93 protein-coding genes, 1 pseudogene and 1 riboswitch (2 of these 95 only partly in view) are annotated in these 115,343 nt (G+C 71.0%); of the genes and pseudogenes, 53 read left to right on the forward strand and 41 right to left on the reverse strand.

Annotation, left to right across the window (positions count from 1 at the left end; genetic code table 11):
- The 6 genes from ACTWQI_RS12865 to ACTWQI_RS12890 all read left to right on the forward strand — a co-directional run.
- On the forward strand, positions 1–188 hold the 3' portion of the coding sequence (locus ACTWQI_RS12865; protein ID WP_443270024.1) for an ATP-binding cassette domain-containing protein. It extends 814 nt beyond the left edge of the window; the window shows 188 of its 1,002 coding nt (coding positions 815–1,002); the start codon falls outside the window, past its left edge; it ends in the stop codon at positions 186–188.
- Entirely contained in the window at positions 185–994 is an 810-nt protein-coding gene (locus tag ACTWQI_RS12870; RefSeq protein ID WP_443270026.1) for an ABC transporter permease, read from the forward strand. The genes ACTWQI_RS12865 and ACTWQI_RS12870 overlap by 4 nt, the downstream gene beginning before the upstream one ends.
- Positions 995–1,046: 52 nt before the next feature.
- A complete protein-coding gene (locus tag ACTWQI_RS12875) occupies positions 1,047–1,241 on the forward strand; it encodes a hypothetical protein (RefSeq protein ID WP_443270028.1) in 195 nt (64 codons plus the stop codon).
- A gap of 70 nt (positions 1,242–1,311) precedes the next feature.
- Positions 1,312–3,159 carry a glutamine--fructose-6-phosphate transaminase (isomerizing) gene (glmS, locus tag ACTWQI_RS12880; RefSeq protein ID WP_443270029.1) on the forward strand — a complete coding sequence of 616 codons (1,848 nt, stop codon included), beginning with the start codon at positions 1,312–1,314 and terminating at the stop codon, positions 3,157–3,159.
- 61 nt (positions 3,160–3,220) lie between these two features.
- Complete coding sequence (locus ACTWQI_RS12885; RefSeq protein ID WP_443270031.1) at positions 3,221–3,589, forward strand: holo-ACP synthase; 369 nt, start codon at positions 3,221–3,223, stop codon at positions 3,587–3,589.
- Positions 3,590–3,767: 178 nt separating this feature from the next.
- The gene (locus tag ACTWQI_RS12890; RefSeq protein ID WP_443270033.1) at positions 3,768–5,222 is read left to right on the forward strand and encodes an NAD(P)H-hydrate dehydratase; all 1,455 of its coding nucleotides are present in this window, start codon (positions 3,768–3,770) and stop codon (positions 5,220–5,222) included.
- A 293-nt stretch (positions 5,223–5,515) separates the two neighbouring features.
- Here the strand turns inward: ACTWQI_RS12890 and ACTWQI_RS12895 are convergent, their stop codons facing one another.
- Complete coding sequence (locus ACTWQI_RS12895) at positions 5,516–5,707, reverse strand: hypothetical protein (RefSeq protein ID WP_443270034.1); 192 nt, start codon at positions 5,705–5,707, stop codon at positions 5,516–5,518.
- A gap of 80 nt (positions 5,708–5,787) precedes the next feature.
- Positions 5,788–6,060 (reverse strand): hypothetical protein, encoded by a 273-nt coding sequence (locus ACTWQI_RS12900; protein WP_443270036.1) that lies wholly within the window; start codon positions 6,058–6,060, stop codon positions 5,788–5,790.
- Between the two features lie 82 nt (positions 6,061–6,142).
- Here ACTWQI_RS12900 and ACTWQI_RS12905 point away from each other — a divergent pair, with 82 nt between their 5' ends.
- From ACTWQI_RS12905 to tsaE, 4 genes are all read left to right on the forward strand, one after another.
- Positions 6,143–6,955 carry a L,D-transpeptidase family protein gene (locus ACTWQI_RS12905; protein WP_443270038.1) on the forward strand — a complete coding sequence of 271 codons (813 nt, stop codon included), beginning with the start codon at positions 6,143–6,145 and terminating at the stop codon, positions 6,953–6,955.
- A gap of 84 nt (positions 6,956–7,039) precedes the next feature.
- Positions 7,040–8,215: an alanine racemase gene (gene alr / locus ACTWQI_RS12910; protein WP_443270040.1), complete on the forward strand. Its 1,176-nt coding sequence runs from the start codon at positions 7,040–7,042 to the stop codon at positions 8,213–8,215.
- Positions 8,216–8,379: 164 nt separating this feature from the next.
- The gene (locus ACTWQI_RS12915) at positions 8,380–9,606 is read left to right on the forward strand and encodes an alpha/beta fold hydrolase (RefSeq protein WP_443270042.1); all 1,227 of its coding nucleotides are present in this window, start codon (positions 8,380–8,382) and stop codon (positions 9,604–9,606) included.
- A 101-nt stretch (positions 9,607–9,707) separates the two neighbouring features.
- Positions 9,708–10,256, forward strand: coding sequence for a tRNA (adenosine(37)-N6)-threonylcarbamoyltransferase complex ATPase subunit type 1 TsaE (gene tsaE / locus ACTWQI_RS12920; RefSeq protein ID WP_443270044.1), 549 nt, complete (start codon positions 9,708–9,710; stop codon positions 10,254–10,256).
- Between the two features lie 621 nt (positions 10,257–10,877).
- Here the strand turns inward: tsaE and ACTWQI_RS12925 are convergent.
- The gene (locus ACTWQI_RS12925) at positions 10,878–11,444 is read right to left on the reverse strand and encodes a hypothetical protein (RefSeq protein WP_443270045.1); all 567 of its coding nucleotides are present in this window, start codon (positions 11,442–11,444) and stop codon (positions 10,878–10,880) included.
- A gap of 332 nt (positions 11,445–11,776) precedes the next feature.
- On the opposite strand from ACTWQI_RS12925, the gene tsaB reads away from it, so the two are divergent.
- From tsaB to ACTWQI_RS12945, 4 genes are read left to right on the forward strand one after another with little or no spacing between them, the layout of a single operon-like run.
- The gene (tsaB, locus tag ACTWQI_RS12930; RefSeq protein WP_443270046.1) at positions 11,777–12,445 is read left to right on the forward strand and encodes a tRNA (adenosine(37)-N6)-threonylcarbamoyltransferase complex dimerization subunit type 1 TsaB; all 669 of its coding nucleotides are present in this window, start codon (positions 11,777–11,779) and stop codon (positions 12,443–12,445) included.
- A gap of 5 nt (positions 12,446–12,450) precedes the next feature.
- Positions 12,451–13,005, forward strand: coding sequence for a ribosomal protein S18-alanine N-acetyltransferase (gene rimI / locus ACTWQI_RS12935; protein ID WP_443270328.1), 555 nt, complete (start codon positions 12,451–12,453; stop codon positions 13,003–13,005).
- Positions 12,998–14,089, forward strand: a complete 1,092-nt coding sequence (tsaD, locus tag ACTWQI_RS12940) for a tRNA (adenosine(37)-N6)-threonylcarbamoyltransferase complex transferase subunit TsaD (RefSeq protein WP_443270048.1) — start codon at positions 12,998–13,000, stop codon at positions 14,087–14,089. The genes rimI and tsaD overlap by 8 nt, the downstream gene beginning before the upstream one ends.
- Complete coding sequence (locus ACTWQI_RS12945; RefSeq protein WP_443270049.1) at positions 14,086–14,340, forward strand: hypothetical protein; 255 nt, start codon at positions 14,086–14,088, stop codon at positions 14,338–14,340. Before tsaD ends, ACTWQI_RS12945 begins: the two co-directional genes overlap by 4 nt.
- Positions 14,341–14,367: 27 nt before the next feature.
- Here ACTWQI_RS12945 and ACTWQI_RS12950 read toward each other — a convergent pair whose 3' ends face one another.
- Positions 14,368–15,615: a class I SAM-dependent methyltransferase gene (locus tag ACTWQI_RS12950; protein ID WP_443270050.1), complete on the reverse strand. Its 1,248-nt coding sequence runs from the start codon at positions 15,613–15,615 to the stop codon at positions 14,368–14,370.
- 291 nt (positions 15,616–15,906) lie between these two features.
- On the opposite strand from ACTWQI_RS12950, the gene ACTWQI_RS12955 reads away from it, so the two are divergent.
- The 4 genes from ACTWQI_RS12955 to groL all read left to right on the forward strand — a co-directional run bounded on the left by ACTWQI_RS12955 (position 15,907) and on the right by groL (position 19,588).
- Positions 15,907–16,500: a dihydrofolate reductase family protein gene (locus tag ACTWQI_RS12955; RefSeq protein WP_443270051.1), complete on the forward strand. Its 594-nt coding sequence runs from the start codon at positions 15,907–15,909 to the stop codon at positions 16,498–16,500.
- Positions 16,501–16,876: 376 nt separating this feature from the next.
- Positions 16,877–17,104, forward strand: a complete 228-nt coding sequence (locus ACTWQI_RS12960; RefSeq protein WP_443270052.1) for a hypothetical protein — start codon at positions 16,877–16,879, stop codon at positions 17,102–17,104.
- Positions 17,105–17,530: 426 nt separating this feature from the next.
- Positions 17,531–17,839, forward strand: coding sequence for a co-chaperone GroES (groES, locus tag ACTWQI_RS12965; RefSeq protein ID WP_360853671.1), 309 nt, complete (start codon positions 17,531–17,533; stop codon positions 17,837–17,839).
- A 126-nt stretch (positions 17,840–17,965) separates the two neighbouring features.
- On the forward strand, positions 17,966–19,588 hold the full coding sequence (gene groL / locus ACTWQI_RS12970) for a chaperonin GroEL (RefSeq protein ID WP_443270054.1): 1,623 nt from the start codon (positions 17,966–17,968) through the stop codon (positions 19,586–19,588).
- A 195-nt stretch (positions 19,589–19,783) separates the two neighbouring features.
- On the opposite strand, the gene ACTWQI_RS12975 is transcribed toward groL, so the two are convergent.
- Positions 19,784–20,488: an ester cyclase gene (locus tag ACTWQI_RS12975; protein WP_443270055.1), complete on the reverse strand. Its 705-nt coding sequence runs from the start codon at positions 20,486–20,488 to the stop codon at positions 19,784–19,786.
- Positions 20,489–20,583: 95 nt separating this feature from the next.
- On the reverse strand, positions 20,584–21,357 hold the full coding sequence (locus ACTWQI_RS12980; protein ID WP_443270057.1) for an SDR family NAD(P)-dependent oxidoreductase: 774 nt from the start codon (positions 21,355–21,357) through the stop codon (positions 20,584–20,586).
- Positions 21,358–21,417: 60 nt separating this feature from the next.
- Between ACTWQI_RS12980 and ACTWQI_RS12985 the strand changes: the two genes are divergently transcribed.
- On the forward strand, positions 21,418–22,398 hold the full coding sequence (locus tag ACTWQI_RS12985) for a LysR family transcriptional regulator (protein ID WP_443270059.1): 981 nt from the start codon (positions 21,418–21,420) through the stop codon (positions 22,396–22,398).
- A gap of 88 nt (positions 22,399–22,486) precedes the next feature.
- Here the strand turns inward: ACTWQI_RS12985 and ACTWQI_RS12990 are convergent, their stop codons facing one another.
- Complete coding sequence (locus tag ACTWQI_RS12990) at positions 22,487–22,789, reverse strand: WhiB family transcriptional regulator (RefSeq protein WP_443270061.1); 303 nt, start codon at positions 22,787–22,789, stop codon at positions 22,487–22,489.
- 375 nt (positions 22,790–23,164) lie between these two features.
- On the opposite strand from ACTWQI_RS12990, the gene ACTWQI_RS12995 reads away from it, so the two are divergent.
- From ACTWQI_RS12995 to ACTWQI_RS13010, 4 genes are all read left to right on the forward strand, one after another.
- A complete protein-coding gene (locus tag ACTWQI_RS12995; RefSeq protein ID WP_003948568.1) occupies positions 23,165–23,776 on the forward strand; it encodes a response regulator transcription factor in 612 nt (203 codons plus the stop codon).
- Between the two features lie 367 nt (positions 23,777–24,143).
- A complete protein-coding gene (locus ACTWQI_RS13000; protein ID WP_443270062.1) occupies positions 24,144–24,746 on the forward strand; it encodes a sigma-70 family RNA polymerase sigma factor in 603 nt (200 codons plus the stop codon).
- A gap of 215 nt (positions 24,747–24,961) precedes the next feature.
- A complete protein-coding gene (guaB, locus tag ACTWQI_RS13005; protein ID WP_443270064.1) occupies positions 24,962–26,464 on the forward strand; it encodes an IMP dehydrogenase in 1,503 nt (500 codons plus the stop codon).
- A gap of 151 nt (positions 26,465–26,615) precedes the next feature.
- Complete coding sequence (locus ACTWQI_RS13010; RefSeq protein ID WP_443270065.1) at positions 26,616–27,746, forward strand: GuaB3 family IMP dehydrogenase-related protein; 1,131 nt, start codon at positions 26,616–26,618, stop codon at positions 27,744–27,746.
- Here the strand turns inward: ACTWQI_RS13010 and ACTWQI_RS13015 are convergent, their stop codons facing one another.
- On the reverse strand, positions 27,747–28,178 hold the full coding sequence (locus tag ACTWQI_RS13015) for a hypothetical protein (protein WP_443270067.1): 432 nt from the start codon (positions 28,176–28,178) through the stop codon (positions 27,747–27,749).
- A gap of 73 nt (positions 28,179–28,251) precedes the next feature.
- Complete coding sequence (locus ACTWQI_RS13020) at positions 28,252–29,514, reverse strand: nucleotide sugar dehydrogenase (RefSeq protein WP_443270069.1); 1,263 nt, start codon at positions 29,512–29,514, stop codon at positions 28,252–28,254.
- Between the two features lie 218 nt (positions 29,515–29,732).
- Here ACTWQI_RS13020 and ACTWQI_RS13025 point away from each other — a divergent pair, with 218 nt between their 5' ends.
- On the forward strand, positions 29,733–31,439 hold the full coding sequence (locus ACTWQI_RS13025; protein WP_443270070.1) for a glycerol-3-phosphate dehydrogenase/oxidase: 1,707 nt from the start codon (positions 29,733–29,735) through the stop codon (positions 31,437–31,439).
- Between the two features lie 21 nt (positions 31,440–31,460).
- On the opposite strand, the gene ACTWQI_RS13030 is transcribed toward ACTWQI_RS13025, so the two are convergent.
- Positions 31,461–32,858, reverse strand: coding sequence for a serine hydrolase (locus ACTWQI_RS13030; RefSeq protein WP_443270072.1), 1,398 nt, complete (start codon positions 32,856–32,858; stop codon positions 31,461–31,463).
- A gap of 267 nt (positions 32,859–33,125) precedes the next feature.
- Here ACTWQI_RS13030 and ACTWQI_RS13035 point away from each other — a divergent pair, with 267 nt between their 5' ends.
- From ACTWQI_RS13035 to ACTWQI_RS13055, 5 genes are all read left to right on the forward strand, one after another.
- Positions 33,126–35,075, forward strand: a complete 1,950-nt coding sequence (locus tag ACTWQI_RS13035; protein ID WP_443270073.1) for a serine/threonine-protein kinase — start codon at positions 33,126–33,128, stop codon at positions 35,073–35,075.
- Between the two features lie 147 nt (positions 35,076–35,222).
- Positions 35,223–37,841 (forward strand): protein kinase, encoded by a 2,619-nt coding sequence (locus tag ACTWQI_RS13040; protein ID WP_443270075.1) that lies wholly within the window; start codon positions 35,223–35,225, stop codon positions 37,839–37,841.
- Positions 37,842–37,975: 134 nt separating this feature from the next.
- Positions 37,976–39,634, forward strand: a complete 1,659-nt coding sequence (locus ACTWQI_RS13045) for a serine/threonine-protein kinase (RefSeq protein WP_443270076.1) — start codon at positions 37,976–37,978, stop codon at positions 39,632–39,634.
- Positions 39,635–39,782: 148 nt separating this feature from the next.
- Positions 39,783–41,402 carry a succinic semialdehyde dehydrogenase gene (locus ACTWQI_RS13050; protein WP_443270078.1) on the forward strand — a complete coding sequence of 540 codons (1,620 nt, stop codon included), beginning with the start codon at positions 39,783–39,785 and terminating at the stop codon, positions 41,400–41,402.
- A 72-nt stretch (positions 41,403–41,474) separates the two neighbouring features.
- On the forward strand, positions 41,475–43,322 hold the full coding sequence (locus tag ACTWQI_RS13055; protein ID WP_443270080.1) for a GMC oxidoreductase: 1,848 nt from the start codon (positions 41,475–41,477) through the stop codon (positions 43,320–43,322).
- A 156-nt stretch (positions 43,323–43,478) separates the two neighbouring features.
- On the opposite strand, the gene ACTWQI_RS13060 is transcribed toward ACTWQI_RS13055, so the two are convergent.
- A complete protein-coding gene (locus ACTWQI_RS13060; protein ID WP_443270082.1) occupies positions 43,479–44,507 on the reverse strand; it encodes an LAETG motif-containing sortase-dependent surface protein in 1,029 nt (342 codons plus the stop codon).
- Positions 44,508–45,052: 545 nt separating this feature from the next.
- Complete coding sequence (locus ACTWQI_RS13065; protein ID WP_443270083.1) at positions 45,053–45,391, reverse strand: chorismate mutase; 339 nt, start codon at positions 45,389–45,391, stop codon at positions 45,053–45,055.
- Between the two features lie 328 nt (positions 45,392–45,719).
- On the opposite strand from ACTWQI_RS13065, the gene guaA reads away from it, so the two are divergent.
- The 4 genes from guaA (at position 45,720) to ACTWQI_RS13085 (ending at position 49,992) form a co-directional block, all read left to right on the forward strand.
- Complete coding sequence (gene guaA, locus ACTWQI_RS13070; RefSeq protein ID WP_443270085.1) at positions 45,720–47,324, forward strand: glutamine-hydrolyzing GMP synthase; 1,605 nt, start codon at positions 45,720–45,722, stop codon at positions 47,322–47,324.
- A 114-nt stretch (positions 47,325–47,438) separates the two neighbouring features.
- A complete protein-coding gene (locus tag ACTWQI_RS13075) occupies positions 47,439–48,026 on the forward strand; it encodes a Uma2 family endonuclease (protein WP_443270087.1) in 588 nt (195 codons plus the stop codon).
- A gap of 196 nt (positions 48,027–48,222) precedes the next feature.
- Positions 48,223–49,338 (forward strand): hypothetical protein, encoded by a 1,116-nt coding sequence (locus tag ACTWQI_RS13080; protein ID WP_443270089.1) that lies wholly within the window; start codon positions 48,223–48,225, stop codon positions 49,336–49,338.
- Between the two features lie 135 nt (positions 49,339–49,473).
- On the forward strand, positions 49,474–49,992 hold the full coding sequence (locus ACTWQI_RS13085) for a DoxX family protein (RefSeq protein WP_443270330.1): 519 nt from the start codon (positions 49,474–49,476) through the stop codon (positions 49,990–49,992).
- 229 nt (positions 49,993–50,221) lie between these two features.
- On the opposite strand, the gene ACTWQI_RS13090 is transcribed toward ACTWQI_RS13085, so the two are convergent.
- Together ACTWQI_RS13090 and ACTWQI_RS13095 are read right to left on the reverse strand one after the other, a co-directional pair.
- Positions 50,222–50,470: a hypothetical protein gene (locus ACTWQI_RS13090; RefSeq protein ID WP_443270090.1), complete on the reverse strand. Its 249-nt coding sequence runs from the start codon at positions 50,468–50,470 to the stop codon at positions 50,222–50,224.
- On the reverse strand, positions 50,457–51,722 hold the full coding sequence (locus ACTWQI_RS13095; protein WP_443270092.1) for a PspC domain-containing protein: 1,266 nt from the start codon (positions 51,720–51,722) through the stop codon (positions 50,457–50,459). The genes ACTWQI_RS13090 and ACTWQI_RS13095 overlap by 14 nt, the downstream gene beginning before the upstream one ends.
- Positions 51,723–51,854: 132 nt before the next feature.
- Here ACTWQI_RS13095 and ACTWQI_RS13100 point away from each other — a divergent pair, with 132 nt between their 5' ends.
- Positions 51,855–53,540, forward strand: a complete 1,686-nt coding sequence (locus tag ACTWQI_RS13100) for a serine/threonine-protein kinase (RefSeq protein ID WP_443270093.1) — start codon at positions 51,855–51,857, stop codon at positions 53,538–53,540.
- Between the two features lie 256 nt (positions 53,541–53,796).
- Here ACTWQI_RS13100 and ACTWQI_RS13105 read toward each other — a convergent pair whose 3' ends face one another.
- Positions 53,797–55,434 (reverse strand): ABC-F family ATP-binding cassette domain-containing protein, encoded by a 1,638-nt coding sequence (locus ACTWQI_RS13105; protein WP_443270095.1) that lies wholly within the window; start codon positions 55,432–55,434, stop codon positions 53,797–53,799.
- Between the two features lie 218 nt (positions 55,435–55,652).
- On the opposite strand from ACTWQI_RS13105, the gene ACTWQI_RS13110 reads away from it, so the two are divergent.
- The 5 genes from ACTWQI_RS13110 to ACTWQI_RS13130 all read left to right on the forward strand — a co-directional run bounded on the left by ACTWQI_RS13110 (position 55,653) and on the right by ACTWQI_RS13130 (position 62,659).
- On the forward strand, positions 55,653–58,679 hold the full coding sequence (locus ACTWQI_RS13110) for a BTAD domain-containing putative transcriptional regulator (RefSeq protein WP_443270097.1): 3,027 nt from the start codon (positions 55,653–55,655) through the stop codon (positions 58,677–58,679).
- Positions 58,680–58,808: 129 nt separating this feature from the next.
- A complete protein-coding gene (locus ACTWQI_RS13115; RefSeq protein WP_443270099.1) occupies positions 58,809–59,453 on the forward strand; it encodes a CHAP domain-containing protein in 645 nt (214 codons plus the stop codon).
- Positions 59,454–59,634: 181 nt separating this feature from the next.
- A complete protein-coding gene (locus ACTWQI_RS13120; RefSeq protein WP_443270100.1) occupies positions 59,635–60,324 on the forward strand; it encodes a M15 family metallopeptidase in 690 nt (229 codons plus the stop codon).
- 162 nt (positions 60,325–60,486) lie between these two features.
- Entirely contained in the window at positions 60,487–61,869 is a 1,383-nt protein-coding gene (locus tag ACTWQI_RS13125; protein ID WP_443270102.1) for a PspC domain-containing protein, read from the forward strand.
- 91 nt (positions 61,870–61,960) lie between these two features.
- Positions 61,961–62,659, forward strand: coding sequence for a LuxR C-terminal-related transcriptional regulator (locus tag ACTWQI_RS13130; RefSeq protein ID WP_443270104.1), 699 nt, complete (start codon positions 61,961–61,963; stop codon positions 62,657–62,659).
- 92 nt (positions 62,660–62,751) lie between these two features.
- Here ACTWQI_RS13130 and ACTWQI_RS13135 read toward each other — a convergent pair whose 3' ends face one another.
- The 3 genes from ACTWQI_RS13135 to ACTWQI_RS13145 form a co-directional block, all read right to left on the reverse strand.
- Entirely contained in the window at positions 62,752–64,182 is a 1,431-nt protein-coding gene (locus tag ACTWQI_RS13135; protein WP_443270106.1) for an RICIN domain-containing protein, read from the reverse strand.
- Positions 64,183–64,732: 550 nt separating this feature from the next.
- Positions 64,733–65,890 carry a sialidase family protein gene (locus ACTWQI_RS13140; RefSeq protein WP_443270108.1) on the reverse strand — a complete coding sequence of 386 codons (1,158 nt, stop codon included), beginning with the start codon at positions 65,888–65,890 and terminating at the stop codon, positions 64,733–64,735.
- 378 nt (positions 65,891–66,268) lie between these two features.
- Positions 66,269–66,394: a hypothetical protein gene (locus tag ACTWQI_RS13145; RefSeq protein WP_443270110.1), complete on the reverse strand. Its 126-nt coding sequence runs from the start codon at positions 66,392–66,394 to the stop codon at positions 66,269–66,271.
- 399 nt (positions 66,395–66,793) lie between these two features.
- Here ACTWQI_RS13145 and ACTWQI_RS13150 point away from each other — a divergent pair, with 399 nt between their 5' ends.
- A complete protein-coding gene (locus ACTWQI_RS13150; protein ID WP_443270112.1) occupies positions 66,794–68,053 on the forward strand; it encodes a hypothetical protein in 1,260 nt (419 codons plus the stop codon).
- Between the two features lie 95 nt (positions 68,054–68,148).
- On the opposite strand, the gene ACTWQI_RS13155 is transcribed toward ACTWQI_RS13150, so the two are convergent.
- Positions 68,149–68,520 carry an ATP-binding protein gene (locus tag ACTWQI_RS13155; protein ID WP_443270114.1) on the reverse strand — a complete coding sequence of 124 codons (372 nt, stop codon included), beginning with the start codon at positions 68,518–68,520 and terminating at the stop codon, positions 68,149–68,151.
- A 53-nt stretch (positions 68,521–68,573) separates the two neighbouring features.
- Here ACTWQI_RS13155 and ACTWQI_RS13160 point away from each other — a divergent pair.
- A pseudogene (locus tag ACTWQI_RS13160) lies at positions 68,574–68,666 on the forward strand (DUF397 domain-containing protein); the annotation flags it as partial.
- A 30-nt stretch (positions 68,667–68,696) separates the two neighbouring features.
- On the opposite strand, the gene ACTWQI_RS13165 reads toward ACTWQI_RS13160, so the two are convergent.
- Positions 68,697–69,758, reverse strand: a complete 1,062-nt coding sequence (locus ACTWQI_RS13165) for an NlpC/P60 family protein (protein WP_443270115.1) — start codon at positions 69,756–69,758, stop codon at positions 68,697–68,699.
- A gap of 255 nt (positions 69,759–70,013) precedes the next feature.
- Between ACTWQI_RS13165 and ACTWQI_RS13170 the strand changes: the two genes are divergently transcribed.
- On the forward strand, positions 70,014–70,367 hold the full coding sequence (locus ACTWQI_RS13170; protein WP_443270117.1) for a hypothetical protein: 354 nt from the start codon (positions 70,014–70,016) through the stop codon (positions 70,365–70,367).
- 56 nt (positions 70,368–70,423) lie between these two features.
- Here the strand turns inward: ACTWQI_RS13170 and ACTWQI_RS13175 are convergent, their stop codons facing one another.
- Positions 70,424–71,593: an NlpC/P60 family protein gene (locus ACTWQI_RS13175; protein ID WP_443270119.1), complete on the reverse strand. Its 1,170-nt coding sequence runs from the start codon at positions 71,591–71,593 to the stop codon at positions 70,424–70,426.
- A gap of 8 nt (positions 71,594–71,601) precedes the next feature.
- Positions 71,602–71,817: riboswitch (cyclic di-AMP (ydaO/yuaA leader) on the reverse strand.
- A gap of 274 nt (positions 71,818–72,091) precedes the next feature.
- Between ACTWQI_RS13175 and pcrA the strand changes: the two genes are divergently transcribed.
- Positions 72,092–74,572 carry a DNA helicase PcrA gene (pcrA, locus tag ACTWQI_RS13180; RefSeq protein ID WP_443270121.1) on the forward strand — a complete coding sequence of 827 codons (2,481 nt, stop codon included), beginning with the start codon at positions 72,092–72,094 and terminating at the stop codon, positions 74,570–74,572.
- Between the two features lie 48 nt (positions 74,573–74,620).
- On the opposite strand, the gene ACTWQI_RS13185 is transcribed toward pcrA, so the two are convergent.
- Positions 74,621–76,213, reverse strand: a complete 1,593-nt coding sequence (locus ACTWQI_RS13185; RefSeq protein ID WP_443270124.1) for a M23 family metallopeptidase — start codon at positions 76,211–76,213, stop codon at positions 74,621–74,623.
- 225 nt (positions 76,214–76,438) lie between these two features.
- The gene (locus ACTWQI_RS13190) at positions 76,439–77,428 is read right to left on the reverse strand and encodes an esterase/lipase family protein (RefSeq protein ID WP_443270126.1); all 990 of its coding nucleotides are present in this window, start codon (positions 77,426–77,428) and stop codon (positions 76,439–76,441) included.
- A gap of 289 nt (positions 77,429–77,717) precedes the next feature.
- Here ACTWQI_RS13190 and ACTWQI_RS13195 point away from each other — a divergent pair, with 289 nt between their 5' ends.
- On the forward strand, positions 77,718–78,128 hold the full coding sequence (locus tag ACTWQI_RS13195; protein WP_443270128.1) for a cobalamin B12-binding domain-containing protein: 411 nt from the start codon (positions 77,718–77,720) through the stop codon (positions 78,126–78,128).
- Positions 78,129–78,277: 149 nt separating this feature from the next.
- Here ACTWQI_RS13195 and ACTWQI_RS13200 read toward each other — a convergent pair whose 3' ends face one another.
- On the reverse strand, positions 78,278–79,996 hold the full coding sequence (locus ACTWQI_RS13200) for a DUF5691 domain-containing protein (RefSeq protein WP_443270129.1): 1,719 nt from the start codon (positions 79,994–79,996) through the stop codon (positions 78,278–78,280).
- Positions 79,997–80,061: 65 nt separating this feature from the next.
- Positions 80,062–81,468, reverse strand: a complete 1,407-nt coding sequence (locus tag ACTWQI_RS13205) for an SWIM zinc finger family protein (protein ID WP_443270130.1) — start codon at positions 81,466–81,468, stop codon at positions 80,062–80,064.
- 194 nt (positions 81,469–81,662) lie between these two features.
- On the opposite strand from ACTWQI_RS13205, the gene ACTWQI_RS13210 reads away from it, so the two are divergent.
- Genes ACTWQI_RS13210 through ACTWQI_RS13220 form a run of 3 tightly spaced genes read left to right on the forward strand, consistent with a single transcriptional unit; the run spans position 81,663 to position 86,487 of the window.
- A complete protein-coding gene (locus ACTWQI_RS13210) occupies positions 81,663–82,832 on the forward strand; it encodes an ATP-binding protein (protein ID WP_443270132.1) in 1,170 nt (389 codons plus the stop codon).
- Positions 82,790–85,306 (forward strand): DUF5682 family protein, encoded by a 2,517-nt coding sequence (locus tag ACTWQI_RS13215; protein ID WP_443270331.1) that lies wholly within the window; start codon positions 82,790–82,792, stop codon positions 85,304–85,306. Before ACTWQI_RS13210 ends, ACTWQI_RS13215 begins: the two co-directional genes overlap by 43 nt.
- The gene (locus ACTWQI_RS13220; RefSeq protein WP_443270133.1) at positions 85,303–86,487 is read left to right on the forward strand and encodes a VWA domain-containing protein; all 1,185 of its coding nucleotides are present in this window, start codon (positions 85,303–85,305) and stop codon (positions 86,485–86,487) included. Before ACTWQI_RS13215 ends, ACTWQI_RS13220 begins: the two co-directional genes overlap by 4 nt.
- 125 nt (positions 86,488–86,612) lie before the next feature.
- Here the strand turns inward: ACTWQI_RS13220 and ACTWQI_RS13225 are convergent, their stop codons facing one another.
- Positions 86,613–87,458, reverse strand: coding sequence for a class I SAM-dependent methyltransferase (locus tag ACTWQI_RS13225; protein WP_443270134.1), 846 nt, complete (start codon positions 87,456–87,458; stop codon positions 86,613–86,615).
- 62 nt (positions 87,459–87,520) lie between these two features.
- Between ACTWQI_RS13225 and ACTWQI_RS13230 the strand changes: the two genes are divergently transcribed.
- From ACTWQI_RS13230 to ACTWQI_RS13255, 6 genes are all read left to right on the forward strand, one after another.
- Positions 87,521–88,249 (forward strand): GntR family transcriptional regulator, encoded by a 729-nt coding sequence (locus tag ACTWQI_RS13230; RefSeq protein WP_443270135.1) that lies wholly within the window; start codon positions 87,521–87,523, stop codon positions 88,247–88,249.
- A gap of 93 nt (positions 88,250–88,342) precedes the next feature.
- Positions 88,343–88,816 carry an ATP-binding protein gene (locus ACTWQI_RS13235; protein ID WP_443270136.1) on the forward strand — a complete coding sequence of 158 codons (474 nt, stop codon included), beginning with the start codon at positions 88,343–88,345 and terminating at the stop codon, positions 88,814–88,816.
- A gap of 195 nt (positions 88,817–89,011) precedes the next feature.
- Positions 89,012–89,149: a hypothetical protein gene (locus ACTWQI_RS13240; RefSeq protein ID WP_443270138.1), complete on the forward strand. Its 138-nt coding sequence runs from the start codon at positions 89,012–89,014 to the stop codon at positions 89,147–89,149.
- Positions 89,146–89,286 (forward strand): hypothetical protein, encoded by a 141-nt coding sequence (locus tag ACTWQI_RS13245; RefSeq protein ID WP_443270140.1) that lies wholly within the window; start codon positions 89,146–89,148, stop codon positions 89,284–89,286. Before ACTWQI_RS13240 ends, ACTWQI_RS13245 begins: the two co-directional genes overlap by 4 nt.
- The gene (locus tag ACTWQI_RS13250; RefSeq protein WP_443270141.1) at positions 89,283–90,461 is read left to right on the forward strand and encodes a methyltransferase domain-containing protein; all 1,179 of its coding nucleotides are present in this window, start codon (positions 89,283–89,285) and stop codon (positions 90,459–90,461) included. Before ACTWQI_RS13245 ends, ACTWQI_RS13250 begins: the two co-directional genes overlap by 4 nt.
- Positions 90,462–90,653: 192 nt before the next feature.
- Entirely contained in the window at positions 90,654–91,505 is an 852-nt protein-coding gene (locus tag ACTWQI_RS13255) for an alpha/beta fold hydrolase (RefSeq protein ID WP_443270143.1), read from the forward strand.
- A gap of 234 nt (positions 91,506–91,739) precedes the next feature.
- Here the strand turns inward: ACTWQI_RS13255 and ACTWQI_RS13260 are convergent, their stop codons facing one another.
- The 15 genes in view from ACTWQI_RS13260 to ACTWQI_RS13330 are tightly spaced (at most 53 nt apart) and all read right to left on the reverse strand, a layout consistent with a single transcriptional unit that may run on beyond the window.
- Positions 91,740–92,621 carry a peptidoglycan-binding protein gene (locus ACTWQI_RS13260; protein WP_443270144.1) on the reverse strand — a complete coding sequence of 294 codons (882 nt, stop codon included), beginning with the start codon at positions 92,619–92,621 and terminating at the stop codon, positions 91,740–91,742.
- Positions 92,622–92,658: 37 nt separating this feature from the next.
- Positions 92,659–94,218, reverse strand: coding sequence for a DUF6519 domain-containing protein (locus tag ACTWQI_RS13265; protein WP_443270145.1), 1,560 nt, complete (start codon positions 94,216–94,218; stop codon positions 92,659–92,661).
- A gap of 44 nt (positions 94,219–94,262) precedes the next feature.
- Complete coding sequence (locus tag ACTWQI_RS13270; RefSeq protein ID WP_443270147.1) at positions 94,263–96,428, reverse strand: hypothetical protein; 2,166 nt, start codon at positions 96,426–96,428, stop codon at positions 94,263–94,265.
- Positions 96,429–100,274, reverse strand: a complete 3,846-nt coding sequence (locus ACTWQI_RS13275; protein ID WP_443270148.1) for a putative baseplate assembly protein — start codon at positions 100,272–100,274, stop codon at positions 96,429–96,431. It abuts the gene before it with no gap.
- The gene (locus tag ACTWQI_RS13280) at positions 100,271–103,561 is read right to left on the reverse strand and encodes a putative baseplate assembly protein (RefSeq protein WP_443270149.1); all 3,291 of its coding nucleotides are present in this window, start codon (positions 103,559–103,561) and stop codon (positions 100,271–100,273) included. Before ACTWQI_RS13280 ends, ACTWQI_RS13275 begins: the two co-directional genes overlap by 4 nt.
- Positions 103,558–103,941, reverse strand: coding sequence for a GPW/gp25 family protein (locus ACTWQI_RS13285; RefSeq protein WP_443270151.1), 384 nt, complete (start codon positions 103,939–103,941; stop codon positions 103,558–103,560). Before ACTWQI_RS13285 ends, ACTWQI_RS13280 begins: the two co-directional genes overlap by 4 nt.
- The gene (locus ACTWQI_RS13290) at positions 103,938–104,291 is read right to left on the reverse strand and encodes a hypothetical protein (protein ID WP_443270152.1); all 354 of its coding nucleotides are present in this window, start codon (positions 104,289–104,291) and stop codon (positions 103,938–103,940) included. Before ACTWQI_RS13290 ends, ACTWQI_RS13285 begins: the two co-directional genes overlap by 4 nt.
- Positions 104,292–104,310: 19 nt before the next feature.
- Entirely contained in the window at positions 104,311–104,847 is a 537-nt protein-coding gene (locus ACTWQI_RS13295) for a phage baseplate assembly protein V (RefSeq protein ID WP_443270153.1), read from the reverse strand.
- Between the two features lie 53 nt (positions 104,848–104,900).
- Complete coding sequence (locus ACTWQI_RS13300; protein WP_443270155.1) at positions 104,901–106,040, reverse strand: hypothetical protein; 1,140 nt, start codon at positions 106,038–106,040, stop codon at positions 104,901–104,903.
- Complete coding sequence (locus tag ACTWQI_RS13305; RefSeq protein ID WP_443270156.1) at positions 106,033–106,446, reverse strand: LysM peptidoglycan-binding domain-containing protein; 414 nt, start codon at positions 106,444–106,446, stop codon at positions 106,033–106,035. Before ACTWQI_RS13305 ends, ACTWQI_RS13300 begins: the two co-directional genes overlap by 8 nt.
- Positions 106,447–106,455: 9 nt before the next feature.
- The gene (locus ACTWQI_RS13310; RefSeq protein ID WP_443270158.1) at positions 106,456–107,142 is read right to left on the reverse strand and encodes a hypothetical protein; all 687 of its coding nucleotides are present in this window, start codon (positions 107,140–107,142) and stop codon (positions 106,456–106,458) included.
- Complete coding sequence (locus tag ACTWQI_RS13315; RefSeq protein WP_443270160.1) at positions 107,139–107,735, reverse strand: HEAT repeat domain-containing protein; 597 nt, start codon at positions 107,733–107,735, stop codon at positions 107,139–107,141. The genes ACTWQI_RS13310 and ACTWQI_RS13315 overlap by 4 nt, the downstream gene beginning before the upstream one ends.
- A gap of 25 nt (positions 107,736–107,760) precedes the next feature.
- On the reverse strand, positions 107,761–114,498 hold the full coding sequence (locus tag ACTWQI_RS13320) for an eCIS core domain-containing protein (protein WP_443270162.1): 6,738 nt from the start codon (positions 114,496–114,498) through the stop codon (positions 107,761–107,763).
- Positions 114,495–114,827: a hypothetical protein gene (locus ACTWQI_RS13325; RefSeq protein ID WP_443270164.1), complete on the reverse strand. Its 333-nt coding sequence runs from the start codon at positions 114,825–114,827 to the stop codon at positions 114,495–114,497. Before ACTWQI_RS13325 ends, ACTWQI_RS13320 begins: the two co-directional genes overlap by 4 nt.
- Positions 114,818–115,343, reverse strand: partial view of an ATP-binding protein gene (locus ACTWQI_RS13330; protein ID WP_443270333.1) — the 3' end only. Its footprint extends 1,682 nt past the window's final position; the window shows 526 of its 2,208 coding nt (coding positions 1,683–2,208); the start codon falls outside the window, past its right edge; the stop codon is at positions 114,818–114,820. Before ACTWQI_RS13330 ends, ACTWQI_RS13325 begins: the two co-directional genes overlap by 10 nt.

Genomic DNA, 115,343 nt, shown 5'->3' on the forward strand with positions numbered 1-115,343 from the left:
TGATGCCGGCCGTCGTACGGCGGCTGGATCACGAGGGGATCGCGGTGCGCGAGCTGACACTGCGCCGTTCCTCCCTCGACGAGGTGTTCCTGGCCCTGACCGGGCACCGGGCCGAGCCGGAGAGCCCTGCCGGTGGGGAGACGCCGCCGGACGAGGACGAGTTCGAGAGGGTGGGGAGTTCGGCATGACCGCGACGACGATCACTGCGCCACTGACCAAGAGCGGCCGGGTGCGTCCCGGTGCCGCGCTCCGTCAAACGGGGACCATGGCGTGGCGCAGCCTGGTGTCGGTCAAGCACAACCCGTTGGAGCTGGTCGACTACAGCATCACGCCGATCATGTTCGTGTTCCTGTTCACGTACGTCTTCGGCGGTCAGATGGCCGGGTCGCCCGAGGAGTATCTCCAGTACGCGTTGCCGGGGATCATCGTGCAGAACACGCTCTTCATGAGCATGTACACCGCCATGGCGCTGAACAGCGATCTGACCAAGGGCGTCTTCGACCGGCTGCGCAGCCTGCCGATCGCCCGGTCGGCGCCGCTGTTCGGCCGGATCACCGCCGACCTGGCGAAGCAGCTCTGGGCGATGCTGCTGATGATCGGTATCGGCGCGGTGCTGGGCTTCCGGATCACGGGCGGGGCGGGAGGCTTCATCGTGGCCGGGCTGCTGCTCATGGTCTTCGCCGCGGCGGTCTCCTGGAGCGCGGTGCTGATCGGCATGCTGGCGGGCGACCCCGAGAAGGTGCAGGTCTTCGCCTTCGTGCTGATCTTCCCGATCACGTTCACCAGCAGTGCGTTCGTGCGGGTCGAGACCATGCCCGGCTGGCTGCAGGCATGGGTGGACATCAACCCGGTCACCCATCTGTCGGACGCCTTCCGCGGCTTGCTCGTCGGGGGAGCGGTGGCCGAGCCCGTGCTGTGGTCGCTGGCATGGGCGGCGGCGATCGCCGCGGTCTTCTTCCCGCTCGCGATGCGGGCGTACCGGGCGCGGGCGTGAGCCGGTGATCTCCCGACTGATCGACCGGGTGCGCCGAAGACGTCACCGATCCGTGCCCGGAGGACCGGACGACGTCACCGGGCGGGTGTGCGGCGAACTCGCCGCTGAGCTGCCGGACGAGGACCTGGCAGAGGACCTCGCCGACTGCCTGGACCTGTATGAGATGGGGACCAAACCGCGGTGTGAGGAGGTGGAGTATCTCGGCCTGGTGCGGGAGGCCCTGGACCGTATCGCGCGTGGCCGCTGAGCGATCCACGGGAGCGGATGGGGCGTGGCTGCTGAGCCATGCGCGCGGGCGCGGGACGTAGGCTGCGCGCATGTGCGGAATCGTTGGTTACACCGGAGGGCAGTCCGCCCTCGACGTCGTGATCGCCGGCCTCAAGCGGCTGGAGTACCGGGGCTATGACTCGGCCGGGGTGGCCGTGCTCGCCGACGGCGGGCTCGCGGCGGCCAAGAAGGCGGGCAAGCTCTCCAACCTGGAAAAGGAGCTGGCCGACCGACCGCTGCCGAGCGGTGGCACGGGCATCGGCCATACCCGGTGGGCCACGCACGGGGCGCCCACGGACGCCAACGCTCACCCGCACCTGGACAACGCCGGTCGCGTGGCGGTGGTCCACAACGGCATCATCGAGAACTTCGCCGCCCTGCGCACCGAGCTGACCGAGCGCGGGCACCAGCTGACCTCCGAGACCGACACCGAGGTCGTCGCCCACCTGCTCGCCGAGTTCTTCTCCTCCTGCGGCGACCTGGCCGAGGCGATGCGGCAGGTCTGCCGGCGCCTGGACGGTGCCTTCACGCTCGTCGCCGTCAGCACCGACGAGCCGGATGTGGTGGTCGGCGCGCGCCGCAACTCGCCGCTGGTCGTCGGTGTCGGGGACGGCGAGGCCTTCCTCGCCTCCGATGTGGCCGCGTTCATCGCGCACACCCGCGAGGCCATCGAGCTCGGCCAGGACCAGGTCGTCGAGCTGCGCCGGGACGCGGTGACCGTCACCGACTTCGACGGCGCCCCCGCCGATGTCCGCGCGTACCACGTGGACTGGGATGCGTCCGCCGCCGAGAAGGGCGGCTACGACTACTTCATGCTCAAGGAGATCGCCGAGCAGCCGAGGGCCGTCGCCGACACCCTGCTGGGGCGGATCGACGCGGCGGGTTCCCTCTCGCTCGACGAGGTCCGGATCCCGGCGTCCGTGCTACGCGAGGTCGACAAGATCGTCATCGTGGCGTGCGGGACGGCCTTCCACGCGGGGATGATCGCCAAGTACGCGATCGAGCATTGGACGCGGATCCCCTGCGAAACGGAGCTGGCGAGCGAGTTCCGCTACCGCGATCCGATTCTCGACCCACGCACGCTGGTCATCGCCATCTCGCAGTCCGGCGAGACCATGGACACGCTGATGGCCCTCCGGCACGCCCGTGAGCAAGGCGCGAAGGTCCTCGCCATCTGCAACACCAACGGCTCGACGATCCCGAGAGAGTCGGACGCGGTCCTGTACACGCATGCGGGTCCCGAGGTCGCCGTCGCGTCGACCAAGGCGTTTCTGACGCAGCTCGTCGCCTGCTACCTGGTGGCCCTCTATCTGGGCCAGGTACGGGGCACCAAGTGGGGCGACGAGATCCAGTCCGTCGTCCGGGAGCTGTCGGAGATCAGCACGCAGGTGGACCAGGTGCTCGGCACGATGGAGCCCGTACGGGAGCTGGCGCGGACGCTGGCGGAGAAGAACACGGTGCTCTTCCTCGGGCGGCACGTCGGCTATCCGGTCGCCCTGGAGGGCGCACTCAAGCTCAAGGAGCTGGCGTACATGCACGCCGAGGGCTTCGCCGCGGGGGAGCTGAAGCACGGTCCGATCGCGCTGATCGAGGACGACCTGCCGGTCGTCGTGGTGGTGCCCTCGCCCCGCGGACGGTCCGTCCTGCACGACAAGATCGTCTCCAACATCCAGGAGATCCGGGCCCGCGGCGCCCGGACCATCGTCATCGCCGAGGAGGGCGACGAGGCGGTCGTCCCGTACGCCGACCACCTGATCCGCATCCCGGCCACGCCGACGCTGCTCCAGCCGCTGGTCGCCACGGTCCCGCTGCAGGTCTTCGCCTGCGAGCTGGCGACGGCGCGCGGCAATGAAGTGGACCAGCCGCGGAATCTCGCCAAGTCGGTCACGGTCGAGTGAGTGGCGGTCGAGTGAGTGGCGGTCGAGTGAGGGGTGGGCGAGTGAGCGGATTGAGGCGCGCGTGATCATCGGGGTGGGCATCGACGTCGCCGAGATCGATCGCTTCGGCGCCGCGCTGCAACGTACGCCCGGGCTCGCCGACCGGGTCTTCGTCGATAACGAGCTGTGGCTGCCGAGTGGCGAGCGCCGCGGCGTGGCCTCCCTGGCGGTGCGCTTCGCCGCCAAGGAGGCCTTGGCCAAGGCGCTCGGCGCACCGCGGGGGCTGCGCTGGACGGACGCGGAGGTCGTGACCGAGGACAGCGGCCGACCGCGCCTCCGCGTGCAGGGCACGGTCGCGGCGCGCGCGGCCGAACTGGGTGTCCGGTCGTGGCACGTCTCCCTCAGCCACGATGCGGGGGTCGCTTCCGCTGTGGTGATCGCAGAGGGGTAGCGTCGCCCCTCGCCGGGGCGGCCGCTTCGCGGTGCGGTCGTGGCTGCTGGCGCGGTGCGCTGTGCGTGCGGGGCCGGGGCCTCCCGCCGGTGGCGCCCCACACTGGGCGGAGATCCGCTCACCGCCGAGGTGGCCCGATGCCGCGCGTGGGTGGGGCGCGTTGGGAAGACTGGGGGCCATGAGGACTGCGTACAGCGTGGAGACGGTACGGGCCGCCGAGCGGGAACTGATGGCGCGGCTCCCCGACGGAGCGCTCATGCAGCGGGCGGCGGCCGGGCTGGCGGCGGCCTGTGCCGATCTCCTCGGCCGGGTGTACGGCGCCCGCGTCGCGCTGCTTGTCGGCAGCGGCGACAACGGCGGCGACGCCCTCTACGCCGGCACGCGGCTGGCGCGCCGCGGTGCCGGCGTCACGGCCGTGCTGCTCGCCCCGGATCGTACGCACCCCGGCGGGCTCGCCGCCCTGCGCGCGGCCGGCGGACGTGCCGTGGCTGCAGCTGACGGTGAGCGGGTGATCGCCCGCGCAGCCCTGGTCGTCGACGGAATCGTCGGCATCGGCGGCCGCGGCGGCCTGCGCCCGGAGGCTGAGCGGCTTGTGAGGGCGGCGCGGGACTCCCGCGCGGCCATCGTCGCCGTCGACCTCCCCAGCGGGGTGAACGCGGACAGCGGTGAGGTCGGGGGCGCCGCGGTGACCGCCGACGCCACCGTCACCTTCGGCACGTACAAGCCGGGCCTGCTCATCGACCCCGCCGCCGAGCGGACCGGCGCGCTGCGATTGGTCGACATCGGACTCGGCCCGCTGCTGCCCGCCACCCCGGACGTGGAGGCGCTGCAGCACGCGGAGGTCGCTGAGCTGCTGCCCGTTCCCACGGCGGAGAGCGACAAGTACCGCCGGGGCGTCGTGGGGCTCGTGGCCGGCTCGGCCCGGTATCCCGGAGCGGCGGTGCTCGCCGTCTCGGGTGCGCTGCGGGGCGGGGCGGGAGCCGTACGGTACGTCGGCCCGGCCGCCGACGCGGTGATCGCCCGCTTCCCCGAAACACTCGTCCACGCGGGCCCTCCGGCGAAGGCGGGGCGCGTGCAGGCGTGGGTGGTCGGACCCGGGCTCGGCGACGGGTCGGACGCCCGGCAGTCGCTGGACGACGTCCTCGCCTCGGACGTCCCGGTGCTCGTGGACGCGGACGGGCTGCGGTTGCTGGACCGCGAGCGGCTCGTCTCCCGCCGCGCGGCCACGGTTCTGACGCCGCACGCGGGGGAGGCCGCCGCGCTGCTCGGTGTCGCGCGCGAGGACGTGGAGGGCAGGCGGCTGGCGTCGGTGCGGCGGCTGGCGTCGGAGTTCGGAGCGACGGCACTGCTCAAGGGGTCGACGACGCTGGTCGCGACGGCGGAAGCCGATCCCGTACGGGTCAACCCGACGGGCACGGGGTGGCTGGCCACGGCAGGCAGCGGCGATGTCCTGTCCGGGCTCGCGGGCGCGCTCCTCGCGACAGGACTCGCGGCACGGGACGCGGCCTCGGCGGCGGCATACGTGCACGGGCTGGCAGGCCGCCTTGCGGCGGGCCGTGAAGGTGGCCCGGTGGGGGCGTCCGACGTGGCCGAGCAGCTCGGCCGGGCATGGCGCGATATTCGTACCCGCTGAGCCCGAGAGGCCGACGTCGCCGTCCGGCCGTGGCGGTGCGCGCGACTGAACCGTGGCCGCTTCCGCCCCGCGGCACCTCCCAGCGGTAGCTGGGGGAGGCGGTGGCCCGGCGCCGTTGGGGTTACGCGCTGTGGGCGCAAGGGGCGTGGCAACGGGGTGGAGTTCGACGCCGATCAGTGCGGTGGAAGGTGCGGAGCGGGATCGGTAATTCCGTTCGGTTCGGAACGGGCTGCTGCGTCGCGCGCCCGCGATGCGCGTCGCGCGGCCCGCCGAGGAGAGGAACGGAATTGCGTTCAGCGGTGAAGAAGACAGGTCGGCCCGTCGCCGCAGCCGTCGCTCTCACAGCGCTGCTGCCGCTGGTGATCGGCGGGGGCGGTGCCGCGGCGGCCGACCCCGTGCCGGAGGGCGGCGAAGGGCCGGTCGGCGCAGCCGTGCCGGTCGAGGGACTTGTGCCGGGCGTCCCGCCCGAGCCCAACGAATGGCACGTCGACACCCCGGACCAGGCGCTGCCACCGCGGATCCAGCGCGATGACACCGCCGCCACGGGCAGTCGTGGCTGGCGGGCCTACGGCGCGTCGACACGTGGCCGCAGCCGTCTCACTCCGCCTCCGCCGGAGCCGCAGACCGGCACCTCCGTCCCGGCTACGAGGCCCACGAAGCCGGCCAAGCCCGCCACCCCCACGAAGTCGGCCAAGCCCGCCACCCCCACGAAGCCGGCCAAGCCTGCCACCCCCACGAAGTCGGCCAGGCCCGCCACCCCCACGAAGCCGGCCAGGCCCGCCACCCCGACGAAGCCGAGCCCGTCTGCCGGAGTCTCCGAGACGCCGCGGCCGAGCACTGAGCCGAGGCCGTCTGTGTCGGTGAGCCCTCGGCCTTCTGGTTCTCCTCGGCCGAGCAGTGAGCCGAGGCCGTCGGAGTCGGTGAGCCCTCGGCCCTCTGACTCTCCCGGGCCGAGCAGTGAGCCGAGGCCGTCGGAGTCGGCGAGACCTCGGCCCTCCGACTCTCCTCGGCCCTCCGACTCTCCTCGGCCCTCCGACTCTCCCCGGCCGAGTGCGAGTCCCAAGCCCCCCGGCAACGGCGATGACACCGTCGAGTTCGTACCACCCGATGAGGCTCTCCCCAGCCGTAATCCCAACGCCCCCGTCCCCTGCACCGCCGCCACAGGCCCGTACCAGCGCGAGGTCGAGCGCTTCCTGGGCCTCAAGGTCGACGGCAAGCAGTCCGAGGCGGACTGCGAGGCCATCCGGAACTGGCAGATCAAGGAGAAGATCAAGCCCGCGATCGGCTTCGCCGGACCGAGCACCTGGGGCAAGATCCGCCTGATCCAGGCCGCGAGTAACCCCAATGCCGCCGGTCGCTGCCCGGTCCTCGCCGAGCGCGTCGCCTGCGTGGACCTGCCCCGCCAGCTGATGTGGGTGCAGAAGGGATCCAAGGTCGTCTTCGGCCCGGTGGCGATCCGCAGTGGCAAGCCCGGTTACCCGACCCGCGTGGGCTGGAACCGGATCTACCTCAAGCGGAAGGACCACCACTCGACGATCTACGACTCGCCCATGCCGTTCGCCCAGTTCTTCAACGGCGGCCAGGCCTTCCACGGCGTCTACGGCAACATCTACGACCCGGACGGGGGCTCGTACGGCTGCGTCAACCTCAAGTACGCGGACGCGCAGAAGATGTGGGATGTGTTGCACAAGGGGGATCGCGTGTACTCCTGGGGGCGGCGCCCGGGTACCTGACCCGGCTGCCCGCCCGGTCCCCGCCCGAATACCGGCGGCCGGGCGCAGAGTCTCCCACTCCACCCCGGTGAGAGACTGTCCCCGATGACTGCACTTCCAGGCGGCGCGCCGGGCAGCGCCGCCGCCACACCGATGCGCGCCCGCGCGGTGGTCGACCTGGCCGCCGTCCGGGCCAACGTCCACGCGCTGCGTGAGCGCGCGCCCCGCGCCGAGCTGATGGCCGTGGTCAAGTCGGACGGGTACGGCCACGGCGCCCTGCCGTGCGCACGTGCCGCCCGCCAGGCGGGTGCGACCTGGCTGGGCACCGCCACCCCGCAGGAGGCGCTGGCACTGCGGGCCGCAGGCGACACCGGGCGGCTGCTGTGCTGGCTGTGGACGCCCGGCGGCCCCTGGCGCGAGGCCGTCGAGGCGGACGTCGATGTGTCGGTGAGCGGGATGTGGGCGCTGCGCGAGGCCGCCGCCGCGGCCCGGGCGACCGGCCGTACGGCCAGGGTGCAGCTCAAGATCGACACCGGTCTCGGGCGCAACGGCTGCCAGCCAGCCGACTGGCCCGAGCTGATCTCCGCGGCCCGCGCCGCCGAGGCCGAGGGCACGCTCGCCGTCACCGGCATCTGGTCCCACTTCGCCTGCGCCGACGAGCCGGGCCATCCGTCGATCCCGGCGCAGCTGGCCGCGTACCGCGAGGCGCTGGCCGCCGCCGAGCGCGTCGGCCTCGCACCCGAGGTCCGGCACATCGCCAACTCGCCCGCCACACTGACCATTCCCGAGTCCCACTTCGACCTCGTACGGCCCGGAATCTCGGTGTACGGACTCTCGCCGAGCCCCGAGATCGGACTCCCGGCCGAGTTCGGGTTGCGCCCCGCGATGACGCTCTCCGCGGACATCGCCCTGGTCAAGCGGGTCCCGAGCGGCCACGGCGTGAGCTACGGCCACCAGTACGTCACACCGGGCGAGACCACCCTCGCTCTCATCCCCGTCGGCTACGCGGACGGCATCCCCCGCCATGCCTCGGGCACCGGACCCGTGCTCGTCGGAGGCAAGTGGCGTACGGTCGCGGGCCGGGTCGCGATGGACCAGTTCGCGGTCGATCTGGGCGGCGACACCGTGGAAGTGGGCGACGAGGCGGTGCTGTTCGGACCGGGTGACCGCGGGGAGCCGACGGCCGAGGACTGGGCGCGGGCCGCGGGCACCATCTCGTACGAGATCGTGACGCGGATCGGCACGCGAGTGCCGCGGGTGCACCTCGACGACCTCCCCTAGGGAGGGGCGACGTCGCCCCGCCCACCCGCGGTGACGCACCGATAAGTGAGCAACGGCACGGCAACAACCGGCCGCAACGGGGCATGCGTACGGCACCGTAGGGCACGACGCGATAGGGCACGGTGCCGTACAGCACGGAAGCATCCACGAGGAGCAGCACGATCATGGGCGAGAGCACCGCTGGGAACGCGGCGGCCGCGGCTGCGGACGCCGTCGCGGCGGCAGACGGCTGGCGCCGCGCCGGCGTGGTCGCCGGGATGGCCGGGGCGGCGATCGGCGTGGTCGCGGCCGGCGCGGCAGCGGGCGTCGCCGTCGAGCGGCTGACCGTCGGACGCGGCATGCGCCGCAAGGCCCGGCTCGCGCTGGACGCCTCGGGCCCGTACGGCACCCTGCGCGGCACCCCGGGCCGTGCGGTCTCCGACGACGGCACCGAGCTCTACTACGAGGTCGACGAGGTCGAGGAGCAGGGGACTCCGCGCAGGCGCCGGCTCTTCGGCCGTCGGCGGCCCGCCCCGCTGACCGTGGTCTTCTGCCACGGCTACTGCCTCAACCAGGACGCGTGGCACTTCCAGCGAGCCGCGCTGCGCGGCGTCATCCGCACGGTCCACTGGGACCAGCGCAGCCACGGCCGTTCGGGGCGGGGAGTGTCCCAGGCCGACGGCACCCCGGTCAGCATCGACCAGCTCGGGCGCGACCTGAAGGCGGTGCTCGACGCGGCGGTGCCGGAAGGTCCGGTGGTGCTGGTGGGCCACTCGATGGGCGGCATGACGGTGATGGCGCTGGCCGGTCACGACCCGGGCTACGTACGGGACCGGGTGGTGGGTGTGGCTCTGGTCTGTACGTCGTCCGGCAAGCTCGGCGAGGTGAACTACGGCCTTCCGGTGGCCGGGATGAACGCGGTCCGGCGCTTGCTCCCCAATGTCCTGAAGGCGCTGGGCAGGCAGGTGGAGCTGGTCGAACGGGGGCGGCGGGCGACCGCGGACCTCTTCGCCGAGCTGATCAAGCGCTACTCCTTCAGCTCGCGGGACGTCGACCCGGCGGTGGCGCGGTTCGCGGAGCGGATGATCGAGTCGACGCCGATCGACGTGGTCGCGGAGTTCTACCCGGCCTTCCACGAGCACGACAAGGCCGAAGCGCTCGCGGTCTTCGGGGAGTTGCCCGTCCTGGTGCTCGCGGGGAACGAGGACCTGGTCACCCCGAGCTCGCACAGCCAGGCCATCGCGGACCGGCTGCCGGACGCGGAGCTGGTGCTCGTACCGGACGCGGGTCACCTGGTGATGCTGGAGCACCCCGAGACGGTGACGGACCGGCTGGCGGATCTGCTGGCGCGGGTAGGGGCCCAGACGGCCCCGGACGCGGTAGGGCGGGCGTCCCGCTCGGCGCGGAGCTGATCGCGGCGGCACGCGCGCGTGGGCTCGGAGCGCGCGGGGCGTACCGAGTTCCGGACGCGGGCGGTCTCACCGTGCCGCGTCACCCCGTACCATCGGCCGGTATGAACGCCCCGTACGACCCGGTCGCCGCGGCCGCCCCCGCCCCCTCGTCCGTGACGCTCGTGGTGCACAGCCCCGAGCAGATGCGGGAGCTCGGCCGGCGGCTGGCCAAACTGCTGCGCGCCGGTGACCTCGTGCTGCTCACCGGACGGTTGGGCGCCGGCAAGACGACGCTGGCGCGCGGGTTGGGTGAGGGGCTGGGGGTGCGTGGCCAGGTCACGTCGCCGACGTTCGTCATCGCACGGGTGCACCCGCCCCTGCGGCGTGCCGGGACCGGAGGCGGGCCTCCGCTGGTGCACGTGGACATGTACCGGCTGGGCGGCGGGCTGGACGAGATCGAGGACCTCGACCTCGACGTGTCCCTGCCGGAGTCGGTGGTCGTCGTGGAGTGGGGCGAGGGGAAGGTCGAGGGCCTCTCGGAGGACCGGCTGCACGTCCTCATCGGGCGGGCGGAAGGCGATGAGACCGTCGAGAACGACGTACGCGAGGTGACGGTCTGCGGCGTCGGCCCGCGATGGGCGGCGGCGGATCTGTCCCCGCTCGCAGGCTGAGCCCAGCGCGGTCCCCGGGCCCCGTGGCCTCCTCTGGTGCCCTTTCTCGTGTGGAGGTTCCGACAAGGCGTCGGCAAGATGTTGCGCGGCGGGGTGCGGGCGTGGTCACATGGAGCCGGAGAGATGAGTTAGGTCTACCTAACTTCCGCCGCGTCCGAGCTTCAGGAGGCACGATGCCGCGCGAGGAGCCCGCTGCAGACGCGCTGAGGCCGGGGCGCCGGACAGATCACCGGCCGCAGCCGTCGATGAGCCAGCTGCTGGCCGCGTGTGCCGCGGCGACGGCCGTGTCGACACCGCCCGAGATGCCGAGGACGCCGGGGCAGGATGTGCCCGAGCCGGCTCCGCACGACCGAAAGCGGCGCGACGCCGCCTAGGCCCTGTCCGGCCGATCATGCCGGGCTCGCGACGCCTGGCACCGCGCCTCGCTGCGTTGTCGTCGGTCGCCGATGGCCCCCAGCTACCGCTGGGAGGTGCCCCCACCGCATGGACTCCCTCCTCCGCCTTGCGATGCTCCCCCAGCTATCGCTGGGAGGTGCCCCCTGCACCAGACCCCGCTCACTGATCCGGCCTGATCGACCGGACAGGACCTAGCCCGTTCGGGTGATTTCGCGGTCCCGTGGTTCAGGCCACCACGACGACTTTGGTGCCGATCGCGGCGAAGCTCCACATCGCCTTGCCGTCCGCGCGATTCTCGCGGATGCCGCCGGTCTTCTGTCCCGCGCCGGGGTCGGGCAGCGAGCCGTCGACCGCGGCGCTGAAACCGATCACCACGCCGTCCACCGAGGTGAACCGCACGACGTGCTCGACGGTCACGCCGTCCGAGCCGGGGATGCGAGCGGACCGGGAGGTGACGGCGTACTGGCCGGGCGGAGGGCTCACGGAGCTCGGGGTGACCTTGAACGTACGGGTCACCTGCTCGTCCTGCCCGACCAGCCAGACCCGCCGCTCGCCCAGTGCGTAGACGACACGCACGCCGCTGCCGGAGCCGGCCGGGACCGGGTGCCGCGGCTGCTTGTTGTCCGACCCGGCGGAGCTGCCGGGCCTCTCTGCTGTCGCCGAGGAATCGGGCCGGGGCTTGAGGGAGCCCGCGGGCGCGCTGGCGGACGCCTGGTAGGCGAGGAACGCGACCGCCGCGAGGGCCGCGGCGGTGAGACCGGCCACGATCGTCCCCGAGCTGCTCCGTGCCACCCTCTGCCACCTCTCGTCCCGCACGCGCCTGCCCTTGCCTCTTCGCGCCCGACCGTAGCACCGAGCGCCCCGTGTCCCGGCCCAGGCGCGGAACCGGGAAGGGCGACCCCGTCCGCCGTGCGGCCACCGCGGCGCAGCACCTCATCCCGGCCCTGCGGCCTCGGGCGCCCAGTCGGGCGAGCGGCTCACGCTCCGGGGATCTCGGAGCGCCGTCGCCCGCCGCGCGGGTGCGTCGTTCTGTCGCCTGCCGCGCGGGCAACGATCAGCCCGGGCGGGCCCGGGCCGTCGCCCGGCCGGACCAGGGCCCGGGAAATGCGCCGTAGGCTGTACCCGTGCTGCTGCTCGCTCTTGACACCGCAACCCCCGCCGTCACCGTCGCCCTGCACGACGGAGCCGGTGTCGTCGCCGAGTCGCACCAAGTGGATGCACGGCGGCACGGCGAGTTGCTGCTCCCCGCCGTCGACCGGGTGCTGCGGGAGGCCGGGGTGTCGCTCGACGCCGTGACCGGCTTCGTGGTCGGGGTCGGCCCCGGCCCGTATACCGGCCTGCGGGTCGGCCTCGCGACCGCCGCCGCCTTCGGCGCCGCCACCGGTGCACCGGTCCACGGCCTGTGCACCCTCGACGGCATCGCGTACGCCGCCGGGCAGGCAGGTCTCGAAGGCCCCTTCACCGTGGCGACCGACGCCCGGCGCAAGGAGGTCTACTGGGCGCGCTACGCCGATCCGCGCACTCGTGCCACCGAGCCCGCCGTCGACCGGCCCGCCGACATCGCCGGGCAGGTCGCCGGGCACCCAGCGGTCGGCGCGGGCGCGCTGCTGTACCGCGAGGTGTTCACCGACGTGCCGGACGGCATGCCCGAGCATCAGTCCGCCGCCGCATTGGCCGCCCTCGCCGCCGAGAAGCTGGTGACGGGCGGGGAGTTCCTGCCCGAACGGCCGCTGTATCTGCGCCGACCCGATGCCCGGGTGCCCGTGAACTACAAGGTGGTCACGCCGAGGTGACCGAGGTGACCGACGTGACCGCGGCGACCTCCAGCGACGTGACGCTGCGCGAGATGCGGTGGTGGGACATCGAACCCGTGCTGGAGCTGGAGCGCGAACTGTTCCCCGACGACGCCTGGTCGCGGGGCCTGTTCTGGTCCGAACTCGCCCACGCCCGCGGCCCGAACGCCACCCGCCGCTACGTGGTCGCCGAGACGTCCGCCGCAGGCGGCACGGGCGGTACGGGCGCCCGGATCGTGGGCTACGCCGGGCTCGCGGCCATCGAGGGCACCGGCGACGTCCAGACCATCGCCGCCGCCCGCGAGCGCTGGGGCACCGGCCTGGGCGCGCGACTCCTCACCGAGCTGCTCGCCGGCGCCAGCGCCTTCGAGTGCCGCGAAGTGCTGCTGGAGGTGCGCCGCGACAACACCCGGGCCCAGCGCCTCTACGAGCGCTTCGGCTTCGAGCCGATCGGCATCCGCCCCGCCTACTACCAACCGGGGAACGTGGACGCCGTGGTGATGCGCCGCACCGAACCCACCACCGACACAGACGAACGGGGGATGACCGACGATGGCTGACGAGCCACTTGTCCTGGGCATCGAGACCTCCTGCGACGAGACCGGCGTCGGCATCGTCCGCGGCCGGACCCTCCTCGCCGACGCGATCGCCTCGAGCGTCGACGAGCACGCGCGCTTCGGCGGGGTCGTTCCCGAGGTCGCCAGCCGCGCGCACCTGGAGGCGATGGTTCCGACGATCCGGCGGGCGCTGAAGGACGCCGGGGTGACGGCGAGCGACCTGGACGGGATCGCGGTCACGGCCGGGCCCGGGCTCTCAGGTGCGCTGCTCGTCGGCGTATCGGCGGCCAAGGCGTACGCGTACGCCCTCGGCAAGCCGCTCTACGGCGTGAACCACCTCGCCTCGCACATCTGCGTGGACCAGCTGGAGCACGGCCCACTGCCCGAGCCGACCATGGCGCTGCTGGTCTCCGGCGGTCACTCCTCCCTCCTCCTCGCGCCCGACATCACCAGTGACGTACGCCCCCTGGGCTCGACCATCGACGACGCGGCGGGCGAGGCCTTCGACAAGGTCGCGCGGGTGCTGAACCTGGGCTTCCCGGGCGGCCCGGTGATCGACCGGTACGCGCGCGAGGGCGATCCGGACGCGATCCCGTTCCCGCGCGGGCTCACGGGGCCGCGGGATCCGATCTACGACTTCTCCTTCTCGGGCCTCAAGACGGCCGTCGCCCGCTGGATCGAGGCGAAGCGCAACGCGGGCGAGGAAGTCCCGGTCGCGGACGTCTCGGCGTCCTTCCAGGAGGCCGTGGTGGACGTGCTGACCCGTAAGGCCGTCCGGGCCTGCAAGGACAGCGGCGTCGAGCACCTGATGATCGGCGGCGGTGTCGCGGCCAACTCGCGGCTGCGGGCGATGGCCGAACGGCGCTGCGAGGACGCGGGGCTCGTGCTGCGGGTGCCGCGGCCGAAGCTGTGCACGGACAACGGGGCGATGGTGGCGGCGCTCGGTGCGGAGATGGTGGCTCGGGGTCGGCCGGCGTCGTCGTGGGACCTGTCCGCCGACTCCTCGCTCCCGGTGACGCACACGCATGTCCCCGGCAACGACCACGACCACGTCCACGAGTTGAGCAAGGACAATCTCTACTCATGACTGTCGCGCTGATGTGGGAGGCGCGGGCGGCGGAGGGCCGTGGGCCCCAACTCCTCGAGTGGGCGCGCGCCCAGCCGCTCGCCCCCGCCCCGCTGCGCCGCGAGTGGTTCACTGCCCCGGGAGACCGCGTGCTGGTCATCACCTGGTGGGACGCGCCGTACGACGCGGAGCTGCCCGAACTCCCCGAGCCCGCCGCTCCCTTGGTGAACCGCCCGGTCCACCGTTGGCGCTTCGAATCCCTCGGAACCTGAGGCCGCGGCCCCGCCTCGAGCCGGACGTCAGCGCGGATCGGGCGCCGGGTGACCGATCAGCATCGTCGGCGCTCCCATCGCGCGCGTGAGGAAGACCGTTGCCGCGTTCGGACCCTCCGGCCTGACCTTGCGGCGGAGTTCCTCGGGTTCGACCGCCGAGCCGCGCTTCTTGACCGTCAGCACCCCGACCTCGCGGTCCCGCAGCAGGGCCCTGAGCTTCTTGACGTTGAAGGGCAGCACGTCCGTGATCTCGTACGCCGTGGCGTACGGCGTGGGGTGCAGCTGATCGGAGGTCACGTAGGCGATCGTCGGGTCGATCAGCCGCCCGCCGACCTGCGCGGCCACCTCGGCCACCAGGTGGGCACGGATCACCGCGCCGTCCGGCTCGTAGAGGAAGCGGCCGACGGGGCCCGGCTCGGGATCCGGGAGGCCGGAGCCGAGGAGGGAGTACGGCCCCGGCAGCAGGGTGGCCCGGCGAGCGGCAGGTGTGCTCGTGCCGAACCACAGGACGGCTTCCTTCACGTCCCCGTGGTCCGAGACCCACTCCGCCTCGGCCTCGTCGGGGATCGCCTCGTGCGGCACACCCGGAGCGATCTTCAGCGCCGCGTGCGGTGCCTTGCGGGCGGCATCGACGGCCCAGGACAGGGGCGGGGAGTAGGCCTCGGGGTCGAAGATCCGCCCACGCCCGGCTGCCCCTCGTGATCCGCCGCGGCGCGCGGGGTCGACGAACACGGCCTCGTACGCGCCCGGGTCGATCTCGGTGACATCCGCGCTGCGCACCTCGATCAGGTCCATCAGGCCCAGCGCCGCCGCGTTCGCCCGCGCCACCGCACAGGTCAGCGGAGACCGGTCGACGGCCACCACTGACACACCCGCCCTCGCCAGCGCGATCGCGTCACCGCCGATGCCGCAGCACAGGTCGGCGAGGCGCTCCGTACCCAGCCCGGCGAAGCGGCGCGCACGGTACGAGGCGACGGAGGCCCGGGTCGCCTGCTCGAGGCCGTCGGGGGTGAAGAACATGACGGCCGCATCCGCGGCTCCGAACTTCGCCACCGCGCGCTGCCGCAGCCGCGCCTGCCTGAGTGCGGCCGACACCAACTCGGCGGGGTATGCGCGGCGCAGGCGGGTCGCGATCGTGAGTTCCCGGGCAGGCTCGTAGTCGCGCAGCTCCGCGAGCAGCGCCCGGCCCTCCTCGGTGAGGAGAGCGGAGAAGGCCTCGAGGTCGTTCACCCGGCCATTGTGGGCCACGTGGGGCGGCACCAGGCCCGACCTCATGCGCAGGGGTGGCGGGCACGCGAGGACAGAGGAGGCTCCGCACCGGCCCGGCTGGAGGGGGAAGAGCCGGAACGGCCGCGCCGAGCAAGAGCGGCGCGGCCGTTGCTGGTCGTCTCTGGTCGCCGTAGGCCACCCTCGGACGGCCCGGAGACGGCCCAGACGGCACGGCCAGGACCGCAGGTACCAGGGGGTGCCTGAGTCGAAAACGCCGTGTCCGATGATTCCGCGGCGCGGATGCGGTCTACCCTGCACGATCGAATGCCGAGGATGCATGCCCGGAAGGGGTCGACGATGCGCAAGCTGATCGTCTGCAACATCATCTCGCTCGACGGTTACTTCGAGGGCCCGGGCGGTGACGTCATGGCCATGCCGTTCGACCAGGGGTTCTCCGAGTACAACGCCGAGCGGCTGCGGGCAGCCGACACCCTGCTGCTCGGCCGCACAACGTACGAAGGGTTCAGGAGCTACTGGCCGGCGATCGCCGGCGACCCCGACGCGCCACCGCTGGAGCGTGAGATCTCGCGCCGCAACAACGACATCGACAAGATGGTCGTCTCCGACACCCTCACGCCCGACCCGGCGGCGCCGTGGCAGGACACCCGCATTGTCGGCCGCGCCGATGCGCACAAGCAGATCGCCGAGCTCAAGCGCGGCCCCGGCCGCGACATCATCGTCTTCGGCAGCCACACCCTGTGGAACGACTTGCTGGCCCACGGCCTCGTCGACGAGCTCCACCTGATGATCGGCGCCGGCGTGCTGGGCGCGGGCACCCCCGCCTTCGAGAGCCGGCCGCCGGCCTCCCTGCGGCTGCTCGGCACCCGCACCTGGGAGGGTTCCGGGCTCGTGCTCGTCCAGTACGCCGTCGAACCGGATAGAGCGCGGTGACTTGCGGCGGGAGCAGCGCGGCAACTCCGCTGCAAGATCCAGACCTGACCTCCGGAGTGTTCGTGCAGGTCAGGCCTTTGGTATGAGTTGGTCCACCGCGGCATCTTGGAGGTGCCGGGAGAAGATCTTCTCCCAGATTCCTCCCAGCGCCTCCCGTAGGACTGTGGCAGGTTGAGGCATGACCGCCCCAGGTCGCGCTACTGCACCACGAGGCCCTCGACCGTATGCGTCTCTGGCCGTGATGGGCCTGGCTGGCTCCTGATCACCGGGGTGCGTGGGTGTGACCGGCTGTACGTGGTTGGGTGCTCTACGCGCTGTATGCGGCAGGACAGAGAGCGTCCGAGACTGGCTGTATGGGGCCCGTTGGGAGGCTCACGTGACAGAGGTGAACATAAAGATCAGCGGAACCGCTCACATACGACTCAAGGACGCGAACGAGGACCAGGTCTTGAGGCTGATCAGGATTGGCATGGCACATGGCTGGGACACGGATGTGTCAGTGGACGACGAGGGCTACGAGATCACGGTCAGGTACGCGAGTCCACGCGCAGTCGCGGGAGTGAACGAGTTGCTGACGGAAGCCAGGCGTTTCCGCGGCGGCTAGTGCGTGGTGCATCTGGTGGTAGTCCCAGAGCGTCTGGGCGTCGGCCCATGCCTGCTCGGAGATCACCGGTCGCCCTCCCGCTCCTTCGTCAAGTCCGGGACCTTGAAGTCGTACTCCCACGCGAGGGCGTGACGCGGCAGGCACGCTGACGGTGCAGGGCCTCGCGCCGGCCCGGCTGGAGGACCATCCGTGACCCAGGGTCGAACGACATACGAACAACCCCGCGGGCCGCGCGGCGCGCGGGCAGCCCGTTGGCACTCTAGTTGACTGAGTGCTAACGCCGTCATAGTCTCGGCGTTGGCACTCTCCACCAGGGAGTGCCAACCACTCAGCGACGGGCAGATCCGGCACCCGCGACGACGGATCTACCAGGTCGCCACCTCAGACAGTCAACCCCGTGAGATCTCCGAAGGGGGAGGTCGGATCGTGACGACCGCCAGCACCAAGGTTGCCATCAAGCCGCTCGAGGACCGCATTGTGGTCCAGCCGCTGGACGCCGAGCAGACCACGGCCTCGGGCCTGGTCATCCCGGACACCGCCAAGGAGAAGCCCCAGGAGGGCGTCGTCCTGGCCGTGGGCCCCGGCCGCTTCGAGGAGGGCAACCGCATTCCGCTCGACGTCAAGGTCGGCGATGTCGTGCTCTACAGCAAGTACGGCGGCACCGAGGTGAAGTACAGCGGCGAGGAGTACCTCGTCCTCTCGGCTCGCGACGTCCTCGCGATCGTCGAGAAGTAATTCGGGGGTCTGGGGACTTGCTCCCCGGATCAACGCTTCACCCACGTTTTTGATCTGCGCCCCGGCTCCCGTGTCCCAACAACCGGGCGTCCGGGGCGCAGTTCGTTGAGAGGACAGACGCAAGCCATGGCGAAGATCCTGAAGTTCGACGAGGACGCCCGTCGCGCCCTCGAGCGCGGCGTCAACAAGCTCGCCGACACCGTCAAGGTGACGATCGGCCCCAAGGGCCGCAACGTCGTCATCGACAAGAAGTTCGGTGCCCCGACCATCACCAACGACGGCGTGACCATCGCCCGTGAGATCGATGTCGAGGACCCGTACGAGAACCTGGGCGCCCAGCTCGTCAAGGAGGTGGCGACCAAGACCAACGACATCGCGGGTGACGGCACCACCACCGCGACCGTGCTGGCCCAGGCCCTGGTCCGCGAGGGGCTGCGCAACGTCGCCGCCGGCGCCTCCCCGGCCGCCCTGAAGAAGGGCATCGACGCCGCGGTCGCGGCCGTGTCCGAGGAACTGCTCGCGGTCGCCCGGCCGATCAACGAGAAGTCCGACATCGCCGCCGTGGCCGCGCTGTCCGCCCAGGACAAGCAGGTCGGCGAGCTGATCGCCGAGGCGATGGACAAGGTCGGCAAGGACGGCATCATCACCGTCGAGGAGTCCAACACCTTCGGTCTGGAGCTGGACTTCACCGAGGGCATGGCCTTCGACAAGGGCTACCTGTCGCCGTACATGGTGACCGACCAGGAGCGTATGGAGGCCGTCCTCGACGACCCGTACATCCTGATCCACCAGGGCAAGATCTCCGCGATCGCCGACCTGTTGCCGCTGCTGGAGAAGATCATCCAGGCCGGCTCCTCCAAGCCGCTGCTGATCGTCGCTGAGGACGTCGAGGGCGAGGCCCTGTCCACCCTCGTGGTCAACAAGATCCGCGGCACCTTCAACGCCGTCGCGGTGAAGGCCCCGGGCTTCGGCGACCGTCGCAAGGCCATGCTCGGTGACATCGCCACCCTCACCGGTGGCACCGTCGTCGCCGAGGAGGTCGGCCTGAAGCTCGACCAGGTCGGTCCGGACGTGCTGGGCTCCGCCCGCCGCGTGACCGTCACCAAGGACGACACCACCGTCGTCGACGGTGCCGGCAAGGCCGAGGACGTACAGGGCCGGATCAGCCAGATCAAGGCCGAGATCGAGGCTACGGACTCCGACTGGGACCGCGAGAAGCTTCAGGAGCGCCTCGCGAAGCTGGCCGGCGGTGTGTGCGTGATCAAGGTCGGCGCCGCGACCGAGGTGGAGCTCAAGGAGAAGAAGCACCGCCTGGAGGACGCCATCTCCGCGACCCGCGCCGCGGTCGAGGAGGGCATCGTCGCCGGTGGTGGCTCTGCGCTGGTCCACTCGGCGAAGGTGCTGGAGGACAACCTCGGCAAGGAGGGCGACGAGGCCACCGGTGTCGCCGTGGTGCGCCGTGCCGTGGTCGAGCCGCTGCGCTGGATCGCCGAGAACGCCGGCCTCGAGGGCTACGTCATCACCGCCAAGGTGGCCGAGCTCGACAAGGGGCACGGCTTCAACGCCGCGACCGGCGAGTACGCCGACCTGGTGAAGGCCGGTGTCATCGACCCGGTCAAGGTCACCCGTTCCGCGTTGGAGAACGCCGCCTCCATCGCCTCCCTGCTGCTCACCACCGAGACGCTGGTGGTCGAGAAGAAGGAAGAGGAGGAGGCCGAGGGCGGCCACACTCACGGCCACGCCCACTGAGCGCGCGCACCTTTGTGCGGCTAAACCGCCGCCCGCTCTCGCGGACCTGGTTGTTCGCCGTGGGGTTCCTCAAGCGGTGGTTGCGCAACAAAACGGGCCCGGTGCCTCACCCCGTAGCGGTGGGGGCACCGGGCCTCGCCCGTGCGTGGGCCCACGCCGCGCTTCAGCGGCGGGGGTCGCGCCCTTGCTGCTGGGTCACCTCTTGACCTCGACAGCGCCGACCTCGCGCAGCAGCGTCATGTGGTCCCAGTTCCACCAGCCTTCCGCGATCTTGCCGTCGTGGCTGAACCGGTGGGTGGTCTGACCGGTCATCGTGACCTGCTTGTTGGTCGGCCGGATCCCCCGGAACTCGCCGGTGTGGGTCGCGACGCAGGTCCACACCGTGGTCACGAAGTCACCCTCGGCGAGCTGGTTCTGGATCGTGAACCTCGGGCCGAAGGCGTCCACGTACATGGAGGTCTCCTCCTTGACGCCGGCGATGCCCCTGTAGTCCTGCTCATTGGCCGGGTCGTGGTCCCGGTAGTCGGACGCGAAGATCTCGTCGATCACGTCGAGGCGGCGCTGGTTCACGATCTCCTCGTAGAACCGCCTGGCCGTCGCCTTGTTGAGCTGCTCGTCCCGCACCACGTCGAGGTCGGTGAAGGTCGGCATCTCGTCGCAGAGGGCCACCATCTCCTGGAAGATCCGGTCCGTCTCCGGCAGGTTGGAGTTCTTCATCGCCTCCTCGTACGAGGGGAATTCGACGATCTCGATGTAGTGGGATGCGTCGGAGCGGTCCTTGCCGATGATGTTGTGGGTGGCGGTCCGCTTGCCCTTCGTCTGCTCGACCCATGTGTCCATGAGCCGGTTCATGTCGTCGAACTTGGTGGTCTTGCAGTCGATGAGTTGCACAAAGCTCATAGCGCCTCCCGTCGAGAGTCCCCTTCGACCAGTTTAGTGACGAATGTCCACTCGGCCTCTTGGGTCAGCCCTCGGCCCGCTCAGCGGCCCGGACGTCAGCTCGGTCCGTAACGCCGCCCTGTCCGGGAGGTGATGCCGCCCAGCGTCTGCCGTGGAGCCAGCTTCACCAGGCCCATCAGCGCCTTGTACCGTGCGTCCGGGATCGACAGCGACTTGCCCTGCGCCAGATCTTTCATGGCCGTCGCCACCAGCTTGTCCACATCCAGCCACATCCACCGCGGCACATTGCCGGTGTCCATCCCGGCCCGCTCGTGGAACTCCGTCCGTACGAATCCCGGGCACAGCGCCATCAGCCGTACCCCGGAACCGGCCAGATCCCGCGCCGCTCCCTGCGTGAACTGCACGACCCACGCCTTGCTCGCGCCGTACGTGCCGCGCGGTACGAACGCGGCCACTGACGCCACGTTCACCACCCCGCCGCGGCCGCGCTCCCGCATCCCGGCCGCCGCGGCGCTGGTGAGCCGCAGCACCGCCTCGCAGTGCACCTTGAGCATCGCGAGCTCGTCGGCCATCGAGACCTCGAGGAACCGCCCCTTGTTGCCGAACCCGGCGTTGTTGACCAGCAGATCCACCGGGTGCTTGCGCTCTCCCAGCCGCTCCTCGACCGCCGCGATGCCCTCCTCCGTCGACAGATCGGCGACCAGCACCTCGGCCTCGACCCGGTGCCGGTCGTGCAGTTCGGTCGCCTGCTCCTGGAGCCGTTTGGCGTCGCGCGCCACCAGCACCACATCGTGTCCGTCCGCGGCCAGTCGGCGGGTGAACGCGGCCCCGATGCCCGACGTCGCTCCCGTGATCAATGCAGTCGTCATGCGCGCACGCTAGCGGGAGCGCTCGCTGCCTGGCTCTCAAAGACTCGCTTATGGTTAAGCATGATCGAGGCCCGTCACCTGAGAGTGCTGCGTGCCGTGGCCGCGACCGGCTCGTTCTCCGCCGCCGCCCGCGAGCTGGGCTGCACACAGCCCGCGGTCAGCCAGCAGATGAAGGCCCTGGAGCAGTCCGCCGGCACCCCGCTGCTGATCCGCACCGGCCGCGAGATGCGCCTCACTCAGGCCGGCGAGGCACTGGTCCGGCACGCCGTCGGCATCCTCGCCGGGCTCACGGCCGCCGAGGAGGAGGTCGCCGCGATCGCCGGGCTCCGCGCGGGGCGAGTCCGGCTGGTCTCCTTTCCCAGCGGCAGCTCCACCCTCGTGCCCACCGCACTCGCCGCGATGCGCGCCGCCCACCCCGGCACTCGAATCTCGCTGGCCGAGGCGGAGCCGCCGCGCTCGGTGGAAATGTTGCTGGCCGGGGACTGCGAGATCGCGCTGGCCTTTCACTATCCCCAGGTTCAGGTCCAGGGCGCCGGTCCGGAGGCCGTCGGCGCCGGGGTGCACCCAAGGCCGCCGGGGGCCCGTCCCGGGTCCGAAGAGTCATGGGGGAGGGACGACCTGGTCGTACGACCGATGCTCACCGATCGGCTGATCGGGCTGCTCCCGGAGGGACACCGGCTGGCGGGCGCCGACCGGGTGGGCATCGAGGAGCTGGCGGGAGAGCCGTGGATCGCAGGCTGCCCACGGTGCCGTCGGCATCTGGTGGAGGTGTGCGAGAGGGCGGGCTTCACCCCGCGGATCGAGTTCGCCACAGACGACTCTCCGGCGGTGATCGGCCTGATCGCGGCCGGGCTCGGGGTGGCCGTGCTGCCGGAGCTGGCGCTGGCGGCCGTAGGGCACAAGGGGGCCGCGCTGGTGGAGATCGAACCGGTCGTGCGACGGGAGGTCGTGGCGCTCACGCTGCCGGATCTCGCCCGCGTGCCCGCCGTCGAGGCGACTCTGGAACAGCTGGTGCACGCGGCCGGACGCCGAGGGCCGTAAGGCCGACGAGCAGCCGAGGTCGTGGGCGACGCCCCTCTTCGGGGCTCGGAGCGACGAAGGGATGGGAGAAGAAACGTTTCGCCAGTAGCTATCCGCTACTGGCGATCAATCGGTGCCTGGCGCGCCCCATCAGCTCCTCGCGCTCGTCCTCGGTCAGCCCGCCCCATACGCCGTAGGGCTCGCGCACCGCCAATGCGTGGGCCGCACACTCCGCGCGTACGGGACACCGCATGCAGACCTCCTTGGCCGAGGCCTCGCGCGCACTTCGGGCCGCACCTCGCTCGCCCTCGGGATGGAAGAACAGTGAGCTGTCAACCCCTCGGCAGGCGGCCAGAAGCTGCCAGTCCCAAAGGTCGGCGTTGGGGCCTGGTAGGCGGGAGAAGTCTGCCATTGGTCATCCCCTCGGAGGTGTTCCGGTGGATCGTGCCCACGACCGTACATCCGCTGTGTAAGTAGATGTAAATATGACTCATTGCGAATCTAGCGACAGACACCGAGGGAAGGGAAGAAAAGGCGCCAAATAGGGCATAGTCCATCCGGGCGGTTCGCCGGACACCAGCGCTGCCGCGCGTGTCTGTTCGCTCACGTAGAGTGTTCAATGTTCTCGTCGGAGACCGTAACTCTTTCGGGTGACCGTCGTTGAGAGTGCGGAAGCGGTTGATGGGACAAGCGCTCGGGCAAATGTCCGAGGCGGTCAATCGCTCAGGTGACGATACGTACCAGCCTGGAGGCTCAAGGTGACGCGCATCAGCTGCGGAGGGCGGCCATGACATCCGTCCTCGTCTGCGACGACTCCCCGCTTGCCCGAGAGGCGCTCCGCCGCGCGGTCGCGACCGTGCCCGGCGTCGAGCGCGTGACGACGGCCGCCAACGGCGAGGAAGTCCTCCGCCGCTGGGGAGCCGACCGTTCGGACCTGATTCTGATGGACGTACGGATGCCCGGGCTCGGCGGTGTCGAGACCGTGCGCCGGTTGCTCTCCGCCGATCCCGGCGCCCGGATCATCATGCTCACCGTCGCCGAGGACCTCGACGGGGTCGCGCTCGCGGTGGCCGCCGGTGCCCGCGGATATCTGCACAAGGACGCCTCGCGCGCCGAGCTGCGGGCCACCGTCACGCAGGCGCTCGCCGACCCGACGTGGCGCCTCGCACCGCGGCGGCTCAGGTCCGCAGAGATGGGCGCGGCCCCGACGCTCACGGCCCGCGAGATCCAGGTGCTCGAAGGCATGAGTCACGGCCGGTCGAACGCGGAGATCGGCCGCGAGCTGTTCCTCTCCGAGGACACCGTCAAGACTCACGCCCGGCGGCTGTTCAAGAAGCTCGGCGCCTCGGACCGGGCACACGCCGTGGCGCTCGGCTTCCGCTGGGGCCTGGTCCGCTGAAGGTGGTGTGACGCGTAGCGCAGTGAGGTCGCGGTGCAGGCCAATGCTCTGGTGGCCCGCACCGCGACCTCACTGCGTCGGCGTCTGGCGCCGAAACCTCACGGGATGCCGCATCCTTGAGGTGTGACTCCTCCCCGGCGGAGGCCGGGGCTTCTCACTCGGCCAGAAGAGACCTCATGACGGACAAGCCCTGCCCGATGCCGCGTGGCATGGGCACAAGCTATCGGCGGAGTCGTGAGCGCTACACGGGCATGACCCAAAGGGGGAGGCGTGGGACGTGAGTGCGAGAGCAGCGGCGCGTAACGGTTCGATGCACAACCATGAGGGCGGTGCGGTGGATCGCTGGGCGCCGAGGCACCATGGACCGATGCGCAGTGACGAGACCCTGGGGCCCCCCATGGCCAAAGGCCCAGGGGAGGTCGGCGCTCTCGTCCAGCGCGCGGTCGAGGGTGACGAGCGGGCCACGCACGATCTTCTGGCGCATGTGCATCCGCTTGCGCTGCGGTACTGCCGGGCCCGCCTGTCGCGCCTGCCCGGCGACGCCCGGCACTTCGTGGACGATCTGGCGCAGGAGGTCTGTCTCGCGGTGCTGTGCGCGTTGCCGCGCTACCGCGACACCGGCAGACCGTTCGAGGCCTTCGTCTTCGCCATCGCCGCGCACAAGGTTGCGGATCTGCAGCGCGCGGCCATGCGCGGGCCGGGCAGTACGGCCGTGCCGTCCGACGAGATGCCGGAGCAGCCCGACGATTCGCTCGGCCCGGAGGAGCGCGCGCTGCAGAGCAGCGATGCCGAATGGGCCAAGAAGCTGCTGGCGAACCTTCCCGAGATCCAGCGCGAGCTGGTGCTGCTGCGGGTCGCAGTCGGGCTGACCGCGGAGGAGACCGGTCAGATGCTGGGGATGTCGCCGGGCGCCGTCCGGGTGGCCCAGCACCGGGCCCTCAGCAGGCTTCGGGCGCTCGCCGAGCAATAGCCGGTCCGGTTCCGGACCTCGTCCCGGTCCCGATCCGGTTCGGTGCCGGAGCCGTCCCGGTTCGGCCGTCCAGTGCCGGTACGGTCACGGCGGCCCCGGCACGCTGGGAGGTAGGTATTGAGTGACGCGGGCCTCAGTGATCGTGGAATGGGACCACCTGAACAGCCCGTTAGCATGGGAGTCCGCGCCGGGGCAAGAACATTGGGGAAGGTGTCATGACCGACAACGTCGACGGAACGCCCGAGAAGTTCGCCATGCTCGGGCTGACCTACGACGACGTGCTGCTGCTGCCGGGCGCATCGGAGGTGCTCCCCAACGCGGTCGACACCTCGTCCCGGGTATCCCGCAATGTGCGCGTCAACGTCCCGCTGCTGTCCGCCGCGATGGACAAGGTCACCGAGGCCCGGATGGCCATCGCCATGGCCCGCCAGGGCGGCGTCGGCGTGCTGCACCGCAATCTGTCCATCGAGGAGCAGGCCAACCAGGTCGACCTGGTGAAGCGCTCCGAGTCCGGGATGGTCACCGACCCGATCACGGTCCGCCCGGACGCCACCCTGCGCGAGGCGGACGAGCTGTGCGCGAAGTTCCGTATCAGCGGTGTGCCGGTGACGGACGTCGCGGGCAAGCTCCTCGGCATCGTCACCAACCGCGACATGGCGTTCGAACTGGACCGCAGCCGTCAGGTCCGTGAGGTCATGACCCCGATGCCGTTGGTCACCGGCAAGGTCGGGATCTCCGGCGAGGACGCGATGGAGCTGCTGCGCCGCCACAAGATCGAGAAACTGCCGCTCGTCGACGACGCCGGGGTGCTCAAGGGCCTGATCACCGTCAAGGACTTCGTGAAGGCCGAGAAGTACCCGAACGCGGCGAAGGACGGCGAGGGCCGACTCGTCGTCGGCGCGGCGGTCGGCGTCGGCGATGAGGCGTACGACCGGGCGCAGGCCCTGGTCGAGGCCGGTGCCGACTTTCTGGTGGTGGACAGTGCGCACGGCCACAGCCGCGGCATCCTCGACATGATCGCCAAGGTCAAGTCGAACATCGCGGTCGATATCATCGGTGGCAATGTGGCGACCCGCGAGGGTGCGCAGGCGCTGATCGACGCGGGTGTGGACGGTGTGAAGGTCGGCGTCGGGCCGGGCTCCATCTGTACGACGCGGGTGGTCGCGGGCATCGGCGTACCGCAGGTCACGGCCATCTATGAAGCCGCGCAGGCGTGCGGCCCGGCGGACGTCCCGCTGATCGGCGACGGCGGCCTGCAGCACTCCGGCGACATCGCCAAGGCGATCGCCGCGGGTGCGGACACGGTCATGCTGGGCAGCCTGCTCGCCGGGTGCGAGGAGTCGCCGGGCGAGATGGTCTTCATCAACGGCAAGCAGTTCAAGTCGTACCGGGGCATGGGCTCGCTGGGTGCGATGCAGTCGCGCGGGCAGGCCCGTTCGTACTCCAAGGACCGCTACTTCCAGGACAACGTCCTGTCCGAGGACAAGCTGGTCCCGGAGGGGATCGAGGGCCAGGTGCCGTATCGCGGGCCGCTGGCCTCGGTGGCACATCAGCTGGTCGGTGGCCTCCGTGCCTCTATGGGGTATGTCGGCTCGGCCGACATCGCGGAGCTGAAGGAGAAGGGCCGCTTCGTCAGGATCACGGCGGCGGGCCTCAAGGAGAGCCATCCGCACGACATTCAGATGACAAGCGAGGCGCCGAACTACTCCTCCCGCTAGGCGCTCGCCGCGCGGGCCGCTCCGCGTGGGGTGCCCCGTCCCCTCCCGCCGGTGGCCCCTCACACCCGCGCCACTCCCCTTCGGCCGGTGGCTCCTCAGAGCTGCCTCTTAGGGATACTGGTGCCGTAGACCGTAGGGAAAGGCCAGAGACGTGACTGAGATCGAGATCGGGCGCGGCAAGCGCGGCCGCAGGGCGTACGCGTTCGACGACATCGCCATCGTGCCGAGTCGGCGCACTCGCGATCCGAAGGAGGTCTCGATCGCCTGGCAGATCGACGCCTACCGCTTCGAATTGCCTTTCCTGGCCGCTCCGATGGATTCGGTCGTGTCGCCGCAGACCGCGATCCGCATCGGTGAGCTGGGCGGGCTCGGGGTGCTGAATCTCGAGGGCCTGTGGACGCGTTACGAGGACCCGGAGCCGTTGCTCGCGGAGATCGCCGAGCTGGACGAGCGGACTGCCACGCGCCGGATGCAGGAGATCTACGCCGAGCCGATCAAGGAGGAGCTGATCGGGCAGCGGATCAAGGAGGTGCGCGACTCGGGTGTCGTGACCGCCGCCGCGCTGTCGCCGCAGCGGACCGCGCAGTTCTCGAAGTCCGTGGTGGACGCGGGCGTGGACATCTTCGTGATCCGCGGGACGACGGTCTCCGCCGAGCATGTGTCCTCCGCTGCCGAGCCGCTGAACCTGAAGCAGTTCATCTACGAGCTGGACGTGCCCGTGATCGTGGGTGGGTGTGCCACGTACACCGCCGCTCTGCATCTGATGCGCACGGGTGCCGCCGGTGTCCTCGTCGGCTTCGGTGGCGGGGCGGCGCACACGACGCGGAACGTGCTGGGCATCCAGGTCCCGATGGCGACCGCCGTGGCTGATGTGGCGGCGGCCCGCCGGGACTACATGGACGAGTCCGGCGGCCGGTATGTGCATGTGATCGCCGACGGAGGCGTGGGCTGGAGCGGCGATCTGCCGAAGGCGATCGCCTGCGGCGCGGACGCGGTGATGATGGGGTCGCCGCTGGCGCGTGCGACGGACGCGCCGGGGCGTGGCCACCACTGGGGCATGGAGGCCATTCACGAGGACGTGCCGCGCGGCAAGCGGATGAACCTGGGCGCGGTGGGCACGACGGAGGAGATTCTGCTGGGGCCGTCGCACACCCCGGATGGCTCGATGAACTTCTTCGGTGCGCTGCGCCGGTCGATGGCGACCACGGGCTACAGCGAGCTCAAGGAGTTCCAGCGCGTCGAGGTGACGGTTGCCCCGTCGTCCCAGTACGACAAGAGGTGACTACTCGGCCACTCGCCGGGCGACCAGATAGGCCTCTGCTGCCGCCACCGCGTAGAACGTGACGTCGTTCCTGCCGAGGATCTCGTGCTGCCAGTAGTCGAGGACGGGACCCGGCTCGAGGTGGACGTCGCCAGCACCCACCTGGATGGCGGCGGCGAGGAGTTGCGCGAGTGCGACGCCCGCCAGTGCCAGCGGTACGCCCCACAGCGCGATCGCCCGCCCCTGGCCGCCCACCTTGCCCAGGACCGCGCCCACGAGCAGCCCGATGGCCAGCGCCCAGTAGCCGAGCTCGTACCCGCGCGCACCCTCCCCCAGAGCTTCGCCCGGGAGGGACCCCCAGCCCTGCAGAGCGCCGAGCAGGAGGCCGCCGGCGACCGTGGCCGCCGCCCCGGCGGCCACGCCGGGCCCGGGGCGGCCCGAGGGCTCGCTCATCTCCAGTGCATCTCCCCCTGAATGGGTGATCTGCCGGAACGCTAGCAGGGGGAGGAGACCGGCGGTGCGGGAATCAGAGCCGGTGGGCGGCCCCGGCGGGGGTCGCGCCCCGGGTGTCCAGCAACAACTGGGCCTTCACGGCGAGGCCCTGGAGGTCGTAGCTGCGGTGGTTCTGGAGCAGCAGCGTCAGGTCGGCCGCCGCGGCGGCCTCGTAGGGCGCGTCCGCGCGGGGAATGGGCCGCCCCAGGACGCTCCACTGCGTCACGTACGGGTCGTGATAGCTGAGCTGTGCGCCCATGCCCAGCAGGCGCGAGCCGATCTCGCCCGCCGGTGAGTTCTCCTGGTCGCCGATGTCCGGCTTGTAGGTGACTCCGAGCAGCAGGACGCGGGCGCCGCGGGCGGACTTGCCGTGCTCGTTCAGCAAGGTCGCGCAGCGCTGGATGACATACCGCGGCATCCGCCCGTTGACCTCCTGGGCGAGTTCCACCATGCGGAGCGGGTAGCCCAGGCTCCGGCCCTTGTAGGCAAGGTAGTTGGGGTCGATGGGCGCGCCGTGGCCGCCGACGCCGGGCCCGGGGTGGAAGGCCTGGAAGCCGAACGGCTTGGTCTCGGCACAGCGCACCACCTCCCACACGTCGACCCCGATGTCGCGGCAGTAGACCGCCATCTCGTTCGCCAGCGCGATGTTGACGTGCCGGTAGTTGGTCTCCAACACCTGCACGGCCTCCGCCTCTCGCGTCCCCCGCGCGCGCACGACCCGGTCCGTCAGCCGCCCGTAGAAGGCGGCCGCGGCCTCGGTGCACGCGGGCGTGAGTCCGCCGACCACTTTGGGGATGTTGGCGTAGCCGAAGGCCCGGTTCCCCGGGTCCAGGCGGGTCGGCGCGTACGCGAGGTGGAAGTCGCGTCCGGCGCGCAGCCCGGACCCCTCCTCCAGGATGGGGCGGAGGAAATCCTCCGTGGTGCCGGGGTAGGCGGTGGATTCCAACACGACGGTGGCATGCGGTCGCAGACGGGCCGCCAGCTCCCTCGCCGCGGCGCCGACCGCCGACAGATCCAGCGCCAGGTCCTCGCCCAGCGGAGTCGGCGCGCAGATCACGGCCGTACGGACCCGGCCGAGCTGGGCGGGGTCCGTGGTGGCGCGGAAGCCGCCGGAGATCATCCGGCGGAACTCCGTGGCGGTGAGGGAACAGTCCACCGGAGGTCGGCCCGCCCGCAACTCGGTGATGGCCCGGGCGTCGGTGTCGTATCCGATGGTGGCGATGCCGGCGGCGGTGGCGGCCTGGGCGAGGGGGAGGCCGAGGTGGCCGATGCCGATGACGGCGAGGTCTGCGGGCATGGCTGAATGCCGTCCTTCCCGAGACGATCTTTTAAGGCGCTATGTAAGGCTAAGCACACATATGACTGATATTGAGTATTGGCTGATGGAGGAGGCACCGGTGTTGCCCTGGTGACCGCACGGCGGAGGCCGGGTGAGCACTGGGTGGTTGAAGGCCCGTACCACGGTGAGAATCGACAGACGGGGAAAAGCGAGCCGGACCACGACGGGAGGCAGCGGTGAGGACAGCGACACTGGGACCGGCCGAGCGCGGCGAGGCGCTCGCCCGAATGGCGGAGCGTGAGCTGGACATCCTGGTCGTGGGCGGTGGCGTGGTCGGCGCGGGCACCGCCCTCGACGCGGCCACCCGCGGGCTGGCCACCGGGTTGGTCGAGGCGCGCGACTGGGCGTCCGGCACCTCGAGCCGGTCCAGCAAGCTGATCCACGGAGGACTGCGTTACCTCGAAATGCTCGACTTCGGGCTCGTCCGCGAGGCGCTCAAGGAACGCGGGCTGCTGCTGGAGCGGCTGGCGCCGCACCTGGTCAAGCCGGTCCCCTTTCTCTACCCGCTGCAGCACAAGGGCTGGGAACGCTTCTACGCCGGCTCGGGCGTCGCGCTCTACGACGTCATGTCCGTCTCCTCCGGCCACGGGCGCGGCCTGCCCGTCCACCGGCACCTCACGCGCAAGCACGCGCTGCGTGTGGCGCCGTGCCTGAAGAAGGACGCGCTCGTCGGCGCCCTGCAGTACTACGACGCCCAGATGGACGACGCGCGGTATGTGGCGACCCTGGTGCGCACGGCGGCGGCGTACGGAGCGGACGTCGCCAACCGGGCCCGTGTGACCGGCTTCCTGCGGGAGGGCGAACGCGTGGTCGGGGTGCGGGTGCAGGACGTGGAGGGGGGCGGGGAGTACGAGGTCCGCGCCAAGCAGATCGTGAACGCGACCGGGGTCTGGACGGACGACACCCAGGCGCTGATCGGAGAGCGGGGCCAGTTCCACGTACGGGCCTCGAAAGGCATCCACCTGGTGGTCCCCAAGGACCGGGTCCACTCGACAACGGGCCTCATCCTCCGCACGGAGAAGAGCGTGCTCTTCGTCATCCCCTGGGGACGGCACTGGATCATCGGCACGACGGACACGGACTGGGACCTGGACAAGGCGCACCCCGCCGCGTCCAGCGCCGACATCGACTACCTGCTGGAGCACGTCAACTCGGTCCTCGCGGTGCCGCTGACCCGGGACGACGTGGAGGGCGTGTACGCCGGGCTGCGCCCGTTGCTGGCCGGGGAGTCGGACGCGACGAGCCAGCTCTCGCGCGAGCACACGGTCGCTCATCCGGTGCCGGGTCTTGTGGTCGTCGCGGGCGGCAAGTACACGACGTACCGGGTGATGGCGAAGGACGCCGTGGACGCGGCGGTGCACGGCCTGGACCAGCGGGTCGCCGAGTGCGTCACCGAAGACGTGCCCCTGGTCGGGGCGGAGGGCTACAAGGCGCTGTGGAACGCGCGGGCGCGGATCGCGGCGCGCACCGGTCTGCACGTGGCGCGGGTGGAGCATCTGCTGGGCCGGTACGGCTCGCTGACCGACGAGATCATGGACCTGATCGCCCGCGATCCGTCCCTCGGCGAACCGCTCACCGCCGCGGACGACTATCTGCGCGCCGAGATCGTCTACGCCGCCTCCCACGAGGGCGCCCGCCACCTCGACGACGTCTTGACGCGCCGCACCCGGATCTCCATCGAGACCTTCGACCGGGGGATGCGCAGCGCGCGGGACTGCGCGGAGCTGATCGCGCCGGTGCTGGGCTGGGACAAGAGCCAGATCGAGCGGGAGGTCGAGCACTACGAGAAGCGGGTGGAGGCGGAACGCGAGTCTCAGCTCCAGCCGGACGACCAGACGGCCGACGCCGCGCGCCTCGGGGCGCCGGACATCGTCCCGATCTGACGCCGGCTCCGGCGCGGTTCCTCAGCGCCGACGCGTTGGGCAGAACTCCGCTTCCAGGAGGCGTGTTTCGGCCCGGGCGGGTGGGACGGTGTCCGTGTTCACGCGGTAGCCGAGCACATGGCCGCCGTCCCGCGTGCCGAGCGCCTGGACGTACGACCCTTTGATGCTGCCGTTGTGCCCCCACACGGTCACGCCGCAGGTGAGTCGCCGGGGGAAGAGGCCCAGACCGTACGCTCCGTCACTGCCCGAGGTGTCCAGCATCTGCCCCAGCTGCTCGGCGGGCAGCAGTCGACCGCCCAGCAAGGCGCTCAGAAAGCGGGTCAGGTCGCCCAGGGTGGAGACCGCCTCACCTGCGGCACCGGCGCCGGACGGGTCGAGCGAGGTGACGTCCGCGGGTTCGGCGGACGCGGGCCCGCCGGGCGGGTCTTGAGCATCGGGCCCGGACGTGCTCTCGGTTCTGTCCGCGTCGGCGGTGGGCGCGGTGGAGTACGCACGTCCGTGTGGCTGGGGGAGGTCCGTACGGGCTCCGGGGAACGATGTCCCGGTCAGGTCCAGTGGCCTGATGATCCGTCGCCGTACCTCCTCGGCGTACGGGCGTCCGGTCACCTTCTCGACGACCAGGCCGAGCAGGATGTAGTCGGTGTTGGAGTAGGCGTAGTCCGTGCCCGGCCTGAAGCGAGGGGTGTGGCGGAGTGCCGCGCGGACCAGCTGCTCCGGGGTGTGGCGGTCGGGACGGTGGGCAGCGCGGTCAGGTCTGAAGAGCCGTTGGGCGATCCGCGGGTCGTGGGTGTAGTCGTACAGCCCACTGGTGTGGTCCAGAAGCTGACGGACCGTGATCCGGCGGCCGTCGTTGCCGTGGCCCCGGACCAGGCCGGGCAGGTGCACGGCGACCGGGTCCGTCAGGGACAGCCGTCGTTCGGCCGCCAGTTGCAGCACCACCGTGGCCACGAACGTCTTGGTGAGGCTGCCCGCGCGGAACCGGTCGGCGGCGCGCATCGGCCGGTCGCTGCGCAGGTCCGCCAGCCCTGCCGGCCCGAACCACGAGCCGCGCCCGTCGCGGGACAGCGCCGCCGCGCCCGGTGCCTGCCCCTCCGACACCAGCTGCCGCACCGCGGCCGCGACGCCCGGCCGGGTCGGTGGCGCCGGCTCGCTCGGGCCCGCGGTGCCCTTCCGGTCCGGCGCGCCGTTGCCGGCTGCCGCATCGCCCTGGTGTTGCGGCCGGTCGGGGACCGGGCCGTCGAGAGGCCGCGGCGTCTCGTGCCGGACCGCCGGTTCGCTGCGCGCGTGGGGCTCACTCCGTGCCGTCGGCGCGTACGGGCCCGGCGGGGCGTCGCCGACCGCGAGCAGCGCGGCCAGCACGGAGATTACCGACACCACGCACCCCACGGCCGCAGCGACCGCCGTGGTGCGCTTCGGCATCGGTCCGGCTCCTCGTCTCGTCGCGGCTCATCCGGTACGAGGGCCATCATGGCGGGTCCGCCCGGGTCCCATCACCCCGGGGCCCGCAGCGCGGACCCGGGCGGGCCTCCGCCCCCGCGCATGAGAGAGAATGAAGGCTCTGCCGGGGGGTTCCCCACGCCGAGGGCGAGGGGAGGGCCCGAGTTGGCTGAACATAGCGCCATACGTCGTCCTGCATGACAGCCAACTCGGTGCCATCGTGGACTGATTGCAGTGCTGAGGGGATTCATGTCGGAGGCGGAGCAGACACAGGGCACCACAGGGCGCCTCCTCGCCGGACGCTACCGGCTGGGAGAGGTTCTCGGCCGCGGCGGCATGGGCACGGTCTGGCGGGCGGTCGACGAGACCCTCGGCCGGACCGTCGCGATCAAGGAGCTGCGCTTCTCGAATGTCGACGAGGACGAGAAGCAGCGCCTGATCACGCGCACGCTGCGCGAGGCGAAGGCGATCGCCCGGATCCGCAGCAGCGGCGCCGTCACCGTCTACGACGTCGTCAACGAGGGCGACCGCCCCTGGATCGTCATGGAGTTGATCGAGGGGTCGTCCCTCGCCGAGGTCGTCCGGGACACCGGCGGGCTCACTCCGCACCGGGCCGCCGAGGTCGGCCTCGCCGTCCTCGACGTGCTGCGCGCCGCGCACCGCGAGGGCGTGCTGCACCGCGATGTGAAGCCGTCCAACGTGCTGATCGCCGACGACGGCCGGGTGGTCCTGACCGACTTCGGCATCGCCCAGGTCGAGGGCGACCCTTCGCTGACCTCCACCGGCATGCTGGTCGGCGCGCCCTCCTACATCGCGCCCGAGCGGGCGCGCGGCCACAAGCCCGGGCCGCCCGCCGATCTCTGGTCGCTCGGCGGCCTGCTCTACGCGAGCGTGGAGGGCGTGCCGCCGTACGACAAGGGCTCGGCCCTCGCCACGCTGACCGCGGTGATGACCGAGCCGCTGGACCCGCCGAAGAACGCGGGACCGCTGGAGGAGGTCATCTACGGTCTGTTGGCCAAGGATCCCGCCCAGCGGCTGGACGACGCGGGCGCGCGGGCGCTGCTGACGGACGCGCTCAACGCGCCGGAGGACCAGGGGCCGGAGGCGGTCGAGCGCACTCGGACGATGATGCTGCCGCAGGTCCCGGCAGCGCCGGAGGCCGAGCCGACGCCTGAGCCGAAGCCTGAGCCGATGCCTGGGCCGGGGATCGGTGGCTCTCGGCCGAAGCCGAAGCTCTTCCCCGCGCCGTCCGCCGCGGTGCGCGCGCGGGTGGAGGAGCGGCTGCGCAGCGCCCTGCAGTCCGTGCGCACCACGGCCGTGCAGTCCGTGCGCGACGTGGCCGGGGCGGCACGGGCCAAGATGGTCGCCACCCGCAATCCTGATCCCCGCCCCGACCGGCCCGCACCGTCGACCGCCGCGGTGTCGATCATGGATGTCGTGCCGCGGCGCGTGCTGCTGGTCCTGGCCGTGGTGGCCGCGCTGGCCCTGCTCGGCACGGTGCTGGCGTTCGCGCTGGGCGGCGACGCGGACCGCGGAGGCAAGCCCAAGGGCGACAAGCCCGCCTCGAGCGCGGGTACTTCGGGAGGGGCCAAGTCCGTCGAGAGCAAGGCCGCGACCGAGGGCACAGGGCAGGGCGCGGGGAAGCCTTCGGAGGCGCCCAAGTCCCCTGAGGAACCAGAGGACGACGCAGAGGGCGACGACGACGCCGAGGAGACGACGCCGGAGAAGGGCGGCCGCGCGCTGCCGAAGGGCTACGCCCAGAAGACCGACAAGCTCTTCCACTTCACCATGGCCCTCCCCGAGGGCTGGCAGCGCACCCGTGTAGCGGGCCGGAACTCCGGCGGCATCTACAGCAGGTCCGGCGGATTCCCCCGCCTCCAGGTCGACTTCACCGCCAGCCCGGGCGACGACGCCCTCGCCGCCTGGAAGAGCCTGGAGCCCGCCGTGCGCGACAGCTCCTCCGGCTATCGCGTGCTGAGCATCAGGAAGGCCCGCTACCGCGGCTACCCGACCGTCGCCGACTGGTCCTTCGAGCGGAACCAGGGCGGGCAGCGCGTACGCGTGCTCAACCGCGGCTTCCGGGTCGACGACGACCACGGCTATTCGATCATGATCAGCTGCCGGAAGGATGCATGGGACGGCAAGGAGTGCAAGACCCTCCGGGACACCGCGTTCAAGACCTTCCGGCCCAAGGACTGACCAGTGTCCCGGTCGGGCACGTATCGTGAGATCTCGCGGCCGTGAGTAGCCGCAACCGAGCGGAAAACGACCGGATTTGACGGTTCGGGGGCGCCTGCGGGTGCCGGCGGTGCGAGAGACCGGGATCGCGCGCTGTGGGGAGGCGACGTGGACGACTACGCGGGTCGGGTGCTCGCCGGGCGCTACCGCCTGCCCCGGCTGCCCTTCGACGCGTACGACCTCGTGGAGACGCGCGCCTTCGACACGTACAGCGGCCAGGAGGTGCTGGTCCGGCAGATACCCCTGCCCGAGGTCGTCGATGCGGAGGTCGTCGGCGCGGACGGGCGCTATGGATCCGCCGGTGAGGCGGGCGACTCGGGTCGTCCCGCCGACCCCGCGGTCCGGCGCGCGATCGACGCGGCGGCCGCAGCCGCGGGACTTCCCGACCATCCCCGGCTCGACCAGGTCTTCGACGTCTTCGCCGAGGACGACGGGCTGTGGATCGTCAGCGAACTGGTGGCGGCCCGGCCACTGGCGGCGGTGCTCGCCGAGAAACCGATGTCGCCCCATCGAGCTGCCGAGGTGGCCGCGGACATCCTGACCGCCCTCAGGGCCCTCCATGCGCATGGCTGGACCCACCGCAACATCACCGCCCGTACGGTGCTGGTCTGCGACGACGGCCGCGTCGTCCTCACGGGTCTCGCGGCGGGCGCCGCAGAGGAGGCCCTCTGCGGCTACGACCCGGTGCCACCGGCCTCGGACGCGCCGGGTGCGCTCGGCATCGGCCTGCCCGGCGATGTAGGGCCGGGCCCCGCTGATACCGGCCAGGTGCCGGTCGCCGGACAGGTGGGCCAAGGACCAACGGACCTCTGCGGCCCAGGACGTGAGGCGGGCGAGGGCCCGGCCGCATCCGGTCAAGCGGGCCTCGGCGTCGAGGGCGAGCGCGGTTCTGGACCGACGAGACCGGGCGGCGCATCTGCCGGCGGCGTGGTTCCTGACGGCACCGGAGATGGCGAGGGCCCCGTCGATCCAGGCGCGGCAGACCGCCTGGGCGGCACCCACGCGGACCCTGCCGTGTCCGGCGGCGGGGGCTCTGGAGGCGCCGACTCGCCGGACAGCGGACACGCTCGCGCTGCCCGCGCCGGGGCGATTGCCGCATACCGTGCGGGCGCGCGGGCCGCCGCTCGTGCGACTGCTCGGCCCGAGGCGGACGGCGGCTCCGCTCCAGCGCTTCCGGGTCCGCGCTCGGACGGTGCCCTGGGCGACCGGGACGACGCGTCCCCGTGGGGGGCCGGCCCGCTCGACCGGCTGCCGCCGGGCTTCCGCCCGGCCGATGGAGTCCACGGGGCGAGCGCGTACGTCCCCCGCCGGGATGGCGAAGGCCGCTCAGCCCTGCCCGCCGCCCGTACCGCGGACGGCGCGCCGGACACTCCGGCGCGGCTGCCCGAGCCACGGCAGTCCCTCGCCGACGCCGTGCGCCGGGACGAGGCCGGTGCCGGCGCGGGTTCCGCCGAGCCCACCGCGCGCCGGCACGGAGCCGGTGAAGCCGCCCGCGCCGCAGCCGCGTCGCGCCGACTCCCCATGACCGCCCTCGCCGCCGAGCGCGCCCGACAGGCCCGCATCCTCGTCGTCGGGGCGGTCACCGAGCGGTGGGCCCCGGAGCAGGCCGGGCCCGTCCACGAGAACTGGCAGCTCGCGCCACCCGTCGGCCCCGCCACCGACCTCTGGGCTCTCGGCGCACTCCTGTTCCGCGCCGTCCAGGGCCACGCCCCGTTCCCGGAGGAGAACGCCACCGAGCTCGTGCAGCTCGTCTGCGCCGAGCCGCCCGCCTTCGCCGAGGAGTGCGGTCCGCTGCGCCCCATCGTCGAGTCGCTGCTGCGCCAGGACCCCACGGAGCGCCCCGAGTTCGAGGAGCTCCGCGGTTGGCTGCGCTCGCTCATCCGGTCCGCGCCGGAGCCGGACCTCGGCAGGCGTGTCGTCACCGTCCCCTCCCTCGGCGTCGGCGCGGCCGCCGACCCGCGGCGGCTGCCGGTCCTGCGGCGGCGCGGCGAGCTCGTCCGCAGGCGCCGCGCGGGGTCCCCGGCCCTCGTGCACGGTCGTCACAAGCGGAGCCGGGAGAAGCGGCAGCGCGGCCCCCGCAGCCTCGGCCGCACCCTCGTCGGCCTGATCCTGCTGGCGCTGATCGCCGCGATCGCCTACGCCATGCTGTTCCTGCCCCGTGCGGACGGGGACCGTGGCCAGGACCGCACGGGCTCTGCGGGCCCGGTGAACTCGGCCCCCGCGCCGCCCGACTCCTCGCAGCAGCAGCCGCAGTCCACCGAACCCGCCGATCTCCCCAAGGGCTTCGCCCTGCGCCAGGACCCCGCGGGCTTCACGCTCGCCGTCCATGAGGGCTGGGAGCGCCGCGGCGAGAACTCCCGCGGCCAGATCCGCTATCTCGGCGACGACGTCGAGCTGATCGTCGTCCCCGGCCGCGACTCGGTCGACGACTTCGGCGCGGACCCGATGGCGTACCAGCAGGACAAGGAGGAGGAGTTGGAGCCCTTCCGCGCCTCCCAGTGGGCCGCGGCCTCCGGTCTACGCCGGATCGACGTCGGGCGGACGGCGATGGCCGAAGGCATCTTCACCTGGAAGGACAGCAGCGGCCGCGAGGTCTACGCCCGTAACCTCGCCATGATCGTCGAGGGCCGCTACCACCTGCTGCTGGTCATCGGTCCGGACGGCGAACGCGAGGCCGTATCCGAGTACTTCCGGCACGCCGCGAATACGTATCGCGCCACCGGCTGACCCGCGATCGGCCCGGCACGCCGGCTTCGGCCCGCCGTCCAGGTGGAGTTCAGCGACCGGACAGGGCCTGAGGCGGATGTGACCGGCTGCGAGGTCCTGTCCCGGTTGGGGCGCCCGTGGGGCAGGATGGGCCCATGGGGAGCTTCGGGCGCGAGGGTGACCGCCTCATCGCCGGGCGGTATCGGCTGGGTGCCCGACTGGGCCGCGGCGGCATGGGTACGGTCTGGCGTGCGACCGACGAGTTGCTGGGCCGCCAAGTGGCGGTCAAGGAACTCCACATGGGCGACGATCCCGCCGACGACGACGCCCGGATGAAACGTGAGCGGACGCTGCGCGAGGCGCGGACCGTCGCGCAGCTCAGGCACCCCGGCGTCATCGTCGTGCACGACGTGGTCGAGCAGGACGAACGGCCGTGGCTCGTCATGGAGTTGATCGACGGGCGGTCGCTCGCCGACCGACTCGGCGCCGACGGGCCGGTTCAGCCCCGCGAGGCCGCCCGGATCGGGCTCGCCCTGCTCGGCGCGCTCCGGGCCGCACACGCGCACGGGGTGCTGCACCGGGATGTGAAGCCCGCGAACGTCCTGATGGACGAGCGTTCCGGGCGGGTGGTGCTCACCGACTTCGGAATCGCTCAGATCAGCGGCGGTACGACGATCACGGAGACGGGGTCGTTCGTGGGGTCGCCGGAGTACACCGCGCCGGAGCGGATGTCCGGTGGCCGGGCCGGGCCGGAGTCGGATCTGTGGTCGCTCGGTGCGCTGCTGTGCGCGGCGCTCAGCGGCAAGTCTCCGTTCCACCGGGACTCGTTGGGCGGAGTGCTGCACGCGGTGGTGTCCGACGAGATCCGTCCGCCGGAGGCGGCGCAGCCCCTGCTGCCCCTTGTCACAGGCCTGCTGGAGCGCGATCCGGAACGGCGGCTGGCCGCCGCGGAGGCGGAGCGCCTGTTGGGGGAGTATCTGCGCACGGGCCGCATGCCCGCGCTGCCGGCCGCCGGCCACGCGCCCACGCAGCGCGGTATCCAGGGCCCTTGGTCGGTCGGCGGCCGGCCACCGGTCGGCGGCCCCGGCGACGAGCGGCCCCGTTCCGGCGTGACCCGTGCCCGTACGATCGTCGCGGCCACGCTGCTCGTCGCTTCGGCGGGTGCGGCGGGGGTGGCCGGGGTGGCGCTGCTGGTGGACGGGGAAGGCGAGGGCGGCTCCGGCGGGCCCGGGCCCACCGCGACCGCCGGGAAGACCGGACGGCCCACCTCCCGGCCGCCGTCGGTGTCGCCGACGGTGACGGTGACGTCCACCGAGACGGAGACCACCGTCCTGCCCACCCCGCGTCCGCCGGGCAGGACCCCGCCCGCGGGCTACCGGACCGCCTCGGACCCCGCCGGGTTCCGGATCGCCGTGCCCGACGGCTTCACGCGCTCCTTCGAGCCACCGCGGATCTTCTACTACTCGCCCGGCAAGGTCATCCGGCTCGGGGTCCAGATCCAGGACGCGGAGCCGGGTGGACCGCTGAGCGTGATGCGGGCCGCCCACAGCGAGGGACCGTCCCGGTACACCGGCTACCGGGACGGCGAGGTCACGGCGGCGACGCGGGGCGGAAACCGGGCGGCGCTGTGGGAGTTCACGTGGAACGGCTTCACCGCGGACGGCGGCCCTCGCCACACCTTCGACTTCAGCTGGGAGGAGGACGGCAAGCTGTACGACGTCTGGGTCTCGGCCCCCGTCGGGAAATTGGCTGCCGCCCGGCGGCATTTCGACACCGCTCTGGAAACGTTCGTCCGCACCCGCCCGCACTCCTGAAGGGGAGGGTGGGACGGCACAGCGCTCTCCCCCGGCACGCGCCCGCCCGACATCCACGCCAGCGACTGCTGGCGCAATTGTGGACGACCCGTAAAGGGTGGTTACCCACGGGTACCCAACGTGCCCACGCGGGCATACGCTCACCCCCATGACGGACACGCAGGACACCGACGCCCCCACCGCCTCCGGCAACCCGGTCTTCGAGGCCCCGGCAGGCACCCGTAACGCCGCCGATGTGGTCACCCCCGAGCTGGTCGTCCAGCTCACCCGTGGCGTCGTCGGTTCGGGTACCACCGCCAACCACACGCCCTTCACCGGGGAGAAGCTGGCCGATCTGCCCGAGTCCACCCCGGAGGACGTGGCCACCGCCTTCGGATGCGCGCGCGAGGCGCAGCAGGCGTGGGCGGCCACGCCCCTGCGGCAGCGCGCGGCGGTCCTGCTGCGCTTCCACGACCTGGTGCTGGAGCGGCAGGCCGAGGTGCTCGACCTCATTCAGCTGGAGACCGGCAAGGCCCGCCTCCACGCGCACGAAGAGGTGCAGGCGGTCGCCATGGCCGCCCGTCACTACGGGCGCAAGGCACCCGCGTACCTGCGGCCCAAGCGCCACACCGGCGCCCTGCCGACCCTCACCAAGGTCACCGAGCTGCGTCAGCCGCGGGGTGTCGTGGGCCAGATCGCGCCCTGGAACTACCCCTTCGAGCTGTCCGTCGGCGATGCGCTCCCGGCCTTCGTCGCGGGCAACGCCCTCGTCATGAAGCCCGACACCGAGACCGCGCTGACCGCCCTGTGGGCCCGCGATCTGCTGATCGAGGCCGGGCTCCCGGCGGGTGTCTGGCAGGTGGTCCTCGGCGAGGGCCCGGTCGTCGGCCCGGCCGTCGTCGAGCACGCCGACTACGTCTCCTTCACCGGCTCGACCCGTACCGGCCGTGAAGTGGCTCAGAAGGCCGCCGCGCGACTCATCGGCTGCTCTCTCGAACTCGGCGGCAAGAACGCCATGCTGGTGCTGCACGACGCGGACCTCGACAAGGCGGCGGCGGGCGCGGTCCGCGGCTGCTTCTCCTCCGCCGGACAGCTGTGCATCTCGATCGAGCGGCTGTACGTCCACGAGTCGGTCGCCGACGCCTTCGTGGAGCGCTTCGCCGCCCGTACGCGCGCGATGCGGCTCGGCGCGGCCCTCGCGTACGGCGCCGACATGGGCTCGCTCGTCTCCGAGCGGCAGTTGGAGACCGTGACCCGGCACGTGGAGGAAGCAGTCGCGAAGGGCGCGAAGCTCGTCGCGGGCGGGCGCCCCCGGCCCGACATCGGCCCCCTCTTCTACGAGCCGACGATCCTCGACGGCGTTGAGGCCCCGATGGCCGTGTGCACCGAGGAGACGTTCGGCCCAGTGGTGTCGATCTACCGCTTCAGCGACGAGGACGAGGCGGTGGGGCTGGCCAACGCGACGCCGTACGGCCTGAACGCCAGCGTCTGGACCAAGGACGGGCGGCGCGGGCGGGCGGTCGCGGCCCGGCTGCGCTCGGGCACGGTCAACGTCAACGAGTCGTACGCCGCCGGGTACGGCAGCGTGCAGGCCCCGATGGGCGGCATGGGCGACTCGGGCCTGGGCCGCCGCCACGGCTCCGAGGGCGTCCTCAAGTACACCGAGGCCCAGACCGTCGCCCACCAGCGGATGGTCCCGCTCGCCCCCTCCTTCGGTATGGACGACGCCCAGTACGCGGCCTTCATGAGCCGCGGCCTGCGCGTCATGAAGGCGCTCCGCCTGCGCTGACCTCCGTCCCGCCGTGGTCATCCCTTGTCCCTACGAACCGCGCCGACCTGCACGTTCCATCGGAGGTACCTCGTGAGACGGGACGAGTCCGCCCAGACCCGCGAAAATGCCCACGGTCACGACTACGACGTCATCGTCGTGGGCTCCGGCTTCGGCGGGTCGGTGTCGGCCCTCCGCCTGACCGAGAAGGGGTACCGCGTCGGCGTCCTCGAGGCGGGCCGCCGCTTCACCCGCGAGACGCTCCCCAAGAACTCCTGGGACATCCGCAACTTCCTGTGGGCGCCGGCGCTCGGTCTCTACGGCATCCAGCGCATCCATCTGCTGGGCAACGTCATGGTGCTGGCCGGCGCCGGGGTGGGCGGCGGGTCCCTCAACTACGCCAACACCCTCTACGTACCGCCCAAGGCGTTCTTCGAGGACCGGCAGTGGGGACACATCACCGACTGGGAGGAGGAGCTGAAGCCGTACTACGACCAGGCCCAGCGCATGCTGGGCGTCCGGCTGAACCCCACCCTCACCCCCTCAGACGTGCACCTGAAGGCGACGGCGGAACGGATGGGCGTCGGGGAGAGCTTCCACATGGCCCCGGTCGGCGTCTTCTTCGGGGACGGCGAGGACGCGAGGGGCGAGGCGAAGGCGCAGCCCGGTGCCGAGGTCCCCGACCCGTACTTCGGCGGTGAGGGGCCCGCGCGCCGGGCGTGCACCGAGTGCGGCGAGTGTATGACCGGGTGCCGCCACGGTGCCAAGAACACCCTCAATGAGAACTATCTCTACCTCGCCGAGAAGGCGGGAGCCGTCGTGCACCCGATGACCACGGTGACGGGCGTCTGCGACGACGGGCACGGCGGCTATCTGGTGTCGGTCGTCCCCACGGACAAGAAGCGCCCGGACAAGCCGAAGACGTTCCGCGCCCGGCAGATCGTCCTCGCCGCCGGGACGTACGGCACGCAGAGCCTGTTGCACACCATGCGGGACCGGGGTCTGTTGCCCGGAATCTCGGACAAGCTCGGCATTCTGACCCGGACCAACTCCGAGGCGCTGGTCGGCGCACAGACCGACAACCGCCGCTACCGCAGGAAGCACGGCGCCAAGAAGGCCGACTTCACGCGCGGTGTGGCGATCACCTCCTCGATACACCCCGACGAGAACACCCATATCGAGCCGGTCCGCTACGGCAAGGGCTCGAACTCGATGGGTGCGCTGACCGTTCTCCAAGTCCCGTACGGCAGCAGGCTCCCCCGCGTCCTGGCGTGGGCGGCGAACTGTGCCAGGCACCCGTGGCTGTCGCTGCGCTCCCTCTCCAACCGCCGCTGGTCCGAGCGCACCATCATCGGCCTGGTCATGCAGACCCTGGACAACTCGCTGACCACCTACCGCAAGCCGAAGGGGCTCGGCAGGGGGCTGCTGACCGCCAAGCAGGGCCACGGCGCGCCCAATCCGACCCAGATTGCCGAGGCCACGCAGGCCGCGAGCATCCTCGCCGAGGAGATCAACGGCTTCGCGGGCAGCAACATCGGCGAGTTGATGGGCACCCCGCTCACCGCGCACTTCCTCGGCGGGTGCCCCATCGGCGAGGACACGGAACACGGCGTGATCGATCCGTACCACCGGCTGTACGGGCACCCTGGCATCCATGTGGTGGACGGCGCGGCGGTCTCGGCGAACCTGGGCGTCAACCCGTCGCTGACGATCACGGCCCAGGCGGAGCGTGCGATGTCGCTCTGGCCGAACAAGGGCGAGGACGATCCGCGCCCCGCGCAGGGCGAGGCTTATGTGCGGCTGACCGCGGTCGTACCGAAGTCGCCGGTCGTGCCGGAGAGTGCGTTCGGGGCGCTGCGACTGCCGGTCCTCCCGGTCCCGGCGGTGCCGCCGAAGCGGTCTGCGGAGACCGCGGAGAGCTCGGCGCCCGCCGAGACCTGAAGCGCGTACGTCCCGTGCCCACGACTTCCGCACGCGCGCGTGCGCCGGGTTCTCCGCCCATGCCCACGCGTCCATCCCGCACGACGACGTGACGAAGGGGCCGCACTCCCCTCCTGATCGGTGCGGCCCCTTCGGGGTTGAGCTACGGACTACCGCTTACGCGGCGGCCTCCGAGCCCGCGGACTTGCGACGGCGCACGACGAAGACGGCGCCCGCGCCGACGACCATGGCGACACCGCCGATGGTGGCGACGGTCGGCAGCATCGAGGACGAACCGGTCTTGGCGAGGTTGCCCTTCGGGTTGATCTCGGTGTTGCCGGAGGGCTTGGCCGGGAGCGGCTTCTTGCCCCCCTGCGGCTTGGCGCCCGGCACCTCGCCGGGCTTCGAGCCGGCCTTGAGGATGTCGAACTCGTAGTAGCTGTCGCCTCCGGAGTAGACGCAGTCGCCCTTGTCGTTGGCGTAGACGCCGATGCTGATGGCGAAGCCGAGGCCGGCAGGAGCGGACGCGTCGACGCTGAGGCGCAGGTTGAGCGAGAAGGACTCGTGCGGCCGGACATCGGTGTAACCGACGTAGCCCGCACCCTCGTCGTTCTCGTCGAGGGAGATGTTCGTCCAGGCGCCGGTCTCGGGGTTCTGGAACTGCAGCGTCAGGTGGCTGGTGGAGATGTTCCAGCTCTCCTCGTCGAGCTGCGCGGTGAAGACGCCGAGGTCGACGCGCTGGTACGACGCGTCCGACGTGTTCGAGACGTTCAGCTTGAAGTTGTGGTAACCACTGCCCGCCACGATCTTCGACGGCAAGCCGGAGAAGCCGGTGACGAGGTTGTCGTCGAACTGCGGCTCCTCGTCGCTGTCGTTGCACTCGACCGGGCCCTCGGACGGGGCCTCCGTCGGCTCGGCCGGGGCCGATGAGCTCGGCTTGTCCGACGGCTCGGCGGGGGAGCTCTCCGGGGCGGAGGGCTCCTCGGCGGGGGAGCTCTCCGGAGCGGAGGGCTCCTCGGACGGGGTGCTCTCCTCGGGAGAGGGGTCCTCGGCGGGGGTCGGCTCGGCGGTGGCCGTCTCGGCCGTGGTCGCAGACGAAGTCGGGGAGTCGCCGTCGGTCGCGTACGCGGCAGGGGCCGCGAGCAGTGCGACGGGACCGATGACGGCCGTCGCGGCAGCAGTCGCCAGGGCGCGGCGGAGCTTCATGAGACCTCATATCCAGGTCCGAGTGCTGCCATTGGCGGCAGCACAGCATGGGTGGCCGTCGCGGTGGGGCGCGGAAGGGCCGTGCGTTTGCAGGTAAGTGACCTGTAAGGAGTGAACATGGTTGTGCATGAGGCAGAGAGATCCTCATGTGACCTGTGTCACTGGCGTGGTCTCAACCTGGGAAGAGATTCCAGGGAGCGCGCTGGTGAAGGCGATGACAAGGAAAACGGAAGCGGCCGGCCCGGGCGTCCCCGGGGCCGGCCGCTGTGGGCCGTGACCGGTCCTGCTGTCCCCTGCCGACCGGTCACTCACTGGGGCGCGGTCCCACGACGTGCACGGCACGTCACACGCCCCAGTGGTTCCGCCCTGTCGCTGCCGGGCGCCCGATCGAACATGGGCGGAGCCACGCGTGGTGTGCATGAAGGCCGCCCCTGGCTGGCACGGACACCGGTACCAACGAGAGGACTCACGGGCCGGTCACGCACCGTACGGGTGATGGGCCCGCGCGGTGGGGCCCTTGCCGCGCGGGGCCGCGCCCGACGCGGTCACACGCGGCCGCGACACAGCTCTAGCAGCGTCATCGCGAGCGCGGTGCCGGGCTTGCCGAGTTGCTCGCTGTAGTGGCCGATGATCTCCATCTCGCGGGACAGGTTCACCCGGCGCCCGCCGGAGGCGATCCGGGCCTGCTGGATGACGGCCGAGACCGCCATCCGTTCCTGGATGAGGCCGATGATCCGCCCGTCCAGATCGTCGATCCGCCGACGGGCGTCGCCGATCTCGGCGGCGGCCTCAGGGGTGCGCGCGCCGGTGTCCGCTGTATCCGGGGCCGCTGCACCGGCGGTCGCGTGGCGGGCTGCGGTGGGGATTGCCGTCGGGGTGCTCATGTCCGTATCTCCTCGGGGTCGATCGGGACGGCCCCGGGACCTTCACGGCCCGTACGACGCGAGGCGCCCCGGGCCTTGTCGGCCCGGGGCGCCTGGGAAGTCGCTTGTCAGTTGCTCAAGCAGCACGACCATGGCAGCCGGACGGGCCGGGTGCCATAGGTAAAGACGAAGCTCAGCTGCTTGGACATGGGCCTCAGTATGTCCCGGCCGAGACGAGAGGGCCAAAGCCGGCCCGGATCGTGAGACGGGCCGATGCCCCTTACACCCCCGTTAGAATCGAGACACCGCAGACTCCGTATCACCCACTCCCCGCCGGAAGGCCGCCGAAGTGTCATCAGCGACCCCAGCCGCCGCTCCCGACGCCGACCCCACGACGGACACGGTCCTCGTCGTCGACTTCGGTGCGCAGTACGCCCAGCTCATCGCCCGTCGCGTCCGCGAGGCCAGGGTCTACAGCGAGATCGTGCCGCACACCATGCCGGTGCCTGAGATCCTCGCCAAGAACCCGAAGGCGATCATCCTCTCCGGCGGTCCGTCGTCGGTCTACGCCGAAGGCGCCCCGCACCTCGGCCGGGAGATCTTCGACGCTGGTGTGCCGGTCCTCGGCATCTGCTACGGCTTCCAGGCCATGGCGCTGGCGCTCGGCGGCACCGTCGACAACACCGGCGGCCGGGAGTACGGCCGTACGCCGCTGTCCATCTCCCGTCAGGGCTCCACACTCTTCGCGGGCACCCCCGACGAGCAGTCCGTCTGGATGTCGCACGGCGACGCCTGCTCGGCCGCGCCCGAGGGCTTCACGGTCACCGCGGCCACCGACGGCGCGCCGGTCGCCGCCATCGAGTGCGACCAGCGAAAGCTCTACGGCGTCCAGCACCACCCGGAGGTGCTGCACTCCACGCACGGCCAGCAGGTGCTGGAGCACTTCCTCTACCGCGGCGCCGGGCTGGAGCCCAACTGGACCACCCACAACGTGGTGGAGGAGTCGGTCGCCGCGATCCGCGAGCAGGTCGGGACCAAGCGTGCCATCTGCGGGCTGTCCGGCGGCGTGGACTCGGCGGTCGCCGCCGCCCTCGTCCAGAAGGCCATCGGCTCCCAGCTGACCTGCGTCTACGTGGACCACGGCCTGATGCGCAAGGGCGAGTCGGAGCAGGTCGAGAAGGACTTCGTCGCCGCGACCGGCGTCCAGCTCAAGGTCGTGGAGGCGGAGGACCGCTTCCTCGGCGCGCTGAAGGGTGTCTCGGACCCCGAGGAGAAGCGGAAGATCATCGGCCGGGAGTTCATCCGGGTCTTCGAGCAGGCGGCCTCCGAGATCGTCGCCGAGGCCGGCGCGCAGGGCGAGCAGGTCGAGTTCCTGGTCCAGGGCACGCTGTACCCGGACGTCGTCGAGTCCGGCGGCGGCACCGGCACCGCGAACATCAAGTCGCACCACAACGTGGGCGGCCTCCCCGAGGACCTGCAGTTCCGGCTCGTCGAGCCGTTGCGCCGGCTCTTCAAGGACGAGGTCCGGATGGTCGGCCAGGAGCTAGGCCTGCCGGACGAGATCGTCCAGCGACAGCCGTTCCCCGGGCCGGGCCTGGGCATCCGGATCGTCGGTGAGGTCACCAAGGAGCGGCTGGATCTGCTGCGCGAGGCCGACGCGATCGCCCGCGAGGAGCTGACGGCGGCCGGGCTCGACCGGGACATCTGGCAGTGCCCGGTGGTGCTGCTGGCCGATGTCCGCTCGGTCGGCGTCCAGGGCGACGGCCGCACGTACGGGCACCCGATCGTGCTGCGGCCCGTCTCGTCCGAGGACGCGATGACCGCGGACTGGTCGCGCCTGCCGTACGACGTGCTGGCGAGGATCTCGACGCGGATCACGAACGAGGTCGACGAGGTGAACCGGGTGGTGCTGGATGTGACCAGCAAGCCGCCAGGCACCATCGAATGGGAGTGACCTCCCGCTGCAGGTCAACGCCGACGTCGTCGCTCATACGTTTGGGTGGCGGCGTCGCTGTTTCCGCTGGGTAGTCTGATCGTACGGACCAGACTCACGTCCATGGGAGCACTCATGAGCGCAGAAATTGCGCACCACCACTGGCCGGTGCCGCCGACCGAGGGTTACACCGTGGACGACCTTCTCACCCTGCCTGACCTCCCGCCGCACACTGAACTGATCGACGGGAGCCTGGTGTTCGTGAGTCCGCAGCGCATCTTCCACAGCACGGCGATCGACCTGCTGGTCAGCGGCCTGCGTCGCACCGCGCCGCCCGAGCTGAGGGTGATGCGTGAGATGACCATGGTGATCGACAGGCACAACGGTCCGGAGCCGGATGTATCGGTGGTGCGTGCCACGTCGGTGAGGAGCCGGGAGCAGACCTACTTCCAGGTGAGAGACGTCTTGCTTACGGTCGAGGTGGTCTCGCCGGACTCTGTGTCTCGCGACAGCGGCACCAAGCCGTACAAGTACGCCACTGCCGGTGTTCCGCATTTCTGGCGGGTCGAGATGGCCAGTGTGGACGAACGCCCGGTCGTGCACGTCTTCGAACTCGACAAAGAGACGCATCTCTACAGTTCCGTCGGTACGTTCCACGACCGGCTCAAGCTCTCCACCCCCTTCGACATCGACATCGACCTCATCGAGATCGACGAGCTATAGGACAACATGACGCGGTTGGTGCTGGTATGCCTGGTGTCAACCGTACTGGGAGGCATCAGCCACCCGCTGGTGTGCAGAGCTCGCCCGGATGCAGGAGACCGGCCGGGAGTGCGGCACAATTCCCTCTCATCACACGGGCGTTTTGCCGCGCGTACGTAGGGGACCGCCGCGGCATCGCGACGAGAGAGGTTGTCCCATGGCCGTGGATTCGGCGAGAGACGGTGGGCAGGCCGGCGGGGCCGGGCACGGCGGGGCCTGCACCTGCGGTGACTGCCCGTACGGCGCCCGCGCGGGGCACCGGCGGGCGGTCGCGGCCTTCGTCGCGCAGCGGGAGGAGCTGGCCGCAGGCCAGGGCGTACCGGCCGCGCTCGCGCACTCGGCGCCGGCCTCCCGGCAGTGGGTCTCGGACGAACTGACCCGGTCCGCCGTCAAGGCGGCGGAGTTCGGCCGCGCGGAGGGCCGGATGCGGCTGCGCGGCAGGCGCGGCGCGCTGATCGGGCCGCTGGTCGGCGACGACAACCGGCTGTCCACCTCGCGTGCGGTGGCGGCGCTATGGGTGCTGGTCGCGGTGGCCGGAATCCTCGTACCGTCCGTGGTGCTCGCGGTGTCCGGCGACCGGGCGCGGATCGTCGACGGGCTGCGGGTGGGCCGGTGCGCCGGGCTCCTGACCGTCGTCGCGCTGACCTGTCTGGTGACGGTGGCGGTGCGGGGAATCGTGATGGCGCGGATCCGGGCCCGGCGGCTGCAGAAGCTCAGTGCCGCCCGGCCGCGCGGAAGCGACATCCTCACCGACGACGCAGGACGGGGCAGTCTCGTCGATGTGCAGTACGCGGCGGTCGCCGCGGCCGCCGCGCTCTTCGCGACCGTCCGGCTCGTGAGGGAGCCGGAGCGGCTGCCCGACATCCCGTGGGGGCTGGTCGGCCTGGTGGCCGTCTCGGCGGTGACCTACCTGGCCGCCAAGGGCACGGAGGGCGGGCGACCGGTCGTGCTCTCCGTCGTCAGAGCTCGGGAGGCCGGAGACCTGGACTGTCCGGTCAGGCCGGGGGACGACATCGAGATCCGGGGCAGCGGCTTCGTGCCGCCGGGCGCGGGCACGGCGGCGGAGGCGCTGGGACGGTTGGTGGTACGGATCGGCGCAGTGCATGTGCACGTGCCTCTGGTGCCGGTCGTCGGCGGCTTCCGGAGCCCGACGGACACAGCGCTGACCGTACCGGTCCCGGCGGAGGTGGAGCCGGGCCGCGTGGAGGTCCAGGTCGTGACCGCGGCCGGGGCGGAGAGCAACCGCTATGCGATCGACGTGGTGGACGGCTGACGCCGGCGGCCGGACGCGGACTGCACGTGCCGTCCTGATTGAACCGGACGTGAAGCCTCGGCCATACCTCTCCCATTACCGCGTGTGCGCGAGCACAATCGTGCCTTCGTGGAGGCGACAGAGGAGGCCGAGGGCATGGTTCTTGTGGATCGTTCGGGCGCGACCGGCGACCGGACGTGGCGGGACACGGCGTCGCGCCACGCGCTGCTGCCGCTGAGGGTGTTCCTCGGGGTCACCTTCATCTACGCGGGCATCGACAAGTTGATCGACTCCAACTTTCTCTACGGCAGCGGCCCCGGCTCGCTCGTCCAGGTCATGGAATCGGTACGGGACGGATCGGCGTTCCCCGCCATGGTCGACCTGGCGCTCCGGAGCCCGACGCGCTTCGGCCAGGCGATAGCCATCGGCGAGCTGGTGGTCGGGCTCGGCACCCTCGTCGGCCTCCTCGCCCGCCTCGCGGCGTTCGGCGGCGTGCTGATCTCGCTGAGTCTCTGGCTCACCGTCAGCTGGCAGACCGAGCCGTACTACTACGGGAACGATCTGGCCTACCTCATGGCATGGGTCCCGCTGGTGTTCGCAGGCGCGCAGGTGTTCTCCCTGGACGCCGCGATGAAACGCCGCCGGGCCCGGCGCGGCCGTCAGATGTTCACCTAGCGGTCCACCGGACAGCGGCGGGAGGGGACGGGGTCGGAGGGACGGGGGTTCCGGGAAGCCGCCGTGTATGTGTGGGCCCCCGGGGCCCGTAAGTATGCGTTCCCGGAATCCCCGTCCCGGAGGCCCCGGCCCGGCACCGGACCGAGGCCCGCCGCCCGACCGCGCCCGGAACGGACGCGCAACCCCTGCGCGGGGCGCCTCCGCCACGCGGAACGATTGCCCCGGTGGGTCAGCGCGACGCAGAGCGGCCACCGCGGCTGGGGGCACCTCCCGGCCGGAGGCTGGGGGAGGAGCGGCGGCGAGCTGCGGTCACGCCACCTGCGAGAGCCGCGAGGCAGAGGCCGCCCGCCAGTACGGGGAACAGCGCCCACGCCGGGACGGCCCACGCACCCGCGGCGTCGAGTCCGTACGCGACACCCGTGCCCAGGAGGACCAGGCCGGCGATCAGCTTGCCCGGTTCGAGGTCATGACGTCGCACGGGTCACCTCCACCTGGCCCACTCCGGTGTCCAGTTCCAGGTCGAGCGTGCCGTGCGGCTCGCGGCCGTCCTCCGGCGGCAACGTCACGTCCCTCCGCAGGCCGGCCGAGACGTCGATGTCGTCCCGCCTCTCGTCCGGCAGCCGCAGATCTCCGACCCCGACTTCGACATCGAGCCGCACGGTCGCGTCTCGTGGCACCACGACCTTCAAATGCCCCACACCGACGCTCGCTCGCGTCGTGACCGTCTGCTCCTTCCCGAGGTCGAGACCGGTCAGGTCCAGCGTGCCGGCGCCCGTCCCGAGTGCGTAGTCGGGCCGTACGACAGCGGCCGACGCGGGCCTCCAGTCCGTACGGTCCCAGTCCGAGGTGACGCTCTTCGGCATGGCCGCCGCGCCCGCCAGCAGCAGGCAGGTCAGCAGTGCCATGACGAGCGTCCCGGCCCCGGCACGGCCGTAGCAGGACGCGATCGCGAGCCCGAGGCCGAACACGGCGACGGCGGCGGCGAGTCCGGCCTGCAGGCTGGTGCCGAGCGGTTGCGAGTCCCAGGAGACGAGGATGCCGACCGTGCACGCGGCCACCGCGAGGAGGAAGATCCAGCCGCCGATCCACCTCCGGTACGTACGCGCGGGAGAGGGGTCCTTCTGGTCGAGCGGGGCGTCCGCCGGGCCCCACAGATAGCCGGTGCCGGTGGTGCCGCTCGTACCGTCCTTGGTGATCGGGCCGCGCCACCAGGACGGGGCACCGGGTGCGGGCGGAGCCAGGGTCTCGGGAGGCGCTTCCGCGACCGCATGCGCCGTCGCCGCGTTCACCGCGCCCTCCTGCTCCGCGAGGCGCCGGCGCTGCGACCAGTGGGCTGCCCCGACCAGTGCGCAGGACACCATCACGTCGAAGAAGAAGACCGTCGGGCTGCCGAGCATCGACAGCAGCAGCCCGCAGCCGACCAGCGCGCAGAGCAGGGCGGTCAGCGCCGGGACGTCGACGCGGCCGGAGAGCAGCCTGCGCGCTTCGTTCTCGTCCTCGCCGTCCCGTGGGATCAGCAGCCACGCGAAGCCGTACGCGATGAGGCCGACGCCGCCCGCGACTGCGAGCAGGGACAGCGTGACCCGGAAGATCACCGGATCGAGGTCGTAGTGCCGTCCGAGCCCGCCGCAGACGCCCGAAATGACCGAGTTGCCGCGACTGCGGCGAAGGGACTGGAGTGCTGCCCCCGGCGCGGGTGGTGCGCCGGGGGCGGTCCGCTGGTCGTCCATGGCTTCATAGTGGCCGCCCGGCAACCCCGGGTGCACCCGTCACAACCCTGGTACGACCCTGAGATCTCCCCGGTAGGGACGGGCGTTATCGTGTCGGGGCCATGGCAGGCGGGGGAACAGAAAGGGCGCGGGGTGTCGTACGGCGCTGAGGCGGAGGAAGGGCGGCTGATCGCCGGTCGGTACCGGCTGCTCGAGCGCATCGGCCGCGGCGGTATGGGCACGGTCTGGCGCGCCGAGGACGAGCTGCTGGCCCGCCATGTGGCGGTCAAGAAGCTGCATGTGCCGCTGCATCTGGCCGATGACGAGCGGGCCACGCTGTACGAGCGGACGCGGCGCGAGGCGCGCAGTGCGGCCCGCGTCACGCACGGGAACGTGGTCGTGGTGCACGACGTCGTCGAGGACGACGGACTGCCGTGCATCGTCATGGAGTACGTGCCGTCGCGGACGCTCGGCGACGTGCTCAAGCAGGAGGGGCCGGTGTCGCCGGACGAGGCGGCCCGGATCGGCCGCGGCATGATCGCGGCGCTGCGGGCCGCGCACGCCGCCGGAGTCCTGCACCGGGACGTCAAACCCGGCAACGTCCTTCTGGGGGCGGACGGCAGGGTGGTGCTGACGGACTTCGGGATCGCCGTCGCCTCCGGCACCTCCACGCTCACGAAAACGGGTGAACTCGTCGGTTCCGTGGACTATGTCGCCCCGGAACGGGTCAGGGGCGGGACACCGGGCCCCGCCTCGGACCTGTGGGCGCTGGGCGCGACGCTGTATCAGGCCCTCGAGGGGCGGCCGCCGTTCCGCAAGGACACCGCGATCGAGACGGCGTACGCGATCGCCGTCGACCCTCTGGAGCCGCCACGCAGGGCGGGCGTCCTGGGCCCACTGATCGAAGAGCTGCTGGCCAAGGATCCGCAGGCGCGGCCGTCGGCGGACGTGGTGGAGCGGCGGCTGAGGGAGCCTGCGGCGGAGGCGGAGACGGCGGCGGTGGACCGTACGGGACTGCTGTCCGGTCCGGAGTCCCTGCCGGGGTCTGGGCAGGGCGGGGATGCGGCGCGCGGCGAGAGTACGGGTGGCGCTCCGGTGGACGGCGTCGGTGACGCCGCCGGCCGCCCGTTCGGTGCCGATACGACCCGCGTCGGTCCAGCGCCGACGGCGGATCGCGCGCCCGGCCGCCCACGCGGGGGCCGCCGCCGTGCCGCAGTATGGGCCGCCACCGTGGTGATCGTGGCCGCAGCGGCGGTCGGCGGCACGGTCTGGGCGCAGCGCGGCGCGGACGAGGGCCGGGAGACGTCCGCGGGCGCGACGGGCCCGGATACGGGCGGAACGCCGTCCCCGAGCACGTCCTTGGCGCCGTCGCCATCCCCGGTCCCGGACGGCTATCGCCTCTGGGAGGAGAAGGCTTTCGGCGTCTCGGTCCCGGTACCGAAGGGCTGGACGCGCAAGAAGGTGCCCGACGGCGGTGAGATCGCGTACGTCGACCCGACCGGGATGGTCGGCCTGCGGATCAACGTCCTCGACTTCGCCAGCACCGATCCCCTCCAGCACTGGAAGGACGACAAGGCCAAGTCCATCAGCGAGGGGAAGCTGCCGGGGTACCGGGAGCTGCGGATGCAGCGAACGGAATACCGGGAGATGCCGGCGGCGATCTGGGAGTTCACCTGGCAGGGCCAGGCGCGTGAGTGGCGCGCCAAAGACCTCGGGTTCGGACGCCCCGGTGAGAAGGAGTACGCGCTCTATCTCTCGGCGCCGAGCGCCGAATGGGCCAAGTACGAGCCGGTCTTCGACCACGCCCGCGACAGCTTGCGCATCGCTGACGGCTCATGAGCCGTCAGCTGTCGTGGGCCTGCGGCCTGCGGGAGCAAGGGGCCGCGTTCTCCGCCCCGACCGCGGTGAGTTGAGGTTCGCCGCGGGGCAGCGGCATCGCGTGCCGTCCGCCCTGGCGGTACCAGCGCGCGGCCCGCGCACGGGCCGACCCGCGTCGCGGCCTCGGCCAACGGCGCGACGAGTACGCGCCTGCGCCGCTGGAGGGCCGCTCGCACGCGCTGGGGCGCGAGCGTCCCGCCGGCCTCGCCGCGAGGCGTCAGCGCTCGGTGATCCGGCCGTCCGCGACTGCTACGCGGCGGGTGGTGCGGACCGCTTCGAGCATCCGGCGGTCGTGGGTCACCAGGAGGAGCGTGCCGGGATAGGTGGCCAGTGCGGCCTCCAACTGCTCGATGGCGGGTAGGTCGAGGTGGTTCGTGGGTTCGTCGAGGACCAGCAGGTTGACGCCACGGGCCTGGAGCAGGGCGAGGGCAGAGCGAGTCCGCTCGCCCGGGGAGAGCGTGGCCGCAGGCCGTAGCACATGGTCGGCCTTGAGGCCGAACTTGGCGAGCAGAGTGCGGGTCTCGGCGGGTTCCATGCCGGGTACCGCCGAGCCGAAGGCGTCGAGGAGGGCCTCGTCGCCCAGGAAGAGCGCACGGGCCTGGTCCACCTCGCCCACGACCACCCCCGGACCGAGTGCGGCGGTACCCGCGTCGAGCGGGAGACGGCCGAGCAGGGCAGCGAGCAGCGTCGACTTGCCGGAGCCGTTGGCGCCGGTGATCGCCACCCGGTCGGCCCAGTCGATCTGCAGGTCGACGGGGCCGAAGTCGAACGAGCCGCGCCGCGCCACGGCCCCACGGAGCGTTGCGACGACCGCGCCCGAGCGGGGTGCGGCGGCGATCGTCATCCGCAGCTCCCACTCCTTGCGCGGCTCCTCGACCGCCTCCAGACGCTCGATCAGCCGCTGTGTCTGCCGGGCCTTGGCGGCCTGCTTCTCGCTGGCCTCACTGCGGAACCTGCGGCCGATCTTGTCGTTGTCGCCCGCCTTGCGCCGGGCGTTCTTCACGCCCTTGTCCATCCAGGTGCGCTGGGTTCGGGCCCGCTCCTCCAGCGTGGACTTCTTGTCGGCGTACTGCTCGTACTCCTCGCGAGCGTGCCGTCGAGCGACCTCCCGCTCCTCCAGATAGGAGGTGTAACCGCCGCCGTAGATGTTCACCTGCTGCTGGGCGCGGTCGAGTTCGACCACTTTGTTCACGGTGCGGGTCAGGAACTCGCGGTCGTGGCTGACCAGGACCGTACCGGCCCGCAGCCCGGTGACGAACTCCTCGAGCCGCGCCAGCCCGTCCAGGTCGAGATCGTTCGTCGGTTCGTCGAGCAGCAAGACGTCGTAGCGGCTGAGCAGCAGGGAAGCCAGCCCGGCGCGCGCCGCCTGGCCGCCGGACAGTCCGGCCATGGGCTGGTCGAGGTCGACCTTCAGCCCGAGTGAGTCCGCGACCTCCTCGGCCCGCTCCTCCAGGTCGGCCCCACCGAGGGCGAGCCAGCGCTCGAGCCCGACGGCGTACGCGTCGTCGGCTGCGGGGGCGCCATCGACCAGCGCCTGCGTGGCGGCATCGAGCGCTGCCTGGGCCGCGGCGACCCCGGTACGCCGGGCCAGGAACGCCCGTACGGTCTCGGCTTCCCGACGCTCCGGCTCCTGCGGCAGATGCCCGACGCTCGCCGTCGACGGGCTGAGCCGCAGCGCGCCCTGCTCGGGGGTGTCGAGACCCGCGAGCAGCCGCAACAGGGTCGACTTGCCCGCGCCGTTGGCCCCGACGAGCCCGATGACATCCCCGGGGGCGATCACCAGATCGAGCCCGGAGAAGAGGGTGCGGTCGCCGTGTCCGGCGGCCAGGTCCTTGGCGACGAGGGTGGCGTTCACAAGGAGCAGATTCTCGCAGAGTCCAGTGCCTCGCCCGACGGGCCGGCTCGGCGGCGTCCGCCCCGCTCGCCGCCCTGGCACGCGAACGCCTCGGCTGGGAGGCGGCCGCCGTATCGTTTCTGCGCCGGTTCATCGGCCAACTACCCAGGACAACCCGGCAGTCGGTGCGTAGCATTCAGGTGCGGGGGGCTGGTGGCGCGGACACACCGAGGGGTTCCGTGGGTCTGGACTTTCGCGTACTCGGTCCTGTCGAGGTGTGGTGCGACGGCCGCCGGCTGCCGCTCGGCGGACCCAAGCCGCGCGCGCTGCTCGCCGCTCTGCTGCTGCAACCCGGCCGCGTCGTCTCCGCCGACGCACTGGTCGACACGATCTGGGGCGAGGAACCGCCGGACACCGCGCGTGCACTGATCCAGACATATGTGTCCGGGCTCCGGCGCTCGCTGCCCGGCGAGGTCATCGAGACCCGCCCGCCCGGCTATCTGTTCCGCACCGATGCCGGCGCGGTGGACCGGGCGGCCTTCGAACGGCTGGTGGCCGAGAGCCGGCGGGCCGCAGCGGACGGCGATCACCCCACTGCCGCACGGGGGTTGGCGGAAGCACTGGCCCTGTGGCGAGGTCCGGCGCTGGGCGGGATCGGCGAGGCGCTGCGGGTGGAGGCCGACCGGCTCGAGGAGGCGCGGCTCGCCGCTCTGGAGGAGCGGATCGCCGCCGAGCTGGAGGCCTCCGGCCACGAGACCGAGCTCGTCGCCGAGCTCACGGCTCTGGTCGGAGCCCACCCCACCCGGGAGCGGCTGCGCGGCCAGCTGATGGTCGCGCTCTACCGGTTGGACCGCCAGGCCGATGCGCTCGCGGTGTACGCCGAAGGGCGCGCCGTACTCGCCGACGAACTGGGCATCGACCCGGGGCCCGGGCTGAACGAGCTGTACGAAGCGATCCTGCGGGCCGACCCGGCGCTGCTCACGCCCGCCTCCGCAGCCTCCTCCTCCACCACCACCGGTTCCGTGTCCCCAGTGCGACCGGCCCTCCTGCCGCCCACGATCGGTGACTTCACAGGCCGTGAGGCCCCACTCGACACGCTGGTCGCGGCACTGTCCGGCCCCCGCGACGCGGTGCCGGTCATGGTGCTGTCAGGACCCGGCGGTGTCGGCAAGTCCACGCTCGCCGTCGAGGGCGCCCACCAGGCGGCCTCCGCTTATCCCGACGGCCAGCTCTATGCCGAGCTGCGCGGTTTCACCGAGACCCCGCTGCCCCCCGAGGAGGTCCTCGGCCGCCTCCTTCGCGCCCTGGGCACCGACCCACCCGGCACGCTCGCCGAACGTATCGACCTGTTCCGCAGTACGGTCGCCGGGCGCCGCATCCTCCTCGTCCTGGACGACGCGCGCAGTGAAGCGCAGGTGCGCCCGCTGCTCCCGGGCAGCCCGACGTGTGGCGTCGTCATCACCTCCCGCGCCCGCCTCTTCGGGCTGGTCGGGGCCCAGCGTCTCGACCTCGACGTCCTCGACCATGAGCGGGCCGTCCAACTGCTGGCCCGGGTGGCGGGGGAGGGCAGGGTCCGGGAGGAGCCGGAGGCGGCTCGGCGGATCGTCGAGCTGTGCGGCGGTCTGCCCTTGGCGATCCGCATCGCCGGGGCCCGGCTGGCCGCCCGCCGCGACTGGACGCCGCAGGTGCTCGCCGACCGGCTCGCCGACGAGCGACGGCGACTGGACGAACTCACCGTGGGCGACCTGGAGGTACGCGCCGGGGTCGGCCTCAGCTACCGGGCGCTGAGCGACCCCGCCCGTACCGCGCTGCGCCGACTCGGCCTGCTGGGCGCGCCCGACGTCCCGGCCTGGGTGATCGCCGCACTGCTGGATGTACCGGAGGCCGAGGCGGACCGCGTCCTGGAACAGCTCCTCAACGCCCAGCTGCTGCACTTCTCCGCCATCGACCGGGTCGGCCAATCGCGTTTCCGGCTGCATGACTTGGTGCGGGTGTACGCCGCCGAGCGAGCCGGGACCGAAGACACCGAGGAGGAGCGGGCCGCAGCCCTGGGCCGCGCGGTCGGTGGCTGGCTCTGGCTGACCGATCGGGTCGCCGCGGCCGTCCCCACCGGCACGGTGGTGCTGAGACCGGCCCACTCCGCCGCCTGGCCGCTCGAACCCGAGGTCACCAGGCGGGCCCTGGCCGACCCCCTCGCCTGGAGCGACGCCGAGTCCGATGCGATCGCCGTCGCCGTGGAACGCGCCGCCGCCATGGGCCTGCACGCGCTCGCCTGCGAGGCCGCGGTGGCTCTCTGCTCGTCGTCGTACGCCATCGGAAACTGCTTCGAGGCCTGGTGGCGCACCCATGACGCGGCCCTGACCGCCGTCCGGCGGGCCGGCGACCGGAGCGGCGAGGCGCCGCTGCTGGTCGGCCTGGGACAGCTGCGGTACGAGCAGGACCGCTTCGCCGAGGCCCAGGACTACTTCCAGCAGGGGCTGGTGCTGTACACCGAACTCGGCGACGTACGGGGCGAAGCCGCCGCCCTCGCCGGCCTGGGCTGCGCCTACCGCGAGCAGGGGCGGCTGCGTGCCGCCGAGCGCGCCCTGACCCGCGCCGTCGGCGACTTCCGGCGGCTCGGCGACGAAAGCTCACTCGGCCTGACGTGCCGGTACGCCGGTTCCGTACACATCGAGTTGGGGGAGTACGAGGCGGCGCGGACGCTGCTCGACGAGGCGCTGCGCTCGTACCGGCGGCAGGGCAGTCGACGCGGTGAGGCGCTCACCCTGCGATCGATCGGACTGATGTACCGGGCGCTCGGCGACTACGAGCGCGCCGAAGAGCTCTGCGAGCAGGCCTTGGACATCCTGCGCGGCCTCGGCGACCGGTTGATGGCCGCGTACGCGGTCCAGGCGCGGGCCAAGTCCCGGATCCGGCTGGGGCGTACGGCCGACGCCGCTCCTGACCTGCTGGCCGCCTGTGAGGTCTGCCGGGACAACGGTGACCGGTTCGGTGAGGCCCTGATGCTGCGGACGCTCGGCGAGTGCGAGCTCGCCGACGGCCGTCCCGCCGACGCCGAGCGGCACCTCATGGCGTCGGTCGCGCTCTGGGAAGCCATGGACCTGCCGCTGCCCCGTGCGCGTACGCTCCGCGACCTCGCGTCGGTGCGGGAGGCGCTCGGCGACCCGGCGGGGGCGGCGGCGTTGCGGGACGATGCGCTGGAGGTCTTCGAAGCGTGCGAGGCGCGGGAGCGGCAGGAGCTCGGGGCGCGAAGCGACTGCTGCTGAACCGGGCTTGAAGCCGCCTGAAGGTCGCTGGAAACGGTCTTGCAGAGAACTTACAGCGCCTTCCGCGAACCTTACTGGCGTCGGGCTCACGCAGCCGACACCGGAATCCTGAGGGGGGAAGGACATCTCATGCTCCGCGTCACCTCAGCACCTCGCGTGACCACGTCCCTGCTGGTGGCCGCGGTCGCCGGCGGTGCGCTCACCGCCGCCCCGCCGGCGACTGCCTCCGCAACCGACGGGCCGCAGGAGCAGAGCATCCGGACGCAGATCGTCGCGCACGCGGAGATCGAGCGCAGCAACCCCGAGCACAACCGGGAGGCTGCGCGCGATTGCAACTTCTACAGCGGCTACTGGGGGAACAGCGGCGACAACATCTGCAGCAAGTGGACCGGCCCCATCAAGTGGCGCTCCAACCAGTGGTGCGCGGACTTTGTCCGCTTCGTCTGGAAGCAGGGCGGCGCCAGGGTCAACGGCCTGGACCCGTTCGCGGGCTCCTTCTACCGCGCCCCCGCTGGGAAGTACCACAAGAAGGGCACGTACCGGCCCAAGCCGGGTGACGCCGTCCTGTACGACTGGGACGGTGCCAGGCCGGGCCTCGGCAACAACGGCTGGGACATCGACCACGTCGGCGTCGTCACGTCGTACAACGGCAAGCTGACGACGGTCGAGGGCAACACGACCAGGACCAGCAGCGGCACGGGAACGGAAGGCGTCTTCCAACGCTCCCGGAGCACCAAGCGCGTCGTCGGTTACGTATCGCCCCGTCCGCGCTAGCGGGCGCGGTCGCGCGCCGACAGCCCCAGAGCCAGCACGCCATCACCACGGGGGGAGCCCCGGGGACGGGCGATCCGGCGATGACCGTTCCCGGGGCCACGGGGGTGCCCCGGGAACGGACGATCCAGCGATCTCCGTTCCCGGGGCCTGCCGTGGGCCCTCCCACCGCGAAGGACGAAATGTGTCTGACACCATCCTCATGAACGACCCCCGGGTCGTCTCCACCCCGGTCAGCGAGTGCGGCGAGCCCCTGGTCGACCTCCGCGAGCTCCCCGGTGTCGTGATCGATTCCCGCCTCGCCGATCCGGCCGGGCACTACGCCTTCCTCCGCGAGGGCCTCGCAGCCCGCCTGCTGCGCGCCGCCGCCATGCTGCCCGACGGGCTCCGCCTCCTCGTCACCGAGGGCTACCGGCCCCTCGATCTGCAAGTGCGCTATTTCGAGGAGTACGCGGCCGAGCTGCGCCAGGCCAACCCGGAGTGGTCCGAGGCCCATCTCCGCACCCAGACCAGCCGCTCCCTCTCCCCGCCGGAAGTCGCCCCCCATGTCGCCGGCGCCGCCGTGGACCTCACCCTCTGCACCGCCGTCGGCACCGAACTCGACCTCGGCACCCCGGTCAACGCCAGCCCCGAGGAGAGCGACGGCGCGTGCTACACCGCGGCGCCCAACATCTCCGACATCGCGCGGGACAACCGCCGTGTGCTGTCCGACGCCCTCACCAGGGCCGGGTTCGTCAATTACCCCACCGAGTGGTGGCACTGGTCGTACGGCGACCGGTACTGGGCCGTGATGACCGGGGCGCCCGCGGCCCTGTACGGTCCGGCGCGACGCCCTGATCCGGCCGCGCCCGCTCTCGACGGCGAGCTCTGTTGATGATCGCGAGCGGCAGGTCCCGGGTGCAGCCGCCGCGGTGAGCGTGGGGGTCTCACCGCGGCGGCAGTGCGGGTCCCCCCGCCGGAGTCAGGGGGAGGGTCGGGGGCTGATCAGGGTCGGCCCTGATGCCCGTAGGGGTCCCGGCGTGTGACGATCGGGGGCATGAGCTCCGCCACGCCCCGCGCCGGGGCCCCGCAGGCCCCGGCACCCGACCCTCCCCCTACCTCCGGCGAGGGGACCCCAACCGAGGAACGCCCCGCGCGCAAGCTCTACCGCAGCGCGGAGGGCCGCTGGCTCGGCGGCGTGGCCCGCGGGCTCGCCGGGCACCTCGGGCTGCCGGTGTCGTGGGTGCGGCTCGTCTTCGTCGGACTGTTCATGATCGACGGCCTGGGGGCCGTGCTCTACGCGGGCTTCTGGTTCGTGGTGCCGCTCGGCGTCGGTGGGGTCGGCACTCAGCGCTCCGCCGCCGACCTGCCGTTCACCGAGACCGCGGCCCCCACCGGGGCCCGGACCGGGACCGCGGCCGGGACCTGGACCGACGGCCGCCGCCGGATCTTCGCCCGCAAGCCCGACAAGGGCCAGCTGATCGCCCTGCTGGCGCTGGTGATCGGGTTGGCGTTCTTCGTCGACAGGCTGCAGCTCGGCCGGGCCGCCGGCGCCTACATCTGGCCGGCCCTGCTGATCGGCGCAGGCGTCGCGCTCGTCTGGCGGCAGGCGGACAACGCCCGCCGCGCCCACTGGATGGAGGTCGGCCGCAGCAAGGGGCTCCTGCACATCGCGCGGAGCGCGGCCGGCGTGCTGCTCGTATGCGCCGGGATCACCGGCATCGTCGTCATCCAGGGCTCGGCCAGGCACCTCGGCCTGGTGCTCCAGGCGACGCTCGCCGTCGTGGTCGGCATCGCGTTGCTCGCCGGCCCGTATCTCGTGCGGATGATGCAGGACCTCTCCGAGGAGCGGCTGATGCGGATCCGCGCCCAGGAGCGCGCCGAGGTCGCAGCGCACGTCCACGACTCCGTCCTGCACACGCTCACCCTGATCCAGCGCAATGCGGAGGAGCCCAAGGAGGTCGCGCGACTGGCGCGGGCACAGGAGCGGGAGCTGCGCACCTGGCTCTACAAGCCGGAGGGGACCGGTCGTCAGGACGAGGAGGAGCCGGAGACGCTCGCGGAGGCGATGCGACGTACGGCGGCCGACGTCGAGGACCATCACGGAGTGCCGGTCGAGGTGGTGTGCGTGGGGGACTGCCCACTGGACGAGAAGCTGGGCGCGCAAGTCCAGGCCGCACGCGAGGCGATGGTCAACGCGGCCAAGTACGGTGGCGAGGGCGGGGCGGTGCAGGTCTACGCCGAGGTGGAGGGCCGTACGGTCTTCGTCTCCGTACGGGACCGGGGGCCGGGCTTCGATCCGGGCGCGGTGCCGGAGGACCGGATGGGGGTGCGGGAGTCGATCATCGGCAGAATGCAGCGCAACGGCGGCACGGCACGGTTGCGGTCCGTACCCGGCGACGGCACGGAAGTGGAGCTGGAGATGGAGCGGTCCCCGTGAGCACCGCGGGCTCTCCTGACCGGAACGCGCGGGGACGGGCGGCGCCGACAGCATCGGCATGGGCGGCGGACCAGAAGACGAGGGACGGACGATGACCGAGGACACACAGGGCGAGATCGCAGCGGAGACCCAACGGGTACGGGTCGTGCTGGTCGACGACCACAGGATGTTCCGGACCGGAGTGCAGGCCGAGATCGGGGACACCGGCCGTACGGGCGTCGAGGTGGTCGGTGAGGCGGCCGACGTGGACCAGGCGATCACCGTGATCACCGCCACCCGGCCGGAAGTCGTCCTGCTGGACGTACACCTGCCGGGCGGCGGCGGTGTGGAGGTGCTGCGCCGCAGCGCGCCGATGATGTCGGACGCGGAGCGGCCCGTACGCTTCCTGGCCCTCTCCGTCTCGGACGCGGCGGAGGACGTCATCGGCGTCATCCGCGGCGGAGCCCGCGGCTATGTCACCAAGACCATCACGGGCTCGGATCTGGTCGATGCGATCTTCCGGGTCGCGGAGGGCGACGCGGTCTTCTCGCCACGGCTGGCGGGATTCGTCCTCGACGCCTTCGCCTCGACGGACGCCCCGCCGGTCGACGAGGACCTGGACCGCCTCACCCAGCGCGAGCGCGAGGTGCTGCGACTGATCGCGCGCGGCTATGCGTACAAGGAGATCGCCAAGCAGCTGTTCATCTCCGTGAAGACGGTCGAGTCCCACGTCTCGGCGGTGCTGCGGAAACTCCAGCTGTCGAACCGTCACGAGCTGACCCGCTGGGCCACCGCCCGCCGCCTGGTCTGAGCTGGCCGTCGACAGGCCAGGACGACGTATTGCAGGGTGGCACCTCCGGGATCCGGGTGTGCCACCCTGCGCTGTTGCTATGGGGTCGGCTGTCAGCCGGTGAAGCCGGCCGTGATCTTGGTGAACTGCCAGTTGCTCTGGTCGATGCCGGAGCAGTTGCTGGTGACCCCGCCGTTCGGGCACGGGCGGTCGCGGTTGACCGACCAGAAGGAGAGCCGGGCGATGCGCTGCGAGTTCGCCCAGTCACGGATCTTGGTCCAGGTCTCCGGGCTGGTCAGCTCCTGCTGATCGCTGAGACCGTTCATCCCGGAGATGCCGATGTGCGCGTAGGCCGTGGCGTCCGACCAGCCGAAGGTGCTCTTCAGCTTGGCCTTCAGCCCTTCGGTCGCGTTGACGGTGTTGCCGTACATGTCCGCACCGCCGCCGAAGTCGAACGGCATGATCGTGAACACATCGATGTCCGCCTGCAGCGCCGAAGCCTGCTCGATGAGCCGGTTGCCCCACCAGCCCGGGCCACTGGTGGAGGTGCCGAAGGTGAGGATCGTCTTCAGCCCCGGGTTGTTCTGCTTGACGATCTTCAGGGCGGTGAGGATCCGGTCCTGGACCGTCGCGTTCTCGAACTCGTCGGTGTTCTCGATGTCGACGTCGATCACCTTGAGGTTGTAGGCGTCGATCACCTTCTGGTAGGCACCGGCCAGCGCCTCAGGGGTCGAGCAGTTCGGGCCGAGCTTGTTGCCGCTCCAGCCGCCGATCGACGGGACGATGTCACCACCGGCGTTACGGATCGCGTTGATGGTGCTCTGGTCCGTGCCACCAGTGAGCGCACGCTGACCGTCCCAGGCCGGGTTGCAGCCACCGGAGGAGAGGATGAACGCCATGGTGAACCACTTGATGCCGGTGTCGCTCATCACCGACGTGGCGCTCGGCGGATCACCCCAACCCAGGTACAGGTAGGGAGCCGCCTGCTTGAAGCCGCCCGGGCCCGGGTCTGTGCCGCCAGTGCCGCCAACAGTGAAGGACTGCGCTCCGGTGCCGTTGCAGTTGTACTGCTGGAACTGGACGCTGTCGCTTCTCGACGCGGCGGGTACATCGAGGCACTTGCCGCTGTGGCGGGCGACGAAGCGCCAGGTGCCGCCTGCCTCCTCGACCGGCTTCCACTGCTGGTTGCCCCCGCCCCCGTAGCCCCACAGCTGGATCTTTCCGCCGTCGGCGTTGGAGACGTCGGCCACGTCCCAGACCTGGCTCGAGGCGTTGCGGGCCTCCACTCGGTAGTAGCCGTCGCTCGTCGGCGTGAAGCGCCACAACTGGGCGTTCGTGCCATTGCAGGCGTACTGCTGCACGACTGTGCCATTGGCGGTGGCCGCGGCCCTGGCGTCCACGCACTTGCCGCTGTTCTTGTTGACGACCCTGGTCCAGTCGGTGGGCAGGGTGGCGCCCTGGGCCGTACCAGGTACGGCAATTGCGGCGGCTGCGGCCAGCAGCCCCGCGCCGATACCGGCCAGTAGGCGTTTTCGGATACGCACGTGACCTCCCAATAGGGGGAGCTGGGGGAACAGGCGGCGGACGCTGACGCCCACAGGGCGGCTGGATCGCGCACCTGACTGCCATGCCGTCGCGGAGCAACGGCGGGCGCTCGACGTGATCACACGTCACTACGAAGAATCGGCTACGACCTGAGGGCTGCCTGGATCACCCGTGGTGCCGCATTGTCGATTCCCCTACCGAAAGCGGGAACGCAGTAGAAGACGTGGCCCTGGAGATCAGCCTCCGGTGGACCCGATGGAGAAGAGTCGCAGCCGCCAAAGGGCACCGACGACGCCGCACTTGACGCCGAGACCAGTGACCGCCCAGACCGGCGCGCCTCTTACGGGCAAAACTCCCCGGTTGAGGAGGTCCACCATCGCGGCCTCCTCTCTTTGGGGTAAGCAGGAGCCCCTAATGGTCTAAACCTATGGCCGGATTGAAGCGGACCGTCACGTCGTCGTCAATAGCCTCGGTATGGGGTTGTTTACTGATCAATCCTGATCATGAAGTAAGGGCAGGACCCATCGCGAGGTTTGCGAAGATATGGCATCAGTAAGGGCAGGTGAGGGTGAATCGCTTGAAGCTGATGCGCTCGTAGGGGCCGTTGGTGCCGTTCTCGTACAGGACCGCGGCAGTCGTCCTGTCCATCTTGGCCAGGTCGGAGTAGGCGGCGGGGCCGTCGGCGATGACGGTGGCGGTCCTCCAGGTCTTGCCGCCGTCTGCGCTGCGCCGGATGGTCAGATGCCGCCGGCTCGATGGGTCGTCGGGGGCGGAGAAGAGCAGCGGGCGGCAGCTGACCCCTTCGTCCTGCAGCAGCGTGGCTTTGACGACGGGGGCCGACAGCTGCTGAGGCCGGTACGGGGTGGTGAACGTCCTGCCGCCGTCCTTGCTGTAGGTGTCGGCGCGGGTGGCCGGGTCGGTGCCGTGTTGGTCGCGGGTGTTGAAGTAGAGCGTGCCGTCCGGGAGCTCGGCGGCCGTGGTCTCGTCCGGTCTGAGTTCGCCGTCGGTGCGGTAGTCGGTGGCGCCGATGCGCCATGTGGTGCCGTGGTCGTCGCTGTAGAGGACGTGAGATCCGGATCCGCGGTTTGGGCCGGTGTGGTTCGCCGGCACGATCAGACGGCCTTCGTGGCTGTGGGCGAGGGCGATGCCGTGCCCTGGACCGGTCGCGTACCAGCGCCAGTGGGTGCGCTTGACGGACGGGGTGATCTCCCGCGGGCTGGACCAGGTCGCGCCCGCGTTGGAGCTGCGCTGGACGTAGATGCGCCGGCCGTCAGCGGGCGGGACTTTGCCCTCCTCGATTTCCTTCTGGGTGACCGAACCCTTCTGGCGTACGGTGAGCAGGACGATCGCGCCGTTCGCGGGGTCGACTACGGGGGCGGGGTTGCCGGCGACGTCGCGCTTGTTGTCGTGAACGCGCTTCAGCGGTCCCCAGGTGCATCCGCCATCGCTGGAGCGTCTGGCGACGACGTCGATGTCGCCGTGGTCGGCGGCACTGTTTCGGCGGCCCTCCGCGAAGGCCACCACGGCGGCGCGGGTGCGTACGAGGGCGGGGATACGGAAGGTGTGATAACCGCCCGTACCGGACACGAACGGCGTTGAGGTGAGGCAGGAGTTCGCGGCCGCTGCCTCGTGAGGCACGCCGAGCCCCAACCCGCTGAACGCGACAGTGGCCAGCAGCCCACCGGCGATCACCCGAGAATTCTGCACCTGCGAAAGATGACACCTCATCAGGCCTCCATAGGGCACCCGCGCAGCCCGGCCTGGACACCGCCACACCGGTGGTGTAACCGCCCTGGGATGTCAGTGGCCCCAGGCAATCCCGCTGATGAGCGGACGCTCCCCGACCGAAGTCGCACCTGCCGTCAGGCCCTTGACCTTCCCCTGCCACTCAAACTTCGCGCTGACATTAACCTCGGTTCTGTTTCCCACGGTGGAATCACTTCTTGAACCGTCAACGTGCCTATCTCTCCCAGCGATTCATCCCACACGCGATCTTTCTCTGATGTCCGGTCTGAATCGCATAATGTCCTGATTCAGATCTATGGTTCGTTTCCTCTCCCGGCTCTGCGCCTCGCGCGCTGGTCATCACGGGCTCGGACCTGGTCGACGCGATTCTCCGGGGCAGGTGAGGGTGAACCGCTCGAAGGTGATGCGTTCGTAGGGGTTGTTGGTGCCGTTCTCGTACAGGACCGCGGCTGTTGTCCGGTCCATCTTGGTCAGGTCGGAGTAGGCGGCGGGGCCGTCGGCGATCCAGGAATCAGGGCCCCGCGAGCGCGGCTGTACGCGGCTCGATCAGGTTCGCGATGCGGCGGCATGGTGGGTGGCGGGCCCCAACCGGAGCCTGCGGCGGGGTGGTTCGGGAGGACGGCGTGCGTCGCGCGTACTCGGTGACGCGTGACGGCCCGGCGGTGTGGGTTTCCCGCCATTACGGGAATCCGCCACTCCACGGCGACGGGTCGTGACCTATTTCTGATGTACGGTCACCAACGTGAATCGATAACACGTACGTGAATTCCAATAAGGCTGCAGAAATACCCCCGCTTTCACCAGCGAGGACACCAAGGACTGATCACCACCCCACCCGGCAGCATCTCCCTTCTGGAGGAGACCATGCGCATCGGAAAGAAGACATCCATCGGTGTCGCCGCCTTAGCGGTCGCCATCGGGACGGCAAGCGGACAGAGCTTTGCGGGCGCGGCACCGGCGGGGACCCCCACCCCAACCGGCGTCACCAAGGCCAAGGTGATCACCTTGACCACCGGCGACAGAGTCCACCTGACGACCACAGCCGACGGAACGCGGTCCACGGGCATAGAACCCGGGCCGGGACGTTCGGACATCGGCTTCTTCGCCGCCTCCACCTTCAAGGGCGGTCAGCGGGAGACCACCGTCATCCCCGAGGACGCCCTGGCGTCGGTCAGCAAGGGTGACTTCGATGCCCGGCTGTTCAACGTGAGCTTGCTCGACCGGCTCGGCGTCACCGACGCCTCGAAGGCGAAGCTGGCCGACAAGAAGCCGTCGGCGCCGGGACCCAAGGCGGTCAAGCTCACCCTTAAGAGCATCGGACGCGACGGAAAGGCACCGGCCGCTACGCTCGCATTCGCCGTCGAGAACAAGACCGGCGAGACGCACAGCTTCACGTTCGACGAGGCCGGCGGCATGGGCATGGCCGAGGTGCCCGAAGGCATGTACGACGTCATCGTGATCAACCGGACCGCTCTCATGAAGGAGAAGGGCGCGAACACGGCGATCGCGGAGATCGGTACGAAGGTCATGGGGGACACCGAAGTGATGGCGGATGCCCGGAAGGGCAGGCCGGTGATGACGCCGGTGCAACGCCCTGACGCCAAGACGGTCAAGTCCAAGCTCGGCCTGCTGTCGGCCGCCGAAGCAGGTGGCGGCGTGCTGAACTACTTCGGCGGCCCGGACGACATGATGTACGCGACGCCGACCAAGATGGTCAAGGACCACCGGCTCGAGTTCGGCGTCGGCAACATCCTCGATTCGCCCATGGACGCGGCGAAGAAGTACCAGTACAACCTGTCCTTCATGGAGAAGGGCAGCATCCCGCACGACCTGATCTTCGAGGCCCCGGACGCCAAGCTGGCGGCGGTGGACACCACGTACCACCGTGAGGGCGACCCAGTCGTTGCCTCCCGCGGCAACTACGCGCGCATCGGCTCCCTCGGTGGCGGGCTCTTCCCGATCCTGGATCTCAAGGTGCCCGTGAAGCGGGTCGAGTACTACACCCCGGGCGTCGAATGGTTGCGGATCTTCCAGATCGAGGGGCAGAAGAGCGAAGAGAAGACAGACACCTTCAAGGCCGGCATGACCACCGATGAGTGGAACAAGAACCCGACCAAACCCTGACTCCACGACCGGGCCCTGATCCGGCCACCCGGCCCGGCCGTTGGAAAACCGAAGTGGCGTCTCTCCGTCCGGGGAGGCGCCACTTCGGTGTGCGCTCAGGGCAGGCAGATGGGCCGATCCCGGAGCCTGAGCTCGAACCACACCGTTTTGCCGATGCCGCAGGGGCGGGAATGGGCGCCCCAGTCGTTCGCGAGGGCAGCAACGAGGGTGAGGCCGCGGCCGGACTCGTCCTCGGGGGACACCTGGCGCGGCCGAGGCAAGTCGCCGCTCGCGTCCGACACCTCAACGCGCATCCGGTCCTCGACGAGGAGGCACCGCGCCCAGATCTCGCGGCCCGGCGAGACCCGGGCGTGCTTGCACGCGTTCGTCACCAGCTCGCTGAGCAGCAGTACGGCCGTCTCCGCCGTCTCGTCCGGGATCTTCCACGAGCAGGCCTGTTCCCGCAGAAACGTCCTCGCCTTGCCCACGCTGCGCGCATGCCGCGTCAACCGCCACTCGACGATCTGCGGCCCACGTCCGGGACTCCAAGGACCAGACCGGCCCGCAGTTGGCCTTTACGCCCGCCGCATGGGCGGAGTTCGTCGACTTCGCGGCCCGGCAGCCGCTCCCGTAGTCCCGGAGCTTGGGACCTCGGGCTGCCGCGCTACACCGGGCGCGCCGCGCCCACGAACGGCATCTCGTCGATCGGGGCGACGCGGACCGGTGCGCCCGGGCGGGGGGCGTGGATCATTTGGCCGCCGCCGATGTAGAGGCCGACGTGGCTGACGCCTGAGTAGAAGAACACGAGGTCTCCGGGGGCGAGCTCGGACCGGGGGATGCGCTGTCCCGCATTGATCTGGGTGTAGGAGGTGCGGGGGAGGGAGACGCCGGCGGCGTGCCAGGCGGCCTGGGTCAGGCCGGAGCAGTCGAAGGCGTTCGGGCCGGTGGCGCCCCAGACGTACGGTTTGCCGAGTGCGCCATGGGCGTACGAAACGGCCTGGGCGGCGCGCTCGTTCGGTGCCCGGACCGGGCCGCGGAGAGCGGCGCCGCGGGTGGCGCGGGCCGTGCCGTCGGCCGCGTGGCCGTCCTGCGCGAGGATCGCCGCGCGCTGTTCGGCCGTCAGCCGGCTCAGCAGTCGCTCCGCCTCGGCCAGTTTCCGGCTCACCGCGAGCTTGTGCTTCCGCAGCTCGGCCTGGTCGCGCCGAAGCTCCGCGACCTTGTCGTCCGCCTGCCTTTGGATCTGCTCGATGCCGCGCAGTTGGCGGTGGAGTCCGGCGATGGCGGCGGACTGGCGGCTGCCGGCCCGCTCGACCGCTTGGGCGCGCTCCAGGTACTGGTCGGGGGAGGAGGAGAGCGCGAGCTGGAGCGCGGGGTCGATGCCGCCGGCGCGGTACTGGGCGGTGGCCAGTGAACCGAGCGCGTTACGGGAGGCGTTCAGCTGCGCGGTCCTGCGGGCGGCCGTCTCGCGGAGCGCGTCAAGTTCCCGCTCTGCCTGATCGGCTCGCTCCTTCGCCCCGTTGTACTTCTCCGTCGCGACCTCGGCCTCGTGGTGCAGGCGGTCCACGTTCTCCTGCACCTGAGCCGGAGTGAGGGCGGGTTCGGCGTGCGCGGCGCTGTCGAAGGGCGTCGCGCTCGCCGCGGAGGCGAGGGCGAGAGTCGCAGCCGTACGGGCTGAGGTACTGCGTTGTCTGGGCTTTCTGTGCGCGGCCATGGCGGCCGTCACCATCCCTTCCCTGCCAACCGGGGCCGTGGGGGGCGGCCGCCGGGGACGCCTGGAGGGCGCCTGGGGAAAGGACGCTAGACCCGGGGATTACAGGCATGTGTCGTGATGACCGGGATTGGCAGGTTTGGATGCGGTCCTGAACAGAAGAGGCGGGTGAATCCCCGGCTCTGCCGGTTCTCCGCGCGGGCGCGACCGAGCGGTCGATTGAGGCAAACCTGACCGGCGCCCGGTGCTATGGGCCCGGTTAGGCTCCGCGCCATGGACCTACTCATCAACGTCTTCGTTGCTCTGCACATCATCGGCATCGCCTCGCTCCTCGGTGGCTTCCTCACCCAGATGAAGGCGATGGGCGCCGGGACCGCGCGCTTCACCCCGGCGATGCTGCACGGCGCACTGACGATGCTGGTCACGGGCCTCGCACTGGTCGGCCTGAACCAGGCCGACGGCGAGGCCGTCAACAACCTCAAGATAGGCGTGAAGTTGGCGGTGCTCGTCGCCATCCTCGCCCTGGTCTACGTCAAGCGGGACGAGGAGCGGGCCGACAAGGCCGCCTTCGGCACGGTCGGCCTGATGACGGTCGCGAACATCTTCATCGCCGTGCTCTGGGTCTGACCGAAGCGCCCCGCCGACGGGGTCGGCGGGGCGCTCCGCATGCGCTCTGCGGTGAGTTACGCGGGGCGGACGGCGCTGTGGAACGGCATGTACGTGATCGACTCGGTGCGGACGTTCGCGCCGGGTTTCGGGGCGTGGACCATCTGGCCGTCGCCGATGTAGAGGCCGACGTGGCTGATGTCGTCGTAGAAGAAGATCAGGTCGCCCGGCTTCATGTCCTTCATGGCGACCTTCGTGCCGATCTCCACCTGGTCCCACGTGGTGCGCGGCAGCGACACCCCTGCCATCTTCCACGCGCGCTGGGTCAAGCCGGAGCAGTCGTACGAGTTCGGGCCGGTGGCGCCCCACACGTACGGCTTGCCTATCTGCGCCCGCGCGAAGGCTATGGCCTCGGCCGCCTTGGCTGAGTACGAGTCCGAGTCTGACCCGGTGCCGGGGCTGGTCTGAGAGCCGTCGCCCTGCTCGCGCTCACGCTCCCGTTGCTCTCGTTCCTTGCGGGCCTGCTCCTCGCGCTGCTGCCGCGCGATCTCCTCGGCCTTGCGGCGGGCCTCTTCCTTCTTCTTGCGCTCCAGCGCCGCCAGCCGCGCCTTCTCCTCGGCGGTCAGCTTCGACAGCAGCTCGCGGGCTTCGGCGAGCTTGGCCTGCACGGACTCCTTGCTGGTCCGCAGCTTCTGCTGCGACTCGGACAGCGTCTCCAGGCTCCGGGTGGCCTCGACACGCTGCTTCGCCGCCGCCTCCTGCTGGTCGCGGTAGTCCTCGACGACCTGGCGCTGACGGCCCGTCATCCGGTCCATCAGATGGTTCTGCTCGAAGTAGCCCTGCGGGTTGTCCGCGAGGAGGAAGGTCGCGGTCCCGTCCATACCGCCGTTGCGGTACTGCGCGGCCGCGTAGCTGCCCAACTGCCGCCGCGCGTCGTTGAGTCTGTCCGTGCGCTTCGCCACGTCGTCGAGCAACGCGTCGACCTTGGTGCGCTGCCGGTCGGCGCGCTCCTTGGCCGCGTTGTACTCCTGGGTGGACGTACCGGCCTGCCGATAGAGGTCGTCGACCTTCTTCTGTACGTCCTCGATGCTCTGCGGCTTCGGCTCTGCGGGCTCGCGGGGCGCCGCCTGCGCGCTCTGGGAGAGCAGCGTGACGCCGGCGAGAGCCGCGGTGGTCAGGCCTACGGCGGCTCGGCTCGAGCCGGGGGAGGCGAGAATGTTGGTCCGCGGTTTGCGGTGCGACGGCAAGACGCACGACTCCTTCCGTGGACCGCCTACCGGGTTAGCTGTCGGGTTCGGGCGGATCGGAAGGTTGCCCTACGACCCGTCCGCGGCGGGCTCTGGGCGCTGCGCGTGCGGGCCGATTCACCCCGGTGGTTCTGGTCCCTCCCGTCCAGGTGCGCGACAAGAGGGGGGTCGGGTCCCCGGCTCCGGATGCCACGTGGGCAGACCGGACTCAGCGGAGGCTGCCCGTGCCGACGCGGTCGCCAGCGGGGGGTGCGGGCCGCCTGATCGAGCACGGTAGCCAACCTGTGGGGCTGCTGTGAAGGCTGATGTTCGATATGCCCGAAACCTTTTCGTGACCTTTTTGCGCTGTGATCGTTTCAGTCGATTTCGGTTACGCGTCGCGTCCTCAAGACGCCATTCCGTTACGGATCGCGTCACTGCCGACGGCTCCCGACGGCCGGGAGGTGAGAAGCGGGAAGCGGCGTGGTCTGTCGGTCCGGCGGCCTAGACTCGGCTGCGATGAGCAGCCTTTTCGACGACAGCTTTCTGGCGGATCTGGAGCATCCGGGACACCGGGGTGCGGAGGAACCTCCTCCGCCTCCCGAGGATGCCGGGGCGCCCGAGGACATCCCGGCGGACCTCTTCGGCGGGCGCTTCGACGCTCCTCCGGCGCACACCGGCACGGGGGACCCCGGCGGCCGGGACGCGTACTACCGCGACGGTGCCGCACGCCCCGCGGTCGACCCCGCAGCGCTGCTCGAGGGGCTGAACGAGCAGCAGCGCGCCGCCGTCGTCCACACCGGGGCCCCGTTGCTCATCGTGGCCGGCGCCGGGTCCGGCAAGACCCGCGTGCTGACGCACCGCATCGCGTATCTGCTGGGCACCCGCCGGGTGCACCCCGGCCAGATCCTCGCGATCACCTTCACCAACAAGGCCGCGGGCGAGATGAAGGAGCGCGTCGAAGCCCTGGTCGGGCCCCGGGCGAAGGCGATGTGGGTGTCCACCTTCCACAGCGCCTGCGTCCGCATCCTGCGCCGTGAGAGCAAGAAGCTCGGCTTCACCTCCAGCTTCTCGATCTACGACGCCGCCGACTCCAAGCGCCTGATGTCCCTGGTCTGCCGCGACCTCGACCTCGACCCGAAGCGCTATCCGCCGAAGGCCTTCAGCGCCAAGATCTCCAACCTCAAGAACGAGCTCATCGACGAGGAGACCTTCGCCGGGCAGGCGAGCGACGGTTTTGAGAAGACGCTGGCCGAGGCGTACGCGCTGTACCAGTCGCGGCTGCGCGAGGCCAACGCGCTGGACTTCGACGACATCATCATGACCACGGTGCACCTGCTGCAGGCGTTCCCGGACGTGGCCGAGCACTACCGGCGGCGGTTCCGGCACGTCCTCGTCGACGAGTACCAGGACACCAACCACGCGCAGTACATGCTGGTGCGCGAGCTGGTGGGGACCGATGAGCACGCCGGAGAGCTGTGCGTGGTCGGCGACGCCGACCAGTCGATCTACGCCTTCCGCGGGGCCACGATCCGTAACATCCTCCAGTTCGAGGAGGACTATCCGCAGGCCACCACGATCCTGCTGGAGCAGAACTACCGCTCCACCCAGACCATTCTCAGCGCGGCCAACGCCGTCATCGAGCGGAACGAGAACCGCCGTCCGAAGAACCTGTGGACCGATGCCGGGGCGGGCTCCGCGATCACCGGCTATGTCGCCGACACCGAGCACGACGAGGCGCAGTTCGTCGCCGACGAGATCGACCGGCTCACGGACGCGGGCGAGGCGAAGTCCGGCGATATGGCCATCTTCTACCGGACGAACGCTCAGTCCCGTGTCTTCGAGGAGATCTTCATCCGGGTCGGGCTGCCCTACAAGGTCGTCGGCGGTGTGCGCTTCTACGAGCGCAAGGAGGTCCGCGACATTCTCGCGTATCTGCGGGTGCTCGCGAACCCCGAGGACACGGTGCCGCTGCGCCGGATCCTCAACGTGCCCAAGCGCGGCATCGGCGACCGCGCGGAGGCGATGATCGAGGCCCTTGCACTGCGCGAGAAGATCTCCTTCGCCCAGGCTCTCCGCCGCGTGGACGAGGCGTACGGGATGGCGGCCCGCTCGGCCAACGCCGTGAAGCGGTTCAACGCGCTGATGGAGGAGCTGCGCACCGTCGCCGAATCGGGCGCCGGGCCCGCGGCCGTGCTGGAGGCGGTCCTGGAGCGCTCCGGCTATCTGGCGGAGCTGCAGGCGTCCACGGACCCCCAGGACGAGACGCGGATCGAGAACCTCCAGGAACTGGCCGCTGTGGCACTGGAGTTCGAGCAGGACCGCACCGAGGAGAACCCGGGCACACTCGCCGAATTCCTCGAGCAGGTCGCGCTCGTCGCCGACTCCGACCAGATTCCCGACGAGGACGAGCGCGAGGATGGCTCCGGGGTCATCACGCTGATGACGCTGCACACCGCCAAGGGCCTGGAGTTCCCGGTCGTCTTCCTGACCGGCATGGAGGACGGTGTCTTCCCGCACCTGCGCTCACTTGGGCAGACCAAGGAGCTGGAGGAGGAGCGCAGGCTGGCGTACGTCGGGATCACGCGTGCGCAGGAGCGGCTGTATCTGACCCGGTCGACCATGCGCAGCGCCTGGGGTCAGCCGTCGTTCAACCCGCCCTCGCGGTTCCTGGAGGAGATCCCGGACTGTTATGTGGAGTGGCGCCGCTCGGGGCCTGCGACGCCGTCGGCGTCGGCGGGCGCCCTGGCCGGGCTGGGTTCGTCGCTGTCGTCGTCCGCGCGCTCGAAGGCGGGGCCGAGCGGGTGGTCGACGCGGAAGGCCACGGACCGGCCGGTGATCTCGCTGGCGGTCGGGGACCGGGTCACGCACGACCAGTTCGGGCTGGGCACCGTGATGTCGGTGACGGGCAGCGGACACGACGCGAAGGCGACGATCGACTTCGGCGACGACAAGCCGAAGGTTCTGCTGCTGCGCTATGCGCCGGTGGAGAAGCTGTAGAGCCGACCGGTGTGCCACCCAGTGCTGTGAGGGGGTGGGTCGGGCCGGTCAGGTCGGGTCGAGGCCGTGGTTGCGGAGCCAGGCCAGAGGGTCTATGGCCGATCCGCCGCCGGGCCGTACCTCGAAGTGCAGGTGCGGGCCTGTGGAATTGCCGGAATTGCCGGAATAGGCGATGACATCCCCCGCCTTGACGGAGCCGGAGCGGATCTTGGTGCTGCTGAGGTGGCAGTACCAGGTCTCGGTGCCATCGGGGGCGGTGACTATGGCCATGTTGCCGTACGAGAGGTTGTACTGCGTACGGACCGTGCCGTCGGTCGCCGCCATCACCGGCGTGCCGTAGCTGACCGGGAAGTCGATGCCACTGTGCACCGACATCCAGTTGACGCCCGCCTGGCCGTAGTACGCGCTGAGCCCCTGCTCCTCAACCGGCAGCGCGTACTTCGGCCGGAGCGCCTCCCGGCGGGCCGCCTCTTCCGCCTTGCGTTTCTTCTCTGCGAGCTGGCGCTGCTTGAGGTCGAGGCGCTCCTGGGTACGGCTGGCGCGGTCGGCGAAGTCGTCGGCATCGGCGGTGAGCGAGGCGAGCTGGGTGTCGAGCTTGCTGTTCGCCGCGGCCGGTTTGACGCCCGTGTCGGGCGCGGCCTGCTCGGTCTTGTCGTCCTTGCCGAGGCCGCTGACCGAGGCGGCGGCGATGCCGGCCACGCCCATCACGGCGACCGAGGGGACGGCGACGGTGAGGAGCGCGGAACGGCCGGGGGTGCGGCGTCGGCTCCGGCTCACGCTGCGGGCGACCGGGCGGCCCGGCGCCGAAGCGAACACGACCCTGTCATCGGTGTCGAATCCCGGGTGTTCCTCCGGATACGAGCCGGGGTCGGTGCCGGGGCCGGCGTCGAAACCGGTGGGGTCCAGGGCCTCGAAGAGGGCGGTGGATTCGGCCTCGGCTTCCGGAACCGAGGCGTAGGGCTCCTCGGCCACGTCCGTCATGGCTTCGGGCGCGCCACCCTGGAACTCCTGCATAGCCGCCTGGGCCGAGACGTCCCAGGTCTGGGTCTGCGCCGGAGGCTGCTCGGCCCACTGCGCGGTCTCATACTCCCCGGTCGTGTAATGCGTGGTGCCGTACTCGACGCCGGTGTTCGTCCAGGCGCCGGCATCCCACTGACCCGTGCCGTCGAGGGTCTCGACCGGAGCGGGGCCCGCCTGGGCGGGGATGTTGGCCGCCCACAGGGTGGAGACGTCATAGCTGCCGGTGCCGTACGCCGTCGTGTCGTACCCGCTGTACGTGCCTGCTGCGCCGTACGTGTCTGCTCCGCCGTACGTGCCCGCTGCGCCGTACGTCTGCGCGCCGTACGCGTCGTAGGAGACGGACGGGGAGCCCGTGGTGTCCCACTGCGTGGTCGCGTACTGGCCGGTGTCATAGCTGCCCGGCAGAGCCCCGAAGAGCGGGTCGGCGTCGCCGTAGGCCATGCCGAGGTGGTCGAAGGTGCCGGTGCCCCAGCTGTTCTGAGAAGCAGTGCCGTCGTACCCGGCGTAGCCGCTGTGGGCGCCCTGCTCGCCATAGCCGGTGTACAGCCCGTACGGGGCCTCGGCAGCGGCGTGGGCAGTCGGGGGCGAGCTCGCGCTCCCCGATGGGTGACGGTCGTTCACCACCAACTTCTCTTTCGCCTCGGCAACAGGAGCTGGGGGGTCTGGGGTGGCCCCCAGGGCAGTGCAGTGCGGTGACTGTACCCGGCGGTACGCGACGGCGACAATCTTCCGCAGGTTTCCGCTCGCCAAGTAACGGGCATTTAGCCGTCTTTCGGTTGACTGACGGTCGTAGTTTGGCCTTGCGTTCGAATGCCGTTCGACCGTGCTTCGCCTTGCCCGAGGGGATCAGGCGACGGAGGCCGCCTCCGAACCGCCCCCGTTTTCGGCCGCCGCGTCCAGCGCCTGGCGGATTCCCGCCGCGACCGCGCCGTGCACCGGCAGAGCGAGGTGGCCGACGCCGCTGACCTGCACGTTGTGTGCGACCAGATCGGGGTGGCGCAGCTGGGCGGTCTCCAGCGGAATCATGATTTGGTCCAGATCGCTCCAGAAACTCACGAAGTGCGTGGCGCAGCCCGGTGCGGGCAGTGCCAGCTCCTCGATCACATCGGAGCCGGGGCGCATCTGCCGGATGATCGGGTGCGCGGACAGCAGCGGCACGATCCGGGTGCCGGAGTGCGGAGTGCCGAGCGTGACCAGCGTGCGGACCCGGGTGTCACCGCCGAGCCGCTGAGCGTAATAGCGGGCGATGAGCCCGCCCAGACTGTGCCCGACCGCATCCACCCGGTCGTGTCCGGTGCGCTCGCAGAACTCCTCGATGTGCCGCCCGAGGAGGTCTGCGGCGGCCCGGATGTCACAGCTGAGGGGGGAGTAGTTGAGGGCTTCGACATGGTCCCAGCCGTGCTGGCGCAGGGAGCGGCGGAGCAGGACGAAGACGGAGCGATTGTCGATGAAGCCGTGCAGGAGGAGGACGGGCAGCCGGTCCTGGCCGTCGCCGGTGGGCAGGCGGGGGGACCTCGGGTCGTCCAGCAGGTGTTCCGCCGATGGCACGTACTGCTCCGGGCCCGTGAGTCGCACGCCTTCAGTGGATTCGGTGAGCTCCGTCGAGAGGGCGGAGCGGGCGGTTTCGGTGGACTTGGCGGATTCGGCGGATTCGGCGGATGTGGTGGGGGAGGGCGCGGACGCTCGGTCCTCCCGGCTCCTGTCCCAACGCTCCTGGACCACGCCGGTCGGGTAGAGCACCGCATGTCCGGCGAGGATCGCCAGGTCCAGAGCGGTGGCCTTGAGGCGGGCGGCAGAAGGGCGCAAAGCGCTGGGAAGGAAAGGCAAACACCCCATCGGCCGACCTCCCAGCGGCACGCGAGAGGACGGCTCCGTCCCCCGTATGCCCTTGTGGACAGCCGTGGCAATGGCCGGTGCAGCGCCCGAGCGGCTCGGCTCCGGGCGGCCCCGGTCGCGCGCATGCCCGCGCGGTGGGGCGGGAGGCCTCGCTGCGGCTCTCCTTCAAAATGTCCCACTGTGTGATTTCCCCCTCGGTCCACAGCGTAAAACTGCCGGGGTACGGGATGCTGGAGATAACGTTCGTTCACGCATGCATGCGGTGACGGCAGACGTACAGGAGGCAGTGATGGGCGTGTCGGGTCCGATCCGCGTGGTGGTGGCCAAGCCGGGGCTCGACGGCCATGACCGCGGCGCCAAGGTCATCGCACGGGCGCTGCGCGACGCCGGTATGGAGGTCATCTACACCGGCCTGCACCAGACCCCCGAGCAGATCGTCGACACGGCGATCCAGGAGGACGCCGACGCCATCGGCCTGTCCATCCTGTCCGGCGCGCACAACACTCTCTTCGCCAAGGTGCTGGAGCTGCTGAAGGAGCGGGACGCCCAGGACATCAAGGTCTTCGGCGGCGGCATCATCCCCGAGGCGGACATCGCTCCGCTGAAGGAGCAGGGGGTCGCTGAGATCTTCACGCCGGGCACCACGACCAGCGAGGTCGTCGCCTGGGTACGGGCGAACGTCCGCGAGCTGGCCGCCTAGGCCATGTCCGGGCAGCCCCGCGCTGCGGATCGCACTGCTCTCGCGGCCGCCCGTCGCTCAACCCGGCGCCCAGGGGGGCTGGTCACTCAGGGTGCCTTCGACTGTGCGGAAGGTCACCACCCGTAGGTTGTCGGGCGAACCGGGCCCGGTCAGGCGCACGGCGTCTCCGACGCCGGATCCGGTTCCGGGAGCCCCTCCAGCTCCCGGAGCATCGCTGCGCGCAGCCGGAGTGTCCCCACGAGCCGCTGGAACGCCTCGGCCCAGTAGCCGCCCGCCCCCGGCGATGCCCCCTCCGCCTCGTCCGGTATCGCGGTGAGCACCTCCAGCCGGTTCGCCTGCGCCGGGTCCAGGCAGCGCTCGGCCAGGCCCATCACCCCGCTGAAGCTCCACGGATAGCTGCCCGCGTCCCGGGCGATGTCGAGAGCGTCCACCACCGCGCGGCCGAGCGGCTCGGCCCAGGGGACCGCGCACACGCCGAGGATCTGGAAGGCCTCCGGGAGTCCGTGGGCCGCGATGAACTCCGCCACCCACGCGGCCCGTTCGTCGGGAGGCAGCGCGGACAGGAGCATCGCCCGCTCGCTCAACGACGCCCAACCGACCGTCGCTGCGGACGCTGTCGCGGGCAGCCCGAGCAGCGCGCGTGACCAGGCGACGTCCCGCTGCCGGACCGCCGCCCGGCACCAGGCGGCGTGCAACTCCGCCCGCCAATCGTCGGCGACCGGCAGCGTCACGATCTCCGCCGGTACGCGGTCGAACCGCTCGGTCCACGTGCTCAGCGCAGCCGCCTCCACCAGCTGGCCCAGCCACCAGGCGCGATCCCCGCGTCCCGCCGGTGGCTTCGGCACGACACCGTCGCGCTGCATGGCGGCGTCGCACTCGTGAGGCGCCTTGACGACGATCAGGGGCACGCCGTGCGCAGTGTCCGGGTCGGCGGTCCCGACGCCGACGCCGTCCACACCGAGGCCGTCCAGACCGATGCGGTTGAGGCCGACGCGGTCCAGCGCGACGCAGGAGGCCGCTCGCGCGGCCATACGGGCGCCGAGCGCCGAGCCGGGCAGCGACGAGAGCAGTTCGGCCGCCGTGGCGCGGACGTTGCGGCTGCGGTCCGACAAGGCCTGCTCCAGGAACGCCTCGTCGGCGGGCGAGAGCCCGGTGCGCAGCGAGTCCAGGAACATCAGCCGGTCCTCGGCCCGTTCCGTGGGCCAGGTCGAACCGAGCAGTTCGAGTGCGGCGGCCGGGTCTCGGCGGCGTACAGCGGAGAGGAGGGCGACCCGCTCGGCGAACAGCCCCTCCTGCCAGAGCCGTCGTATGGCGTCCGGGTTGTCCGTCTCCGGCAGGGCCGCATCCCTTGCGGCCCCGCGCAGGGCGAACTTCCAGTCCGGATTGAGCCCGGCCAGCCACAGCGCGCGCGGTCCCGCGAGGGTCAGTGCCTCCGGCCGCAGATCGGTACGGGCTCGGGCGGCCTCGAGCAGCGCGGGCAGGAGGGACACGGGGGCCCGATAACCGTGCCGGTTCGCGGCCGTCAGCCATTGGGGGAGCAGCTCTGTGAGGTCAGGCGCGGCCCCGCGGCTTCTTCCGCCGCCGGGGCCTCCCGCCCGGTTCGCCAGCAACGTCTCCAACCGTCGTCCGGCAGCGGGCGGCAGTGGCGGGCGGTCGTCCTGGGGCGCGACCTCGGGTCGCGTCGACGCCACCGTGGGCCGCAGGCCTGCCCGCCGTCGCACGGCGCTGACCGCGGCGGCGTCCAGCAAGGCGCGGGCCGGTTCGCGCCCAAGGGTGGTCAGCAGAGGCACCCGTCGCTCCGTCCCCAGCAGAGCGGCGGTGACCAGCTCCTCCCAGGACGGTCCGTGGTGCGGTGCGGTTGTGGTCATGTCTCCCCCTCCGTGTTCCGTGCGATGTCCGCTCTCCTTCGTCGCCCCTGGCGGCTAGCGAGCCGTCACAGCGGGATCGCCTCCGCCGTGTCCGGGGACCAGGCCGTCAGGGGGTTGAAGCCGCGGTGGCCGCACTCGCCGAAGACCGTCAGCGGTCTGCCGCCGGAGACCGCGACGAGCCGCCACAGGCCCGTACGGCCCAGGCAGCGCGGGTCCACCGGGAGCGCCGCGTCGTCGTGTGCGTCGGCCACCTGCCAGCGGTCGGCCCCCGGTATCGGCACGACGCCCGACAGGACGACGGGCCAGGACTCCAGCCAGGGGTCGTGGCGCAGCGCGTCGCCGTAGGCGGCCAGGGCCGGTCCGACGGCGGAGCCCGGTGGTACGACGCCCGGGGCCGGGGGCGCGAACTGTTCGCCCAGCGCTGCGCGCAGCGGCCGCGCGCCCGGGTAGTAGGCGAGCACCGCATCCAGGGAGAGCCCCGTTGGCAGGGCGAGCTCCGGAGCCCTGCCCGCCGCACCGAAGGAAAGCAGCAGGGCAGCGCGCCCCGAAGCCTGCCCGTGCAGCCAGGTCCGCCGCGTCGTCAGCCGGCCGTCCTCGCTGTCCTGCCTGCCGAGCACGAGCCACTGGTCGCGGACCGCGGCCTCTTCCGCCGCCAGCAGCTCCGCCGCGTCCGTCGTGACGCCGACACGCGCACGGACCGTCGCCGCCAGCGGATCCGGCAACCGATCGACGCCCAGGAAGCCCTGGTTGAGCAGGTGCAACAGCGCGCACTCTGCCAGGAGCCGCCCCGGCCATTCGCCGCCGCCGGACCCGACGACCGTTCCCAACTCCCGTACCCGCGCAGCCAGTCCAGGGGCCTGCGCGTCGACCATCCGGGCAGCCATCTCGTCCCAGGTGGCGTATCCCGCCCGGTCTGCGCTCGCCAGCCCGCCGCGCAGCAGGTCGATGAGGCGCTGCTCCAGCTCACTGGCGCCCGCCACCATCCGTTCCGCCCGGCGCTCAGCCCGCCTACTGGCGGCTGCCCGGTCGGTGGCCCGGCTGCCGCCAGGCCCGTTCAACCCGTCCGCCCGGCTCGGCGCGATGCGTTCAGGGGGCTTGCCCTCGGCGCGCCGTCTGCGGCCCTCCAGCCATTCGTCCACCCACTCCGGCGGCTTCTCCCCCTGCGGAACGGCCCGTTCGTCCACCGACCAGAGCAGCAGCAGCCCCAGCGCGTGCTTGCACGGGAACTTGCGGCTCGGGCAACTGCACTTGTATCCCGGGCCGGAGCCCGTCGCCAGGCCGTGCAACGCCACCATCGTCTGGTACGGCTTGCTGCCGCTGCCCTTGCACAACCCCCATACCGCCCCCTCGTTCGCACCCGTCGCGGACCACGGCCCCGCCACGCCGAGCCGGCTCCCGGCCCTGCGTGACGAGACGTCAGGAGCCAGTGCCAGCACCTGCTCCGCCGTCCAGCGCACCCCCTGCTGAGTCATGGAAACGACGCTACGGGCGGCCACTGACAATCCCGTGACCACCTCGCCGACCTGCGGCTTCGGCTGCCGAACCGGCTCCGCGGGCCGATTGTCAGTGGCGTGGTGCACGGTTGATTCCGCAAGCGGCCCATGGGATTTCGCGGTGCGGCCGTAGCCGTGCGCCGCCGTGCGCAGTCATGCGAAGAGGGGGAGCCGTGACCGTGACCACCAGCGGGACCACAGCCAGCTCGACCACCACCGGCTCGATCGCCGACAGCGGGGCCACAACCAACGGAACTGCGCCTGGTCAGGCGCTCCGGCCGCATGCGGAGGACGTCTTCGCCGCCGAGCTCGAGGCGCTCGCGGCAGCCGACGACCGCCCGCGCCCGGCGCGTTGGCGGCTGTCGCCCTGGGCCGTGGCGACGTATCTGCTGGGAGGCACGCTGGCGGACAGCACGGTGATCACGCCGAAGTACGTCGGACCGCGCCGCATCGTCGAAGTGGCCGTGACCACCCTGGCCACGGACCGCGCACTCTTGCTGCTCGGTGTTCCCGGTACCGCCAAAACGTGGGTGTCGGAGCACCTCGCCGCAGCGGTCAGCGGCGACTCGACGCTTCTGGTCCAGGGCACGGCGGGCACGTCCGAGGAGGCCATCCGCTACGGCTGGAACTACGCGCAGTTGCTTGCCCACGGTCCGAGCCGTGCCGCGCTCGTGCCGAGTCCCGTCATGCGGGCGATGGCGGACGGGATGACCGCCCGGGTCGAGGAGCTCACCCGCATTCCGGCGGACGTACAGGACACGTTGATCACCGTGCTGTCCGAGAAGACGCTGCCGATCCCCGAGCTGGGAGAGGAGGTCCAGGCGGTCCGCGGGTTCAACCTCATCGCCACCGCCAACGACCGCGACCGGGGAGTCAACGAACTCTCCAGCGCTCTCCGCCGGCGGTTCAACACGGTGGTGCTTCCGCTGCCGGCCACGGCTGAGGCGGAGGTCGACATCGTGTCGCGGCGCGTCGACCAGATCGGCCGCTCGCTCGACCTGCCGACCGCACCGGACGGCGTCGACGAGATCCGGCGGGTCGTCACGGTCTTCCGCGAACTCCGCGACGGCGTGACGGCGGACGGGCGTACGAAACTCAAGTCGCCCTCCGGCACCTTGTCCACGGCCGAGGCGATCTCCGTGGTGACGAACGGGCTCGCGCTGGCCGCGCACTTCGGCGACGGCGTGCTCCGCCCGGGCGATGTGGCGGCGGGGATCCTGGGTGCGGTGGTCCGCGACCCTACGGCGGACCGTGTCATCTGGCAGGAGTACCTGGAAGCGGTGGTGCGCGAGCGCGACGGCTGGAAGGACTTCTACCGCGCCTGCCGCGAGGTGAGCGCGTGACCGCGAACCGGCGGCCGCTTCTCCTTGGGGTGCGGCATCACGGGCCGGGCTCGGCGCGGGCCGTGCGCGCCGTGTTCGACCGGCACCGGCCCCGGGCCGTGCTGATCGAGGGTCCGCCCGAGGCCGACGCCCTCGTGGCACTGGCCGCGGAGGAGGGAATGCGACCACCGGTCGCCCTGCTCGCGCATGCGGTGGACGACCCCTCGCGCGCGGCGTTCTGGCCGCTGGCCGAGTTCTCGCCCGAGTGGGTGGCCATCCGCTGGGCCCTGGCGCACGACGTCCCCGTCCGGTTCATCGACCTCCCCGCGGCGCACGCGCTCGCGCCGGGGGCCGGTGACGACGACCTGGAGAGCGATGACGAGCCGGGGTCGCGGCTGCGTATCGACCCGCTCGGACGGCTCGCCGAGACAGCCGGTTACGACGACCCGGAGCGCTGGTGGGAAGACGTCGTCGAGCACCGCGCTCCCGGCGGCTCCGCCGACCGGCCGCATCCGCGCGGTGTGGTGCAGGCGGCGGACCCGTCTGTACGGGCGGGTCGTGGTCGGGTTGGCACCGGCACCGGCTCCGGCTCCGGTGACGCGCCTGGCACCGTCGATCCCCTTGACTCCTTCGAGGCACTGGCGGAGGCGATGGGCGCGCTGCGGGAGGTGTACGGGGACGGCGGGCACGACCGTGATCTCGTACGCGAGGCGCACATGCGGCTGCGGATGCGCGACGCCCGGCGGGAGTTCGGGGACGAGTTCGCCGTCGTCTGCGGCGCCTGGCACGTCCCTGCGCTGCGCCGCCGTACCACGGCGACCGCCGATCGGCAGCTCCTCAAGGGGCTGCCGAAGGCGAAGGTCGAGCTCACGTGGGTGCCGTGGACGCACCGGCGGCTGTCCCGCCACAGCAGCAACTACGGCGCAGGGATCGCGTCCCCCGGCTGGTACGGCCACCTGTTCTCCTCCCCCGATCGCCCGATCGAGCGCTGGATGACGAAGGTCGCGGGGCTCCTCCGCGCCGAGGACCACCCGGTCTCCTCCGCCCATGTCATCGAAGCCGTGCGGCTCGCCGAGACCCTTGTCGCGATGCGCGGCAGGCCGCTCGCGGGCCTGGCCGAGACGACGGACGCGGTGCGCGCCGTGATGTGCGGGGGTTCCGACGTGCCGCTCGCGCTCGTCCAGGACCGGCTGGTCGTGGGCGACGTCCTCGGCGAAGTGCCCGAATCGGCGCCCGCGGTGCCGCTGCAGCGCGACCTGACGCGAGTTCAGCGCACCCTGCGCCTCAAACCGGAGGCGGCCGAGCGGGAGCTGGAGCTCGATCTGCGCAAGGACACCGACGCCGCACGCAGCCGCCTGCTGCACCGGCTGCGGCTGCTCGGCATCGAGTGGGGCGAGACCGTGCGGTCGCGCGGCGGACTCGGCACGTTCCGCGAGACCTGGCGGCTGCGCTGGAAGCCGGAGTTGTCGGTGCGGGTCGCCGAAGCAGGGGTGTGGGGGACGACGGTATTCGCGGCGGCCACGGCAAAGGCGGAGTCCGAAGCCCGCTCGGCGGGTTCTCTCGCCGAGGTGACCGCCCTCGCCGAACGCTGTCTGCTCGCCGGTCTCCCGGACGCGCTGCCCGTCGTGATGCGCGTCCTCGCCGACCGCGCCGCACTCGACGCGGACGTCGGCCATCTCGCCCAGGCACTCCCGGCGCTGGTCCGTTCGGTCCGCTACGGCGACGTGCGGGGGACGGATTCCGCCGCGCTCGCAGACGTGGCGACGGGCCTGGCCGAACGGGTCTTCGTCGGCCTTCCCCCGGCCTGCGCCGGCCTCGATGCGGACGGCGCCGAGGAGATGCGGCGGCATGTGGACTCCGTCCACGGGGCTGTGGGTCTGCTGGCCGAGGCGGCTGCCACAAGCGGTCCGGCGACCGGAAGCGCTGATGCCGATTCCATGCAGGCGGCGCCGGGGCAGGGGATGCGGGAGCGCTGGACCGCCGTACTGCGGAGCTTGGCCGGTCGGGAGGCCGTCGCCGCGCTGATACGGGGCCGGGCCTCGCGGCTGTTGCTGGATGACGGGCGTCTCGAGGACGACGAGGCAGCACGCCTCATGGGGCTCGCCCTGTCGCCGGGGACGGCCCCGACGGAGGCGGCGGCCTGGATCGAGGGTTTCGTGGGCGGCGGTGACGGCGGCGTGCTGCTCGTCCATGACGAGCGGCTGCTGGGGCTCGTCGACGCCTGGCTCACCGGCGTCGCGGCCGATGCGTTCACCGATGTACTGCCGCTGCTGCGCCGCACCTTCGCGGCCCACGAGCCCGGCGTACGGCGCAGCCTCGGCGAACTCGTCCGGCGCGGCCCGGCCGCGCGGGGCTCGGCGGCCTCCGCTGCATCCGGCGAGTCCGCACCCGGCTTCGGCCCGGCCCTCGACCCGGACCGGGCGGCGGCCGTCCTGCCCACGCTGCGGCTGCTGCTCGGACTCGACGACAACGACCTTGTGGGGGTGGCGGGATGAGCGGCGAGGAATCGCATGCGGCGCCCGGAGGTGGCCCGGACGAGCGGCTGCGGCGGTGGCGGCTGGTGCTGGGCGGTGGGGACGCGGCCGACGGCACCGGGTGCGTGCTGGGCGGGCGGGATGCGGCCATGGACCGGACGCTGGCCGCGCTCTACGGAAGCGGCAGCCAGGGCGGCAAGAAGCGGGAGGACAGCAGCCGGTCCGCGGGGCTCGGCGGGTCCGCGCCCCAGGTGGCCCGCTGGCTCGGCGACATCCGCACCTACTTCCCGACGTCCGTCGTCCAAGTCATGCAGCGGGACGCGATCGACCGGCTCGGCCTGTCGTCCCTCCTCATGGAGCCGGAGATGCTCGAGGCCGTCGAGGCGGACGTGCACCTCGTCGGAACGCTTCTCTCACTCAACAAGGCCATGCCCGAAACCGCCAAGGAGACCGCGCGCGCCGTCGTCCGCAAGGTCGTTGCGGACCTGGAGAAGCGGCTGGCGACCCGGACCCGCGCCACGCTGACCGGCGCGCTCGACCGCTCGGCCCGGATCAGCCGCCCACGCCACCGGGACATCGACTGGGACCGCACCATTCGGGCCAATCTCAAGAACTACCTGCCCGAGTACGGGACCGTCGTCCCCGAGCGGCTCATCGGGTACGGCCGCGCCGCCCAGGCGGTGAAGAAGGACGTCATCCTGTGCATCGACCAATCGGGGTCGATGGCCGCATCCGTGGTCTACGCCTCCGTGTTCGGCGCGGTGCTGGCCTCCATACGGTCGATCGCGACCCGCCTGGTGGTCTTCGACACCGCCGTCGTCGACCTCACTGGCCAACTCGACGACCCGGTGGACGTCCTGTTCGGCACTCAGCTCGGCGGTGGCACCGACATCAACCGGGCCCTCGCCTACTGCCAGTCGCAGATCACCCGTCCCGCCGACACCGTCGTCGTCCTCATCAGCGATCTCTACGAGGGCGGCATACGGGACGAGATGCTGAAACGGGTCGCGGCGATGAAGGCCTCCGGAGTGCAATTCGTCGCGCTGCTCGCGCTCTCCGACGAGGGTGCGCCGGCCTATGACCGGGAGCACGCCGCCGCTCTCGCCGCGCTCGGTGCGCCGGCCTTCGCCTGCACGCCCGACCTCTTCCCCGAGGTGATGGCGGCGGCGATCGAGAAGCGGGATCTTCCGATACCGGAATAAGGGGAGGTTTGCCGCCGCACATGCAGCTGGGCGGCAACCCCCTGGCGGCGCTGTGGCTTTCGCACCGCAAGCTCGATGATGAACGTCCGCTCGGCGGTCTCCCGGGTGTGGTCGTCGTGATCGGACTATGCCTGCGCCACCGCGAGCATGTGTGAGGACGCGGCGAGTAGATCCGGGTATGGCTCGGCGAGCCGTGCGGCCTCCAGCGCGGCAGCGAACAATGGTCCACTGGTGTCGAGCCGCTCGCCGGTGTACTGCTCGGTCGCCTTCAGCGCCCCCCACGACGGGCCCTCCACGCCATACACCTTCGCGTCTGCCAGCCCTGCCGCCGCCAGCTCCTCGGCAAGCTGTCCGGCGGTATGGAAGTAGGCGGCGGTGAAGCCCTTCCGGCCCGGCTCGTGGACTCCCGTGGCCAGGATGTCAGCAACCGCATCCCGCACCCGATCTTTCGTCCCGAGCCATGTCGTCGCCGTGTGCTCAAACAGCGACGCATAGAGATTGATCGCGGCCGCAGCGACCAGACCACCTGGCCGTACAACGCGCCTCGCCTCCCGCAAAGCTTGTAGCCGCTCCTCACCCTCCAGCAGGTGATACAGCGGGCCCAGCACCAGCACCACGTCGTACGAGCTGTCAGCGGCCGTGAGCGATCGCGCGTCTCCCAGCTCCACCGTGGCGCCTGTCTCGGCCGCCCTCTCGACGTGCCTGGGCACCGGATCGACCAGGTGCACGCCGTAGCCGTCCTTCACGAGCCACCGTGCGTGTGCCCCTGGCCCCCCGCCGACGTCAAGCACCGAGGCGGGCGGCTCCGGCAGGTACCGGCGCAACAACTCCTGTGTGCGGACCATTTCCAGGACGCCGTCAGCGCTGCACGTCAGCCGTTCCGCTTCGTCGATGGTCTCGCTGTAGAACTCGATGATCTCGGGGGCGATGCTTCGATGTGTGGTCACGCTCGCAGTCTGGTCGCTGGTCACATCCGGGCGCCAGACCCTAACCTGCCCGGTTGACCGGTCAACCTGCGTTAGGAGCAACCCTCATGCCACCACTCAAGTACGAGCAGATCGCCGATAGCCTGCGACGGCGCATCGCCGACGGCGAATTCGGCCCGGGCGAACTCCTGCCCTCCAGCCGTGACCTGTGCGAACAGTGGGGCGTGTCCCGCGCAACCGCCATCAAAGCGATGGAGATCCTTCGAGGTGACGGACTCGTCGTCCCCCACCAGGGGCGCGGTTTCACCGTCACGGAAACCCCGCTGGCCCGGCCCGCAGGCGCCCGCCGGGCAGGAAACAACCGGACCACCGGCGGCCGCCCCTTCCGCCGACTGGGCACCCCGGAGATGCTGACGCCCCCGTCCCATATCGCCGACGCGCTCAACCTCCCCGCCGGGCAAACAGCCCTCCACCGCGCCCGGCTCATCCTCACCGACGACGGCGGTCCGATGTCCTACGTGACCGCATGGTTTCCGTCGGACATCGTCGAGCACTGCCCGCGGCTCACATACGCCGGTCCGATCGCGGAGGGCACCACGCACTACGTGCGCCGCCAGACCGGCCGCGGTCCCGTGCGCGGTACGGACATGACCACGGTCCGCCTCGCAACCAAGCAAGAAGCCGACCACCTTGGAGTGAAACGCCCCGCTGCCGTCGCAGTCGACCTTCACACCGCCTATGACCAGCATGAGAAGCCGCTGGTCTGCGAAGAGGGCATCACACCTTCCGGGTTGTGGGAGTGCATCGACAACTACCCCATGAGCGAGGGAGGTTGACTGGACCGGTCCACCGGTCCAGGGTGGAGGCATGCCGCGGCGCACACTCACGGTGCGCGCGCCACTACTTGACGTCTCCCACAAGGGCTCACGATGACCGTGACCACCACCGCCCGGCCGTCCGCCACAGGCGCCCCCGCCTACACCGCGACTTTCACGTGCGCACCGATCTCCGCCCGCTCCGCCCGAGTACTAACCGCGAATGCCCTCGGAGCCTGGCGACTGGACGACCTCAAAGACACCGTTGACCTGATCGCTAGTGAGCTCATCGCCAACGCCTGCCAACACACTCGTTCGCGGAGCATCCGTACCACGATCACCCGAATCGCGGACAGCACGGTGCGCGTCGGTGTAGTCGACTTCTCCCGCACCCTCCCCCAGCCCAGGGATGCCATGGACGCTGACGAGCGCGGGCGGGGCCTGGCTGTCATCGCATCCCTGGCTGACCGATGGGGCGCTGACCCCCTGCCCTGGGGAAAACGCGTCTGGGCGGAGGTATCGATGTCCATGTCGGACGCGCAGCCAAGGCCCCAGGACACGCATTCCTGCCACTGCGCCACCAGATGACAGGTCCGCGGCCAGGTGCCCCATCCCTGCGGCCCCTGCCCACGGAGCACACCACGCCCCGTCCCCGGCCCCCCGTACACCACGGATCGCCCGGCAAGACCGACGCGCTGCCGGCGCCGGGTACCAGACCGCGGCGCCCTTCCCGACGAAGAGACGCCCGTGCACTATCAACCCGTCTGCCAAAAGGAGACATTCATGCACCACATGCTCAGCACGACCCCCGGCGAGCCCTGGCCCGGCCCGCCGCTCCCACCGACCCCTGACGGCGGCCCCGGAATCCCCAACCCGCCCAAGACCAGCCGGACCAGCAGCGAGAGGAGCACGACGGCATGAACAACGTGCAGATCGTCACCTCCGCCGGTGGAGACGGGGACGGGGACAAGCTTCCCGGCCAGCCGTGGCCCGGACCGACCGAGGAGCCGAAGCCGGACGGCTCCAGCCCCGAGGGCGATGGGAAACACCGCAAATGACGAGTCCTGCACAGGTGGAGCGCCCCAGTCGGAAAGAGCTGGGGCGCGTCCTCCTCGAAACACAGTCGATGTCGTCCGACTGGGCCCCGACCTTCGCCGCGGTGGACCGCGCCGCCTTCCTCCCCGACCTCATGTGGCCGTTCGACATGGCAACCAGCAAGAGCATCCCGGTAGACCGGGCCGCCGACCCCGACACCTGGTACGCCGCCGCCGACGCCGACGCACCCATCGTCACGCAGTGGGACGACGGCAAACCCACCGGCACCGCGCCGGGAAAGATCTCCACCAGCTCGTCATCCATGCCGTCCGTCGTCTACAAGCTGCTGCAAGACCTGGACGTCGCCCCGAGCATGCGGGTACTCGACGTCGGCACCGGCACGGGCGAGACCGCCGGAGCCCTCACCCACCGCTGCGGCCGTCACAACGTCACCACGATCGAGGTGGACCACGCCGTATCCCGCCAAGCCCGCGAACGCCTCTGCGCGGCAGGGCTACACCCCAAGGTCGTCACGGGAGACGGATTCAAGGGCTACACGGACGCTGCGCCCTATGACCGCATCCTGGCCACCGTCGGACTCCGGCAGATTCCCGGGTCCTGGATCGAACAGACCCTGCCCGGTGGCCTGATCGTCGCCCCCTGGGGCACGCACTATTCCAACGCGGACGCTGTCGCCCGCCTGGTCGTGAAGGACGGGGAGGCGTCGGGATACTTCACGCGGCCCGTGGAGTTCATGAAGCTACGCAACCAACGGCTCAGGCTGCCAGGCCACAGCGCCTACGTCCCGCCGGGTGCACTCGACGGCGCCGACACCTCTAGCACCGAGATTACCGAAGAGGAGTTCGTCACCGGGCCGTACACCGCCGCCGCCTTCGCCCTCGGCCTCCGCGTACCAGCCTGCACGCAGGCCGTCGCCGACAAACGCGACGGCGCACGGCCCGTGTGGTTCTACGAGCTCGGAGGCGGCCGTTCCTGGGCGTGCGTCATGTTTCACGACCAAGAGCGGGTGGCGCGCGTCTGGCAGTCCGGCCCACGCTGCCTGTGGGACGAGGTAGAGGCCGCCTACCGATGGTGGGACGACCACGGGCGTCCCACACACGAGCGGTTCGGACTCACCATCACCCCCGACGGGCAGCGGGCGTGGCTGGACGATCCAGCGGGGTCCTGGGCCGTTTGAGGCGCGAAGCCGTCCCGGAACTCCGCTGGGCTGGCCGGATTCCCCGCGCAAGGGGCAGACTTCTCGCGGCATGAACGAGCCCACCCGATCCCGACTCGGCTCGGGATCCCGTGAAGATCGCCACCGCAGGAGCCGCAACGCCTACGGTGCCTGCCAGGTGCTTGTCGGCCTGTCATTGACTGGGAGGTGTTCATGCCTGAGGTGGAACTTTCGGCCGGGACTATCGAGTACGAGGACACTGGCGGCAACGGCCCGGTGCTCGTACTGCTGCACGGGGTCGCGATGGACGGATCGCTGTGGCGGAATGTCGTCGCTGACCTGCGATCGGACTTCCGGTGCGTGGTGCCGACGCTTCCGCTGGGCGGGCACCGGCGGCCCATGAAGGCCGATGCCGACCTGTCCCTCCTCGGGGTGGCCAGGCTGGTTGCCGAGTTCCTCGAGCGTCTCGATCTGCGCGATGTCGCCCTGGCGATGAACGACTGGGGCGGGGCGCAGGCGCTCGTCGCCGACGGCCGCGCGCAGCGGATCGGACGCCTGATCATCACCTCGTGTGAGGCGTTCGACAACTTCCCGCCGGGACTGCCTGGCAGCACCCTCGTCCGCTCGGCGAAGATGCCCGGTGGCCTCAACACCGCGTTCACGTTGCTGAGGCTGCGACCCATGCGGCGGCTGCCGATGACGTGGGGCTGGATGAGCAAGCGCCCGGTGGAGCCGGAGGTCATCGCCGGCTGGTTTCAGGGGGTGTGGTCCTCTGCCGGCATCCGCCGCGACCTGCGCAAGTACGTACTCGGCGTGCCGCCCAAGAGCGAACTGTTGCAGTGGGCCGAGAAGCTCCGGGAGTTCGACCGGCCTGCGCTCGTCGCCTGGGCCGAGGAGGACAAGGTCATGCCGCCCGAGCACGGCCGGCGACTGGCCGAACTGCTGCCGAAGTCACGGCACGTGGAGATCGCCGACAGCTACGCTCTCATTCCCGAGGACCAGCCGGCCGAACTGGCCAAACACATGCGGGAGTTCCTGTTGGATACGGCGAGAGGGAACGCGTAGCCGCGTTCGGAGCGCACATAGCGTCCTGCCAAGTTCCCCCGCGGTCCTCCGGCTGTGTTGCTTGCTGACTTGCTCAGTCAGTGCGTCGCGATCCGGCGCGGCGCTGGTAGCGCGAACGGGCGAGGTCTTAGGCCTTGCGGAGAAGGTCACGGATTGCCTCGTCGAACGCGCGAACGCCCGGACGCCGATTGATGGCATCCGGGCGTCCGAAAGCGTCTGGGCATAAGGCGGTGACTACACGTTCGGCACGCGCAGCTTGTCCCAGCTCGTCTTGCCGGGGATGCCGTCCGCGTCCTTGCCGGAGAAGCCCTGTTTGCGCTGCCAGGCCGCGTACGACTTGCGGTCCGCTTCGGTCCACTCCGGGCCGGGCCCCTCCTCGTAGCGGGAGCAGCCCTCCGCGACGAGTCTCTTGCCCATCGCCGTGATGATCTCGCTGCTGCGGCCGGGTCGGAAGAAGTCGGCGCCGGGGAACGGCTCGTACTTCGCCGGCGGCTTCGGCGCCGGCTCCGACGGGCCGTCCGGCTTGTTGCCGAGCCGCTTCCCGATCCGCCCGCGCATGGAGCGCATCGTGAACCCTCGCGGGTCCACCTTGCCCGGCTGCCATTCCAGGTGGCCGATCACCGACTTCTCGGACCAGCCGTGCGCTCGGCAGATGGCGGCCGAGGCCTTCTCGATCGCCAGCTTCTGCGCCTCCGGCCAGGTGTCCGTGCCGTCGCCCTTGTTGATGCACTCGAAGCCGTAGAAGTGCCGGTTGCCGTCCGTGTCCGCCTCGTTGTCGGGCGGCAGATCCTTCTCCTGGATGACCGCGCGCAGCACGTCGCCGTCGCCGAGACCGGCGTGGTTGGCGCGGCCGTTGCCGACCAGCCACACCTCGCCCTCCTTGTCGATGACCCCGAGGCACAGCGGCCCGGGCAGGGCCGAGTGCCCCTCGTAGCAGAGCTCGACCGAGCCGCTGGTGCCCTTGGTCGCGGTGTGATGGATCATCACGCCGTGCACCGGACCCCACGGGCCCTTGTGATTGCGGTTGTGGGTACGCCAGTTGCGGTACTCGTGGACCACCAGTCCCTCATCGCGCAGGACTTTGACGATGCGGGAGGCGGTCAGGGGCGTGGCCATCGTGGTGTGCTCCTTCCGGTGCGGTTCATCGGCTCTGCTACTGCTGCTCTCCGGCCTCCTCCTCCGCGCCCGTGCCCGCCGCCTCGCGTGCCTCCGTCTCCGCCGCTGCCGCCTCCTCCGCCGCCAGCGCCTCCGCGCTCGCGGCCGGAACCGGCGTGGCCAGCGGCCCGAAGGACTGCCGCAGATCCGCCTCTCCCTGCTCGCCCTGCACCCACGCCAGCGGCGCGTAGTGCACCTGGATCCCGAGCGGGGCCTGCAGCAGCGGCTTGCGTGCCGCGTTCACCGGCCATTCGACGCCGCCCGTGGCCGTGCGCGCCGGGATGAGCCAGTAGTCCCCGGACCTATACGTACCCTCGGCGGCGAAGTACACCTCGACGCCGTCCTCCAGAGCCAGCCATCGGCCCTCCTCGACCTTGACCGCTCCGTTCTTCAACCGGGCCGCCGTGCCGCCCTTCCCGCGCTGCGCGCCCTCCTGGTGGTCCCAGCGACGCAGGAACGGCCGCAGCTCCGGTCGGCGCCCGACGCCCGGCTCCGGCTCGGCGGACAGCCGCACCCGCCGCTCCGGCAGATCGAGCTCCTCCACCCGCAGCAGCGGCAGCGGTTCGAGCCGGCTGCTGTAGGCGGTGTCCACGAACTCGACCCAGTCGCCGACGTTCAGATCGAGCTTGTCGTCGCTGCCCAGCGACGCCAGCTCCACCCACGTGCCGTCGAGTCCGTCCACCGGGAAGACCACGGAGCCGTTCTCCCGCGACCACTTGAACGTCGCGTCCTTCGCCGTCCCGCCGTCGTGCACCTCTACCCGGTACAGCTGGTTCTCCGGACCTCGGTAGCGGGCGTCCGGCTTCACCAGGCACGGGTCCTCGTCCGCGTGCTCGGGCCGCTCGCTGCGCGCCGCCAGCCGCGCTGCCGGCCGCGCCTGCTCCGCCGCCCACCGGGCGAACGCCGCACGGACCGCGTCCTTCCCGCCCTTCCCGTCCTCCAGGTCCAGCTTCGCGCCCTCCAGCGGCAGTACCTGCCAGACCACCTTGGTACGGGCCGCGGTGTCCGGCATCGCCGAGCCGAGCGCCACCTCGCGCAGTGCCGGGTCCTCGGCCGCGGTGACCGAGCGCTCCCACACCTTCAGATAGACCAGGAAAGGGAATTGGGCGGGCAGTCGGTCGGCGTGCCGCTCCGGGTCCCGGAAGGCGTCGGGCTGGTCCCAGTAGGTCCAGGTCTTCGGGGCCTCGAGGGCCGCCCCGTCGCCGCCCTCCGTGCCGTCCTCGTCCCCGTCGTGGCCGTCGTGCCCGTCGTCGACCGCGGTACCGGGCTGCGGGCGCGTGGCGTCGCACAGGATGCCGTCGACGTAGTAGCGGCCGCCGCCGATGGTCAGGTCGTCCAACTCGCGGTTGCCGCCGAGGAAGTTGATTTTGAAGCCCGTGACGCCGGCCGGGCCGCCGTGCTGCCCGATCAGATCCGCGGCGGTCGTACGGGCCTGGTAGAGCTGGATGGCGGTGTTCTCGTTGGCGTCGGCGTCGAGCTGTACCCGGCCCTGCTGGGCGACGACAGCCGAGTAGTGCCGGTCCGGCCGGAAGGTGATGCGGGAGAGATCTACGTGCATGGAAGGGGTCCCCCTCGGAGGTTCGTTACGTCTGTCGTGAGCTATCAGGTGACGGGGATGATCCCGGCGTCGGTGCCGGCCGGTGCGTACTCCGCGAGCCGGGCCCGCAGGCTGTCCTCGCGCTGCGGCTGGAACAGGTCGTGGAAGGCGCCCATCTCGGCGCCGTCCTCCGCGCCCCGCACGATCTCCTGGGCGCACCCGGCTGCCAACTGCCCGTATGCGGGCGTCCCGTACCGCTCGCTCGTAAACAGCGGCTGTACCCGCCGGGCCTCGTCCTTCCCCACCAGATCGGGTTGGCAGCGGTGGCGGCGCGGCGTACGGGAGCCCGGCGGCAGGTAGCTGAACCGCACGCACCCGACCCCACGCCTGGCCACCTGCATCCGCCCGGTGAAGATGCTGTTCTCGGCGATCTCCACGGCATGGGTGTGGACTTCGCCGATGACCGTGGTGCGGTGGGCGTGCAGCACGGCGTGCGCGTGCCGGCAGTCCGGGGCGGACAGCGCCTCCCGGTCGTGCCCGGTGGCGTCCAGGATGCTGTCGGCGAGGTGGATGTGCAGCGGGTCGGTGTGCACCTCGTCGCCGACGACCTCGATCGTCCCGAGAATGGTGCGCTCGATCTGGACGCACGCGGTGGTGCGGTCCAGGACCAGGCTCGGCTCCTCTGGGGAGTGCGGGTCGCACTCCGGCTCCAGGGACCAGCCGGGCACGAGCGTGCAGTGACGCAGGACCAGGCTGCCGACCGGCCCGGTGACATGGAGCCCGCGCCCGGTCACCAGCAGCCCGTCCAGAACCATCCGGGGAGCGTCGCCGGGGTCACAGTCCTCCTGCCCGCGGATGTTGAGCGCGTCCGGCCGGTTGCTGTACCAGTCGAGCAGCCGGATCACCGGGCGCGTCCCCTCCGCGGCGCGCAGCTCGAGACGGTCGCCGGGGCCCAGGTCGAAGTCCAGCTGCTCCTGGTAGGCGCCGCTGTGGGTGATCTCGATGATGCCCTCGGGGCCGCACCGCCCGGCCCGCCGGTCGCCCTGCCACTGCCCGTACGCGTCCATGATCCGCTGGTACGTCTGGCCAGGCCCGACGCGGTAGATCTCCGCTCCGGGAGGAGTGACGCGCTCCCGCGGGTACTCCCCGCCCCCCAAGTCGTCGGCGAACGCGTAGTGATAGCTGACCCAGACGCCCTGGCTGGGCGCGGACCGCGCGCCGAAGGCGATCCGGCCCAGCGCCGGGTCGACCGCCACCTGCCCGCGCTTCGGCCGGTAGCGCCAGTCCGTCAGATCGGCCACCACGATGTCCGACAGCGGCACCGGCTCGTCCTGCCCGTCCCGCCAGATGGTGAAGCTCTTCCCCGGCCCGTAGTAGTCCGCGAGTCGGTCGTGGAGCTGCCGGCGCCGGATGTACGCCGGGACGTTGTCGATGGTGGCGGTGTGCGCCGCCGAGGGCTCCGGTTCCGGCTTGGTCACCAGCGGGGTGTCGTTGCCGAGGATGGAGAAGGTGTAGAGGTTGCGGGCCCGGTCGATGCAGTACGCGGGCGCGCTGGTGACGTGGTACGGCTTCAGCCGCCAGACGAACAGGCCCACCCCCGCCGGGGTGTAGCCGCCCTGCCTGCGGCGCGAGCCGGCCCGCCGTACGTCCGCCGACTGCGCCACCGTGCCGAACGATCCGCCCGCCAGGTCGAGCGCGGCTCCGTCCCGTACGTCCACCAGCCGCCCGCGCCGCGACCGCCGGTCATTGACGGTCTCGGTGCCGGAGCCGTACAGCTTCACCGGCTGCTGGTGTGAGACCAGCCGGGAGAACTCCACGGCGCGCGCGGGCCATCCGGCGACCGACTCCGACAGCTCCTCCAGCAGCGCGAGCGTGCCCTTGCGCCGCCGGTTCGCCACCGTCGACGCCACGTCCCGGCGCGGGGCCAGCGCCTGGGCCAGCCGCTGCCGCGAAGCGTCGGAACCGCTGCCGTCCTTCAGCCCGGTGGCCAGCACCCGCTCGTAGCCGGGCAGCGGGCGGTAGCCCACCAGGTCGCCGATGTAGGGCAGCACCCACTCGGCGGCGGTCTCCACGAACCAGTCCTCGTATTGCTGCTCGACCCCGCTCCGTACGAGATCGACCTGCTCGGCGATCACGGCGAGCAGTGCGCGCAAGGGCTCGCCCTGCTCCGCGTCCCGCAGCAGGTGCCACTGCGGGAGCAGCTCCGCGAGCCCGTCCGGCTCCCTGCTCATCTACTTGACCTCCGTCAGAATCAAGGTGTCCGCCACCTGCGGCGAGAACAGCGCGAGCTGGGCCGGCCGGATGCCGCGGAAGACGAACACCGTGCGGCCCTTCTCCAGCCGCCGCGTGTCGGTGATGTCGGGGTTGAGGCGCAGCAGTTCGCCGAGCGGGATGCCGTACCGCGCGGCGATGGCGCTGAGCGTCTCGCCGTTCTCGGCCGTGACCCGGTGGACCTGCTCGTCGTACTCGGCGTGCCGGGCGGGGACCACGGTCCGTGGGCCCGTGCGCCGCGCTCCCCCCGACCTTCGCTTGTGGGGACTCCCAAGCCGGGTGAGCTCCTGCGGGGTGATGGAGGCCGGGACGCCGGTGAAGGCGTCGACGTCCACGTAGTCCACGCCGGGCACCGTATGGGCGACGGCCAGCACCTCGCTGAGGTGCGCACTCTGGCCCAGCTCCCGTCCCGGATAGCCGAGATGGTGCAGCAGGGCGCGGCGCAGCCGCGGTTCGACCAGCTCCCAGGAGTGGTCGGGCGCCACCTTCACCCGTGCCGCCAGCATCAGCAACACCAGTTCGCGCACGTCGACGCGGACCGGCAGCCGTGCGTCCCCGTACTCGGCGAGCGAGGAGCGCAGGGCGCGCAGCACCTCGGCGTCCTCGGCGATCGGGATGTCGTCGGCGCCGACGACGGTCACATGCAGCAACTGCCGCCGCCCGTTGAAGAGTTCGCGGGCCGCGGCCCGGCCGATGCCCGCCCGCGAGCGGGCGAAGTCCTCGTAGTCCTGGACGGATACGAGCCGGTCCAGGGCGGATACGGCCAGCGGGATGTTGCGGCGGGTCAGGCCGGGCCCGTCCGAGTCCGCGCCGCCGGTCGCGGGCAGCGGATTGGTGACGGCGGTGACGCCCAGCGGCCGGGTGATGGCCTGGGTGATCCGGTGCGCCTGCACGTTGGCGGCCTTGCCGGTGCCGAACCGGTAGCGGGCCCGTACGTTCTCGTGGCCCGAGGGCAGCCGCGCGCCGTTCACCCCGTCGCCGAAGGTCACGGTGGTCCGGCCGTCCCCGGAGGTCCCCAGGACGTAGACCCTCCCCCAGCCTCCGGCCGGGGGGACCCCCGTCTCGCTTCGCTCGCGCGGTCCGCGCCCGGCGAGGCTGTCCACCTGGTGCCACAGCAGCCCGTCGACCCGCACCTCCAGGGTGGGCGTGGCCCCCAGGGGGTTGTCGTCGGGGAGCCAGGTGAGCGGCGACTGCCAGAGCACGAAGGTCTGGTGGGTCTTGGCGGCGTCACCGCTGCCGATCGGCTCGTCGCGGCTTTCGCCGTGCGTGGCCGGGACGACGTTGCCCTGGATGGACACGGTGTCGCGGCGGTAACGGTAGGCGAGGTCGGTGGTGAGCGTGAGCTTCGTATGGACGTGGTCGCCCGGCAGGTCCGGGTCGGCGGTCTGCTCGACGGCGGCGATCACGACCGGCTCGGTGCCGCGCACTCCGGAGACGGTTCCTGGGGGTCCCCCCGCCGAAGGCAGGGGGAGGATGTCGGTGCGCTCGCCGGAGACGACGAGCAGCCGGCCGGGGCGCAGCCCCTCGTACAACTCGGCGAGTTCGATCTCATTGCCGTGCACATCCTCGCCCAGCGGCTCGTCGGCCGGGCGCAGGGACTCGCCGCGCGCATGGACGACGGCGTCCCGGATGTGGGAGAGGAGCACGTCGTGCTCGTCCAGCCACGGGTCGGCAAGGGTGAGCTCGGTGCCCCGGCCGGTGATCCCATAGTTGGTGTACGAGGCGGTGCGTACGGCCTTGACGCGGGTGGTGACGAAGGCGAGCTTCTTGTCGCCCGGTATCCCGTCCGGACCGCCGGCACCCTTGCGCGGGCGCTCGATGGCCACCCAGCTGCCGACGGTGATCCCGTCGTGCACGGTGTCGAGAGCCAGGACGCGGCGGGCCGCCGGCGCCGGGATCGTGGCGATGCCGATCTCGACCTGGGTGGGCTCGCTTCCGGCCACGTACCGGACCGTCACCTCGTACTCGCCGTGCGTCGCCTGCCGTTGCTCACCGGGGGCGAGCCGCCACTGCAGCGCCTCGCCGTTGTCCACCGCGACATGGACCCGGCCGTCCTCACCCGGCCGGGACACGAACAGGGTGCGCCCCGGCAGATCCGCCAGCAGCCGGGCGGTGACGCCCGCTTCCTGCGAGTCGGTGGGCCGCCGGGTCAGCCAGCTCAGGTCGTGGTCCTGGCCGGCCCGGGTGGACAGCTGGACCCGGCCGGGGCCGAGCTCGAAGCTGGCGTCCGAGGGCAGATTCTCGGTGCGCTGCACCGAGTTGCCCGCCTCCGCGTGCACGAACTCCGCCTTCACCGGCACCTTGCCCGCCGTGTCGAAGACCACCCGCATGCTGGTCAGCGCGGCACCGGTGAGCGGCCAGTCTGACTGCCGGATGACCCGGCCGCGGTCGTCCTGCACCGGCTTGAGCGGTGCGGTCGAGCCGAACGGTGCGGCCGTTACGCGCATCGCCAGCACCTCGCGCAGGGCGGCGGGGGCGGTCGGCACGGTTTGCCGCCACGCCGGGTACAGCCCGTCGGAGATCCGCGGGTCGAGCGCGGAGAGGACCTGCGCCGCCAGATCCGAGTCCGGGGCGAAGACGCTGTGCGAGCTCGCTGCGCCCAGGGGTTTGGGGCGTGCGGCTCGCGTGCGGAGGGCGGGCAGCAGGGTGCCCAATTGCTGTAGGGCGCCCGGGTGCGGGCCGGTGGTGCCCCCAGCCCCGCGGAACGATGGCCCACCACCTTCTTGGTCCGGCTCCTCCAGTTCCACCGCGCGGTCCTGGAGGTCGACGAACACCGCGTTCAGCTGCTCGAACCAGTCGCCGACCTCCTCGTACGGGGCGGCGAGCGCCTGGGCCTCCCAGAGCCGCTGCACGGGATCGTCCAGCCGGCGCGCGAACTGCGTGGGGCTGTCAAGGTCTTCCAGGTCCGCACGGAGCTGAGCCAGCACCTGGGCGTCGAAGTCCTCGATCAGCGCGCTGCCCGCGGGCCGCGGATTGGGGCTGTCGGGCCCCTCCGTGATCCACTGCTGCAACTCCTCGACCAGCTCCTTGAGCGACGGCATGGCCGACACCGGCAGTCCTACCGCCGTCACGTCGTCGTCGCGGTCGATCCGCACCCGGGTCACGGGCAGCAACAGTCTCTGCCCGGCCTCGGCCGACGCGTCCTCGGTGAAGACGAAGAGGAGCTTGTCGCCGGGATGGAGGGCGTTGGCGGTCCCGGCGAAGAACAGCTCGGAACGTTCGCGCAGATCCTCCGGCGTCAGCAGCATCGGGCGGCGGCGCCGCACCGCCAACTCGTTCCAGTCCCAGCGGGCGGTGAGGTCCAGGGCGGTCTCGAAGGTCTGCGGGTCCTCGTCGGAGGCGCCGGGCACGCTGTGGCTGCGCGCGCCCCGCGGAATCACCACGGGGGTTCTCCCGTCGGAGCGCGGGTCGCGGTCCAGGGTGTACGCGAGGAGGGTGTCCGCACTGACGCCGGGGCGCGGCCGGTGTCCCACCAGCCGCCCCAGCAGTGCCAGGGACCGGTGCTCGTCCGCGGTCCGCAGATAGCCCTCGTCGGCGATCCGCTCGGAGTGGAAGGTCAGCAGGTCGCCGAGGACCGCCCACGCGTCCAGCAGCCCGATGGCCGGGTCGTCCGGGGTGCGAACGGTCAGCCCGCGCAGGGCGGGGTAGGCGGGCGAGGCGAGCCGGTCGAGCATGGCGGCCAGGAACGAGCCGTACTCGCCCACCCGGTAGTCCAGGGCCGTGCGGCCCGGCGGGTTGAACAGGGACGGCGGTGCGTGCCGCTCGTCGTGGCCACCGCAGCCGCAACCGCAGGTGCTCCCGCTCATCGGTCACCTCCGAGCTCCAGCGTGAGCCGGCCGTTCTCGGGCCGGTCCGGGTCGTTGTCGCAGCGGGCGATCTCCAGCGGGCCGAGCCGCAGCACACCTGCCTCCAGTGCTCTGTTGTCAAAGGGACCCTCATGGAAGAGCCGTCGCAGCCGGGTGACCCGTACGCTCCGCACCCCCGGCACGGCGGCGGTCACCGCCACCAGGCGGCTCAGCCGCACCGGTTCGCCGAACGTCAGCGCGTCCGGGTGGAAGAAACCGAGCCGTCCGCCCGGCAGCGCACGGCTGCCCAGCACCCGGTACAGCTCGGCCAGGATCTGGCCGTGCTGGTGGCCGGGCGCGGCGCACACCTCCAGCGCGATGTCCAGCGGCACCGGCCGCGCGCGCTCGACGACCAGGTCGTGGCCGATGCGCCGGTAGCGTTCGAGGCCGTGGGCGACCGCGTCGAGCAGTGCGGGCGGCGGATCCCCGGCCCCGTACGCGTCGATGGCGACATGCGCCTCCTGCACGCTGCCGGTCCAGCGGATCTCGGCCGCCGCACGCTGCACGCCGGGGAGTTGCGACGCCAGCGCCGCGTAGTCCTCGGCGGTGACGGCCCGCAGCCGGGTGCGCCTGAGGTCGAGCGGGGCGAGTTGGCGGACCTGCTCGACGGGCTCGGGGGCGGTGCCGCCGACGGCGGGCAGGGGGTTGCGCACCCCGGCGACCGGCAGCGGCTCCCCCGAGTCCACCTCGTCCGGGTCCCGGCACACCACCAGGTGGTTGATGGCCTCGGCACCGACGTTCCCGGCCGGGCCACCGCCCAGCCGGTAGTGAACGAGCAGGGTCGCGCCGGGATCGGGCTCGGCGCCGTGGCGGCCGTCGCCGAAGCGCAGCGCGAGCCGCCCGTCGTCCTCCAGCTCGCCGACGAAGTGCGGATCCCGGGACCTGCTGGTGAGCAGGTCCCGGCGTGGGGTCCACGCGACGGAGTCGCCGTCGCCGTGTCCGGCCGGCTCCGGCGTGCCGCCGCGATGGCCGGAGGACTGTGCAACTGCCGCGCCGCCGACCTGCCCCGGGACCGGGGCGTCTGCCGCATCCGGGGCGGGGAGGGCCGGGCGCCCCGCGGCCGGCCGCTCGTATGCCCGCACTGCGGGAAGCGCGGCTCGCGGATCCTGGACGAGCGCGGACGCTGGCCCGTACAGCACCGGCTCCTCCGGGTGCAGCCCGGCCGCGTACGGTCGGCCCCAACTCTGCCTGATCTCCCAGGCGATGCGACCGTCGAGCACCGTGCCCGCGCGGGCGCGGGCGGTCAGCACCTCCAGGCGGCGCAGTTTCGCGGCGAGCAGCCGTTCGCTGCGGTGCAGCAGTTCGCGCAGCGCGCGGACCGGATGCAGGTGCAGTTCCAGCCGCTCCAGCACCCGTAGCCCGAACAGCACGGTCAGCTCGGCGATCTCGTCCTCCGAGAGCCCGTCGCAGTCGCGGGCGCTGCGCCACAGCTCCACCAGCCGCTGCCGTACGCGCTCCGGGATCGCGGCGAGCCGCTCGGCCTGCCCGGCCGAGACGTGGCGCGGCTCGGGGAAGGGCACGGCCTGGGCGACGGGGGAGTGGTGCAGTACGGGCCGGAAGCGCGGTGCGATGCCCGGGTACACGGACTGGGCGAGCAGCGTCTCGAGGGCCCCGGCCTGGGCGTACGCGGTGCCGGGCACAACCCTTTCCCGCCGCTGCCCGGCGAGTTCGAGACCGAGCCCTGCCCGTACGGTCGCGTCCTCGCCGACGACCGTGAACAGCTCACGTATGTCGTCGGCGGTGAGCAGCCGCCCGCAACGGGTCTTGTCGAGCAGCGCGTCGATCAGTTCGGCAGGCGGGTTGCCGCGGGCGCCGTCCGGGCAGCCGGAGGCGGCCGGCCCGCAGAGCGCGGGGACAGCGGGTACGGGCGGCACGGTGACGGCCTCCGGCGCACTGCCGCAGAAGGTCAGCGACCGCCCGTGGTCGACGAGGGCCACATTGCCGCGGGCCACGCTCACGTCCTCGACCGGTGCGCAGTCCGTGCCGCCGAGCGCGGTCAGGCACAGGGGGAAGGTCAGAGCGTCCTCCCGCGACCAGGTGACCTCAACCACCGGCTGGTCGACGAGGCGGTCCACCGCCGGGGTGACGGAGGTCAGCCGCACCGCCTGCCGGTGGGCGGGGTCCGCGTCGCCGGGCGTGCCGGAGCGCGGGCCCAGGACCTCTTCGAAGATCAGCAGATCGCCGGGCCCCAGGTCCAGCCGCCGCTGAGTGCAGGCTGCGTCGTCGGGGTCCGCCCATTCGTCCCGGAGGGTTGCGGAGGTGGTGCCCTTGGGCAGGGAGCACACCTCGTCGCCCCAGGTCCAGAAGCGGATGGTGTTGTGCGCGGGCCGCAGCCGCAGCGGATCCCGGACGACGGGTTCGAAGACCTCCACCGAACCGCGCTCGTCCAGCTCCGCCAGGTCCCCGTCGTCGATGACGATGCCGGGCTCCGGCCTGTCGTGCGGCCCGAGGGTCCGGACGTCCACGGCGGCGAACCGGTACATGCCGGGGCGCAGCGTGAGCGGCTGCACCGTCTCGAGCGCCACGAACGCGCGGGCGTTGCAGCCGTCGTGCATCGGATAGTCGATGAGCCGGACGTGCCGGCGTACGGACACCCGGCGGCGCGCGGTGTCCAGATACGCCTCGGTCGCCACCGCGTCCTGCTGGTAGCTGATCTGGTCCGCGGTGTACGCGAGCATCTCGACCAGGGTGATGCCCAGGTCGGGGGCGTGCCGCTCGACCCAGTCGGGGGTCGTCAGCGCCATCCGGTCCAGGACGAGCCGGCGCAGGGTGTCGTAGTCGCGCGCCGTGTAGTCGATGACGGGCGCGGGTGCGAAGGTGGCGGGAAGGCCCGGCTGCTCGTCCTTGCAGTCGAAGGGTGTGGGGCAGTCGGGCTGGAAGGTGAAGTCCGCACCGAAGTAGCGCTGGACGAAGCCGGGGAAGGGCTCGGTGCCGGGCCGCCCGTACGGGTCGGTGTCGACGATCGACAGGCGGTAGCGGCTGGTGTCCCCCGCCCGGTCCACGGTGACGTACAGCTTGTCGTCGAGCTCCGGGTCCTCCTCGCGCTCGACGGCCACCTCGACGGCCTCGATGCCGGTGATCCGGCGGCCGCCGTCGATCCGGACGTTCTCCGGGCACAGGCCGTGCGGGGCCTTGCCGATGAAGGTGACGGTGAGCGTCAGCCCGTCGTCGCTCACCTCCACGGCGTCGACCCCGTTGAGCCGGGCTGCTCTGATCTGTCCCCGCCTGCTGTGCGTACGGCTCCTCATGCGGCACCCCTCCCCTCGAACACGTCGTCGCGGCGGCTCGCGGTGGAGCGCACCACGTAGCGCAGGTACACGCGGACGACGTTCTCCTCGCTCACCACGTCGAGGGACTCCACCTCGATCAGCTCGCCCAGCCAGCGCTGCAGCGACGCCTGGACGGACAGCTCCAGCGCCGAGGCCAGCTCCGGACTGTTCGGCGTGAAGACCAGATCGAGCAGCCCGCAGCCGAAGTCGGGGCGCATCACGCGCTCGCCAGGACTGGTGAACAGCAACTGCTCGATCAGGTCGCGGACGTGGTCGTCGTACGACGCATGGGCCGTGCGACCTCGACGGTCGCTCTGGAAGGGAAAGGCGATATCGGTGCGCACCTTCTTCGTCCTCATCGCACCACCACCTCCCGCTGCGAGGGAACAACGACGGGCGGTCCCTGCGGCACGAGTGCCGCGGTAAAGCACAGGGCAGCGGTCGTGTCGAGCAGGACGGGCGCGCCGTCGACGGTCGGGCCGCCGTCGTCCGCGGTCCAGCGGACGGAGGTGCACGGCATGGGCACGCGGTCGACGGTGTGTGGGCAGCCGGTGATCATGTAGGCGTCCGCGGCGGTGGCGACGGGCAGGCCGTCGAGGAGCACCGCGTTCGACGAGGTGCGGGCGGCGGTGGCCCGGCCGCCGTGCGGACAGCTGATCACGGCACCGGCGCCGAGCAGGTTCCCGGATGTCCCGGATGTCCTGGACAAGGCGTAACTCCCCCGTTTCCTATGGCTTCGCGGGCACGGTGAGCCGGCCCTCGTTGATGATGACGTCTTTGCCGGTGAGCGTGATCTTCGCGCCGGCGCCGTTGGCGATGATCACCGTCTCCTCGGTGATCCGGATGTATGCACCGTCCTTGGCCTGCAGCAAAATGCCGTGTTCGAGGCCCGGCACGTCCGACATCACGATCTTGTGTGCCCCCGGAGTCTGAACGACGACGGGCTTGAACGGCGACGCCTGCTGGAGCTCCGCCTGTGCGTCCGGCGGGAGTTCGTCGGCGGCCCCGTACCAACACCCGGTCCAGATCGGAAAGCTCGGGTCGCCCTGCTCGAACTCGACCCAGACGCCAGCGCCCGGCGGCGGCACCACGAACTGCCCGGCCTGGGGCCCGGTGAAGGGCAGGCAGGGCAGGGCCCAGGTCGAGGTCTCGTCCCCGAGCACGTCGGGGACCTTGACGGTGATCCGGCCGATCCTGAGCGGGTCGTTGTTGTCCACCACCCGGCCGCGGAACTTGCCGGGGAAGCGATTGATGGGTGCCGCCATACTCAACTGCTCCTGTTTTCCATGACGTTGCTTCTGCGGTGGCTGTGGGCGGGCTAGGGGCGGACGGTGGTGCTGCGGGCGATGAGCCCTTCACGTGAGAGCGTGAAGTTCTGGTGGTAGGAACCGGGACGGAGATTGTGGGTGACCGACTTGACGTAGTAGTCGCCGTCGTACGTCAGGCCGGCGCCGCGCACCCCGACCAGCTCGCGGGGCCGCAGGATGTACCCGTGCCGGGTGACGTCCAGCGAGCCGGAGCCGGAGATGGCGTCCGCGGAGAGCGCGGCCCGCGCCAGGAGTTCGGCCTGCGCCTGCTCCGACTCCTTCTTCGCCGTACCGGACAGCGTCCTGCGCTTGAGCGCGGGGGTGCCGCGGCGGCCCAGCGGCGGACGCAGGGGGCCGATGTCGGGCTGCGGCAGCAGCTGCGTGTCGCGGGTGGCGGGGTTCTGCACGCGCGCCTGCGGCTCTTCGCGCGCGGTCCCGTCGTACGCGAACGTCAGCTGGTCGACGGTCGAGTTGACGTCCATGTTCACGTTGAGGGCGTGTTGGCGCTGCCCGATCCGGGCCTCCGGGCCCCAGACCGCGGTGGAGTGTCCGGGCCGTGGCCCGGGTTCGAGGTAGAAGGTGTAGCCGTTGGCCTGGGCCAGCTCGTTCACGTACTGCAGGTCGGTACCCGTCTGGTAGTCCACGCGTAGCTGTTCGCGGGGCGGCTGCTCGACCTTCTCCCGGAAGACGCGGGGCTCGATGCCATAGTCGGCGTACTTGGCGAGGATCCGCGCCACCCGCTGCGACGGCCGCAGATTCGGATACCGGTCCGTCCGTTCTTCGAGATCCAGGAGGAGCGTCAGGTCCTCACCGGTGACGGTGAGCGTGGAGTGCCCCGGCTGATTGCTCGCGCCGACCTCCTGGCGCACGATGAGTCCGTCGAGCAGGACGCGGGCGGTCCCTTTGACGCTGACGGTGAGGATGACGCGTGTCTTGGGGTCGAAGAACCCCTCGGGCAGCAGCCGCCGGGATATGGCCCCTTGCTTGGTGAGGTCGAAGGCGAGCTGGAAGCCGCTGCGTTCGCCCGCGGTGGCGGTGATCTGTGCGGACAGCAGCGCCTCGGTGACCTCGGAGGGGACGGGCCGGGTGAGCTTGGGGCCCATGTAGAGGGTGACGTGGATGGGGCCGCGTCCGACGGGCTGATCAGGCATGGCGGGCTCCGATGCCGCCGGTGCCACCGATGCCCGCGGTGCCGCCGGTTCCGGCGGGGAAGCCGCCGGCGTGCGGGATCTCGATCTCCTGGCCGGCCTCGTCGGTCAGTTCTCTGGGGTCCAGCACCGGATTGGCGTCGGCGATCTGCCACCACTGCGTCGGGTCGCCGAAGTACCGCTGGGCGAGGAGGTCGGGCCGCTCACCGCTGCTGACGGTGTGCGTTGCACTCTCCTCGGCGGCTGCGTCGAGCGGCGGCAGCAAACGGCGCTTGGTGTACCGCACTTCGGTGCCGTCGGGCTGCCGGTGCACTCCGATCTCGGCATCGTGGTAGCGACTCGATCGCGGGTAGGGGTGTGCGCCGGGGATCGCGTCCAGCGCGTTCTCGTACGGCTCGATGTCTGCCATGTCCTGTGCTCAGCCCCTCCTCAGCCCGGCATTCCGCCCGGCGAGCCCCAGCGCGGCGAGCCCGCCGCCCCTCGCGGCTCTGGCCAGCCGCTCCTTCTGCGCGAGATGCGCCATGTACAGATCGGCCCCGCGATGCCCGGCCGGCAAATCGCTCACGCTGAGCACCTTCATGCCGATGCTCAGCGAGGCTCGTATCGGATTCAGATTCACGTCGAACGCGGACTCGTTGATGGACAGTTCGGTCAGCCGCACGGGCATGACACGCTTGCTGCCCCAGGTGAAGAGGGTCAGCGGCATCTCGATCGGACTGATCTCGATGGTGCCCTTCTTGGTCAGCCGCGAGGCCTCTTCGAGCTGCGCGGTGGTCGGATGTACGAGCATCTCGAGCGTCGCGAGCTCGGGGTGAATCCCGTCGGGCGAAGCGACTTCGAACTGATCGGTCGCGTCGATCTCGGCGGTGAACTTCCAACTCTCCTCAGCGGGCCCTTTGAGGCGCAACGCCTCATTCCGATCCCCTCCACTGCCCCCGCCTCCACCGCCGTCACCACTGCCGCCGGCGGCCTGGGGCGCGAGCGAACGCTCCAGCGTGTCCGGGTTGAACTGGAGGATGATGATGCGCTGCGGGGTTCCGCGCTCGGGGTCGACGACGACGATGCCGGAACGGATGGGCTTGGGTATGTCCGCATATCTGGTCACTGGGTGCCTCCTGTTTCTCCGAATGCCGAAACAATGCTTTCGGCGCGCATACGGAGCCAAGCCTCGGAATCCCCATGGGCGACTTCGCGGACCGCAGGGACGAATTCTTGGTAGCCCGTATACGAAACGGCCCACAGTCCGGCGAGTCGGATTCGTGAGTCCTCGTCAGTGAGCGACGTCTGGATTCGGATAAAGCAGCCATGGGTCAGCTCCGGGGGTGCGGCCAACCCGATCCTGAGTGTGAGCCTCCCGCGTTCGACCGGGTCATCCTCGCTGTCGAACCGTTGGTAGAGCTCCTCAAGCTGCCACGGCTTCAATGACTCGTGCACCTGTGTGATAAATGGTGTCACGGTTTGCTCGTCCGGTCCGGCCAGCGTGACGTACCCGATTCCGGATGTCGCATCCACGATGTAGTGCAAGGAGATCCCGGAGGGAGACTGCCAAATCATCTGGCCGTCGGTACCCTCAGCCTGATTTCTCGTAGTCTCGTACGCCAACGGCCAGCCGAGCGTGTCAGCGAAATCACCGACGTCGTTCCAATGTGTGTCCGGGTGCAGCACATAGCGGTGTGTGCGGTAATTCGGCTCGATCATTCGCTCTCTCCGGGGCCTTGCTGGGCTACTGGCGCCTGGTGGCGCCATACATCTCTCGAACTGTGTCTTCGATCTCGTTGAAGATCAGTTCTTTGATCGCTCGTTCGCGGTCCTCGGTTCCCACCACGTTCTTCCTCTTGAGCGAGGCTTCTACCTTGCTCTCTATGTTGAATTCCTTCATCCAAGCAGATACGGCCTGTACGTGCCGGTTTGCCAGGCGGTTGGCGTCGTTGAGAGGCCTTCGCTCTCTGTTTCGCCGCCGTCGGGCATCATCCTCAGTCTCGCCATCGAGGCGGTGTTGAATAGCCGCTCGTTCTCCGGAGATCGAGCGCTGACCCGCCACGTCCTCATTGAGGATCTCACCGGCTCGCTCGGATCCCTTGAACGCCGCAGGTATCTCGAGGAAGGTCCTGGTCAGTCGGGCTGGGGAAGCGCCGTTCTCCCGAGCATTCTTGAGCCGCTTCACGACGAGGGCGTTCGTGATGAGCGCCATCGGGTCCCGGTCGACCTCCTGGTTCCCGACGATCCAAGCCGTCTTGAGCAGGTTGACTCGCTGAACTCTGGAGAGGCTGCTGGACTGCGGTTTCGCGCGGAAGTGATTGTCCAGATAGTTGACAGCCTCCGGCCAGTTATTCTGCGCCGTGAACTCGTCAGGGATTCCGAGAATCCTGTGTTTCTCTCCGGTTTCCTTGTCCTGTTTGTTGGCCGACTTATAGGCGTGAGCCGACTGCTCTTCCCGTTTGATCCCCTCGCCGGTAACAATCTTGTTTGCGGCCTTGGGGCCGGTCTGCTGACGCCGTACTGCCGGCGGAGTGGCGGGGGTTTCCGCTTCCGCGGACGACCTTGTGGGCTGTCCTTCGTCGAAAACGTTCATGACCTCTTGTTCCTGCGGGCCCAATGGAGTGGCGTTTCGGGTGACGCGTGAGACAGCAGGAGGTGGCGTGGGGGCGTTCACGGTGTGCCGCGGCACGACACCGGGGACCTTAGGCGACAGCTGTACGTTCTGGCTTGCCGCAACCATATTCGGATCAGATTCGAGCCTACTTGCCAAATCGTGCAGGAATGTAAGTAGCTCGCGTCGGGGAATAGTGATCCCCAGCGCCTTGAGTACTTGCTCCTTCGGGTTGAGGGTGGCTTCGATTCCGAACCGTTCGCCCGCCTCGGCGGCAAGACTGGTGAGTCTATACCACGTCCGCATGGCGGTAAGTGCCGCACCCAGCACGGGGCGCGGAGTGCCTTTGGCGAGCATTCCGCCAAGACGAGGCTTGATACGGGCAACGATCTTTTGGAGACGGGCTTCCTTGGACTCTTTGGTCTTCTCGTCCTTCTTGCGCTTGTCCTGGTTCTGCTTCTTCTGGTCCGTCTGCTTCTTCTTGTGGTCGCGCAGGCGGTCGCGCTTCTTCTTGAAGATGTTGCGCAGCTTGGACGCGCTGTTCCTCATGGCCTTGCCCGGCTTGCTCTTCTTGAGCTTTCTGCCCAGCGTCTTTGCTGCGTTGCGGACCTTTTTCAGGGCGGACTTGACGGCCTTCTTCGCCTTGCTAAGGGCGTTGCCCAAGGGGGACTTCGGCTTCTTGGGCTTGGTGGGCTTCGGGCCCTCGATCTCTTTCTTCTTCTTGGAGGGCTGGGGCGTCTTGTCCTTCGTGGCGTCCGGGGACTTGTCGGGCGTCCTGTCCTTGGAAGGACCGGGACCCTTGTCCGGGGTCCTGTCCTTCGCCGGGTCCGGCTTCGTGTCCTTCGGCTTCGCCGGCGTCGGTTGCGGCTTCGGAGGCGCCTTCGGCGTAGGCGCGTCCTTCGGCTTCGGCGGGGACTTCGGGTTCGGGGAAGGCTTCGCCTTCGGCTTGGGGGCCACCGGCGGCTTCCGCAACGCCTGCTTGGCGTTGCGGATCGCGCCGCGCGCCTTGTTGACCGCCGTGCCGGCGGCCTTCTTCGCGCCCTTGCCCGTCTTCTTGAGGCCCTTCATGATCTTCTGGGCCATGGCCTTCAGGCGCTTGCCGACGCCCTTCGTCGCCGCGGAGAGGCGGATCATCAGGAAGTTGGCGATGAAGTCCAGCAGGGCGACGATGCCTGCCGCCACCGCCTCGGCGAAGAGGCAGGCAGCCGGGCCGGCCTTCACCGCCTTCAAGTACGCCCAGAACTTGCTGAAGGCGGAGAGGATCGAGCTCAGGCTCTGCCAGGCCGCCATCAGGCCCTGAACGATGGTCAGGATCGCGCCCGCCGCGGGGACGATCATCGAGACGACCTTCTCGATGACGATCGAGGCGATCATCATCGGCAGTGACGCGATGATCGCGTCCCACGCCATCTTGCCGATCTGCTTGATCGAGACGCAGCCCTTCACCAGGGCGTTGATCACCGCCTTGCCCAGGCCCAGGATGCCCTCGACTTTGGCGTCGAACCAGCGCTTGACGCCCGTCTTGATGGCGCCCCAGAGATGGTCGGTGATGCCCGTCTTCGCTGCGCTGCCGGCCTTCTTCAGCCAGCCGCCCGGGTCCGGGGCGATGTCGGCGACCAGCGCCGCGAACTTGCCCAGCGCCTCGATCGCCGCCTGCGCGAACTTGATCGCGCCCAGGATGACCGCCTGATAGATCTTGATGACGGCCTTGATGCCCGCCTCGAGGACATCCAGCAGTTTGTTGAGGCCTGCTGCTAGCGCGTCCAGCAGCGCGTTCACGGCCTTCTTCAGGCCGTCCGCCAGCTTGTTCACCGCCGCGATCGCCTTGTCGCGCAGGCCCTCGATCGCCTTGCGGAACTTGTCTCGCAGTTCCGGGAACGCCGCCAGCAGCACGTCGCCGATTGCGATCAGCGCGTCCGCCAGGACGTTGATCGCCTTGATGGCGAGGTCGCGCACGAAGTCGATCGCCTTGTTGGCGAACTCCTTGAACTTGTCGATGATGCCGTTGACGGCCGCACGCGCGGCTTCGAAGACCTTGGTGACGGCTTCGAGAAGCGCGCTGAAGAAGCCCTTGACCTTGTCGGCGAGCCAGCCGAAGAAGCCTCCGGAGGGTTTCTTCTCCTCCTTCTTCTTCTCGGCCTCCTTCTCCGCGTTCTCGCGCTCCGTGTCGATCTGCTGGTTGTCCTTGTCCTTCCGGTCGCCGACCTCCTTGTCCTTGTCGTCGCGGGCCTTGACGATCTCCTTGTTCTTGGCGGTGTGTTCCTTCTCGGACTTCTTGTCCGCGTCCTCGATCTTCTTGTCCTGCTCGGAGCGCCAGTTCTCCCGCTCGCGCTGCGCCTCCTGAGCCGCCCGGCCGCGCTCGGTCGTCTGCTTCTCGGCGTTCTGCGCGACCTCGCGGTCGATCTCGGACTGCTTCTCCTGCTTGGCCTGCTGCTCGCCCTGCTTGTGTTCCTTCTCCTTGGCGACCAGATCGCCTTGGGCCTGGCCTGCGGCCCCTTGAATCTCCGAACCGCGCTCCTGCTTGGCGACCGCGCCCACACCCGGCTTGGGCGCCGAGCCCGCCTTGATCTCACCGCCACCCTTGCCGCCGGCGCGGCCCGTGGCCTTGCCCACGAGCTGCTCCTGGGGCGCGTCGGGGAAGATCTGGTCCTCGCCCATCGGCTTGGCGACGTCCTCGCGCCCCGTCTTCTGGATCTCGGACTGCTTCTCCTTGAGCGCCTTGGCCTGGTCGTCGGTGCGCTTGGGGTCGCTGGCGCCCTCCAGTTTGATCTTGGGCGCTGGGCCGACCGTCTTGTTGCGCAGCTCCGGGTCGACGGTCGGGACGGCGTCGGCCGCAGCCTCGACGTTCTCGGCCTCGTCGGCGCTGAGCTCCTTCGCCACCGGGAGCGGTGGCGAAGGAGTGTTGTCCGTGGGCTTCTGGCCCTCGGCCTTCTCGCTGCCCTTGGCCCGCTGCTTCTCGCCCTCGTTCTCCGGCCCCAGCTTCTCGACCTTGCCGGTCACCTGGGGCGCCGGCGCGGCAGCCTCGGGCGGGGCCGACTGCGTACGCGGCGCACCCGAAGGACGCTCCCGCTTCGGCGGGTTGGCGTCCAAGCGCTGCTGTTCCTCGCCGATCTTCTTGTCCGTCGCGGCGTTCACACCGGGCATGGCGGCTGCCGCCTGGTCCGGCGCCAGCTTGCTGACCGTCTGCACCGCGGCCTTCGGGTCCTGGCCCGAGACGTCCGGAGGATCCTGCTGCTTTTCCTCGGGCGCGGCCTCACCGCCGCCACCGCCGCAGCCGCCCTTGCCTCCATCGTCCTTCTCGGCCGCGGGCTCCGGCGGACCACAGCCGCCGCCGTCCTTCTCCAGTGACGCTTCCGGCTTGGCCTGGGTGCCTTCCGGGGCGGGGGCGCCCATCGCCCCCGGGTTCTCGGCCTGTTCGCCCGCCGGCCCCACCGCCGCCTGTGCGACGGACGGCGCGGCGCCCGGACCTGCTGCGGCCGTCGGCCCCGCCGGTTCGCTCTCGCCGACCGTGCCACGGGGTGCCGCACCGGAGCCGGTCTCCTTGGGCACCTGGCTCTTCGGCCCCGCCGCCTCCCGCTCGGACTTGGGCGGCTCGGCCTCGCGCCGCGCGGCGGGGGAGGGGTTGCGGTCCTCGGCCGGGGTCTTCTGCGGCTGCGCGCCTGCGGGGCGCATCGCCGCCGGTCCCGGCGGCGAGCCCGAGGAGGCCTCGGCCGCAGGCCCGGCCGGCTTGTCCGCGGCAGCGCCCTGCGGCTGCCCGCCTTCGCCCCGCTGTTCCTCCTGCCGACCGCGCTCGCTCAGCTCCCGCCGTTCGTCCTGCGCGTCCTTGGCGCCCCGCTTCTCCTCGCCGTCAGCAGAGTCCTCGTCCTTGTCGTCCCCGGCGAGCTTGGCGGCCTTGGCGCCGTCGTCGTCCTGTTCCTGCTGCTGGGCCGGGTCCTGTTTCTCGGCCTCCGGCTCCTGCTGCTCCTTCTCCGCGGTCTCCGGATCGGGCCCGACCTCCTGATCGGTCGGCTTCTCCGGCTGCAGGTCCTTCTCACCGCGGTCCTGAGCCTCCGCAGCAGGACCGCCGTCCGGCTTGGGGGCCTCGCCTTCGATCGGGCCCTCGTCCTCACCCGGCGCCTTCGCCTCCGGACCTGCGGCGTCCTCGTCCTCCTCCTGGGACTCCTTCTCCCGCTCCTGCTCGACCCGTTCGGCCTTGGTCGGCGGCGGCGTCGGAAAGCTGGGAAGGGAGGGCTCCGCCTCGCCCGGCTGCATCTGGTCCGCGGTCGGGACGGAGGACAGGTCCAGATCGGCATCCGGCAGGTAGTCCTCGGGCTTCAGCTCCGTCTCGCCCTTGGCAGCACCGCCCTTGTCGCGCTCCCGGTCCTCCTCACCACCGATCTCGTTCTCCGCGCCCGCCTCCAGCCCGAGCGGCTTCTCCTCCTCGCGCGGCTCGTCCTCGTCCTCGTCCTTCTCGTGCAGGCCGTGTTCGGACAGCGCGCTGTCCCGCTCGTCTGCGCGCTCGTCCACCTTCTCCGGGCGTACGGGACCGGGCTGCCCCTTCGCCTTCGGGTCGACGTCCTCCTGCTTCGACCCGTCGGCAGGTTTCTTCGCGTCGTCCTTGCGCTTGCGCTTGTCGGCGCCGGGGGTGTTCGCCTGCTCGGGGTCCTGCTCCTCCCGATCGCGCTGCGCCTTGCGCTGCTCCTTCGCCTCCTCGGCGCCCTCCTGTTGCCCCTGCGCCCGCTCGTCGGCGGCCTGGTCGACGCGCTGCCGGTCTTGGCCCTGCTTCTCCTCTTCCTGCTGTTGCTCCTGCTCGGCCCGCTCGCGGGACTGGGCGCGCTCGTCCTCCTGTTCCTTGCGCCCGGCGGCCTCCTTGTCCTCGGCTGCCGCGTCGGCGCTCGCCCTGCTCTGGTCGCTGCCGCGCTTCTCGTCCCGGGCCTTCGCCTCGTTTTGCTCCTCCCGGGAGTCCTCGGCCTGCTTCTCCTTCGACCCCCGCTTGCCCTCCTCCTTGCGCTTCCACTGGACGCGCTCGACACCCAGCTCCTCGAAGAGGTCGATCTCGGGCGCGGGCACCTCGGCCGTGTGGAAGCCGATCGGGGTGGCCTCCGCCTCCTCGGCCAGGTCGAGGAGGCGGTCGTACTCGGGCGTAAGCAGCCGTGTTTCCAGCTGGTCGAGTACGGAGTCCTGCAACTGCGGCGAGAGCCGGGCCAGTTCCCACCGCACCCTGCCGGACAGGTCGTGGGGGTCGCCGCGCAGCGACCGCAGTACGCCGTTCGCCAGACGGTCCACCAGAGTCGCCGGGTCCAGCTTCTCTGCGCGTGAGCGGTCCGCGTCGACGGTGGCGTAGCGCAGCCAGCCGGGTGTCGCCTGGCCGGGCTCCACCTCGCCTTCCTCGGGCCGTACGGCGATCTCCGCCGACGGATCCGCAGACTCCCGTACGAGATCCTGCGCCGCGGACTCGGCCTCCTGCTCCATCGCCTGCTGCGGCAGGCTCACCGCGCCCAGATCCCGGCCTGCCCGCAGCGCGCCCAAGCCGTGCGGGTTCTGCACCGTGTGCAGCAGCTCGTGGGCGAGCAGCCGTTGCCCGTCCGCCGTACCTGGACGGTACGCCCCCTCGCGGAAGAAGATGTCCTGGCCGACGGCGACCGCGTCGGCCCCCAGCAGTTCGGTGAGCTGCCCGGCGTCCCGGTCGGTGTGCAGCCGGACCTGGCTGAAGTCGTGCCCGAGCTGCTCCTCCAACTCCCGCCGCACGCTCAGATCCAGTGGTTGCCCCGCGCCGCTGACGATGTCCTTCGGCTCGGGCGTACGGGCCTTGGCGGCGCGCTCCTTGCGCTTGCGACGCTTGTTCGCCTGTGCGGTCTGGGTGTCCTGTGCCGAAGCGTGAGACGTGCTCATCGCGACTCACCCCGTCCCGCAAGACCCGCGTGCACTGCACGAGCCAGTGCCTCGCCCAGCCGTACGGGAGACGTGGTCGCCGGCAGCGGCGGCAGTCCGGCGAGCCCGTCCAGCGCACGGCCGGTGCCGTCCGCCGCCAGCGGCACGCCCCGCTCCCGTACGAGCCGGGTCAGCTCCATCTGGAAGGCGGCCGTGACGCGGTCCGGATCGACCCGCGGGTCGAAGCCGTCCAGCACCAGTTCGCCGATGTCGATACGGAAGGAGTGCGGCGCGGACGGTCCCGTCTCCGCAGGCCCGCGGGCGGCGTTCCTGGCCTCGTTCAGACCCATCCGCGGACCTCCGAGGGCGTCAAGGAGCGTTCCAGCTTGAGGTATTCGGTACGAGCGGCGGCCAGCATGTGCCGCATCTGCAGCGGGTCGCCCTCCTCGGCGGCGAGGAAGGCGCCGGAGAGCGCGATGTTGCGGATCGAGCCGCCCGCGACGGTCAGCTGTGCCAGCAGCTCGGGGTCGACGTCCTTGACCGGTGCCTGCGGCGGCAGCACCCGGCGCCAGATCTCGGCGCGCTCGTGCTCGGCCGGGAAGGGGAAGTCGACGACGAACCGGATACGGCGCATGAAGGCGGAGTCCAGCGCCTTCTTCATGTTGGTGGTGAGGATGGCCAGGCCCCGGTACGCCTCCATGCGCATCAGCAGGTAGCTGACCTCGAGGTTGGCGTACCGGTCGTGGCTGTCCTTCACCTCGCTCCGCTTGCCGAAGAGCGCGTCCGCCTCGTCGAACAGGAGCAGGGCGCCGCCCCGCTCGGCCGCGTCGAAGACCTTGCGCAGGTTCTTCTCCGTCTCGCCGATG

The organism is Streptomyces sp. KR80, from assembly GCF_052245555.1.
In the GTDB taxonomy this organism is placed as follows: domain Bacteria; phylum Actinomycetota; class Actinomycetes; order Streptomycetales; family Streptomycetaceae; genus Streptomyces.

What these genes read in the sequence shown, in the direction of transcription:
- ACTWQI_RS12870 (WP_443270026.1), top strand. Translation starts at nt 185, where the DNA reads ATGACCGCGACGACGATCACTGCGCCACTGACCAAGAGCGGCCGGGTG.
- glmS (WP_443270029.1), top strand. Translation starts at nt 1,312, where the DNA reads ATGTGCGGAATCGTTGGTTACACCGGAGGGCAGTCCGCCCTCGACGTC.
- ACTWQI_RS12890 (WP_443270033.1), top strand. Translation starts at nt 3,768, where the DNA reads ATGAGGACTGCGTACAGCGTGGAGACGGTACGGGCCGCCGAGCGGGAA.
- alr (WP_443270040.1), top strand. Translation starts at nt 7,040, where the DNA reads ATGACTGCACTTCCAGGCGGCGCGCCGGGCAGCGCCGCCGCCACACCG.
- ACTWQI_RS12915 (WP_443270042.1), top strand. Translation starts at nt 8,380, where the DNA reads ATGGGCGAGAGCACCGCTGGGAACGCGGCGGCCGCGGCTGCGGACGCC.
- tsaE (WP_443270044.1), top strand. Translation starts at nt 9,708, where the DNA reads ATGAACGCCCCGTACGACCCGGTCGCCGCGGCCGCCCCCGCCCCCTCG.
- tsaD (WP_443270048.1), top strand. Translation starts at nt 12,998, where the DNA reads ATGGCTGACGAGCCACTTGTCCTGGGCATCGAGACCTCCTGCGACGAG.
- ACTWQI_RS12945 (WP_443270049.1), top strand. Translation starts at nt 14,086, where the DNA reads ATGACTGTCGCGCTGATGTGGGAGGCGCGGGCGGCGGAGGGCCGTGGG.
- ACTWQI_RS12950 (WP_443270050.1), bottom strand. Translation starts at nt 15,615, where the DNA reads ATGAGGTCGGGCCTGGTGCCGCCCCACGTGGCCCACAATGGCCGGGTG.
- ACTWQI_RS12955 (WP_443270051.1), top strand. Translation starts at nt 15,907, where the DNA reads ATGCGCAAGCTGATCGTCTGCAACATCATCTCGCTCGACGGTTACTTC.
- groL (WP_443270054.1), top strand. Translation starts at nt 17,966, where the DNA reads ATGGCGAAGATCCTGAAGTTCGACGAGGACGCCCGTCGCGCCCTCGAG.
- ACTWQI_RS12975 (WP_443270055.1), bottom strand. Translation starts at nt 20,488, where the DNA reads ATGAGCTTTGTGCAACTCATCGACTGCAAGACCACCAAGTTCGACGAC.
- ACTWQI_RS12980 (WP_443270057.1), bottom strand. Translation starts at nt 21,357, where the DNA reads ATGACGACTGCATTGATCACGGGAGCGACGTCGGGCATCGGGGCCGCG.
- ACTWQI_RS12985 (WP_443270059.1), top strand. Translation starts at nt 21,418, where the DNA reads ATGATCGAGGCCCGTCACCTGAGAGTGCTGCGTGCCGTGGCCGCGACC.
- ACTWQI_RS12990 (WP_443270061.1), bottom strand. Translation starts at nt 22,789, where the DNA reads ATGGCAGACTTCTCCCGCCTACCAGGCCCCAACGCCGACCTTTGGGAC.
- ACTWQI_RS12995 (WP_003948568.1), top strand. Translation starts at nt 23,165, where the DNA reads ATGACATCCGTCCTCGTCTGCGACGACTCCCCGCTTGCCCGAGAGGCG.
- ACTWQI_RS13000 (WP_443270062.1), top strand. Translation starts at nt 24,144, where the DNA reads ATGCGCAGTGACGAGACCCTGGGGCCCCCCATGGCCAAAGGCCCAGGG.
- guaB (WP_443270064.1), top strand. Translation starts at nt 24,962, where the DNA reads ATGACCGACAACGTCGACGGAACGCCCGAGAAGTTCGCCATGCTCGGG.
- ACTWQI_RS13015 (WP_443270067.1), bottom strand. Translation starts at nt 28,178, where the DNA reads ATGAGCGAGCCCTCGGGCCGCCCCGGGCCCGGCGTGGCCGCCGGGGCG.
- ACTWQI_RS13020 (WP_443270069.1), bottom strand. Translation starts at nt 29,514, where the DNA reads ATGCCCGCAGACCTCGCCGTCATCGGCATCGGCCACCTCGGCCTCCCC.
- ACTWQI_RS13030 (WP_443270072.1), bottom strand. Translation starts at nt 32,858, where the DNA reads ATGCCGAAGCGCACCACGGCGGTCGCTGCGGCCGTGGGGTGCGTGGTG.
- ACTWQI_RS13035 (WP_443270073.1), top strand. Translation starts at nt 33,126, where the DNA reads ATGTCGGAGGCGGAGCAGACACAGGGCACCACAGGGCGCCTCCTCGCC.
- ACTWQI_RS13045 (WP_443270076.1), top strand. Translation starts at nt 37,976, where the DNA reads ATGGGGAGCTTCGGGCGCGAGGGTGACCGCCTCATCGCCGGGCGGTAT.
- ACTWQI_RS13050 (WP_443270078.1), top strand. Translation starts at nt 39,783, where the DNA reads ATGACGGACACGCAGGACACCGACGCCCCCACCGCCTCCGGCAACCCG.
- ACTWQI_RS13060 (WP_443270082.1), bottom strand. Translation starts at nt 44,507, where the DNA reads ATGAAGCTCCGCCGCGCCCTGGCGACTGCTGCCGCGACGGCCGTCATC.
- ACTWQI_RS13065 (WP_443270083.1), bottom strand. Translation starts at nt 45,391, where the DNA reads ATGAGCACCCCGACGGCAATCCCCACCGCAGCCCGCCACGCGACCGCC.
- ACTWQI_RS13075 (WP_443270087.1), top strand. Translation starts at nt 47,439, where the DNA reads ATGAGCGCAGAAATTGCGCACCACCACTGGCCGGTGCCGCCGACCGAG.
- ACTWQI_RS13080 (WP_443270089.1), top strand. Translation starts at nt 48,223, where the DNA reads ATGGCCGTGGATTCGGCGAGAGACGGTGGGCAGGCCGGCGGGGCCGGG.
- ACTWQI_RS13085 (WP_443270330.1), top strand. Translation starts at nt 49,474, where the DNA reads ATGGTTCTTGTGGATCGTTCGGGCGCGACCGGCGACCGGACGTGGCGG.
- ACTWQI_RS13095 (WP_443270092.1), bottom strand. Translation starts at nt 51,722, where the DNA reads ATGGACGACCAGCGGACCGCCCCCGGCGCACCACCCGCGCCGGGGGCA.
- ACTWQI_RS13115 (WP_443270099.1), top strand. Translation starts at nt 58,809, where the DNA reads ATGCTCCGCGTCACCTCAGCACCTCGCGTGACCACGTCCCTGCTGGTG.
- ACTWQI_RS13125 (WP_443270102.1), top strand. Translation starts at nt 60,487, where the DNA reads ATGAGCTCCGCCACGCCCCGCGCCGGGGCCCCGCAGGCCCCGGCACCC.
- ACTWQI_RS13130 (WP_443270104.1), top strand. Translation starts at nt 61,961, where the DNA reads ATGACCGAGGACACACAGGGCGAGATCGCAGCGGAGACCCAACGGGTA.
- ACTWQI_RS13145 (WP_443270110.1), bottom strand. Translation starts at nt 66,394, where the DNA reads ATGGACCGGACAACAGCCGCGGTCCTGTACGAGAACGGCACCAACAAC.
- ACTWQI_RS13150 (WP_443270112.1), top strand. Translation starts at nt 66,794, where the DNA reads ATGCGCATCGGAAAGAAGACATCCATCGGTGTCGCCGCCTTAGCGGTC.
- ACTWQI_RS13165 (WP_443270115.1), bottom strand. Translation starts at nt 69,758, where the DNA reads ATGGTGACGGCCGCCATGGCCGCGCACAGAAAGCCCAGACAACGCAGT.
- ACTWQI_RS13170 (WP_443270117.1), top strand. Translation starts at nt 70,014, where the DNA reads ATGGACCTACTCATCAACGTCTTCGTTGCTCTGCACATCATCGGCATC.
- pcrA (WP_443270121.1), top strand. Translation starts at nt 72,092, where the DNA reads ATGAGCAGCCTTTTCGACGACAGCTTTCTGGCGGATCTGGAGCATCCG.
- ACTWQI_RS13190 (WP_443270126.1), bottom strand. Translation starts at nt 77,428, where the DNA reads ATGGGGTGTTTGCCTTTCCTTCCCAGCGCTTTGCGCCCTTCTGCCGCC.
- ACTWQI_RS13195 (WP_443270128.1), top strand. Translation starts at nt 77,718, where the DNA reads ATGGGCGTGTCGGGTCCGATCCGCGTGGTGGTGGCCAAGCCGGGGCTC.
- ACTWQI_RS13200 (WP_443270129.1), bottom strand. Translation starts at nt 79,996, where the DNA reads ATGACCACAACCGCACCGCACCACGGACCGTCCTGGGAGGAGCTGGTC.
- ACTWQI_RS13205 (WP_443270130.1), bottom strand. Translation starts at nt 81,468, where the DNA reads ATGACTCAGCAGGGGGTGCGCTGGACGGCGGAGCAGGTGCTGGCACTG.
- ACTWQI_RS13220 (WP_443270133.1), top strand. Translation starts at nt 85,303, where the DNA reads ATGAGCGGCGAGGAATCGCATGCGGCGCCCGGAGGTGGCCCGGACGAG.
- ACTWQI_RS13230 (WP_443270135.1), top strand. Translation starts at nt 87,521, where the DNA reads ATGCCACCACTCAAGTACGAGCAGATCGCCGATAGCCTGCGACGGCGC.
- ACTWQI_RS13235 (WP_443270136.1), top strand. Translation starts at nt 88,343, where the DNA reads ATGACCGTGACCACCACCGCCCGGCCGTCCGCCACAGGCGCCCCCGCC.
- ACTWQI_RS13240 (WP_443270138.1), top strand. Translation starts at nt 89,012, where the DNA reads ATGCACCACATGCTCAGCACGACCCCCGGCGAGCCCTGGCCCGGCCCG.
- ACTWQI_RS13245 (WP_443270140.1), top strand. Translation starts at nt 89,146, where the DNA reads ATGAACAACGTGCAGATCGTCACCTCCGCCGGTGGAGACGGGGACGGG.
- ACTWQI_RS13250 (WP_443270141.1), top strand. Translation starts at nt 89,283, where the DNA reads ATGACGAGTCCTGCACAGGTGGAGCGCCCCAGTCGGAAAGAGCTGGGG.
- ACTWQI_RS13255 (WP_443270143.1), top strand. Translation starts at nt 90,654, where the DNA reads ATGCCTGAGGTGGAACTTTCGGCCGGGACTATCGAGTACGAGGACACT.
- ACTWQI_RS13260 (WP_443270144.1), bottom strand. Translation starts at nt 92,621, where the DNA reads ATGGCCACGCCCCTGACCGCCTCCCGCATCGTCAAAGTCCTGCGCGAT.
- ACTWQI_RS13265 (WP_443270145.1), bottom strand. Translation starts at nt 94,218, where the DNA reads ATGCACGTAGATCTCTCCCGCATCACCTTCCGGCCGGACCGGCACTAC.
- ACTWQI_RS13270 (WP_443270147.1), bottom strand. Translation starts at nt 96,428, where the DNA reads ATGAGCAGGGAGCCGGACGGGCTCGCGGAGCTGCTCCCGCAGTGGCAC.
- ACTWQI_RS13275 (WP_443270148.1), bottom strand. Translation starts at nt 100,274, where the DNA reads ATGAGCGGGAGCACCTGCGGTTGCGGCTGCGGTGGCCACGACGAGCGG.
- ACTWQI_RS13280 (WP_443270149.1), bottom strand. Translation starts at nt 103,561, where the DNA reads ATGAGGAGCCGTACGCACAGCAGGCGGGGACAGATCAGAGCAGCCCGG.
- ACTWQI_RS13285 (WP_443270151.1), bottom strand. Translation starts at nt 103,941, where the DNA reads ATGAGGACGAAGAAGGTGCGCACCGATATCGCCTTTCCCTTCCAGAGC.
- ACTWQI_RS13295 (WP_443270153.1), bottom strand. Translation starts at nt 104,847, where the DNA reads ATGGCGGCACCCATCAATCGCTTCCCCGGCAAGTTCCGCGGCCGGGTG.
- ACTWQI_RS13300 (WP_443270155.1), bottom strand. Translation starts at nt 106,040, where the DNA reads ATGCCTGATCAGCCCGTCGGACGCGGCCCCATCCACGTCACCCTCTAC.
- ACTWQI_RS13305 (WP_443270156.1), bottom strand. Translation starts at nt 106,446, where the DNA reads ATGGCAGACATCGAGCCGTACGAGAACGCGCTGGACGCGATCCCCGGC.
- ACTWQI_RS13315 (WP_443270160.1), bottom strand. Translation starts at nt 107,735, where the DNA reads ATGATCGAGCCGAATTACCGCACACACCGCTATGTGCTGCACCCGGAC.
- ACTWQI_RS13320 (WP_443270162.1), bottom strand. Translation starts at nt 114,498, where the DNA reads ATGAGCACGTCTCACGCTTCGGCACAGGACACCCAGACCGCACAGGCG.
- ACTWQI_RS13325 (WP_443270164.1), bottom strand. Translation starts at nt 114,827, where the DNA reads ATGGGTCTGAACGAGGCCAGGAACGCCGCCCGCGGGCCTGCGGAGACG.